The following is a 115,343-nucleotide window of genomic DNA, read 5'->3' on the forward strand; positions in this document are numbered from 1 at the left end:
TGTTCCTATTTTTGAGTGAGATGTTGATGGTCCACTTCTTACATTTAAAAATTCATAATTTACTACTTTTGTTTCTTTTATACTTTCACCTGGGTTACTTGGTACTTCTGGTGTTGTATTTTCTTTACTTAAATATGTACTTGATACGTATGCTACTTTTCCATTATATTTTATTTTACTCCATCCATTGCTTTCAGATATTACTCCTACTTTATCTCCCTTTTTTAATGTTCCTATTTTTGAGTGAGATGTTGATGGTCCACTTCTTACATTTAAAAATTCATAGTTTACTACTTTTGTTTCTTTTACACTTTCACCTGGGTTACTTGGTGCTTCTGGTGTTGTATTTTCTTTACTTAAATATGTACTTGATACGTATGCTATATTTCCATTATATTTTATTTTACTCCATCCATTGCTTTCAGATATTACTCCTACTTTATCTCCCTTTTTTAATGTTCCTATTTTTGAGTGAGATGTTGATGGTCCACTTCTTACATTTAAGAATTCATAGTTTACTACTTTTGTTTCTTTTACGCTTTCATTATTTGAGTCTGGCTTTTCAGGATTTGTATTTGATGGATTACTTAAATATCTACTAGATACATAAGAAACTTTTCCATTGTAATTTATTTTACTCCATCCATTACTTTCTGATATAACCCCTACCTTATCTCCTCTATTTAGTTTTCCAACTATAGAATGAGATGTTGATGGTCCACTTCTTACATTTAAGAAGTCATAATTTACTACCTTTGTAGTATTCGCTCTAGTATTTATATTAGAATCTGAAACTTTTTCTAAATAATCACTATATACATAGCCTATTCTTCCATCATATTTAACTTTAGACCATCCATTGTTTTCTGATATTAATTCTAATATTGTTCCATTTTTTAATTTAGTTATAGCTCTATAACTAGTACCTGCACCATTTCTCATGTTAAGTCCTTCTATTGTAACTCTTCTTTGGTTATCTGAAGAAGGATTATCATTTGATTCATTATTAGATAATGATATGTATGTAGATGACGCCCATCCAGTATTTCCTTTATTAGTTTTTATTTTGTACCATCCGTCTGTTTGTTCTTCAATTGATACTTTTTCATCCTTTTTAACACTAAATATTACTGCATGACTAGTTGAAGGTCCACTTCTTACATTTAAATAACTTGTTGTAACAATTCCTGTTAAATCAGAAGCATAAACACTACTTACGGTCATAGGCACTGCTGCTAGTGCTGCTAATGCTATCTTTTCTTTCATCTATATTCTCTCCTTGTGGATAAATTTGACATTATATACGATTAGTATAATTATACGACAGTATATTTTTTTAGTAAATCTTATCCGACAAATAAAACTAAAATTTTGTAGTTTTTTTGTAACTTTTTCTAGAAATATAGAGAAATTTATATTTTAAAACATTTTTATTTGAAATATTTTTTATTAAGTACCTCTGCACATTTTACACCATATGGAACTTTTTTAAGTCCAGTTTCTTTTTTAAATACTTCTACTAAATTTTTATTATTTTCAATATAGCTTTTATGATTTGGATAAATTATTGGATATTCTAAATAAGACATAAAGTACTCTAAATCCCTTCCACTACATCTTTTCCAATATCCATCCCAAAGTGTATTATTTATATAGTCCCATTGTTCTATTGCCTTTCCATTTTCTATAAAGTACTTTATAGGGTCTGGAATAGGACTTGTATTTTTTTTGAATTCAAAATCTAATTCACATAATTCTTTTATATATTCTGTTATTTCTTCATTTAAATTTTTCATATTCTTTTCTAATTTTTCTATTCTTACTAAATCTACCTTTAATGAACTTTTCTTATATGCCTTTGCATATATTTCTAGTAATTTATAATCTTTATCATTTATCATATATCTCTACCCCTAAAAATATATTTATTATAATATTTTGATAAACTCTATTGTTTACCTCTTTTTTAAACGATAAATTGTTTGTATTTCTATATTTTATAAATTCCTTCTATCATAATATATACTATGTTATAGTAAATTCATAATATGTAATTAATTTAGTGGTTTTGGAGGATATTTATGAAGATAGGAGTTGTAGGACCTTTAGATTCTAGTAAAAAAATAAAAGAATATTTAAATGAAATAGATAATAATTTAGAGATAAAATTATATATAAGAGAAAAGTTAGTAGATGCACCAGAAGTAATAATAGATTGTGAAAATGAATGTGATGGAATAATATTTACAGGTTGTGGAGTTTATGAATCCGTTAAGGCTAAGTATAAAATAAACTTGCCTAATGTTTTTGTATCAAGAGGTAACGCAAGTATTGTTAAAGCTCTTTGGCAAATAAAAAACAGTAATATAAATTTTAATAAGTTTAGTATAGATGTTGTTGATAACGAGATTTTAAGTGATGCTTTATATGAAATTGACTTTGATATTAATAATGTATATTCTATGCCTTATTCTAATGATATTTCTGAAATGGATTATGCTAAATGGCATATTGATTTATTTGAAAGCAAAAAAACAGATGTAATGCTAACTGGACTTGCAAATGTTTATAATTACTTAAAATCAAAAGGATATCCAGTATTTAGACTAGAAGCAACTAGACCTCTTATAAGAGTAAGTTATAATGAACTAAAAAGTAAATATGAATTAAATAAAGCTAAACACTCTCAGATAGGTGTTGAAATTCTTAGCTTAGTAGATTATAAAGAAAGTATGGACAAGTATTACTCTAACATGATTAAAAGATGTGACCTTGATAAAATTATAGTTGAATATGTTAGGGATATACAAGGTTCAGTTTTTAATTTTGGTAGAGATGAGTATATAATATTTGCTCATAAAGGTGCTATTGAAAACACTATAAACTACAATAAATTGTTTAGTTTAAAAAATAAAATAAAATCTATTGGATTTTCTCTTGCTGTAGGTATTGGTATTGGAAATACTTCATATCAAGCTGAAACAAATGGATATAAAGCATTAAAGCGTTCTTTAGATTCTTCTGATTTTGATATATATTTAATTGATGAAAATAAGTTTTTAAAAGGTCCTCTAGGGTTAGATAGTGAAATTAACTATTCACTTATAGCCTCTGATGAATATACAATAGATATTTCTAAAAAGTCAGGACTAAGCTGTGAATCAATATCAAAAATTATAGCAATAAGTAATACTAGACAAAGTAAAATATATGATACAAAAGAGTTAGCTACACACTTAAATATAAGTGATAGAAGTGCTCGAAGAATTTTAAATAAATTAGTTTCAAAAGAACTAGCAAGAGTGTGTGCAAAGGGAACTAGTGAGGGAGTCGGTAGACCTAAAAACCTTGTAGAACTTTTATTTTAGTACAAAAAAGGGCTTATTAAAAGCCCTTTTTTTATTAATTATATAGTTCTATCGTATTTTTCTAAGAAGCTTAGGTACTCTTCTTTAGTCATTACAGGAGTGAAGTTATTTAATATTTCATTAGCTTCTTTTGCACCATCAAATAATAAATCTACAACAGTCATAGCCATAGACTTTGCAGGTACTATATATGCTAATTCTTCATCTACTATTTCATACTCTCTAGTATGAAGTGCTCCTTTTACACCACCTATCATTGGGTGAAGTGTTGGCATTAGGTGAGATATATCACCAAAGTCAAATGAACCTGTAAAATCTCCACCATCAACTATTTTTTCTGATTCTATTCCTAAATCAACTAAGTTATCACTAAATAATTTATCCATATCTCTATAACGAAGTATTGGTAAATATCCTGGTATTTCAGTTAATACTACCTCTGCTCCAACTGCATTACCACCTGCTATTAGTGCTCTATTTATTCTCTCACTAGCATCTATCATACCATCTATAGTTCTAGCTCTTACATATGATTCCATTTGAACATCAGCAGGTACAACATTTACTATATCTCCAGCTTTAGTTAAAATTGGATGGAATCTAACTCTTTCAGATTCTTTAAATGTTTCTCTTAGTGCATTTACATTATTTATAGCAAGCATTGCTGCATTTAAAGCATTTATTCCTTCATGTGGTGCTGAACCTGCATGTGATTCTTTTCCTATAAATTGAACTTTCTTTCCTATAAATCCATTACTTTCTGGACCTACTAATGCCTTATTTTCTCCCATATCTAATGAATGGAACATCATAGACATATCTATATTATCAAAGTATCCTCTTTTAACAAGTTCTTGCTTTCCACCAAAGTAAGTTATTTCACCTTTATTTTTTAATGATTGTCTATATTCTAACTCTATAAATTCTTCTGCTGGAGTAGCCATAAAAGATACTTTTCCATCAAGATTATCTAATACACCACTTTTAACTAATCCAACTGCAGCACCTAACATACCAGCTATTTGTATATTATGTCCACAAGTATGAGATGCACCTATTTCATTAGAGTGTTTATGCTCTTTACAAGATATTCCGTCTAATTCCCCTAATATAGATATATGTGGTCCTTTTTTATCACTATTTGCAGTAGCCATACATCCTGTAACAGCTATATTTTTTTCTACTTCTAGTCCTAATTCTTCACTTAAAAAGTTTGCTACAGCTTCAGTAGTTTTATATTCTTTATATCCGTATTCTGGATTTTCATATATTCCACGACCTACTTCTATTATTTTATCTCTATTTTCATCTATTGTTTTTATAATTAATTCTTTTAATTTAGCTTTATTCATAATTAGTTCCTCCCAAAATATATAAATATTTGTATTATATTAAACTATATAACCCCTTGCATTTTTAGTACTATATGTCCTATAGATGCACAAGCAAAGAATATTGTTGTGAACACTACTAAAGATATAACTACTATTTTCCAAGACATTTTCTTTAATTCTTCTATTTTATTACCTACAGATATTCCGGCAAATGCTAGTAGCGGTGTAGTTATAGCCATAAAGTTTATATTTGCAACTTGTTCATTAAATACATCTGATACTGGGTTTCCTGGTATACTAAGTATTAACCCTATTATTGTTGCAAATCCAAATGCAGGAAATATTGATTTTGGAAATAAATCTTTTAATATCATTGCTGCCATAGCTGCTGCTATCATTATTAACATTCCAGGAAGAGCTGTAGTTATTGCTACTCCCTTACTTATATATTGCCCTATTAAAATCATAGCTCCAACCATTAGCATGACTATAAGTTGATTAAAACTTTTTTTAACATTTATATTAGCAAACATTTTTTATCCCTCTCTTTACTAAGCTACACTATTTTTTGATGTTTCTTTAGACTTTCTACCTATTTTAGGCTCTAAAACTTTATATAACTTATTTGTAAATGGTAAAGTTATAAATACTAAGAATATTAGTCCAGTTAAACTAGACATCATATTACTTGTAGCCCCATATGAAAGTATAGTATCAACCATAGCAGGATCAGCTGCTATTTCTGGTACTTTTGTAAGTGCTGCTGAAGCTGCAGTCATCATACTACCACTACCAACTCCTGTTGCCATACCAAGTGCATATGGATGAAGACCTGTATATATTGAAACAGAACCTAGTATAGAGAAGTATATAGTTCCTATTACTGTTCCCATTAAATATGTACCTAAAACACCACTACCTTCTGGTGAATTTATTCCGTATTTTTCAGATATAACTCCTAAAGAAGTTTCACGACTTATACTAGAACAAGCCCCCACAGCTTCTCTTTTAAAACCAAATAGTAACGCTAAAGGAAGTGCTACTATAGGTGCTAGTATATGTCCAAATTCTTGAGCTAAAAATGCTGGACCTGCTTGTATTATTTTTGCAAGGTTAGGACCAACTGTTGAACCATACTTTATACCAAGTAAAACAAGTGCGATACCAACAACATCTCCAGCTATATTTATTTCTTTTTCCCCAACTATTTCTTTTAATACTTTTATTTTCTTCCCTAATAAATCTGGTGTGATTATAATTCCTATAATTACTGCATATAACATTGGGAATAATACTAAGGCTACAGAACCTAGTTTAACTGTATACTCTCCAATAAATTCACACCCTACAACTATTAATAAAGTTGCAAGCATAACTTTCATAAGATTTTTGTTATTTTCCATATTTCCTCCCTAAAAATATAAGTATTTAATAAGGCAAAGTTCCCCTTTTTTAAGAATACGTTTGCCCACTTTCAAAAATAAAAGCTTTACATAAAATATTTAAAGCTTTATTTTTGACATGTCATTAAGTTGTCCGTAATTAAAGAATAAAATATTTGGAGATTTTTGTCAATATATTTTTCATCTTAAACATTTGTATTTAAAAAATATTCATTTCAAAATGTTATTGACAAAATTTGTATAAAGTGATAAATTTTAAAAGTCAACTTTAGTATAGATTAACTTAATGTTAACTAATATCAAGAAAAGGGGTAGGTAAATTGAAGAAAAAATTAGTTGGTATCTTAGTAGCATCTAGTATGATGTTAATGGTTGGCTGTAGTGCAAAAGAAAGCAATAAAACGGAAGCTGAGGAAATCAAAAAAGTATTTGTATATGGTAGTTTAAGAAGTGATATGTTTAACTACGATATATATTTAGACGGAAAAGTAACGAAAAATGATAAAGCTACTATAAAAGGTGATTTATCCCATATAGAAAATAAGGGGTACCCTGCTGTAACACCAGGAAATGGTGAAGTAATTGGGGAGTTAATGGAATTTAAAGATTTTGATTCTACTTTAAAAGAATTAGATGAATTAGAAGCTTATGAAGTAGGAAAAGAAAATGAAAATGAATATAATAGAGAAATAGTAGATGTTAAGTTAGAGGATGGAACTACAGAAAAAGCTTATTATTATGAGTATAATCCTCCAGCTGAATACAATAAAGATGATAAATTAGTTCCAGTTAAACATGGAGACTGGAAAGTATATATGGAAGAAAATAATAAAAAATAATAATTATATTAAAAAATAACACTCCATGTATATTATATGGAGTGTTATTTTTTAATTATTTAATAAACTAATTTAAATATTATTTTCTATTTTCTAAGAATTTAACTAAGTTATTAACTGTAGCCATATCACTTCTTTCTAAGTCTGTTGGCTGAAGTACTATTCCTAATCTAGATTCTATTTCAAGTAATACTTGTATTATAGCTAATGAGTCTAAAAGCTCTGCTTCAAATAAATCAAAATCTAAATCATCTCTTATTTCATCACTACCTAAAACATCTTCAAATATTTCTATAACTGTTTCTTGCATTTTATGTCCTCCTTAAATTAAGCAAAATATCCTGAGAATATTAGTAGTCCAAAACATGCTATATTAAATGTTACAAATATTTGCACATATTCAAACCATTTCTCTTTTTTATGCTTTTTGTAGAATTTGGATTTTTTCTGATATATATCTGTAAGAACTAATGCTAGACCTTGATATATACCATATACTATATAAAACCATGTTAAACCATGCCAAAATCCCATAACTAACATTGTTATCATTTGAGCAACACGACCTGCTGTGGCTCTATTTTTAAATCTTTTCTTTCTCATAGAAGATATTAAATATCTTGAGAATATATAATCTCCAAACCATCTAGAAAGACTTATATGCCATCTTGTCCAGAATTCTTTCATATCTTTACTTATAAATGGTTTGTTAAAGTTATCTGGTGCTTTTATACCAAATATATAACTTGTACCTACTGCAAATAAACTGTATCCTCCAAAGTCAAAGAATAAATATAAACTATAAGCATACATATAGCTTAGTGCATTTTTAAAAGTTATATCAGTAGGTATTTTTGACATCCAGTAAACATTTATTAAAAATGCTATTACAAACTTATATCCAATCCCCATAAATATTTTTTTAATACCTGGAGCTAAATATTCATTTACATATTCGCTTCTTGATATATTTTTTTCTAATTCTTTTTCAAATCTTCTTGATCTATCTATTGGTCCTGAACTTAATGTTGGGAAAAATAGTACAAAGTAAATCATATCTAATAATTTTACTTCTTTTATTGCCCCATCATAAATTTCTATAACCATTTGTATTGTTCTAAAGTTTAAATAAGATATTCCTATAAAACCAATAGTCCCCATTGATGTATATGGTGATAATTTATTAATTATTATTGGAGACATTGATGCTAATAAAAATAATCTATATACAAGCTTACTGTCCGTTTTCTTTCTTACATATTCATATCCTTTAACTACTATAACTTCAATTACCATAAAGGCTATTAAGAATTTTAGGTGTACATTTACTCCAACTATTAAAAGTATCATAAATGCAGTTGCTATCATTCCATAGTACTTTATCTTTTTTTCACAAAGTCCTAATATTATAGCTGGTATTGACGTTAATAATAATATATAAAGATAAAAATAATCTCCATATTGTGAAAAAGTCATTAAATTTCCTCCATAAGTTTCTTTCTATCTATTTTTCCGTTTATGTTTGTTGGGAATTCATCTATAACCTTTATATTTCTAGGAATCATATATGATGGTATATATTTTCCTAATTCTTTTTTGATTATCATCCCATTTTTAAGATTGCTTAGGGAGTTCTTTTCCTTTAATTGTACTATACCTGTTAAGTATGCTATTTTTTCATCCTTATAAACTGGTATAACTACTGCATTTTTTATATTTTCAACTTTTCTTAAGTTGTTTTCTATATCTTCTATTTCTATCCTAAATCCGTTTAATTTTATTTGGAAATCTTTTCTACCGTAGTAGTATATTCTTCCATCTAGAAGATATCCTATATCTCCTGTTTTATAAGCTCTATGTTTTACTCCATCTATTTCATCAAAGTAAAATACTTCATTAGTTTTTTCTTCATTGTTGAAGTATCCTTTTGAAACTGAAGGTCCTATTATTACTATTTCACCTTTTTCACCTTCACCTAGTTCATTTCCCTCTTCATCTATAATTTTTATCTTACAGTTTTCCATAGGGAATCCTACAGGTAAGCTTTTTTCATCTTCTACTAATTCCATAGTCATATCATTTACACTTACTCCAACAGTAGCTTCAGTTGGTCCGTATCCATTTATAACTCTAGTATTTTCAAATCTTTCTAAAAGTTCTTTTGTTAAACTCTTTGGAAGTGCTTCACCTATAAATATCATAGATTCAAGTTTTGGTAACATTTCACTATTAAAGCTCTTTTCTGTTACACAAACACCTGCAAATGATGGTGTTGAAACCCATACTGCCATATCAGATTCACCAAATTGTCTAAATAGTTCATTGTAGTCTGCTAATACTTTCTTTGTTAAAGAGAATAAAGTAGCACCATGAACTAATCCTGGATATATAGATGTAACTGATAAGTCAAATGAATATGCTGCTTGATTCATTATTACTTTTTCACTTCCATCTATGTTTAAATATGGACTAATCCAATCAACAAAGCTATCTAAGTTGTTTGAACTTATTTGAACTCCCTTTGGTTTTCCTGTACTTCCTGATGTAAATAAGATGTATGCATTTTCATCATCTTTTACCCAGTTAGATTTATCTATTTCTTTATTTTCATATTTATTTATAATTTCTTTTAATTCATTTTCATTAACTACATTTAAGCCTTCTAAGTTTACTTCACTAAAGTTAAATACAACTTTTGGCTTAATTTCACCAGTTACATCATATACTCTATCTAGTGGGAAACTTATATCAAGTGGTACATATGCTCTTCCTGATTTTAGGGCACCTATCATACATGCCATTATCATATTTTCCTTGTTTCCATATATAACTATTGGTGTGTTATCTTCATGTATATCTTTTAAATATAAAGCTATTGCTTCTGAGTACTTATCTAAATCTTTATAAGAAAGACTTTCATCATTACATTTTAATGCTATCCTGTCTGTATTTGCGTATTTTTTTATACCTTCAATGATTTTCATTAGTAATCCTCCTTATTAAAATTCATTATATATAAATGGTAATTCTTTAAATGATGTAAATGTCATCACTAATATAGCCGCTATTATAACTATTGTTAATGTAATACTTATCATTAAGTATTTATTGTTGATCAAATTTTTTAAATAATTTTTCACAAACATCTACCCATCCTTTCGTACCAAGGTGCATAACATCCCTTAAGTAATACTTTTCAGTTTCTTTGTCTCTTAAATCTATAACATCAAAACCTTTTTGTTTTGCCATTTTCTCTGCTTTATCATAAAAAGCATGTCTTTCTTCTCTTGATATTCCTGTTAAGTTATAGAACTTGTCCATAGCTGGAAGCATAACAACTACTGGCTTTATTCCTAAATCTTTACATACTGATAATGTTAACTCATAATCATCAAATTCTCTTGATTCTAATAGATTAACATAATCGTATCTACCTTTCATTTTATCTAGGTTTTTACCAAAGTTTTTCTCATAGTACATTTTGTCTATACATAAATCATTGTTTCCAACTCTTTTTTTAGCATCTTCAATTGCTTGTTTTGTTTCATTTTCCCAGTTAATAGGCTCTCCTTTTTTAACTTCTTTTTTCTCAGGAGCTCTTAATAACTTTCTAAATAACATTCCCTTGTCTTTTAACACTACTTCAAATTGTCTTGCTTTAAAGTAAGGGTGTAATATAGTCTTTTCTACTTTTGAAATGAATGAATCACTAATATATAACTTTGCATATACAGCTTCTGGCTTAAACTCTCCAGATCCAGCTAATAGCTCAATTGTTCTTTTTGCAAACTCCTCTTTATTTTCCTTTGATATTTCAGGATTTTGTAAAAAGGCATAGAATTGAACAGGTGAAAATCTACCTTGATAATGTTGAGGTGTAACACCTTCTTTATCCATAAACCACTGCATAGAAAGTAGTAATACAACTTTTTTATCTTTTATATTAGGGTCTGTACTCCCAATTATAGTTGCATCTTGTAAATTTTGAGTATATGCCTTCCCTATTGTAAAAACTCCATTTTTACTTCTATTTGTATTGAAATAGTAAGTAGGATGTTGCTTTGTAGCAAGTCCTAGTTCTGATGAACCTATCATCATAATATCATTTTGTTTTAAAAGATGATTATTTAATATAATTCCCTTATCCTTTTCCGAGCTTAGAGGATAATTCATTACAGGAATTAAGTCTCTTTTATTTAATAGGTCTTTTATCTCATGGTCTAGGAATTTGTCTAGTCCGAATAAGAATATTCCCCCTATTAATATCGGCACAATGAAATAAGTTATTTTTTTCATATTTCTCTCCTCTAATTTAATCGTAATACCTAACTATTTTATTACTTTATCGACATATATTCAATAACACTTTTGTAACTTTATGTTTTTTTAAGGTATTTTTAAGGTTTTTTTAAATTATTTTTAAAATCATTTTACACTTAAATATTTTATTTTTATCATATTTCAAATAAAAAATATAAGTTTTTTATAATTTTTCTTTTAGTTAGTAAAAATTTGCATATCAAAAAAGTATAGATATATATCTATACTTTTATCTTTTGTATTATTTTTTTAGTTTTTAATAGTTTTATATAAAAAAACCTTAATTATTTAAGTTTAGTTATTTTTCTAATATTTAAATACTATATTTATATAGTTAGTATTTTTGTTATCAATAAATATATAAATATATTTTTATTATAATGTATAATTTAATTTTTTAATAATTTTGTAACCTAATTTTTTTAAATTCTATCAATTTTGTCATTTATAATATTTCTAACTTGAACTTCACTTATGCCAAATTTTCTAGACAGTTCCTTATAATTACCATTAAAATCTTTTTTCATAATTTTATTCCTAACAGATTTAGTAATACTACTTTCATTAGGAATGTATACGCTACTTCCCCCAGCAAACTTAACAAGCTTTTTAAAGGAATCTATTCCAATAACATCAGCTAAATCCTTAATAGACTCTGGTAAATCATCTTTAGTCAAATAATCTAGCATAAAATAGCACCTCCACCTTTAACTTAAATTATACTTAACTTTCAATATTTTTAATATACTTCCTTCTATTTTTAATTATAAAATACAATACCCTACGTCGTGTTTTCATACATAGGTATTTAAATTTTTTTATAAAAAACTTTAATTTCTATTAAAACTCAAAATACCTATACTTATTATCAAGAACTACAAAAAAGGGGGAATGATTATGGCAGTAGTAGCAACTAAAAATCTATCAAGATTAAAGATAAGATTTGACTGTGGTATGGATGATGTAACTGGAAAGACAAAGGTAAAAAGTAAAACTTACTCTAATGTTGACCCAGAAGCAACAGATGATGATGTATATGCTGTTGGATCTGTTATAGCATCACTTCAAAATAATACGTTACTTGAAGTAGCTATAATAGGTAACACTACATTATCAGAATAGGTTATTAAATTATATGGAGGTGTATTATGGAAATTACAAAGAAATTATTAATGAGCTTTATGACAACATCAGGAAAAAAAGTTTCTATATCAGTAGATGACCCTAGAGAAAATTTAACTGAATCAGAGATAAAGACAGCTATGACTACTATACTTTCTAAAAATATATTTAAACCAGGTGGAGAAAACTTTGCTTCTTTAGTAGAAGCTAAGGTTGTTGAAACTGGAACTACTGAGTACGACTTTGTTTTATAGTTAATAAGGCTATGCTATTTTTAGCATAGCTTTTAATTTATTGAAAGGATGTGTTTTTATGAATTCTGAATTACAAACTCTTATAGCTTCTGTTGGCTTTCCTATAGCCCTTAGTATGTATTTGCTTGTAAGGATTGAAGGAAAGCTTCAGGTTCTATCTGATAGTATTAATGAGTTATCTAAAAATATAATAGGAATGAAATAAATGAGCCGTAAAATACGGCTCATTTGTTGTTTATATTAAGTTATCATAAAATCAACTTCTATTTACTCATAGCCTACTTTAAACACTTATCTACTATGTTTTCTACTATAATCATATACTTTTCAATTGACTCTATAAACTCTTTAATTGTGATATTTTCATCTATTGGTATATTAATAGATGCTATCGTGTTAGACCCGTTGTAAGGTTTTATATTACTATCTCCAAGCTCATGAATTTCATTATGTACTAAACCTTTTACATAATCTCTTTTAGTTATATATTTTTGATAATCTTCTTCATTTGTTTTTTCTATTAATCTTTTTCTAGGTATATATGGACTAGGTTCATAATGTAGAGGTAATGTCATCTTTTTATTAAAAATATCAAAAGATGCTTCTAGATGTATATCATAACAATCTTTTGTTATTTTATAAGTATTATTTATAAATCGTGCTTCCTCTTTTCCTATCCAACTATCTTTAGATATTTTTGCATAATAACTTAACCTACCATTTCCACCTGCCTTTCCAATTTCTCTAACACTTAGTCCACTTTTACCGTTTATATTTTTTACTATATTTTTAAACTTTATAAATGCCCTAGTTTTATCTTCTTCATTAAAACAACTATCTATAAGTTTATCATATTCATTAATATCTAAATCTTTATAGAAATCTTTTAATATTGATACAAAATCACAATATACTCTTTTTAATACTTCATCTTCAATATCTACGTCTACATTTTCAATTAAATCTTTATATGTTATGTTTTTAAATTTATCCCCAGTAGGTATTTGTTCAGGAATTAAAGTTAAAAATATAAACTCTGTTGTTAAATCTTTATTTTTTAATTCCAATAACTTATTATCTACTAAATCTTTTATACATTTTTCATCTGAATACCTTAAAGTTTGATTAAACCCTTCATCTGCCTTTAACTTATTTTCCACTATTAATAATCTTGAATCTTTTTCATTTTCTAATGTTACAATTATATCTGGAATACCAGCTGATGTTGCTATTCTTGTATAAGCTTTAACTTTAAAATCTGATGGATTTTCTATATTTAAAATATTTTTTATAAATGAGTTTTTAAATACTTTAGATTCATTTATTAATCCAACTATTAAGTTGCTTATTATATCTTCTTTGTACGTTATTCCTAATAAGTTTACTATATTCATTTTATCCCTCATGTTTTATAATTTATAAACAATATTTATTTTTCAACTGTAATATTATACCATATTTTATATTTACCTGAATCTCAAATGAAAACATTTACAACCATTCTAATGTATATCCATACTTTTTATGATTTATAATTAAGTCTAAATCATCTAATATATTTTATTCTAATTATTTATTTACAATTTTTTTGTATATTAATTCCATTTTAGGACATACTTTAAATATCCTACTAAAATAAATCCATTATTATTTTTTATTCTTTTTATTTAATATAATTTTCACTAATTAAAAAAGACAGGCATCGGAAACCTGTCTTTTTTATTGCTTAAATTGTTGATTTTTATTATTTATAATTAATTAAATTCTAATAACCCGCATCATCAATTTTCCAATTGCCTTTTTCATTATCTCTTATCAATACCCATTGATAGTCTGTGTATGTGGTATTTGGTTCTAAAACAGGATTATCACCAGAGCCATCAACATCAAAATCTGATAGTAAAACAATAACATTTTCTGCCTTAGCTCCATTTTCCAAACCATTTCCATATTCTAAATAAGCATCAACCCAATGATTAGATTTCTCTTCATCATACCATATCTTTGTTAAAGTAGATCCTTCAAAACTAAAATTATCTTTAACACATTTAATTGCATTATCTATTTCCTCTTTAGAAAATTTAGTAGATTCACTAACTTCAATTTTAATATCATTAGATACTTTTCCTTTATTACAGCCAACTAATGAAAATATTGATAATATAAAACAAAGACATATAATAAGTTTTTTCATATAACTCCCCTTTTATTTAATAATTTGTTATTACTATTATTTTACATAACTTTGTAATATATCTCAATTTTCATATTATATAAACTTAGTTTCTCTATCACCTAATCCTATAATTAAGCTTCTTTCCTCTAATCTCACAAATATAATCCCCACACATCTCAACAATCCTACTGCCAATAGCCTCATCAATATCTATAAGCTCACTAACTTTCTTTTCACAGCTTACAATAACAGGCAAATTATTAAAATACCTATGATTTACAATCTCAAAAATAATATTAACATCACTATGGCTTATCCTACCCTTAAACAAATCATCAATCAAAAGAACTCTAGCATTTTTATACCTATTCATAACATTGTTATAATAAACTTCATCCATAATATTTTGCTTAAGCCTAGTTATAACATCTCTATAACCCATATACACAACACCAACACCACTATCCATAAGCTCATTACAAATAGCAAGACTTAAGTGAGTTTTACCAGAGCCTACTTGTCCTAAAAACATAATAGAATTTCCTCTATCATTTTCAATTTCATTAAAAAACTTTACATAATCACTAGCCTTTTTATAAGCATCCATTAGAATCATATCTACTGAGTAGTCAAAGTTATCAAATCTTTTATTTCTAAACTTTTCACTTATTCCACTCTTTTTTAAAATATCTTCAGCTTCTCTAACTTTTCTACAACTACAAGGAACTGCTACACCATCATTTATAATAAAAGTCATATCTCTACACTTATAACATCTATATTCTTTTAAGTTCTTCTCTGAACTTTCTAAGTTGTTCTTCACTTGGCTTTTTATAAAGTACTCCATCCTCTTTTTCATATTTTGTGGTACATTTAAATTTTTTAGACTCATTTTTATACTTTCCATCACTACCACCCCTATTTATCTCAACATCTCTATATTTTTCTTTTTCTTTTTGTTTTTCTTTTTGTTTTTCTTTTTCCCCATACCCATACTCAAAGTTATTTTCTACTTTAGTTATGGGTATAGATACACTATCCATAGTGGTAATATTTTTATTTTTTATGTCTATAGCGTATCCATACCTATGACATTCTTTTAAAAATAAATTTATAAGGTCAATGCTTTTAATATCTAAAAGTTCTTTTTCTACGCATTTTTTAACCTTTGGACTTACCACCTTGTTGTGCTTAAGCCAATTCTTAATAAAAATCTCCTTACTTTCCTCACTATAAATAATTTTTCCATAGTCCTCAAATCTTTTAAGAAGCTTTTCTACTGTTTCTCTGTTGTATCCTGTTTCTGTTTCTATAATCCTTTTAGGTAATTCATATATTCCACATTGGCTAGTCTTGCTATTTGTCATAAGGTAAATATAAAAATATTTCTCCTCTGGTGTTAAATCAAGTACAAAACCATCTTGCCAATAATCTATGTGTATATGCCTATAAACTGCCATATTAATCCCCCTAATTTTAAGCTTTTAAATCCATAATTAATTTTTCCTTAAATTCTAAACACTCTTGATGTAGTAGTTTTCATGTACTTTTTAGCTAAATCAGGATGTTCTTTTTTTAATCTTTTAGAATCTAATATATTTTTACTTTGCTTTTTCCAACTAATTTTTCTATCCCCAATATAAGCTATTTCATACTCTTTCATTTGACTTTGTATATATTGTTCTATAGCCTTTTTCTCACTATCTAACTCTTTTATAAGACCTACTACATCATCATATCTATTTAAGTAATTTTCCTTTTCAAATAGTATTATCTCTTCTTCTTTGCTTTCTTTATAAAGATTTTTAAGTACCTTTGAATAATCATCACTTCCATCTGGTATTGGGATATTATCTCCTAGTACACACTTTTCCCAAAACATTTTCTCTAACTTCATAATATCTTCTATTATTTCTTCATCTCTATCAATCTTATGAATAACCAAATCTTCATTACCTATAAGTGCTGCTACATAACAATGAGTAGCTCCTGTAACTGCCATATAATGATAACATTGTACTTTATAATTAATTGGCACCCCATTTTTCCATTCTCCTTTAAAGTAGCTTCCACTTACCTTGCACTCTAAAAATGCTTTTTCTCCTACAATAGCTCTATCAATATTTGCTATTGCAAATGGATATTTATCATTTTTAAGTATCCCATTAATATTTCTGACTTTCTTATTAGTTTTTAAGGCAAATTCCTTAGCTACAAAATCCTTTAACTTATTACCTAGCTCTATTTTGTAATTTGTATAAATAGTATCTTCAATATGTTGTGTATTTTTATTTAACATACTATTTATAGTTTTATCATCTATATTGTTTATGTTATTTTTTATATAGTTAAGTTTTTCTAAATATACACTTACAGAGCTTTTGTATGGATTAAGCCCAACTACGCTAGATGCATCACTTCCACCTATACCTTTTCCCCTTTCCTTTAACCACTCATATTTACTCATTTTCTTTGTATTATGAGTTATATTAGCCTCTAAAAATTTTCTCATTAGTTTATCCCCCTTTATATTTATTTGTAAGTTTTTTCCTAGTAATATATAATACTTCTGAGGTGATTATTTGAAATTAACTGATAAACAGCAATTTATAATATTTTTATTACTTGCCATAGGTTTAAGTATATTTGATGCTATATTTTTACCTAATACCAACTTTAGTTCTTATAATTTTCTAATTAGCGTATTTGTTGTAATTATATTAATTAGAGTACTTTATAAATTTTTTAAAGATTTTAAATCATTTACAAAAATAGATATACTAGGATATATAGTTGTTTTTATTATTGGTTTATCTTTATTATTTACTGTTAATACTTAATATGGTTAATTTTAACCATTATTTTTTTATCTATTTGTAAGTTTTTTCTAAAAAATATTTTTGACCTTTTCCAGTTATAAGTGTTGTTGTGGATATTATTTCACCTTCACTTGTATTTAAAATGCTTTCAGATACTTTAAAAAGCCCTCTTTCTATATACACTTGCTTTGGCATGTTCTTTTCTTTACCACTTTTTATAAGATATCCATTATCTCTTAACATACTAAATAGTCTATTTCTTCCTATTTTTATGTTATTGTTGTTTAGTATTTTAGCAAACTGTCCTATTGTTATAGCATCTTCACTTGTAGCTATAGTTTTTGCAAAATTTACAAGTGGCTTATCTAGTTCTATAGTTTTTTCAAGCTTTCTAGCCTTTTTCTCTACTAACATTCTTTGATTTCTTTCTTCCTTTAACTTAGTTACCATTTGTATTATAAAGTCTGGATTTTCTAAAGCTTTTTCAATAACATCTTCATTCATATAAGCTCCATTTTTTCTAATAGAAGGTATTACTTCTTCCATTATCCACTTTTCAAATCTTTTTGCACTAGGTAGTTTTGACCTAATAATTAATCTATACACATTACTTTCATCTATAAATTTCTTTCTAACAAATTGTATTATTTCACTTTTATTATCTCTAAAACCAGTAACTACCCCCACGTCGGAAAAAATTACCCCCTCTTTTTTACAATGTCTTATTATTGCATCTCTAGGATTTACATATCCTAATATCTTAGCTATTCCTATAGCCTCTATATATTCCTTGTTATTTACTACTATTACATTTATTTCTCCAAATTCCTTATTAAAAAATACCTTTAAATCTCTCATATAAATCCCCTTTGTATATATTTATTATCATTTTTTTATAATTTAGCTATTTTTATTACCTTTTGGTAATATAATAAGTAAAAATTTTTGTATAACTAATTCTCAATATCTAAATTTAAAAATATCTCATTTACTTCTTTAATATTAAGATTTAATACCTTACTTATTTTTACTACTTCCTCTAATGAAAAATCTACCCTTCCATTTTCTTTAAGATTATAAGTTTTTGTATTCATCCCCATCATATTTGCTACTTTAACTTGTGTTAATCCAAATAATGCCCTTTTTGATTTAAGTATTCTAAGTCCCATTATTTTACTCCCCTATCTCTATTTTATTTTTTTATGATAAATATTTTTTTGCTCCTTTGTAACTAAATATTACATCCATATTTTGTAAGTGTCAATTAGTTTTTGGTAATTTTATTATACAAATTATCATTTTTTTTAGTAATTTGTATGTTTTGTATATTTTTATTACCGTATGTACATTTTTATTTCCTTTTTAATAACACTGTGATATTATTAAAATATAACTAAATAATGTTAATTTTAACCAAAGGAGCGTGAAGAATTTGGAGACTATTGCACAGAGAATTTCTAGAGCTAGACGTTATTTAAATTTAAATCAAAAAGAATTAGCAAAAAGAGCAAATATAACAGAGGCTAGTTTATCTAGATATGAAAATGGATTAAGAGAACCAAAATCTGCCGTACTTTCAAGACTTGCTGATGCACTTGAAGTGTCTACTGACTACTTACTAGGCCTTACTGATGAAAGAACTTATGATGAATGTGATATAACTAAAAGAAGTGAAAAAGATATTAAAAACATATTAGAAAATGCTGAAGAAATGTTAAAACAAGATGGATTAATGTTTTGTGGTAAGCCAGCTTCTAAAGAGGCCATAGATGGGGTTTTACAAGCTATTAAAATGGGGATGCTTTTAGCTATAGACAAAGAAAAGAATAAATAGTAATAACTTTTAATTTTTTGAGCGAAGCGATTTTTGAGCAACGGACGAAGTCGTTGGCGACATGAGCAAAGCGATTTTTATGAAGGGGAGATTAATTTTGAATTTAAAATATATAAAAGAAAAAGTGAGAATTCTAAAGAAGTATTATCCAGAATATAGTGCATTAGAATTACTTCATCAATTTAAAGTTGTTACTTCTTGTTTTGATGATATTTTTGGGACTGACTTACCTGAGGGGTGTTATTTTAAAATTGGTAATACAAAGTATGTACTTATAGACCCTAATCTTTCTGATGAAGATAAAAAAAGAGTTTATACTCATGAACTTGGACATGTACTACTTCATCCAGATATAAATACTTTAGAGGTTGAAAAATATGATCCGATTCTTTATGAAAAACTTGAAAAGGAAGCTGATACTTTTGTAGCTGAGTTTTTATTAGATGATGATGTTTTTATGAAATACTTTACTGGTTGTAATTATAAAATAGCAAATCATGAAAAAATACCTGTTAGGTATGTTAATATCAAAGTAAATAATTTAGATAAATCTGTTAAAAAACACTATGAACAACTTTTTGCTACAAATTCTCACTATGTTTCATATTAAATAATATTGGTAATACTTTTTACCAATTTATTTTTATGCCTAATTTTAAATATTTATAAAAATTTTTTAAATAAAAAAGAGCAATATTTCTAATGCTCTATTAGTTTTAGTATATTAAATTTGACCCTCTTCAATTAACTGAGAATGTGTATTATCTATCATAATTTTTATTTTACCTCTATACATAAGTTTAAATATGCCCCACGCTATAATCCCACCTAATGTATTTAATATTAAATCTTCAACATGAACAACTCTTGTATACGTAAGTCCAAATATATTCATAACTAACTGAGTTAACTCTATTGATAATGATATTAAAAAAGTTATCTTAGTAGCGGATTTTAAATCTCTTGATTTTTCACTTTTTGCACATATATACAGTATAAATGGCATTAATAAAATTAAATTTCCAACTATATTTCTTATTATACTTCCAAGGTAATTTGCACCTTTAAAATAATCTATAAATGGAACTATGTTTATATTACACCTTTCTATAAAGCTTAATTCCTGTAAATATGGAGACATTTCACCTATAGTTATAGGTAAAATAGTTATTCCTATAAGTAAAAATAAATATATAACAAATAGATTAGTTAAAATTTCATCCCCAATGTTAAATTTAATCCCCTTTTTCTTTCTGTTCATTAAGATTATTATTCTTGCAATTATCCATATTGGTAATCCAAAAATAAATAATCCACGTAGTTCAAATGAATACATATCTTACTCCCCTTCAACTATTTTCCAAAATTTACTATAATTAATATATCATGATTGTAAATTTATATCAATTAGGTTATAAGAATATTCACTTGCCTTTTATTGTTTCAAATAGTTATTTTATTTCTTTTTCAAAAATAATTTGATAACAATATGATGCTTGATATGGTGCTATACCAGTATTTTCATTTACTGGAACAATAACTTGCTTTAATCTCCATCCATTTTTTACTTCTTCTTGAATAGTATTTTTACATTCCTCAAAAGTATCACCAGTTTTAATATTCCATCCTTTTTTTAATGGCACTTTTATAAATTTATACTCATACATATAACTTCCCCCCCTTTATTTAATTATAGCAATTGTTACAGGTAATATATAACAATAAAATAGAAGCAAATGCTCCTATCTTATAAAATAATAGTATCTATTTAAATTTATATAATAAATAAAATATCATTTTGATAGTAATTTATTAAGTACCCTTTTTTTGTATTTTCCTATTTTAGATACATCATGAGTTTCTGAATATATCCCAATAAATATTAATGTAAAACCTAATCCAACACATATCCCTTTTATAAACTCTGGAAGTAAATTAGTGCAATTTCCTAACAAGAAAATAACATTAAATAACAACCCAAAATTTATATAATTATTTAGTCTCTTCATATATATCACCTCCACCCCTTTTATAATATATATTCTATACAGAAATTTAACTTTCGCAACTATATAATCCTTATAAAAAAGGCTAGGCAAAATGCCTAACCTATAACCTTCTTATCATATATTCCTTCCAAACTAGCCTTTCTAACCCTATCCCTTATAACATCCTTATCTATAGTATAAAATCCTAGCTCTTTCATCCTATTAAAATAAATACTTCCTGCAAATGTAAATCTTAACTTATCTCCACCTTCTTTGTGCATTTCATTATTAGAATAAGCTAAAAAATCACCTATTAATAAATTAGTTGGAAGTTGAAGTAAATACATTCCAACACAGCTTCTAGCTGCATTATGTCCTGCCAAGCTTCCTGTACATATTGCCTCTGTATGACCTACATAAAATCCTGATTTTTCTCCACCAACAAATAAGTTATTTATACCTTTAGCTCTCATATAGTTATCTCTTTTAGCTACAGATAAATATCTAATAGAATTACCCTTACCACCAGCATATGGGTCAACTATACAAGCATTCTCAAAGCCTTTAACTTTTCTTAGTTTTTCTATAGCAAAAAATGGACTCATAAGTTTTGCATGACCTGTATCTAGTAAAACTATATTATCAGAAAATGCAGGTAGAGCATATTGTTGACATACCTTTAAGTCTAACTTCTTTTCATTTTTAAGTTCATCAGGTAACGCTATTACTGCACATCCTTTTTCATTTAATTCCTTTTGTATATCTTCACTTAAAGATTCTTTTAATAATTTCATAGAACCACTAAATGCACCAAAGTCACCATTATTTCTTCTTCCCATCATATCTTCTAATCCACAAGTTTCACTTATACTCACTCTTCCTCCAAAAGATGGACATCTTAGTACACACATTGCACACCCATTACCATACTTTGTACAGTTACCCATAGGACCTGCTGAACCTGTTGTTTCAACAAATGCTTCACCATATACTTTTTCTCCATCTTCTAAAATTACAGCTTTTATATTACCGTTTTCAACCTCTGCATCTACAACTCTGCTAAATAATCTAACGTCTATTCCCATTTCTATTAATTTATTTCTTACTTGTCTTTCTACCTTTGTTACATTATACAATGTAGCATGATCATGTCCTGGGAAATTTATATCTTTATGAGTACAATATTTATCAGTGATTTCAAATAACTCTCTATCACCTAGTGCTATTGCTTCTTCTGCTGCTGTATATCTTCCGTTATTTCTCATTATTCCACCAACATTACCTAGACCTATTAATAAGTCTGTTTTTTCTAATACGGTAACATCAGCACCTGCTTTTTTAGCAGATATGGCAGCAGCACATCCTGACCATCCACCACCAATAACAACTACTTTAGGCATTACAACTCCCCCTATACATTGTTAGAATTTAAAAAATCTCTACTGTTTATTTGCATCTTACAAGATTTAACTTTTTCTCCATTTACATTGATTATGCAAGCACCACATATTCCTTCACCGCAACATATTAAGTTATTGTTTGATATAGCAAATTTTATATCTTTGCTGTATTCATCTACAATATCCATAATATATTTATTAAATCTATTGCCTCCAGCTGAATACACTAGGCTTATATCATTTCTTTTTATATAGTCTAATAAGAAGTCTTTATTTTCATTTATATCAGTTATATATACATTTATTCCTAATTTTTCTAACTTATCTACTACTTCATCTAATATATCTGCTTGGTTATTTATAAACACTTCTACCTTGTTATTATTCTCTATAAGTCTTTTGACTACATTTATAGAGTTTACTAAAGATAATCCATTGCCTATTACAACTACATTTTCTCCGGATGTAGATTTTATTTCTTTAATCCCAAATATTCCATTAAAATACGGTCCTTTTACTCTTATTTTTTTAAAGTTTATTATATTTTTAGTCTTTACTCCTACTGGCTTTATGATTATTTCTAGTATGTTTTCTTTATCATCCACATCCATAACAGATATAGGCGTGTTAAATATATCTCTATCCTTGTCTATCCCCTTAATAAGCATGTAAGCGCCTGGGCTTTTTAAATCTATTATGATATTTTTAGGAACTTGTATTTTTATAAGGTATACATTATCCTTAATTTCTTTTATATCTTTTATATCACAGATATATTCTTCTCTTTGTTTAATTTTTGAATTCTCGCTATGCTTAAGTTCATTATAAATACATACTCCTTGCCATGAACAACTTGAGCATTTTTCTCCTCTTATAAGAGGACATTTTATACAATCCCCTGAGTAAGCAAGATGACACGGGCAATACTTGCTCCCAGCATCTGCACATATTTTCCCACTACCCTTTTTCAATATATTCACATCCTTAAATTGTTTATTTTTTAATGTCTTGAATAGTATATTATCAATTTATTATTTTAATTTTTTTTTGTTACACTACCACAAATTAATACAAATTTTATTACTTCTATTTTTGTAGCCTCAAAATATACTTTAGTATATATAAAATTTTTGGATATGCCGTATACTTGATTTTATTAAATTTATCTTAGGAGAGTTATTTATGAATGGAGATTTCATTTTTTCTAAAGAACATCTAACTATACTTTTATTATTTTCAATATTTCTATATGTTTGTCCAAAGCTTACTAAAAATTTATTACCTTATAGTTATATTGTTGAGAAAGTAATATGTGCACTTATTATATTAGAAATAGTATCTGAACAAGTTTCATTAATATCTATGGGAGGCTATGATACATTAAATTCACTACCTATTGGACCAGGTCGATTTTGTTCTTATATTTGCATAGCAATTTTATATTTTAAAAGATATCAATTGTTTAATGTATTTTTTTCATGGAGTTTGGTTTGTTCTATAGGTGAGATAATATTTTTTAAAAGTATTCCTTATAGGTTTCCAAATATACTTTATTTCTTACTTATATTTTCTAAAATGATATTAGTATATGCTAATGTATATCTAATAGAAGTTAGAAAATTTAAGGTAAGCTCTAGTGCTATTAAAGATAATTTAATTACTTGTATAATATATTTTTCATTTTTATTTTTCTTAAATATTTTTACAAACTTTAATTTTAATCGTGATTTTTCCAATTTTAATATTTTAAATATCATTGTATTTATAATTTCAACTAATATAGTATATATACCAGTACTTTTATTTGATAAATTTAATTTTAATATTAAAAGGTAAATTTTTAAACCTATTAATATATATTATTTTCATGAGTTATCAATAGATTTATGCTTAAGATAATTTAATTGCATGTAAAAAAATGCTCGCTAATTTAGCGAGCAAATATACTTTTATTTCCTAATAATAAATGTAAGAAGAAAATAAAAATCTTAGGTTATTTTCATTATAACATAATTTGGTATGATTTTTTATTTTATTTTATAATAATTCCTTAAATATAACGCTTGATTCAACCATACAGTTGTATAACCTTTCTTTTTTATCTTCATCTAACTTTTCTATTCTATGACCTATTACATCTAGTAAATGGTCTACTTCAGCTTTGATTAAAACATGCCCTTTTTCAGTTATACAGTAGAAAGTATTTCTTCTATCCTTTGGATCTTCTTCTCTGTACACATATCCTTGTTCCACCAATTTGTTTAATAATATACATAAACTAGAAGTTGATACATATAAATCTTTACTTAAATTTTTAAGCTCGATTTTTTTATGCATATTTATTCTGCTTAATGTAACAAATTGCCTCTCTGTTAAAACACTATCATGTTGCACCCTCTCCGCACTTATAAGCTTTACTAAGTTAGCAAAGTCATTCATACTGTCCACCATTAATGTAGAAATTTCTCTGTTGTTCATAGCTCTTCACCTCGAAATTTTGCTCTATACACCCTATAATACCCTCTACATTAGTTAGTATTTTAACTATACACTTTATTATACTACACAATTTTAATATTTACCAATTAAATTATTTGCTTTCAAAGTATTTGCTAAAATAAAGCTATCTATAATTTATTTATTTTAAACTCTAGATAGCCCTAATTTACTTACTATTAGCATTGTTTTTTGTTTAAATCATCCTTCTTAGATAACTTTTGAATTTTTTCTATAACCTTTGGTGTAACTGCTAATATATTGTCTACCATATTTATATTGTTATCTAAGCTCATAAGTCTTGTTTCACCATCTTCAACTACTACAAATGCTACGGGTTGTATAGATATGGCTCCTGCACTTCCTCCTGCAAAGTTTGTTTCATTGTCCCATTCTACTTTTGAAATTCTATTTTCTTTATGTGGACCTCTAGAGTAATCTCCTCCACCTATACCAAATCCTATTGTTATTTTTGATATAGGTACAACAACTGTTGTATCTGTTTTTATAGGGTCTCCTATTACTGTATTTGCATCTATTGAGCCTTTAATAGTTTCAAATGTTGTCTCCATAAGACTTTTTATTGAGTTTGTCGATTTCAATATTACCACCATTCCTTTTACCTTTATTAATTTTAATGTAAATTTTATATATAGCAATCGATATTATTATTATATCTTTTATTGTCGGTTTTATTTCTATCTTTGAATCACAATTTATAAAGTTTTTAGTAAAATCTGGTTTTACATTTAAATATACCTTATTAGAGTTTATAATGTTTATTATGCTAGAATAAATAAAATTTATAAGTACATATATAAAACTTGTAAAAGGTATATTTTCACTGCCGAAATTTATATCTATATATATTTCTTCTATCTTAACTCTTTTTAGTAACCCAAATACTACTTTTATTTCTTTTAAATTTGAATTGTATATGCTTCTATTTCTTTTAATTTCTCCCTTCTTAGTTTTGGTACATTTTTTATTAGTTGGATAAAGTGGTATATTTATATTTATTATATTAAAGAAATACTTTATCCTTAAATCTACCCTTATATGTTCATTCTTTACTTTAGAAATGATTAATATATGTAACTTTGAGTTAAATAGTATTAGTAATAATACTATTACTATACAAATAATTAATAACACACTGTATCTCATAGTTTTATTATTTCTAAATATTGAATATATATACAAAAAAATACAGATATTAATTTAAATATAAAGTTATATAAGCAGTAATTTCATATACTTTTATATAGAATTTTAATATCTTGTATTATATTTTAAATTACGTATATCCTATTTTATAAATACAACAAATGAAAGGATGTATTCTATGAATAAACCAATTAACCAAAATGCAAAACAAGCTTTAAATATGCTTAAAATGGAAATTGCTAATGAACAAGGATTTAACTACAATGAAGTTAGTGATAAAATTGAAAGTAATGCCCCTCAAAACACACTAGAAGGGATATCTAAGAATGTTCTTGCTGGAGAGCTAGTTGGAGGAGCTATGACTAAATCATTAGTTACTAAAGGCGAAGAAATACTTTTAAAGATGTATAAAGAAAAGTAAGTTTTTTATTAAAATTAATATAATTAAAAAAATTCGCTTCGCTCATATCGCCAACGACTTTGTCCGTTGCTTAAAATATTATTTTTTACATTTTCAAAGCTATTGAAATATCTTACCTTTATGAGTTATCAATAGTTTTATACTTAATATAATTATCTTGAATGTAAAAAATCCAATAGGATAAACCTATTGGATTTCTTTTTCTTCATTTAATGGTGGTAAATCATCTAAGCTTTCTATGCTTAGTAATTTTAAAAACTCATCAGTAGTTTTATATATTATAGGTTTCCCTATTTTTTCTAACCTTCCAGCTTCTTTTATAAGTTCATTTTCAAGTAAAACAGATATTGCTCTATCACATTTTACTCCTCTTATATTTTCTACTTCAACCTTTGTTATAGGTTGTTTGTAGGCTATTATAGTTAGTGTTTCAAGAGTTGCCTGACTTAGTGTTTTCTTTTTTTTTGGTTCTAATAATTTTTTTATAAATCCTGCATACTCTTTGTTAGTAGTCATTTGGTATTTATTTTCTAATTTTATTATTTGTATACCTCTATTGTTTTCCTTATACTCTTCTATTAAAGAGTTTAACATTAACTCTATCTCTTTGCTTGATAGCTCTTCATTTATTATACTATTTAGCTCACCAATACTTATAGGTTCTGAGTAAGCAAACATTATAGCTTCTATAATATTTTTAATATCTTCACGTCTCATTTTATCACTCCGAGCTTTTCTTTATTATTATGTCATCAAAGAATAAGTCTTGTTCTACTATTACTTCTTTTCCTTTTATCATTTCTAATATAGATAAAAATGTTGCTATAACTTCATCTTTATCACAAGACTCTATTATCTTTGTAAATCTTACTTCTTTTTCTACTTCTATTATACTTCTTATAAAAGATATCTTTTCTTCAACAGGTATTATTCTACCTCTTACTATTTTGTCTAATCTTTTATCTTCTACTTTTTCATCTTCAACAGATTTTACTTTAAGTATTAAAGGAAGTATATTTTTTATAGCCTCTATAGATATATCTTCTAATTCTACTTTTTCATCTGTTATTATTTCTTCTTTTTTTCTAAAGAATAATTCATCTATATAAGTTATGTTATCTTTTATAGAATCTGTTGCTAGCTTGAACTTTTTATATTCTTCTAATTGTTCTACTAATTCAAGTCTAGGGTCAACACTTTCTTCATCTTCTTTTTGTTTATATAATAAATACTTAGATTTTATTTGAAGTAACTTAGATGCCATTGTTATAAATTCACTAGTTACCTCTAAGTCCATTTTCTCTAGCATTTTTATATAATTTATGTATTGTTTTGTTATTTCTATTATTGATATGTCCTTTATATCTATCTTTTGCTTAGATATCATATCATATAATAAATCTAGTGGTCCATCATAAACCTGTAAATGTATATTATACTTCATGGATTACCTCTTAAATTATGCAAATAAAAATACTATGTTAATTATTATATCTCTTATTGGTTCTACAAATATACCAACTAATCCTGTAAATATTAAAACTAAAAATATTATACTACTCATATTTTCATATCTATAAACATATTCATTGTATTTATATGGTATAAATGTTGATACTATTCCCCATCCATCAAGTGGAGGTAGAGGAAGTAAGTTAAATGCAGCAAAACCTACATTATATATCATAGTCATAGAAGCTATTAAATTAATAGCATACATATTTATATACTTATTTATAAGCACACATATTATAGCAGTTATAATGTTTGCTATAGCTCCTGAAAATGAAACTAACACATTTCCTATCTTGTAGTTTTTAAAATTATTTGGATTAACAGGAACAGGTTTTGCCCAACCTATTTTAAATATAATCATCATTAAAAGCCCAATAGGGTCTATATGCTTAGCTGGATTTATAGTCATTCTTCCATACATCTTAGCTGTATCATCCCCCAGTAAGTGTGCCGAATACGCATGACCAAACTCATGAACGCTTATAGCAACAGCAATTGCAACTACCGTTGACAATATATAATCTAAATTCATTTTTTCATCTCCTATATTTAGTTTTAATTTTATTATATCAAGTAATTAATTCATAATCAAAACTTTTGTATAATCAGATACTTATATGTTAACCACTAATCTATTACATTAAAAGGCAGCTACTAATTATTTATTAATAGCTGCCTTTTTAATTTATATATTATTTATAATGTGGTGTAAGTGGTGTTAATACTTCACAACCATCTTCTGTAACTAATATCATATCTTCTATATTAAATCCACCAAATCCAGATATATAACATGGTGTTTCTATACAAAGTATCATACCAACTTCTAGCTTTCTTTTTTCGCTTAATGATATAAATGGTGACTCTGCCGTTTGAGGTCCCATACTTATACTATGTCCTAGATGACCTCTTTCATAGAACTTATACTTTTCTTTTACATAATTAAATCCTATTGAGAATAATTCATCAAAACCAAGTCCTGGTTTAACTGAATCTATCATAAGCCTTTGAGCTTCAACTAATCTTTGCTTTAACTCACTAAGTACTGGGTGAGCATCTCCAACTATCCAACTTCTAGAAAAATCTGTTGTATAAAAGTTAGTGTCTCCATTTACCCCCCCGTCGAATTTTACTACATCTCCATTTTTTATTATCCTATCAGTAGATCGACAAAGTCTTCCTGAATTTTCACCTGCACAAAATGATGACCATCCACTTGGGAAGCATATTCCTGATTCCATTACCTTTTTACAGTATATATCAAACAGTTCTCTTTCACTTACTCCCTCTTTAACAAACTGACTTGTATGTAAAAGTGCCTCATCAGCTACTCTAGCTAACTTTCTAAAGTATTCTATTTCATCATCTTCTTTAACACTTCTAGCTTCTATAAATAAATTAGAAACATTTACAAAATCCACATTAGGAAGAGCTCTCTTTAAAGAATCAAAATATGTTGCTGATATAAAATCAAGTTCTATACCTACTTTTTTATCTTCAAGATTTAATTCTTTTATACTTTCAACTACTACATCTAATGAAGTTACAAAAGTTTTATTAGATACAACTTCTTTATTAGCTAAAACTTCTTCAAAAGTTTTTCCCCCAACCCATGTACTATATTTTTTAACTATACAGTCCATATAATCAGAAAATGCTTCACTTTCAAAATCCATTCCTATAGCTATAGCCCTACTTTCTTCTTTGTTATCTAATACACTTACAGCAAAATGTGCTTGTCTAGATACTGTATGTTGATGTGAAGAATAAGCTGTTATATAAGTAAAATTTTCCGGAGAGTTTACTATAACTCCATCAATATTATTTTCTCTTAATAATCTCTTTATTTTTTGAACTTTAGGTTTCATATTCACTATCTCCTAATTTATATTATGCTCCATAAAATAATGGTGATCCTGGTCCTATTGGTAAACCAAATGTATACCAAACTATAAATAATAACGTCCATCCTATTAAAAATGCTATTGAGTATGGTAACATTGTTGTTATTAATGTACCAACCCCAGCTTTTTTCTCATACTTTTGACAAAAGGCCACTATAAGTGCAAAGAATGGCATAAGTGGTGCTATAACATTAGTACATGAATCTCCTATTCTAAATACTAATTGAGTAAGCTCTGGTGATAATCCTATTTGCATAAACATAGGAACAAATATTGGAGCCATTAAAACCCATTTAGCAGAGTCAACAGCTATTATTATATTTAAAAGAGCTGTTAAAACTATAAAGCATATTATAAGTGGTAATCCTACAAAGCCTGTATTTTCTAAGAAATGTGCTCCATTAACTGACATTATAGTTCCAAGCTTTGAATAGTCAAAGAACTTTATAAATTGTCCTGCAAAGAATACTAAAACTAAAAATCCTGCTATACTAGTTACACCTTTTATCATTAACTCTATAACATCTTTATCATTTTTTATAACCTTAGCTCCTATTCCATAGAATATTCCAGGTACCAAAAATAAACATGCCATTATAGGTATAATACTACTCATAAATGGTGAAGTTAATATTGAACCAGTTTCTGGGTCTCTAAGTACTCCATTTTGAGGAAGTACTAATAATCCTATAAATGCTATATAAACTATTAATGATAATACTCCCCACTTCATACCTCTTTTTTCAAGGTCTGTTATATCTTCAACTACTGCGTCTTCATCTGATACATATTTTCCAAGTCTTGGCTCTACTATTTTTTCTGTTACAAATGTTCCTACTGCTACTATTAAGAAAGTTGATGCTATCATAAAGTACCAGTTAGCTGTTGGTTGAACAAAGTATTCTGGATTTATCATATTTGCAGCTTCTGTTGATATACCTGCAAACATTGGGTCATTTGTACCTATAAGTAAGTTTGCACTCCATCCTCCAGATACTCCTGCAAATGCTGCTGCCATACCTGCGATTGGATGTCTTTTAAAACTCATAAATATTATTGCTCCTAATGGAACTAATACAACATATCCAGTAGATGATGCTACATTTGACATTATTCCCAAGAATATTATCATAGCTGTAACCATCTTCTTTGGTGTAACTTTTGCTACTTTTCTTAAGGCTGCTGATAAAAATCCTGTTCCTTCTGCAACTCCAACACATAGTATTATTACAAATACTGGTCCTAGTGCAAAAAAGCTAGTAAAGTTTGATACTATAGAAGTAAACATATATCTAATACCATCTGGTGATAGTAAACTTTCTGCTACAACTTGAGTTTCAACTATAGCTCCAGTTGCTTGGTCATAAGCATCATAACTTACAGAAAGACCCATACTACTTGCAATAGCTGATCCTAATATTACAACTGCTGTTAATATTATAAATATTGTCGCTGGATGAGGTAGCGAATTACCTACTCTTTCAACTGTGTCTAAAGATCTTAAAAGAAAGCTCTTTTTTGACTTTGCCTGTGCTTTAATTTCCATAATAAACCCCCGTATTATAAAATTTTATTTAAAACAATGTATAAAACCCTTTTCCTTTTGAGCAAAATTATTATTAGTTATATAAATCATTAACTCTTAGATAAATTTATTTTCAAGAGATTATAACTAAACTAGCTATAATCCCTTATTTTAAAACCTATACTCCCCTATAAGTTTTTCTTATCTACTGCTTCTTTTAATTGATTCATAGCTTTTTCTAATAACTTTCTAGAACAAGCTACATTTAATCTCATATAGCCTTCTCCACCTATTCCAAAACTTCTTCCATCATTTAATCCAAGTCTAGCTTCATTTGTAAAGAAATCAACTAATTTATCTCCCTCTAGCCCTAAATCCTTACAATCTAGCCACATTAAATATGTACAGTCTGGAGTATTTGGCTTTATTTGTGGTATATGTTCTTTACAGAAGTTATTTATAAACTCAACATTACCTTCTAAGTAAGTTAATAATTGCTCTAACCATTCTTCACCATGAGCATAAGCTGCCATATTTGCCACTACACTAAATGCATTGTTTCTTTTAGAATCCAACTTTCCTTGTACATCTTCATATATCTTTTTCATTTCTAAGTTAGGAAATACTGTAGTTGATACTTGAAGACCTGCTAAATTAAAAGTCTTTGTAGCTGACATACAAGTTATAGTATTCTTTTTAAAGTTTTCATTTATAGATGCCATTGGTATATGCTTGTTATTAAATAATATTAAGTCTGAATGTATTTCATCAGATATAACCATAACATTGTTTTCTAAACATAAATTACCAAGTTTAGTTAGTTCTTCTCTACTCCAAACTCTCCCAACTGGGTTATGAGGATTACAAACTATTAAAAACTTAGCCCCATCTTTAAGCTTCTTTTCTAAGTCTTCAAAGTCCATTTGATAATCTCCATCTACTAGCTTTAAAGGATTGTATACTAATTCTCCTCCCCAATCTTTTACAGCTGTAAAGAATTCCGAATATACTGGTGGTTGAACTATAACCTTATCACCTTCATTTAAAAACTCTCTCATAAAATGACACATCATTGGCATTACTCCTGTAGCATGTGCCATATACTTTGTATCAACATCCCAATTATTTCTCTTTAATTGCCACTCTCTTACTAATTCAAAGTATCTTTCTGGTCTTGATACATATCCAAACATCCCTTGATTAGCTCTTCCTATTATTGCATCTATTATAGGCTGTGCTGTTTTTAAATCCATATCAGCAATCCAAAGAGGTATTATATCATCTCTCCCAAATTTATTTTTAGCCTCATCATACTTTGCTGAAAAATTGTTACTACGATCCATTATTTCATCGAAATTATATATCATATTACTCCTCCAAATTGTCCCCTAATTAAAATTATATTGTGTAACTATAGGCTTTCTATTTTTAGTCTTATCATTAAAATATTCATATAAGCATATACCTAAAAAGCTTCCAGCTATATTATATACATTTTCAAATCCTAACTGCTTAAGTGCTAATACTGCATTATAACTTCTTTGTGCACTTCTACAGTGTACATATAATGTTTTATCCTTTGGTATTTCATCTAATCTATCTCTTAATTGACTTAAAGGTATGTTTTTAGCCCCTACTACATGACCTAATTCAAATTCATTTTCTTCTCTAACATCTATTATATATTCCCCATTTTCTACTAGCTCTCTAACCTTTGTAACAGGTACTTGCTTAAATGTATTGTTAAGTAAATTAGATGCTACATATCCAGCATGGTTTACTACATCCTTTGCAGTTGAAAATGTTGGTGCATAACATAACTCTAAATCTTTTAAATCTTCTACAGTTGCACCAAATTTTATAAGAGTTGCTATAACATCTATTCTTTTGTCTACACTTCCTTTACCTATAGCTTGTGCTCCTAGTATTTTTCCTGTTGGTACTTCAAATATTAATTTAAAGTGCATTGGACTTGCTCCTGGCATTAATCCAACTTTATCTGAAGGTATAACCCTTGCAACTTCATAGTCTATATTAATGTCTAATTCCTTTATCATATTTTCATTAAGACCAGTAGATGCTCCATTTAAATCAAATACTTTTATAACTGAAGAACCTATAAATCCAGTATTTCTAACTTGAATATTGTTTATATGATCTGCAACAGCTCTTGCTTGTTTTTGAGCAGGCCCTGCAAGTGGCAATCTAGTCTTTCTATGAGTTAAAGCGTTATATACTTCTATTGCATCCCCTACTGCATATATGTCTTTATCATTTGTACAGTAATTATGGTCTACCTTTATAGATCCATTTTCACCTATATCTAACCCTGCTTGTTTAGCTAACTTATTATCAGGAGTAACTCCTATAGCCATAATAACTACGTCTGACTTTATTTTTCTTCCTGAATTTAAAACAGTATGTCCATCTTCAAATGCTACTACCTTATCTTCTAATATTAAGTTAACTCCTTTATCATCTAACTCTTTATGAAGTATTTGTACCATATCATAGTCAAATGGCTTCATTATTTGCTTAGATGCTTCTATTAATGTTACATCATATCCAGCTTCTCTAAGATTTTCAGTAACTTCAACTCCTATAAATCCTCCACCTATTACAGTTACTTTATTTTCATATGACTTATTAGCAAAATATTTTAATTTTGCTATATCAACAACATTTCTAACTGTAAATACATTTATATTTTCAATTCCAGGTATATTAGGTACTATTGGATTTGCACCAGGAGATAATATTAATTTATCGTAACTTTCTTCATATTCTTTATTATTTATTAAATCTTTAACTTTAATTTTTTTATTTGTTCTATCTATATCTATAACTTCATTATTTATTCTTGCATCTATTCTATATTGATTAAAGAACTTATCTGGTTGCATAAGAACTAAAGACTCTGCATCCTCTATAACTTCACTTAAGTGATATGGTAAACAGCAATTTGAGAAAGATACATGTGGCCCTTTTTCAAACATTATTATTTTATCATTTTCATTAAGTCTTCTAAGCCTAGCAGCAGCTGAAGCTCCACCTGCAACTCCACCTACTATTAAAATTTTCCTACTCAATTTCTTCACCTCTTTGAAATATTTTTTATAATATTAATTACTCGTTAATTTTATATCAAGTTCATATTTAAATATTAACATAGTTTTTATATCATTTTATATAAGTATTTGTTATATATGATAACGTTTTGTTATATAATGTATTTATTGTAAGAATTAATTATCATTTATTTGAAAAACTTTTAGGAGAGTGTTTATGAATCTTATACATTTACGTTCGTTTTACAATACTGTTAAATTTAAAAGTATATCTAAAGCTGCTAAGATGCTTCACTTAAGTCAGCCTGGTCTTAGTATGCAAATCCAAAGTCTTGAAAATACTCTTGGAGTATGTCTATTAAATAGAGGACGTCGAGGCGTTGAACTTACTGAAGAAGGTAAGATAGTTTATGATTATGCAGATGCTATATTAGCACTTGAAGATAATATACATCTTTCTTTAAAAAAACTTGAAGAAAGAAATACTGATTTAAATATAGGTTCATGTAGGAGTATGGGGGACTATGCCCTTCCTTGTACTTTATATACTTTTAAACAAATATACAGTGATATAAATATATCCATGCATATAGATAGTACTTTTTCAATTATAAAAAAAATACAAGATATGACCCTAAACTTAGGAATAATTCAAGAATCATCTGTTCCTAATGACTTAGAATGTGTATCTATACTTTCTGATGAACTTGTTTTAGTTGCAAGTCCAGATTCTACTTATAATAAAATATCTATAGATGATATTTATAATATACCAATAGTAATGAGAGAAGATTCATCTGCTACTAGGCTTAATTTAGAGAATATACTTAGAAAAAATGGTTTAGATGTTGATAAACTAAATATAATATTTTCATTTAATTCCCCTGAAGCAATAAAACAATCTGTAGTTTCTGGTAGAGGACTTTCTTTTGTTCCTAAAATTACAATTAGACAAGAACTTAGAAATCAAACTCTAAAAAAAGTTGATGTAAAAGAATTAGATACTAAATTTAATTATTATATATCTTATAGAAAAAATCATAAATTCAGTAAATCAGAAGAAATTTTTATGAAATTTATAACATCTAAATCTAGATGTTTTTGTTATTAGTAAAAATAGGTGCCTTATTCTAACTATAAAAGTTGTTTAAGGCACCTATTTTTTAAAACATGTTTTCTATAACCCTTTGTAGCATTTTCATATATCCAGCTTTATTTATATCTTTATTATTTACTAAGTCCACTTTCCCTATAGACTTTTTATTTTGATATATTTCCATCTGTCCAAGTACACTTCCCTTTTTGATAGGAAGTTTTAGGTTTTCATTTAACTTAACTTTTCTTTCAAAGTTTTTATTTCCACCCTTTTTGATTAAAAGGCTTAAATCATCTTTTGCAACTAATTCTATATTTTCATCTTCAGCTTTATCTATCTTTATGTTTGCTATTTTATCATCTTTTGTACAAAGATTAACACTTTCATAATTTGCAAATCCATAGTTTAGTAAGTTAGAAGAATCTTTAAATCTTTCTGGTGAAGTTTCTGCACATAATGTTACTGCTATTAAATGAGTATTTCCTCTTTTAGCTGATGCAGATAAACAATATTTTGCCTGTTGTGTAAATCCTGTTTTAACACCTGTTGTACCTTGATAGTGTTTTACCATCTTATTAGTATTAGCAAGTCCTACTTCTACCTTTTTCTTTCCTACTACAACCTTGTCCATCCAAGTTGTAAGGTACTTACTTATAGCTTCATGCTTTAATAGCTCTCTAGACATTAAAGCTATATCATAAGCAGTAGTGTAGTGATTATCAACTGGAAGACCATTAGTGTTTACAAAGTTAGTATCCTTCATACCTAATTCTTTAGCCTTTTTATTCATCATATCTACAAAGCCTTCTACACTTCCTCCAATATGTTCTCCCATAGCTACACAAGCGTCATTTGCTGATGCTACTGCTATACCTTTTATTAACGTATCTACATCTTGTACTTCTCCAGCTTCTAAAAATATCTGACTTCCACCCATACTAGATGCATTTTCACTTATTTGCACTTCATCTGTTAATTTTAGCTTACCACTTTCTAGTGCTTCCATACATAAAAGCATAGTCATTACTTTTGTTACACTAGCTGGTGGCAACTTTTCATGTGCTTGTTTTTCATATAAAACTTTTCCGCTACCTACATCCATAAGTACTGCGGATTTTGAGGATACATTTATGTTTCCCGTATCATTTGCAAAACTTGTATTAATAGGTATAATAGCCATTATAAATGCAACTAATATACTAGCTAGCTTTTTCATATTATACACCTCTTATGCTTAAGTTATATTAATTTTGATTATTTAATTTGTTAGAAAAATAAGTCTTATGTTCTTCTACTCTTTTTAAATGATTAGCTAAAACTTCATTTACATGTGCATTTTCTATTATTTCAAATGCATCATCATAAGTCATCCCGTAATCAGCTGCAACTTCCATTTTTAGTTGCTTTAGAGCTTTTTTTGCATTTTGCTTGCTCATATTTTTACCTCCTATTAGTAAATTTCTATATGTTTTTATCTTTTACTAATATAAGGTATTTATGATTGTTATTTTTTGTAATAAAAAAAGGACTTAACTTTAAGTCCTTTTTAGTAATTTATTATTTCTTCTTCTATTTCAAACATTAATGCATCAGTATTATCTTCTATAAAGTTTATTATTTTTTCTTTTATTTAATCACACATACTAAATTCTAAACTTATACTACATATTCCTATTGATATTATCTGATGAACATCTTGATTATCTACTTCTATAATAGATACATTAAAATTATTTTGTAGTTTTTTTATTATACTTTTTACTATCATTCTTTTTTCCTTAAGGGAATGAACCCAATTTGCTCTTAAACTTATTTTTAAGACTAGTATCTTCATATATTATTTTCTCCTTAGTGAGTCTATGAAATTTATTAATAGTATTTCTATTTATAATCCTTTTCAACACTTTTAGCAAGTATTTTATTTATATCATCCATCATAGATTTAAATTTTTGCTCACTATTTAAGTAGTTATATAATTTTTTATTATTAGATACCTTTTTTCCTACAGATTCTAATTTCATAATGACTTTTTTATCTACCTCTTGGTTTCTTAGTACATATCCTTGTGCTTTAATTTGAATATCTTGATATTCCTTTAAAAGTTTTTCACAAGATTTATCTTTTTTTACTTCATTCATATTTTTTCTAAAGTCTTTATATTCCTTACTATTTCTTATTTCATTTGCTAATTTCATAGCGCTATCTTTTACTGACATAGTTTCCCCCCATAAAAAAAGATTGAATATAATAAATTATATTCAATCTTTTCTAATTATACCTCCATTATTATAGGAAGTATCATAGGATTTCTCTTTGTTCTTTGGTATAAATATTCTTTTAAGTTTTCTTTTATACTATTTTTTAAATAAGCCCACTCTTTAATATTTTTATCTTCGCAGTCTCTTAATACATCTTTTATAACATTTTTAGCTCCATCCATTAAATCTTCAGACTCTCTTACATATACAAATCCTCTAGATATTATGTCTGGTCCTGCTAATACTCTTCCTTCTTCTTTAGATATAGTAACTACAACTATCATAAGTCCATCTTCTGATAAATGCTTTCTATCTCTTAAAACAATGTTTCCTACATCTCCCACACCTAATCCATCAACTAATACATTTCCTGTTTGTATAGTTCCTGTTACCTTAGCTGAATTTCTATCTATTTCTAAAACATCTCCTGTTTTATTTACAAATATATTTTGACTAGGCATACCTAATTCTTCTGCTAGTTCTGCATGTTTTTTAAGCATTCTATACTCACCATGTGCTGGCATGAAAAACTTAGGTCTAGCTAATCTATGGATTAACTTTAATTCTTCTTGCTTAGCATGTCCTGATACGTGTATGTCTACTTCGTCATACACAACTTCTGCACCTTTTTCAAATAAGCAGTTTATTACTTTAGATATTAATTTCTCATTTCCTGGTATTGGATGAGCTGATATTATTATAAAATCTCCATTTCTTATTTCCACTTTCTTATGATCAGAACTTGCCATTCTAGCAAGAGCTGACATTGGCTCTCCTTGAGAACCTGTAGTTATTATAACTACTTCACTATCTTCATATCTGTGAAGATCGTTTAGATCTATTAGCATATTTTCAGGTACGTCTAAATATCCTAATTCACTAGCAACGCCTACTACATTTACCATAGATCTTCCTGAAACTGCAACTTTTCTTCCAAATCTTTCTGCTGCATTTATTATTTGTTGCAATCTGTGTATATTAGATGCAAATGTTGCAACTATTATTCTATTATTTTCAGCTTTTCTAAATAAATCATATAATCCTAATCCTACTGTCTTTTCAGATAATGTAGATCCTGGTCTTTCAGCATTAGTACTATCAGCTAACATTAAAAGTATACCTTTTTTACTTAGCTCACATATTCTATGCATATCCATTACATCCCCATCAATAGGTGTTAAGTCTATTTTAAAGTCACCTGTATGATATATTATTCCTTGATCTGTATGAACAGCTATAGAACAAGCATCCGGTATACTGTGATTATTTCTTATGAATTCAACATCCATATGATCTAACTTTATTATTTGTCTTGGTGTAGTAACGTTTAACTTAACGTTATTTAACTTATGTTCCTTTAACTTAACTTGTATAAGACCTATGCTTAACTTAGAACCGTACACAGGTACATTAATTTTTTTAAGTATATAAGGAAGCGCTCCTATGTGGTCTTCATGTCCATGTGTGATGAATATACCCTTTATTTTATCTCTGTTTTTGATTAAATAAGTTATATCTGGTATAACTATATCTACCCCTAACATATCATCATCTGGAAAACTTAACCCCGCATCTATAACAATTATTTCATCTTTGTATTCGATAACTGTCATGTTTTTGCCGACTTCGTTAAGACCGCCTAGTGCCATTACTTTTATCTTATTGGCGCTTTTTTTGAACAACTGCATCATCTCCTCTATGTCTATTCAGTTTTTATTAAAATTTCAACACGTTCTAAAATTTTAAATAATATCGATTCACGCACTCTTTACCAGTTATTATCATTGTACCATAATTTCATCAATAAATTAAGTAGTATTTGAAATACATTTATTGTATTATTTTGACAAAGTCAAATTATTCTGATATTCTCAAACTATAAAATAAAAATTCGCTTTGCTCATTTCTCCAAGGATATATCCTTTGTTCAAATTAAGTAAAGTTGTAATTATATACTTAAATATGCATTTTATTTAGGTATTGATTAAATAAAATTTAGCGATAAATATGCATTATATTTATCTAAATTATAATGGGAGGTTTTATGAGGGGTAAAACTCATTGTACTATAGGTGTTTTAAGTGTTATTCAAGCCTCATTATTATTTAATATACCAATATCTATTTTTAATATCATATTATCTGCATTTTTCTCTATTCTACCAGATTTAGATGAATCAAATTCAATAGTATCTGAAATGTTTTTAAAAAAGAATACTTCTAAGTTTATTTTAAAAATCACAATATATTTGATAAATGTATTTATATTTTTTATATCACTTAAAATAAATGATAACTTTTTTTTAAGCTCATTAATAACATTTATATCTATTTTTATAATAGAGTCAAAGCTTAATCATACTTTCTTAAGAAAAGTATTTATATCATTAATATTTATACTTCTCGGATTTTGTCTTTATTTAGTTAATATTAAAATATACTTTTCTATATTTTGCTTTATGCTTGCCACATTTCCTTGGCTAAAACATAGAAGTTTTTCTCACAGTATATTTGCAATAATTATAGTATATTTTTTATTAAAACAAATCGAGCTAATAACTAATATATTAAATTTATCATTTTTTGGAACTATAAGTTATGCTAGTCATATATTTTTAGGAGATTTATTTACAAGATCAGGTATTCCTCTTTTATATCCTATTAGTGATAAAAAGTTTTCTCTAGGATTTTTTAAAGTAGGTGGTTTTTTAAATAATGCTATAGAGATAATATTTATTATGATTTTAACTACATTAGTAGTTTTCACTATAATAAATAAATTTAATTTATTAAATTTATCAATGTTATGGCCCTTTTAGTTATTTTAATAATTTAATAAAAAAATACTTAAAGTATTAAAACTTAGCTAAATAAAAAAGATATTAACACAAATTGTGTTAATATCTTTTTTATTTAAATCATATTTAAACTAATAATCTTATGTAAATTGTTAATTAGAGCATATACCTTACTTTTTATTATTCTCAACTTCATTAAATTTAGAATTTAATATTAATATATCTACTCTTCTATTTTTAGCCTTACCTTCTACTGTATTATTATCAGATTTTGGTCTATATTCTGAATAACCTATTGCTGATATTTTTTGAGGATTTATTCCACCATTATTTATTAAAATCTGCGCTACGTTACTAGCCCTCATTACTGATAAATCCCAGTTAGATTTAAATATTTCATTGTGCATAGGCACATTATCTGTATAACCTTCAACTCTTATATAACTATCCTTTACTAAGGATTTATTTATAATCTCACTTATTTTAACAAGTTTATTAACTTGATCTGGTTTTACGTCTGCTTTACCACTATTAAAGAATAATGAATCATTAAAGCTAACAACTAATCCTCTTTTTTCTATTGTTGTATTAACACTACCTGAAAGATTATTTTCTTTTAGATACTTATCTAACTTTTCTTTTACTTTCTCTAACTTTTCATTTTCACTTAGGCCATTTCCAGTTTCTCCACCCATATTGCTTCCAGTATCTGCTATAGCTGTTCCATCACCCATAGCCTCATTTAAAGCAGTTGTAAGTTTTTCATATTTCCCTTTATTTATACTACTCATTGCATACATTATAATGAAAAATATCATTAATAATGTTATAAAGTCTGCATAGGAAAGTAACCAACGTTCATGGTTTTCATGCTCTTCTTCTTCTTCAAATCTATTTCTTTTTTGCATGATTAACCCTCCAATTCAACGTGTTCTAAATATCTTGCTTCTAGCTTAGCTTGCTCCTTTTTATCTAAAAAACCTTTAAGCGTTTCTATAAATATTGTTGAGCTTACTTCTTGTTGAATTAATGTTATACCTTCCATTATAATTTCTTTTTCTAATTGTTCATTTTTTCCTAAATTTTTAAGTCTAGTTGCAATTGGAAGGAATATTAAGTTAGCACTTCCAAGTCCATAAAGAGTTGCTAAGAATGCAGCCGATATACTACTTCCTAAGGCATTCATATCTGCACTTGCTAGTCCTCCAAGAACGTGTATAAGACCTAAAACTGTACCAACGATACCCATAGTTGGTGCTGTTCCTCCAGCAGAGTCAAATATAGCTGCGCCCACCTTATGTCTTTTAAAACTCATTGACGCTTCAATTTCTAACATATTTCTAAGCTCTTCAGGGTGAACCCCATCAATAGCTGATAAAAGAGCCTTTTTCATAAAAGGATCCATTTTTTCTTCTTCGTCTACTTCAGATTCAATACTTAAAAAACCTTCTTTTTTTACTTTGTCTAATACATGATTAAGATATGCTATTACTTCTACTAAGTCTGCTGATTTTCTAGTAAAAGCAACTTTTAAAATTCTACCTATATTTTTTAATTGTTTAGGCGTAAATGATGTACCTAAGGAACCAATTGTTCCTCCAAATACTATTACAAGAGGAGTCCAAGAAATAAGAGCATTAGCATGCCCTCCTTCACCCATAAAACCTAGTAATAAAAATCCAAAACCTAAAAATAACGATATTAAACCAGTCATAATTCAATGTCCCTTCTATATTTTTTGTATCTTTAGAAAGCTCCACTATTCTAATATTTATAATTTATATTATCGGCTTTTATCATCATATATTAAGTATGTTTTTATATATTTAACATTTTTTATTTATGTGAATTTTATAGCTTTTATCCATTATTAAGTAGACACATTTAATAAATATCCATAATCAAAAAGGCATCTATCTTTTGATAGATGCCTTTTTATCTAGTAAAAAATATAATTTTATTTAGAACAATCTTCGCATAATCCGTAAAACTTTAAATCGTGATCTATTATTTCAAACTTATATGTTTCTTGTATCTGTTTTTCGATTGAGTCTAGTAAATCTTCTTTAACCTCTATTATCTTTGAACAATTTTTACATATTAAATGATGGTGATTATGGCTGTCTTCTTTGTCTAAGCATATTTCATATCTTATACATCCATCATCTAAGTTAAGCTTTGATATAACTCCAACATCATCTAATAACTGCATAGTTCTATAAACTGTTGCTAATCCAATTTCAGGACAATCTACTCTAACTAAATCATATATTTCTTCACTACTTAAATGTTTATCTGTATTTTTTATAAGTATTTCAACTATCGCTCTTCTTTGTGGTGTAATTTTAAATCCTGTTTCTTTTAATTTATCTTTTAATAACTCCATTGTATTCATATAATATCACCCTTGTTTTCAATTGATAATCTTTATTAATTATTTTATTTGATAATGGTCATTTTGTCAATGATTTCTAGACATTTTATTTGTTATATATAAAATCATTTAGAATTTTCAAATTTTCTTCTTTTTCCCACTTTATAACATACTTTTTACTTTCATCGCTTATACCTTCATCTCTATATTTTTCTACTGGAAACTCCAATTGCTTTATCTCATAATTAGCTAACTTTTGCGATATTAATGCTAATTTAAATATTTTATCAATAGATATATTTACATCTATATGTTTAACTACACTACTTATAACCTTTGGATAATCTTTTAAAGGTATATTAGTTAATTTGTTTGCTATATCAGTTAATATTTTTCTTTGTCTTTCATCTCGCTTATAAATGGTATCCATCTTCCTTATTCTTGCATAAGCAAGAGCTTGGTATCCATTTAATTTGTTATTTCCTACTTTGTCTATATACTTTATATTACCCTCATTTTGAGAATTTAAATCATAACAGACTTCTATAGTTTTATTAAGGTATTCTATTTCTTTTTGACTAACGTCTACTTCTACCCCTCCTATAGTATCTACTATTTCTATAAATGATTTAAAATCTACTACTGCATAATCCTTTATATCTAAATTAAAATTATTATTTATTGTTTCTAAAAGTAGTTTTTCCTTACCATAAGCATATGCATGATTTAATTTTTCATATCCTATATTAGGTATATTAACTAATGTATCTCTGGCTAGGGACGTAAGCCTTAGAGCTTTATTTTTAGTATCTATAGTTAGTATTATCATACAATCAGACCTTGATGGTTTATTAGTATTTGAACTATCTATCCCAATTAGAAGTATATTTTCAATATCATTTTTACTATTTTCTAAACTACTATTTTCTAATGAGTCAATCTTTTGTGTTATACAAATAAGTATTATAAAAAGACATAATATAAATTTTTTCATTATCATTACTCCTTATTCTTATTTGTAAATATTTTGCCTCACTATTATATTTTTACTCAAAAAATTTACTATGCTTAAGCGACGTATCGACGAAATATTTCATTTTACCAATTATATATCTTATCTAACTTATGTTTGCATCAATCTCTCAAACTAAGTATCAGTAAAATATTTTAAATTTTATATATTAAACTACTATAAATTATCCTAAAACTAAATAGTTTATAATACCTTAATATATAAAAAACTACCTATTGCTAGGTAGTTTTTTTATTATTCTTCGTCTTCGTCGAAGTTTAATCCTTCTTCTTCCATTAATGTGTTGTATACATCAACAACTATTTCATATTCTTTGTCATCTTCTAATGGAACTAATATTTCGCCTTCTTCATCTTGGTCAATTCTAAATACTAAAGCTTCTTCTGTTTCTTCTTCTAAAGGAACTAATATAGCATATTCTTTTCCTTCTGCTTCTAGTGTTAATATTATTTCAAAAGCACTTTCTTGGCCATTTTCATCGATTAAGTTTATTATATTTTCTTGCATGTTATCCACCTCTAATTCTATTTATTAACTATATTATATATCATAAACTAGTTAATTTATATATATTTTAAAAATTTCTTTGTCTATCTAAGTATCCTTGAAGTATTATTACAGCAGCTACCATATCTATAACACTTTTTCTATTTTCTCTTCTAACATTACCTTGTATAAGTGTTCTTTCTGCTGCTACTGTTGATAATCTTTCATCCCAGTATTCTATTGTTATTCCCGTTTCTTCTTGTAATAATTCACAAAACTTTATTACTTTTTCACCTTGTGGACCTAATGTTCCATTCATATTCTTAGGTAACCCTGAAACTATCTTAGTTACTTGTCTTTCTTTTATTATTTCTTTTAATGCTTCTATGTCTTTTTTCTTCCCTATTCTCTTTACTGTTTTAACTCCTTGTGCTGTAAGACCCATTAAGTCACTAACTGCAACTCCTATAGTCTTATCACCAACATCAAGTCCCATTATTCTTCCGTCTAGCATTTTTTTCTCCTTAAATTTTAAGATAGGTCAGGTTTTAACCTGACCTTTATGGTTTAATTTTTATTGTCTTCTTTGTTAAATATTATCATATTTATACTTATAATTATTATTGGTATAAGTATGTATATTGATGCAGTTGAAGCTGCTACTATTCCTGAGTCATTAACTAAAAGTGTAACTATACATCCTACCATAGATGCAATAAATCCTTTAAATAATATAGGATATTTCTTAGCTATGTCTCTAAAGTGTCTAGGTGGCTTAAATATAAACATAGCAATTATAAATATTCCTGCTAGTAATATATTAACCCATACACTAGTTTGAGCTAACTTCATATTCATTTGTATCTTTCTACCAAATGTTTGTAGTATAGCTCCTGGTCCATTTACTAGTATTTGATTTACAAATACAGATAAATGAGATTCACTTCCTGATACTACGTCTAATACTGCAAAGGCTACAACTACAGCTACTGCTGCTACTCCTAGTAATATAACCTTTTTAAAGTCTAATTTTACATCATATATAAGTAGTATAAATAATAAGTATGCTACTGATTCAGATATAGCACCACCAACGTTGGCTCCCATAGAAGGATATGCACTTGTTATTAGTATTACTATACTCATTAGGGCTACTAACCACTTAGGTATTTTTTTGTAATTTAGAAGCACTGCCATAGCAAATACAGCACTTGCTATTGTTACTCCTTCATATTCATTACCTATACCGTAGTATCTTGCACCTATTATAGCATCATAACTCATTATATTGTTTCTCATTAAATATGTTCCAAATACGGAGTCAATAACTATAACAATTATAGTTACTAAAGCAAAGAATCCCATTTGCTTTATATCATCTTTAAATAGCTTTCTACCTAATATATAAAGAATTAGTGTAGTAAGTACTATCCCAGCTGTTATAGTCATAGGTGTCTTAAAATTAAATACAGGTGCCAGAAGTAGTGCTAGTGGCATTATTATCCCTAATTTTATAAGCTCTTTTAATACATTAAATACTCGTTCTTTGTATGGTACATATTTTCTAAGTAATATAGCAATCATTCCTATTACCCAAGAAGCTGACACTATACCAACAAATGTATTTACTACATTTGCTCTTATGTCAGATACTGAAACCATTTTTACAAATTCATGTTGAATATAACCTATGTTATCATCCTTTTGAATTAATTCATAGCTTCTACCTACCATATTTTTATTTTTAAGTCCAAATTCATTTAAGATATCAACACCAACATCTATATTAGCAACTATTCCTTCTCTTCTAGTAGTTGCTGATGATAACAATCCTTTTTTATTTCCTTCAAACTTTATTATAGGAGATAATCTTCTTCTGTTTTTGTAGTCTAGATCATTTGGAAATGCACTACTTATATATACAACATCATTTTCTCCTACCATATTAAATACTTCTTTAAGGTATTTATTTATATTTTTAACTATATTTGCCTTCATACTTTTGTATGTATTATCATTTAAGAATAATCTATATTGATCTAATCTATATGTATCTCCTAAGTCAACAAATATAGCATCACTTTCATTGTAATATTTTTGAGTTTCTTTTATAAGTTTATTATAATCTGTTCTTATTCCATACGGCATAGATTCATCTTTTACATTAATATTATCAATGTTTCCACCATCTATTCTTCCGTACTCATCCATTGCAACTAAGCCTATATTTCTATTTTTTACAAGCTCTCCATTTTCAATCTTGTCACTATTTCCAAGAACTGCTGTTTTTAAATTATTTTCAGATAATGTTTGTCCAAGGGCACCTAGCATTGATCCATATTGGCCATATTCTATATTATCATTTATAGATTTATTTATATCTATATTGTTTATTGCCTTTGGTTCTTTACCTGTTACGGATTTAAAAACTTTTCCATTTTCTTTAGTTAACTCTTGAAAATCTATATACTCTTGTGCAGATACATTAACTCTTCCTCCTGCACCCATACTAGCATAAGATCTTCTATCATCAGTACCTCCATCACCTCTTATATTCATAAGGGCAACATATCCCCTATTTTTTAATTCTTTTTTAAGAGTTGGTACACTTAGCATAGTATTTAAATTAGTTCTATTCATATTAATAAATATAACTTTGCCGTGTTCATCGGCAAAGCTATATTTTGGAATAGAAACTAGGAGTATCATTAATGTTATCAACACTGATACAACCTTTTTTTTCATAAGATTGACCTACTTTCTATTTAGATAATGTGTTATTACTTCCTCTAGTATTTCATCCCTTTCAAATCTCTTTATAACAGCCCTTGCATTGTTATGACTAGTTATATAACTAGAATCACCTGATAAGATATATCCTATTAATTGGTTTATAGGATTGTACCCCTTTTCAACTAGTGATTGATATACAAATTTTATTGTATCACTAATACTCATATTTTCAGATTCAAATCCTTCAAATTTCACAGTGCTATCAAAATTATTATTCATGTTAAATCCCCCTTATTAAAATTATTTTATTTGAGATTTTACAACTTCACTAGCTCCATTTAATACTTCTTCTACTTTTTCTACATCTGGTGCACCAGCTTGAGCCATATTAGGTCTTCCTCCACCTTTTCCACCAGCTATAGCTGCTATAGATTTAACTATATTTCCAGAGTGTATTCCTTTATCTACTGCATCCTTAGTAGCAGTTACAACAAGATTTAACTTATCATCAGCTACATTTGCTAAAACAACAACTCCACTTTGTAATTTGTCTCTTAAGTTATCTGCTACTTCTTTTAAAGTATTCATATCCATTCCTTCGAATTTAGCAGTAACTAAGTTAACTCCATTTACATCAACCTTTGAATCAAGTACTGATTCTATTGATTGTAAACTCATCTTAGTTTTAACATCGTGTAATTCTTTAGCTAAGTTTTTGTTTTCTTCTAATAAAGCTACTACTCTTGTAGTTAAGCTATCTTCTTTAGTTTTTAAGCTTGAACAAACATTAGCTATTACATCTTCTTTTCCATTTAAGTAGTTGTAAACTGCCTTACCTGTTATAGCTTCTATTCTTCTAACTCCTGCAGCTACTCCACCTTCAGATAATATCTTAAACATTCCTATTTGAGAAGTGTTAGTTAAGTGAGTTCCTCCACAAAGTTCTATAGAATAATCTCCCATAGAAACAACTCTTACTTCATCACCATATTTTTCTCCAAATAAAGCCATAGCACCTTTATTTTTAGCATCTGTTATACTCATATTTTCACAAGTTATATCTAAAGCATCAAATATTATATCATTTACTTTTTCTTCTATAACTTTTATTTCCTCTTTAGTTATAGCTTCAAAATGAGTTACGTCAAATCTTAATCTATCTTCTGTAACTAAAGAACCTGCTTGATTAACATGTTCTCCTAATACTTCTTTTAATACTTTATGAAGTATGTGAGTAGCACTATGGTTTCTAGCACAAGCCATTCTTCTTTCTTTATCTACTTTAGCAAATAAAGTTTCTCCTACATTTATTTTACCACTTCTTACAACAACTATGTGTTTTATAGTATTGTTTGGACCTTTTTTAGTATCAACAACATCTATTACGATATCTTCATTTTTATTAACTAAAGTACCTTTATCTCCTGCTTGACCTCCACCTTCTGGATAGAAAGTAGTTTTATCAAGTACTATTATAGCTTCATCACCTGCTTCAACACTTTCAACTATTTCATTATCCTTAACTATTGCCTTAACAGTAGCTTCTTCATTTAAGTTGTTATATCCTTCAAATGATGTGCATATAGACTTATCTAATTGAGATACTGCATCTTTTTCCCAAGCTACAGAGTCCATATTTCCTCTAGCATCTCTTGCTGCTTGTCTTTGCTTTTCCATTTCAGCATGGAATCCTTCTTCATCTATAGTCATATGTTCTTCTTCTAATATTTCTCTAGTTAAGTCAACAGGGAATCCATAAGTATCGTATAGTTTGAATGCATTTTCTCCACTTAATACTGTCTTTTCTTCTTTTCTTAAATCTTCCATATAAGAAGCTAATATTTCTATACCTTTATCTATAGTTTCATTAAACTTTTCTTCTTCTATTCTTATAACTTTTTGTACATAGTCTCTCTTTTCAACTAGCTCTGGGTAAGCTTCTCCACTTACTTTTATAACTTCGTCAACTAATTTATATAAGAATGATTCCTTCATTCCAAGTAATTTTCCATTACGAGCAGCTCTTCTAAGTAATCTTCTAAGAACGTATCCTCTTCCTTCATTTGATGGAAGTACACCATCTGATACTAAGAAACTAACACTTCTTATATGGTCAGTTATTATTCTTATAGATTTATCATTCTTAGCATCTTTTCCATAAGTTGTATTAGTTATTTTTTCAACAGAGTTTAATATATGCTTTATAGTATCAACTTCAAATATAGTGTCAACACCTTGCATTATACAAGCCATTCTTTCAAGACCCATACCTGTATCTATGTTTTTATGCTCAAGTGGGTTGTAGTTTCCATCTTCATCTTTGTTAAATTGAGAGAATACGTGATTCCAGAATTCTAAGTATCTATCACAATCACATCCTGGCTTACAATCTGGATTGTCACATCCATATTCAGGACCTCTATCAAAATGTATTTCTGAACAAGGACCACAAGCACCAGTTCCTATTTCCCAGAAGTTATCTTCTTTACCAAGCCTAACTATTCTTTCTTTAGGTATACCTATTTCTTTTTCCCATATTTCGTAAGCTTCATCATCTTCTAAGTATACACTTACCCATATTTTATCTTGAGGTATGTTTAAATGTTCTGTAACAAATTCCCATCCCCACTTTAATGTTTCATGCTTAAAGTAATCTCCGAAAGAGAAGTTACCTAGCATTTCAAATAATGTAGCATGTCTAGCTGTAACACCTACATTTTCTATATCACCTGTTCTTATACATTTTTGACAAGTTGACATTCTCTTGCTTGGTGGTACTTCAGCACCTGTAAAGTAGTTTTTAAGCGGTGCCATACCTGCATTTATTAATAATAAACTTTTGTCATTTTGTGGAACTAGTGAATAACTTGGTTGCACTAAATGACCTTTAGATTCAAAGAAGTTTAAAAATTTACTTCTTATTTCATTTAATCCCATTGATTGCATTATTTTATCCTCCTTAATTATGTATTACAAATTTGCATATAAAAAAGCTCGCCACTATAACATAGTATAGGGGCGAGCTTATTCTCGCGGTACCACCCTACTTACTGAATATTCAGTATCTTCGGAAAACCTTAAGTTATAACGGAACTACCGTCGATTCATACTATTATTTCAAAATCGATACTCAAAGACTGCTTCAATTAATCTATCATAAGAACTCTCACCAATATTCTCTCTCTGTAAAGCTTCAATTAATTTACTATTTCTTTTCACTGCATTTAATATATTTGTTTTATTACATTATATTACTAAATTATGTTGAAATAATCAATAGTATTTTGCTACACATATAAATTTATATTCATATTGTTTCACAAATACTTGTAATTTTATCTTAGTTATTAATAAAATAGCTTTATAAAGCTAAGTCTATGATTCCTCCGCCAACTACAACATCACCGTTGTACATAACAACTGATTGACCTTTAGTTATAGCCCTTTGTGGCTCATCAAATACTATCTTTATAGCATCTTCTCCGTGCTTGTATACAGTAGCTGGTGATGGCTTAGCTGAATATCTAATTTTAGCTTCAACTCTTATAGGTTCGTCTTCTTTTACACCATCTATTGATATAAAGTTTACATCTTTAGCTATTAATACTTTATTAAATATATCTTCATTATCTCCAAGTACAACTGTATTTCTAACAGGGTCTATATCAACAACAAACATAGGCTTACCAAGCGCTATTCCTAGACCTTTTCTTTGACCTATAGTATAGTTTATTATACCTTTGTGTTTTCCTAATACATTTCCTTTAGTATCTACAAAGAATCCTTCTTCAATTCTTTTTTTAGAATGTTTTTTAACATATCCAGCATAATCATTGTCTTTAACAAAGCATATTTCTTGACTATCTGGCTTATTGTGAACATCCATGCCCATTTCTTTTGCTATTTCTCTAACTCTATCCTTTTCATAATCTCCTATAGGAAGTAAAGTATGTTCTAACTGTTCTTGAGTTAGGTTGTATAAAGCATAAGTTTGGTCTTTTTTATCCGTAACTGATTTTTTAAGTAAAAATCTTCCATTTTCTTCATCTTTTTCTATTTTCGCATAATGTCCTGTAGCTACATAATCACACCCTATTTGACGAGCTTTTCTAAAGAAGTCATCAAACTTTATGTGCTTATTACAAGCTATACAAGGATTAGGAGTTCTTCCATTTAAGTATTCATCTATAAATGGTTCTATAACTTTTTCCTTAAATACATCACTAAAGTTTAATACATAAAAAGGTATACCTATCTTGTCAGCAACTTTTCTAGCATCTTCAACAGCTGCTAATGAACAACATCCACCTTCATTTTCTATAAGTTCATCATCATCATCTTGCCATAGTTTCATAGTAACACCTATTACATCATATCCTTGCTTTTTTAAAAGATATGCTGCAACAGAGCTATCTACTCCACCACTCATACCGATCATAACTCTTTTTTTCATAACGTCACCTTCTTTTGTTAATTACATTTATCTCTTTATTATATATATTTTTATAACTTTTTAAAAGGATAATAGCATAATTTTTCAATATATAAAATATAATATCCCTTTTAAGTATTAACTTAAAAGGGATATTATATCATCTATTACTTAATAAATTACATTTCTTCCTCTTCTATATCATGGTGATGATCATGATCATCATCTATAACAACACCATCTAATTCTGGTATGTGTATATTGTGCTTTTTAGAATAATCTATTAAAGCTGATTTTATAGCTTGTTCAGCAAGTACTGAGCAGTGCATTTTAACTGGTGGTAAACCATCTAGCGCTTCAGCAACAGCTTTGTTTGTTACTGCTAATGCTTCATGTATAGTTTTTCCTTTTACCATTTCTGTAGCCATTGATGAACTAGCTATTGCAGATCCACATCCAAAAGTTTTAAATTTAACGTCTTTTATAACTTTTGTATCTTCATCTATATCAAGATATATTCTCATTATATCTCCACATTTAGCGTTTCCTACTTCACCTATTCCACTAGCATTTTCTATTTCTCCTATATTTCTTGGATTCATGAAATGATCCATAACTTTTTCACTATATTGCATGATGTTATCCTCCTTTAATTTTATATATTAAATCTTCCCGATATTATTTGTCTTTGTTTTCTTTTATAAATTTATCATATAGAGGTGACATACTTCTTAGTCTCTCTATAACTTTTGGTAATTGTTCTATTATATAATCTATATCTTCTTCAGTTGTAAAGTCTCCTATAGATAATCTTAAAGAACCATGAGCTATTTCATGAGGTAATCCTATAGCCATTAAAACATGTGATGGATCTAATGAACCTGATGTACATGCAGAACCACTTGATGCAGCTATACCTAACATGTCTAGCATTAATAGTATTCCTTCTCCTTCTATAAATTCAAATGAGAAGTTAACATTTCCTGGTAATCTATGTTCCATACTTCCGTTAACTCTTGTGTATGGTATATTTTCAAGTATTCCATCTATTAATCTTTTTCTTAATGCAGTAAGTCTTTCTATATGGTTATCCATATTTTCTTTAGCCATTTCTGCTGCTTTTCCATATCCAACTATTGCAGGTATATTTTCAGTACCAGCTCTTCTTCTTCTTTCTTGTGCTCCACCGTGTACAAATGAATGTAACTTTGTTCCAGTTTTGATGTATAAAGCACCTATTCCTTTAGGTCCATATATCTTGTGAGAAGACATACTCATTAAGTCTATATTTAATTCTTTAACATCTATATTAATATTTCCAGCTGCTTGAACTGCATCTGTGTGGAATATTATATTATGTTTTTTAGCTATTTCACCTATTTCTTTTATAGGTTGTATAGTTCCTATTTCGTTATTTGCAAACATTATAGTTATTAATATTGTAGTGTCTTTTATAGCTTTTTCTAATTCATCTAATTTAACTCTACCTTCAGCATCAACATCTAGGTAAGTTACTTCAAATCCATGATATTTTTCTAAGTATTCGCATACATGAAGTATACCATGGTGTTCTATTTTAGATGTTATTATGTGGTTTCCTTTATGTTTATTAGAGAAAGCAACGCCTTCTATTGCCCAGTTATCACTTTCTGTTCCACCAGCTGTAAAGTATATTTCATTTGGTTTTGCATTTATAAGGTTTGCTACTTGCCCTCTAGCTTTATCTAATGCAGCTTTTGCTTCTCTTCCGAATGTATGAAAACTAGATGCATTCCCAAAATAATCTGTTAAATAAGGCATCATTTCATCTAGTACTTCTTTTTTAACAGGTGTTGTAGCTGAATAATCCATATATAATCTTCTTTTTTCCATTTTGTATTCGCTCCAATCTACTTTAATAAATTTGTTATATCACAGTCTAATTTGTTTTTGTTGTAATCATCTATCATGTCTTGAAGGTTTATAGCATTTATTACATCCTCTATTCCCTTCTTTAATTTTTCCCAAACGACTTTTGTAACGCATATATTTGAATTTTCACAAATATCCTCATCTATAACACAATCTGAAATTGATATAGGTCCTTCTAGCACTACTAAAATATCCCCTACTTTTATTTCTTCAGGTTTTTTAGCTAGCAAATATCCACCTTGTGCACCTCTTACACTTTTAACAAGTCCAGATTTCTTAAGTGATGAAAATATCTGCTCTAAATATTGTTCTGATATATTTTGTTTTTTAGCTATATATTTTAATGGAACTGGTCCATTCTCTTCATTTAGAGATAATTCAAACATAGCTTTAAGCCCATATCTACCTTTAGTTGATAGTTTCATATATTATCACCCTTTACTCAATTACAATTCATAGTAATTTACTAGGTTTTATCTTCAATATTATTTTATTATATCCTAGTAATTTTGTCAACATTAAATTCATACTAATTTACTAGGTTTTATTTTTTCACATTCACTAATTAAAATGCTTTATTTATACTATATATATACCACCTTTTTTATAGCGTAAACATATTATTTTTTTAATTTTTCTAAATATTTTTTATAAGTAAAAAAGACCGTATTTAAACAGTCTCTTTATAATTACTTTTTTTGAATAGGAAATTAAAAAATCCTCTTATTCCATTAAACATAACTACTATTACAACCAGTATTATTATTCCAGTAATAGCTCCACTTGAATCTATAAATACATCCTTTATACTTCCAACTCTTCCAGCTACTGATAGTTGTCTCATTTCATCGTAATAAGCATATAAAGCACTTATTATAAATGCTAGTGTAGCTGATATAAATACTCTTTTAGTAAATACATAAAGCATTAAACATAAAGAGATGCCAATACATGCATATATACTGAAATGAGCTAATTTTCTAACTATATAACTTTTGCTTCCATATCTTTTCAAAACATTAAATACTTTATCTTTTATACTTATTAACTTACTATCTTTTAGAGTAACCTCTTGTCTTACTTCATCAACTATTTTAACAACTTTATCTGATTGTATTTTAGATACATTACCTTCTTGGCTTGAAAAATAATACATAGTTCCCATTGCTAAAATAACTAATACTAAGCAAATTATTTTTTTCATGGTAGTATCACCTCTTTTATATTTAATGATTATACATTATATAATTATACAAGTCCAATTTTTACAAAAAATATATCCTATAATACTCACTAAATAATAAAGTTTTTTCTTAAACTTTAGTCATGTCTATATTGTTTGAATATAAAATAGGGTATCTCCCAATAAGAGGACACCCTAAGCATAATAAATACTCCATTTTCCTATTTCTTTAAATCCTAATTTTCTATATATCTTTCCTGCTTCTTCATTATCATAAAATAAACACGGAATTTTTCCTTCTTCTAATAATTCTCTGCATAACTTGCTTATACATACAGTTGCATAACCTTTATTTCTGTAATTTGGATGAGTCCCTACACCAACTATAAGTCCATATTTTTGGCTTTCTAATGTACTCTTTGCCATAGCAACAACTTGTTTATCACATGGTATATAATAACCTCTTCCAGTTTTTAGAAGATTTTTTATATTTTCTACTGTAGTGTTTTCAAATTCTTCTATAACTTCATATAATTTTACCACTTTACCTATATTACCAAATCTAATCTTTTTTACATTTGCACTTTTCATTGTATTTTCTAAATTTTTGGTTGTAAGTAACTTACAAAAACTAACTATTCTTTTTCTATTGATATTTAAATTTTTTTCAAATTTCTCTAAACATGCTGTTTTACCACTTATTTCAGTATAATCTAATTTGTCTATAAAGTTAGAAAATCTCTTTACATTAAATTTAGAATGAGAATAAAATGTTAAAAAATCTAAATATTTAACTAATACTCCTTCTATATTGCCACTTCTATCTATATCTGCCCATACACTAAAAAAACTATTATCATATCCAAATCTTTCAATATCCCCAACTATAAATAAATTAAATTCAGGTTCCTTGCTTAAATAATCAACTACCTTCTTATGATATTTTTCATCTATTTTCAAAATCATATACTTCCCCCTGATATAAAAATCAATATATATATGAAAACTACCCTTATAATATTTTTATTATCAATAGTGGTTTTTATGATAATTTTATAATTGTTAATATATCTCCTTCTTATTAACCTTTATTTTTTAAATTTTCCCAATAAGCTTTAAAAGCCATCTCATTTTTATTTTTACCTGGATTGTAATATTTTTTATCTTTTATAAGTTCTGGCATGTATTGCTGACTTACATAATTATTTTCATAATTATGAGGGTATTTATAGTCTATACCTCTACCTAGATTTTTAGCACCACTATAGTGTGCATCTTTTAAGTGGACTGGTATATCTCCAACTTCTATATTATCTAAATCATATATAGCTGATTGTATAGCAGCGTATGTAGAATTAGACTTAGGACAATTTGCTAGATATATTGTAGCTTGTGCTAAAGGCAATTGTGCTTCTGGAAACCCTAGTTGATTTGCTGCGTTGACACAAGCCTCAACTATAGTTATAGCTTGGGGTACAGCTAGTCCTACATCTTCACATGCAATACACAAAAGCCTCCTAGTTATACTATTTAAGTCTCCTGCCTTTATAAGCCTTGCTAGATAATGTATAGATGCATCTATATCAGAACCTCTTATAGACTTATGAAATGCAGACAATATTGAGTAGCTATCATCTCCTTTATTGTCATAATTAAGTATCTTAACAGAAGAACATTCTATTGTATTATCTAGAGTTATGTTAATTTCATCAGAATTACTATCAATGCTAACATTAAATACAAGTTCTAATTTGTTTAAAGCACTTCTCATATCACCATTGCAAGTTTCTGCTATATATCTTATAGCCTTTTCTTCAACTTTTATTGTTTTGCTTTTATAGAGATTTCTTAATTTTTCTATTGAATTCATAAGGCCTATAAATATATCTTGTGAATTTATTTGTTTAAACTCAAATACTGAACATCTACTAAGTATTGCTTTATATATAGCAAAGTATGGGTTATCTGCTGTACTTGCTATTAAAGTTACTGATCCTTCCTCTATAACTTCTAGTAATGATTGTTGTTGTTTTTTATTTAGAGCTTGTATCTCATCTAACATTAAAATTATACCATTATAAGAAAATAGGTCTCTTTTAGTGGCCTCTATTACTTCTTTTATTTCTTTGACACCGCAGTTTACAGCATTTAGTTTTATATACTTTTTTCCTGTTGCGTTTGCTATTATGTTTGCTAAGGTAGTTTTACCTGTTCCTGGAGGGCCATATAAAATCATATTTGGTATAGTTTTATTTTGTATTAATTTATTTAATATTTTCCCTTTTCCTATTATGTGAGATTGCCCCACCATATCATCTATACTTTGAGGTCTAAATCTATCTGCTAACGGTTGCATATTACCTCCTAATATACTTGTATTAAATAAAGGTACCTATAAACATTTATAGATACCTTTTATTATTAGTAATTTGATTTTAATTTCTTTAATTCTTCTATAAGCTTGTCATTAAGTATTTTTATATGTGTCCCCTTCATACCTAACGATCTAGATTCTATTACTCCAGCACTTTCAAATTTTCTAAGTGCATTTACTATAACTGATCTTGTTATACCAACTCTATCAGCTATTTTACTAGCTACTAATAAACCTTCTTTGCCATCTAATTCTTCAAATATATGCTCTACAGCTTCAAGTTCTGAATAAGATAAAGTGCCTATAGCCATTTGTACTACCGCTTTCTTTCTCATTTCAACTTCTAATTCTTCACCTATAGCTCTTAATATTTCAAGACCTACAACTGTTGCACTATACTCTGCTATAACTAGATCATCATCATTAAACTCTTTATCATACCTCGATATAAGTAGTGTACCTAATCTTTGTCCACTTCCTAATATAGGAACTATTGTATTATATTTTTGTGCTCTTTCTGCTTCTAGCGGGAAGAACTCTAATAATTTTTCTCCTGTTAAATTTTCTAATGTATCAGATACTTTTAGCATATTTTTAGTATACTCTTCTGGGAATTTTTTTTGTCTTGTCCCCTCTTCTTCTACTACCGAACTATCTTTTTCATCATTTAGGAATAAGCCTAATACTTTACCTTTAGAGCTTAGTATGTATATATTTGCACTTAACACCTCACCTAATGCTCCAGCTAATAAGTCAAAAGAAACATTACTGCCACCACTTGTTTGTAACGTTTTATTTATCCTTCTAGTTTTTTGTAATACTTCACTCGCCATTATAATTCATCTCCTCATGAAAATCAGCCTTTTCAGCTTTTCCCTATTCATCTATCTAAATTTTTATTCTTAATACGCATTATGCAATAGAATATTATCACAAAATCAAACCTTTTTCAATATAATAGGCCTTATTTTTCTAATTTTCGCTATTTTCATTCACTGGTTTTATATTATCGTTTTCTTTATTATTTAAATTCTTACAATCTTTATTAGAACATACAACTTTAGTTTCACCCTTTGTGACCTTTTCTACCATATATGACCCACATTCTGAACATAATTCTCCTGTTGGTTTATTCCATGCTACAAAGTCACACTCTGGATACCTAGAACAACCATAAAATGCTTTCCCTCTTTTAGATTTTCTAAGAATGATATCTCCTTCCTGACACTTAGGACATTTTACGCCTATTTTATTAACTAGTGGTTTTGTCGTTTTACATTCCGGATAGTTTTTACATGCTATAAACTTTCCAAATCTACCGTATTTTATAAACATCTTTTCTCCACAGTTTTCACATACTTCATCTGTTTCCTCATCCATGTTTATTTTTTCTATACTTTCTTTAGCTATTTCTATAGCTTCTTTTAGTGGTTCATATGATTCTCTAACTACATCTTTCCACTTCATATGACCTTCTTCTATTTCATCTAGCTTACTCTCCATTTGAGCAGTAAAATCAGCATCTATAAACTTTTGGAAGTTTTTTTCTAGTATATCTGTGACTATTATCCCTAATTCTGTAGGATGTAAACTTGTACCTTGTTTTTCAACATATTCTCTATTTAGTATAGTTGCTATAGTAGGCGCATATGTACTTGGTCTACCTATACCTAACTCTTCTAGAGTCTTTACTAAACTTGCCTCTGTAAATCTAGCAGGTGGCTGAGTAAAGTGTTGAGTTGGTATTATATCTTCTATATCTAATATATCACCTTCATTTATAGTTGGTAATATTTTATCTTCTCTGTCAGTAAAATTATATATTTTTGTATATCCATCAAATTTTAATTTTGATCCTGTAGCTTTAAATATATAATCATCTATCTTACACTCTACATTTAATATATCAAATACAGAGTCTTCCATTTGACTTGCAACAAATCTTCTCCATATTAAGTTATATAACTTAAATTGATCTTTAGTAAGATATTCTTTTATACTATTTGGAGTCTTTTCTACATATGTAGGTCTTATAGCTTCATGTGCATCCTGAACTTTTTTACTTTCTTTTTTATCTTTCTTGTCTTCTACATTTTTATAGTAATTTTCTCCTATTTCACCTAGGATATAATCCTTAGCCTTTTCTTTAGCTTCTTCTGATATTCTCTTAGAATCTGTTCTTATATATGATATAAGACCGACAGTTTCTTTTTCTATATCTATACCTTCATACAACTCTTGTGCTATACTCATAGTTTTTTTAGTTGTAAAAGATAGTTTATTTGCAGCTTCTTGTTGAAGCATACTAGTAGTAAATGGCTTTGGCGCTGATTTTCTTCTACTCTTAGATTCTATTGATACTACATTTAATTTCTTACCTTTTATATCATCTAAGATGTTATTTATCATCTCTTCATTTTCAATTTCTATCTTCTCATTTTTCTTTGAATGAAATTTTAAATTAATATCTTCATTTTTTTCTGTTTTTGCATTTAGCTCTAATGTCCAATATTCTTTTGGTATAAATGCATTTATTTCTTTTTCTCTGTCGCATATTAATTTTGTCGTTACTGATTGAACTCTACCTGCACTAAGACCTTTTCTTATTTTTTGCCAAAGTATTGGGCTTATTTGATAACCCAAAAGCCTATCTAAAACCCTTCTAGCTTGTTGTGCATCTACTAGACTTAAGTCAATATTTCTAGGACTCTTTATAGCTTTTTTTATTGCATCTTTAGTTATCTCATTAAATTCTATTCTACACTGTTCATTTTCATCTAGATTTAATATATGAGCTAAATGCCAAGATATAGCTTCACCCTCTCTATCAGGGTCGGTTGCTAAATATACTTTCTTAGATTTTTTAGCTTCCTTTTTAAGTTCCTTTATTACGTCGCCTTTTCCTCTTATATTTATATATTGAGGATCAAAGTCATTTTCTATATCTACACCTAATTTACTTTTAGGTAAATCTCTTACATGACCGACCGAAGCTTTTACTGTATAATGGCTCTTCCCTAAAAATTTCTCTATCGTTTTAGCTTTAGCAGGCGACTCAACGATGACTAATGTTTTGGCCATAACCACACACCCCCACTTTTTATGTTATTTATGAATTTAAAATATATCTATTATTATTAATCTGTACTAAAATATCTCTTAATACTAATTCATTTAAAATTATGTTTACATATTTTATATCCATTTTAGTATTATCACAAATTTCATCTATATGCAAGGTTCCTTTATTTTTTATAGTATCTATTATAATACGAGATTTCTTATCTAAATTAATATTATCATACTTTTTTAAATTTTCTTGATTTTTATTATTAATAATTTTATATTCTTCTAAAATATCTTCTATACTGCATACTAACTTTGCACCTTCTTTAATTATTTTATGGCATCCTTCACTCATGGCAGAATGTATACTTCCTGGTATAGAAAATACTTCCCTTCCTTGTTCTAATGCAAAATCTGCAGTTATTAGTGCTCCACTTTTTATGGCAGCTTCAACCACTATAACTCCATCACTTATTCCACTTATAATTCTATTTCGCTGTACATAATTACTTGGATAGACTTTAGAATCTATACCATATTCAGATATTATAAGTCCATCATTTTCTAGTATTTCTTTACTCAAATATAAATTTTTTCTTGGTAAAATATTATCCACAGATGAACCTATTACAGCAACCGTTTTTCCACCACCTTTTATACAGCCCATATGCGAGTATGAGTCTATACCAGTAGCTAATCCGCTAACCACATTTATATTCATTTCTGATAATTTACTACTAATTGTTGTTGCACAGTGTTTACCATATGCAGTTGCTTTTCTTGATCCAACCATAGCAATTGATAATCCCTCATTTAATAGGTTTATATTTCCTTTATAGTATAATAATTTTGGTGCATTATATATATTTTTTAGCTTACTTGGGTAATGATTATCTTCTATACTTACATATTTTATGTTTCTCTCTCTTAATTTTTCTTTTATATCATCTAAATAAGCAAGACTTTTATATTTTACTATATTTTCCTTAATATTTAAATTTATATTTTCCATTTCATTTATTTCTTTATCACTTAAATGAATTATATCTTCTACTTTTAATCCATTTTTTAGTATTTTATCTATTATATTATTACTTATCTTATCTATTGATTTTAGCCATAAATAAGCATCTTTTTTATCCATATGAGTCTCCTATTTAAAATATGTGTAATAAGCTTTTCTAAATGAAAAAGCTTCCATTATATGACTTGAATTTATATTTTCACTTTCTTCTAAGTCTGCTATAGTTCTCGATACTTTTAATAGTTTAGTGTAACTTCTGTTACTTAATTTATATTTTCCTAATATTAGATTTAATGTACTTAAACCATCACTTTCTAGCTTACAATAATCTAGTAACTTTGATGATTTTATCTCATCATTAGTTTTAATTAAATCATTTTCAAATCTTTTATTTTGAATAATTCTTGCTTTCTCCACTCTATCTCTTATAACATCAGAATTTTGTGAATTATCACTCTTAATTAACTCGTCATATGGTATTGAGTTAACTTCCACAAATATATCAAATCTATCTAATAGTGGTCCTGACAATTTATTTATATATCTATCTATGTCAATTTTTTTACATCTACACTCCTTATCGGACATAAAATATCCACAAGGACAAGGGTTCATAGCACCTACTAAAAGCACATTACAAGGATAGGTTATATTTTGCTTTACTCTAGATATATTAATAACTTTATCTTCTATAGGTTGTCTTAATGTTTCAAGTATTTTTCTATCAAATTCAGCTATTTCATCTAGAAATAATACTCCTCTATGAGATAAAACAATTTCACCTGGAGTCGCTTTTTGACCCCCTCCTATTAATGCTTGCTTAGTTGAAGTGTGGTGTGGTGATCTAAAAGGTCTTTTTGTAATAATACCTTCATTATCAGAAGTCATTCCACATGCACTATAAATTTTAGTAACTTCTAACATTTCATCTTTTTGAATTTTCGGAAGAATTGTTCTTATTCTTTTTGCTATCATAGTTTTTCCCGAACCTGGAGGACCAATCATTAACATGTTATGATTTCCTGCTGCTGATATTTCTGCTGCTCTTTTTACAAAATAATTACCATAAACATCTTTAAAGTCTTCATCATAACCTATATTACCTTTTGTATCTTGTTTTTTAGTTTTTATAATTTCATCTTTATCTATATCTATATCACCATTTAAATAGTCTATACATTCTTTTAAGCTGCTAACAGGTATTATATCTATACCATCAATAAAAGAACTTTCTAATATATTATCTTTAGGTATAAATACCCTTTTTATTTTATTTTCTTTAGCCCCTATTACCATAGGAAGTATTCCTTTAACTTTTCTTATATTTCCATCTAAAGATAATTCACCTATAAACAAACTACTATTTAAATACTCGTCATCTTTTTTTATAAGATTTTTAAGTATACCAATGGCTATTGGCAAATCAAAATAAGCACCTTCTTTTTTCATATCTGCAGGAGATAAATTTATTACTATTCTAGAATTTAAAAACTTATATCCACTATTTATTATTGCTGATTTAACCCTATCTCTTGATTCTTTTATTTCTACTCCTGCAAGACCTACAATATTAAAACAGGGTATACCATTTTGTATATCAACTTCCACCTTAACAATAAAAGATTCTATTCCTATTAAATTACTTGAATTTATAATACTTAGCATTTTAACTCCTCTAAAAAGCATTTTCTATATGGTTAATCTTTTTATCCATAAAATATACTTCTATAACATCAAATCGAATTTTACTATCATAAATTTTTTTTGCAAATATATAATGTTTTGCTGTATTTGTTATCTTTTTTATTTTTTTATTATTTATTGCATCTCTTCCATATCCAAATCTTAAATCCATTCTTGATTTAACTTCTACAAACACTAATTCATCTTCAAATTTTGCTATTATATCTATTTCTCCACTTTTTATTCTATAATTAGTATCTAATACCTTAAATCCTTTTTGTATTAAAAATTCACAAGCTATTTTTTCTCCTAAATTACCTTTTTCTTTATTATTCATAGCTTCTCCTAATTCAAAAACTTTTTTGTAATTATATCCTCCTATATATTTATGTATACTACTTTTTACTTTTTTGATTGAATTTTTTATAAGTTGCTACTAATATTACTTGTAGAGGGGGGATTTTAATGTCTAGGTCTAAAAGACTTATTTATAAAAAGAAAAAGAAAAGATTATTAAAAAATAGAATTATCTTTTTATCTTCTTTCCTTTTTATACTAACTTTTTCATTTTTAATATTTACATATGGTAATAATCAAAAAAATAATAATACTACATCAAGTAATCCTAAAGTTGTACAAGCTCTATCTTCAGCTAAAGAAACTTCGACTCTCACCTTAAGCACTGCAGGAGATATTATGACCCATATGCCTCAACTTAAAGCTCAGTACGATAATTCATCTAATACATACAATTTTGACAATAACTTTCAGCATGTAAAACACATCTTAGAAAATGACGACTTATCAATAGCTAACCTAGAAACTACTTTAGCTGGTACCTCAGTACCTTATTCTTCTTATCCTACTTTTAATACGCCTGATAATATTATAGATAGTTTAAAATATGCAGGTATTGATATTTTATCTACCATTAATAATCACTCTTTTGACAAAGGTGATTTAGGTGTTAAAAGAACATTGGATATTTGTAAAGAAAAAGAAATAGAAACTATAGGCACCTCTAATAAAAATGAAAATAGGCACATTATAAAAGAAATAAATGATATATCTTTAGGTATAATTGCATTTAGCTATGGTGAAATAATAAATAATAACAAATATTTAAATGGAATAAAAATATCAGATGGATCTAAAGATAATATGAACATATTTGATATGCATGATGTTAACAAGGCTTTTAATACTATAAAAAAAGAACTAGATAAAATAAGAAATACAGATACACAAATAGCTGTTTTACATTGGGGTAATGAATATCAAAGGACTCCCAGTAAATTTCAAAAAGAGTTAGCTCAGAAGCTATGTGATTATGGAGTAGATATAATAGTAGGTTCTCATCCTCATGTTGTACAACCTGTAGAAATAATACGTTCTAAGGATAATTATACCAATACCTTAGTTATATATTCTTTAGGAAACTTCATATCAAATCAAAGACAAGAACTTTTAAACACACCTTACACAGAAGATGGCCTTATAGTATCTATCGAACTTACTAAAGATCATACAAAAAATCAAACCTTAATATCATCAGTAAATTGTATTCCAACTTGGGTTAATAAATATAAAGGCTTTAACAAGGATGTATATGAAATAATTCCAATATACTCTAAAGAACAACTACTTGAAATTAACAATTTACCTATGGAAAGACTAAAACTTTCTTATGAAAGTACATTATCTCAAATAAAAACTTCAGATATAATTAAATTTCCACAAAATGTTTTTGAGTAAAAGTAAAAGTCTCTCCTAATTATTAGGAAAGACTTTTATTTTTATATCTATTTATATATAACCTTTTCATCTATATCATCTATATTTTGACATCCTGTTAATATCATTGTTGAACTTAATTCATTTTTAAGTTTTTCTACATAAGATTTAACCCCTTCTGTCTGACCTCCAAAAGATGCTGTTACAAATGGTCTTCCGATAAGCACTGCATCAGCTCCTAGTCCTATCATCTTAAGAACATCTACACCACTTCTAATTCCACCATCTACAAGTATAGTTATCTTACCTTTTACTGCCTTAGATATATTAGGAAGCACATCTACCGCCCCAGGAGTGCAGTCTAAAACTCTACCACCATGATTAGATACAACTATTGCATCAACTCCAGCCTCTACTGCCATTAAAGCATCTTCAACTGTCATTATACCTTTTAGTATAAATGGTAAATTTGTAGACTTTTTAAGTTCTTTTATAGCATTTACATCTTTAGGTACAACCTTTTTACCATGCATTGAAAGTGTTACAAGGCCACATGCATCAACATCTACACCTACTGCTATTGCCCCTGCTTCTTCTGCAAGTTTTATTTTATTTATTATGTCATGATTTTCCCAAGGCTTTATAAACACTATACCTTTACCATTATTTTCTTTAAGTACTTTTAAGTTTTCTATTAAAAATTCATCTATAGCAGTATCTCCTACCATAGCATATACCCCTGAATCAATACATCCTTTAACTACAGGTTCTATATATTCTCTTTCTGATATTTGTCCACCCATATTTAAAGTTGTTCCTGTAATTGGTGCAGCAAATATTGGAGCATCCATTTTTTGACCAAATAACTCTATACTAGTATCAGGATTACATACATTATGTACTACCCTCATATTTATCTTAACTTTTTCTAAACTCTTATAGTTCTCAGTGAAAGCTGATCCACTTCCTTTACCTCCCATACCAGGCACTTCTCCTGCACAGGCTACACCATTACAAACTTTACAAACCCTACAGCTTCCATTAAACTTTTCTCTAGCATTTTTTTCTAGTTCTTTAAAATTCATCTTAACTTCCCCCATCTTAAATTGTATAGTTTTGCTTTATAATTTATGGTATTTTTATATTTGTATTAATTATAGCACATTTTTTAAGAAACTCTTTCTATGTATAGGAGTTATACCATGCTTTTCTATAGCTTCGTAATGTTCTTTAGTTCCATATCCCTTATGGCCTTTAAATCCATATTCAGGATACATCTCATCATACTGATACATTAAATTGTCCCTTGTAACCTTTGCTAATATACTTGCTGCAGCTATTGATATAGATTTTGAATCCCCTTTTATTATAGGATTTTGAACAATATCTACTCCTGGTATAGTAGCTGCATCTATTAATAGATAGTCTGGACTTTTCTTTAAGCAGTTTAAGGCTTTTTTCATAGCCATATAAGTTGCATTTAATATATTGAATTTATCTATTTCTTCATTATTTACTATTCCTATACCATAATCTAGGGCTTCTTCCTTTATTATATCAAATAGTTCTTCTCTTTTAGCTTCACTTAGCTTCTTAGAATCATTTATTCCTTCTATCTTAGTTCCTTGTTTAAATACTACAACACTAGCTACCACAGGCCCTGCTAATGGACCACGTCCTGCTTCATCTATACCACCTATATATATATATCCTTTTTCATAACCTTCATTTTCAAATTCGTTTATTTTTTCTAATCTCTCTTCTTCTCTTCTTATAGCATCTAATTTTTTAGCCATTTTTACAGCTAAACTTTGAACTGATTTTCTATCATCTATTTTCAAAATTTCTATATATTTCAAATATTCATCAGTACTTATATTTTCTATTATTTCTTTAATTTCTTTTACACTTTTATCTTTCATAAATTTCTCCTTGGATTACTTTATATTGTCTATTTATATATAAATATATATTTTTATTTCCTTCTATTAATATATTAACATATATTTGATAAACTATAATATAGTTCATTGTTTATATATTTATACCTTATAAATTTATAAAATAAAAAATCGTTGGTAATTAAACCAACGATTTTTTATTTTATCCAACTCTATTAATATCAGCACTTGATAAATCTTTAGATGGTGGTATAAAGTTACCTACTAATGCTCCTATTAATACTGGAACTATCCAGTTAAATCCTAGTGGTGCAAAAGGTAATTTTGTTACAAGTGGTATTGATATTCCCATTGAATTAGCAACAGTTAATACACTTATAAGTAATGCAGCATATGTGGCACCTTTGAATGCATTATCATTTTTAATTCTTTTACCGAATATTGTCATTATAACTAATACAACTGTCGCTGGGTATATCATATCTAATATTGGAGCTGAGAATTGTATTATTGTACTTACTCCAAAATTTGAAACTATTGCACTAAATATACAAACTACTGTAACTATAACTTCATACTTTAATCTTCCATTAGTTATTTTTTCAAAGTATTGAGCAGTAGCTGATGTAAGACCTATAGCTGTCGTTAAACATGCTAAACCTACTATAAGTGCTAGTATTATTTTTCCTGGTTGTCCAAGTAAAGATGCAGTCATCTCTACTATTAAAGATGTTTGAGATACATCTACTCCATATATTTTAGAAACTGTAGCTCCAAGATATGTTAGTCCTCCATATACTAAACATAGACCTAAAGCTGCAACCATTCCTGCTTTTAATGTTAACTTAACTTTTTGATTTTCTTCTGTATATCCTTTATTTACAAGAGATCTTATTACAACAGTTGAAAGTGCTACTGCACCTAACGCATCCATTGTTTGATATCCTTGCTTAACTCCTTCGGCAAATACTCCATCAATCATAGGACTTGGATTTATTTCGCCTAATGGAGATATTATCCCTTTAACTATTAAAACACCTAAAGCTACTAATAATGCTGGTGTTAAAAACTGGCCTATTATGTCTACAACTTTTGATGGCTTTATAGTTAGTACAAATGTAATAGCAAAGAATATTACTGAGAATAATACCGGATTAAATCCATTAAATAAAGGGTGAACTCCCATTTCGAAAGTTGTTGCTGCTGTTCTTGGTATTGCTAATAATGGTCCAAGACATATCATTATAGCTGAACCTAAAATTATTGCTAATGTTTTTCCTGATCTTCCCAGAATTTTACTTACTTCTCCATTACACTTTGCTGATGCTGTTACTGCAAGTAATGCAAGTCCTACATCGGCTAGTATAAATGCTACAAATCCTATTAGCCAACTAGATCCTGATATTACTCCTAAATATGGAGGGAATATTAGGTTCCCTGCTCCAAAGAACATGGCAAATAGTGCAAATCCTACAACTACTACATCTTTAGTTGTTTTGTTCATATTAACGCCCCCTTAAATTCCTTCGAATTTACATAGATAAGTTTAAATATTAAATTATTTTTATATTAATAAATTATTTAATATTTCGAATTAAGTATAACATCTTTATTTTCAAAACGTCAACAATATTAAAAATATACTAACTTTTTTAAATATTCTGTATATTTTCAGTTTTGATTTATATTGCATCATTTTTCTACAAATATCTTTCCCTATTTCATATTTTTTATTACCTTTTTCAATATTTTCAGTATATTTTTTAATCTTATTTAAATTTTACAATATATGGTTTAATACTGTCAATTCATTTTTGTTATTTTTCTAACTATTCTATTTTTTACAATTATATTTTAATAACGTTTTCTTACTATTTTCAATAGCTTGAGCGTTATTTTATATTTCTAAATTTTTTTATTATTTTGTATAAAAATATCTAAAAGAATGTAAAAAAAAGCATAGATAATTATCTATGCTTTTTCATTAAATTACAGCTTCTTGTTTGTGTACTTTTTCATCTTCTTTTTCTGCTTTTAATTCTCTATATAAAACAAATGCTGTTATTGCAGTTGCTAGAAAATCTGCTACTGGTTGAGCATACCAAACCCCATCTAATCCAAAGAATTTTGGAAGAATCATAATCATAGGCATAAGTAATATAAATTGTCTAAGTAAACTTAAGAACATTGCTATTTTAGCCTTACCTATAGATTGTATATAGTTTGATCCTGTTATAGATATTCCTATTATAGGTATCATTAATAGATATATTTTAGCTCCATTAATTGATACTTCCATAAGCTTAGGATCTTTATTAAACATTCCTACTATAACATCTGGTATAGTTTGTATTAATATCCATCCTGCAGTTAATATAACTATAGATATTAATGCAGATATCTTGAAAGCTTTATTTGCTCTTTTATATTTTCTTGCACCAAAATTAAATCCTATTATAGGTTGGGCACCTTGGTTAAGACCAAATATTGGCATTAAGAATATCATTGATATAGACGATATTGTAGCCATAGCGCCTATAGCTAAATCTCCTCCATAAATCTTTAAAGCATTATTTGATATAACTTGAACTAGACTTGTAGCAAGCTGCATAGCAAAAGGTGCTGACCCTATAGCAAATATTATTTCAACTAAATGTTTATCTAGCTTTAAACTAGACTTATGAAACTTTAGATTAGATTTACCTCTTGCATAATACATAAGACCCCATAAAGCAGTTACTATTTGAGATGTTACTGTCGCAATAGCTGCTCCTTGTATACCTAATTTAAATCCAAATATTAATACTGCGTCTAAAACTATATTTGTCATACATCCTACTATCATTATTAATGCTGCAAGTTTTGGATTTCCATCACCTCTGATGGTATTGTTTAATGTATACGCTAGTACATTAAATATAGTACCACCTAAAATTATATATATATATGATTTCGCATAACCAATTGTACTACTACTTGCACCAAATATTCTAAGTATTTGATCTCCAAATACTATACCAAATACACTTATTAATAACCCTATTATTATTGATAAAGTTATACTATTTCCTATAATTTTTTCTGCATCTTCTTTTTTTCCTTGACCTAATTTTATAGATATATTAGTAGTAGCTCCTATACCTACCAACATTGCAAAAGCTAACATTATAGTCATTATAGGAAGACATACCCCAACACCAGTTATAGCTAATGGTCCAACACCTGGTATATTACCTATAAATATTCTATCTACTACATTATAAAGTGCATTTACCATCATACCTATAATAGCTGGAACTGAATATTTTAGTAATAATTTACCAATGGACTCTGTTCCTAATATTTGTTCATTTTTCATAATTTTCCCTCCTTTATATTGCACTACATATTTTTTTTAATAATATAATCATATTTTCTGATTCTTCTTTGTCTAAATTAGACGTTATAATTTCTTCCCAACTAGACATTATTGTATAAATATCATGTTTTAAGTCTTTGCTTTTATCTGTTAAATATACCTTATATGCTCTTTTATCATCTATGTTCTTTTCTCTTATTAAAAATCCTTGTTCTTCTAGCTTCTTTATCGCTCTTGCAGTTGTTCCTTTATCTATATTTAACACATCTGATAGTTCTTCCTGATTTCTACCATCCTGTCTATAAAGTTCTAATAAAAACATAACTTGCCCAGAACCTATTCCTAATTCATTTAATCCCTTTGATATAAATGAATTACCTTTTCTATATATTTGAGATATATATCTACCTATATGTTCTCGTTTTTTACCCAAAAAATCACCACCTAAATATAACACATATTTTAGAGTAGTTGCATAGACAACTATATTAGTATATCTCATTTTAGTTGTTATTGCAACTATTTTATTATATAATTTTTTAACTTTAATTAAATCACTTAAGCTCAAAACATGTTGTAATACAAATACCAACTATATTTCATAGAAAGTAGTTTTTTTAAAGGATACAAATCCCGAAATGTCAATATATACATGTGAACAAAAACTGTAAAAATAAATATATAACCTTAATGGAATTTTTCATAAAAGAAATAGATGCTATCAAGAAAACGCAAAAAAATAAATAATAGTGATTGGTCTAAAAACAATTAGGTTCTTCATCAAATATCTTAGTTAATACATTAAGAATTTTAAATATATTACTAAGATAAACTATTAATTATAAATACTGCTATTTGTAGTTATTTTTATGCTAAATTATCACAAAATTCTTTAATATAGCCTAATTAAAATAAAAAGTTGCTCCTTTAAATTTAAGGGAGCAACTTTTTATATACGTAAATATTTTAAGCTTATATTTTATATTGTATAAAATATTAATATCCTATTATTGGTTGATTAAAATTGTTCATCACTAAATGATATTTTTCCGTCAAAGTACTTATTTTCTTCATCTTTTAAATTAAACTTACCTATAAGTTCCTTTAACATTTGAGCTTGTGCAGATAATTCCTCACTTGCAGCAGCACTTTCTTCAGCAGTTGCTGAGTTAGTTTGTACAACTACAGATATTTGTTCAACACCAACATTTACTTGACTTATATGATTAGCTTGTTCATTACTTACATCTGCTATATACTGTATAACATTTGCTGAATTTTTAGCGCCTTCAACTACTGCTTCAAGAGATTTAGCAGTATCTGAAACTATTATAGTCCCCTTTTCTATAGCTTTAAGTGATTTTTCAATTAATTCTGCTGTATCTTTTGCACTTTGTGCAGATTTAGCAGCAAGATTTCTAACTTCATCTGCAACTACAGCAAATCCTTTACCAGCTTCTCCAGCACGTGCTGCTTCTACGGCTGCATTAAGTGCTAATATATTTGTTTGGAATGCTATATCATCAATATTTTTAATTATATTTCCTATTTCATTTGATGTAGTATTTATATCATCCATTGCAGTAATCATTTCTTTCATTTGTTCTTTACTTTTATCTGTTGCCTTACTTGCTTCTAGAGATATATCCTTTGCTCTTAATGCATGTTCTGCTGTTTCTTTTATTTGTGATGAAACTTCATTTATAGTTGCTGAAAGTTCTTCAATTGAGCTTGCTTGTTCTGTAGTACCTTGAGAAAGTACTTGTGCTCCTTCTGATAATTGATAAGAACTAACTGCTACTTGTTCACCAGCTTCATTTATTTGTATTAAAGTGTTATTTAAATCATATACTATTTTATTTAAAGCTATTAATATAGGCTCAAAGTCTTTTACAAATAGATTTTTGTATTCTTCGCTATCTGCATGAATATCTAAATTGCCATCACTAACTTCTGTTAATATATATGTTAAAGCATTTATCATACTTCTAAAATCATTAACTATTTTATATGTAGCATCTGCTACTAGACCTATCTCATTTTCTTCATCTATAACTGGGACCTCTGAGTTTAGATCTCCTTGAGCTAACTTATTTAATCTTTCACTACATTCTTTTAGTGGATTTCCTATTTTTTTAGAGAATCTTATAGCCACAAATATAGCTAAAACTGTAACTACTACAGTCAATATTCCTGTATATATGATTGATTTATACATCTCACCAAGGAAATCACTTTTGTTTACCATTATACCCATACCCCATCCATTACTATTTTTTACTGGGGCATATCCTAAAATCCAATCTTCACCATTTAAATTTGCATCAGAAAATCCTGTTTCTCCTGAGATAAGCTTTTCATCTGCTTGTGCAAAAGGTTTTAGACTTTCATTACTTTCTGCTTCTTTTATAGTATTTTTTGCATTAACTAAACTTGCATCTCTATGAGCAATTGTAGTTCCTTGATTATCTACAAGATAAGCATAACTATTTTCACTTATATCTATGCCTCTAACTATATCATTTAAATAATCTTTATCTAAATCAAAAGTTACAACTCCCACAACTTTACTATTTTCTACTCCATTTTCCCAAATAGGTGCTGAAACTACTAGTATATTCTCTCCTGTTACCTTACTAAGAACTGGACTACCTAAATATGCCTTACCATTTATAGAAGCTTTAAAGTAATCTCTGTCAGAGTAATCGTTTCCACTAAAAATATCTTTTCCATTTGTATCTATTATTTGACCCACTTTCATTCCATATAATTTTTCTTGTCTATCTATAATACTTTCTTTTTCTTCCTTACTTACTTTTGGGTCTGAAATTTCCTTAATAATACCTGTTTGAATTGTTGCATTTTTTATATTTGTAATTTTTTGAGTTGCAGTTTGTGCTGCTTGCTTAGTAGTTTCTACTATGGTTTTTGATAATACACTGTTAGCACTCTTATAATTTAAGTAACTTGTAACAGTACCTAAAAGTAAACAACTTATAACTGAAAAACTTACTATTATCAAAGTTAGTTGATTTTTTATACTTTTGCTTTTGCTTTTACCTTTTATCCTATGCCATAACTTAGTTTCCATTAATTGCCTTCCTCCTCTTATCACACTTATTTTCATCCATTCTTTTCATTAGATAACCCTGCATTATAAATCATTAGATTTTAAATATACTCATTCCAAATAATTTATTCACCTCAAACCTTCCATATTAAAATTTGCTCTCATTAAATCATTTAAGATTTGTTGATTTTGTTTTGTGCTAAATATCATAATATAATTTCCATATTATGGTTAATAATACGGACATTTCTATAATTTATTTAGACTTATTAATAACTATTTCTACTACAAAAGTTTAAAATATACCTTATAATTACATGTACAGCGTCCCTAGTACTATATAAGTATAAGCAACAGCTACAAGTAAAACTTAAAATGAGAAACAAATATGGTAGTAACAGTAACTAAAAATTCATTAAGATTAAAACTAAGATTTGATTGTATAAAAATTAAGAAACATGTAAGATAATAGTAAAAAATAAGACTTATTCAAATATAAACCCATGTTCACTCAATGATGGTGTACATACAGTAGGAGTTATATTATCACTTAAAAACTTTACATTATTAGAAGTATTAAAATAGATAATTCAATATTATCCTAATAAAAATTCACTTCGCTCATTTTGTATAATTAAAATTTATAGAGAATAATTTTATAGAAATTAAAAAGAAATTATTAATGAGTTTTAAAATTACATCAGATAAAATGGATCAGTAGATGAGCCTAAAGTAGATTTGACAGAAGAAGAAATAAAAACAGCTATGTCTATTATACTTTCTAAAAATATATTAGGTAAAAAATAAAGGTAGAGCTTTTGCTCTACCTTGTTTTTAATTAAGTATACTAATTACAAAGTTTTCTAACAGAACCTTAATTTTTTATATCTTCTGGAACCTCTAAAGTTATTTTTCCTATTTTACCATCTCTAAACTCATTTAATACAGTAGTTGCTATACGAGTATAATCTAACTCTTTTCTTCCTGTTACAAATCCTCTTTTACGTCCTATCATATCCATAGTTTCTATATCACTATTACCTAGTTCCTCTAACTTATATCTAACTTTTAATTTTTCTGGCTCTATCTCCATAAGCTTTCCTATAAGTCTTAAAGCAAGTGTATCAATATCTAGTATTTCATCTTTTATTGCCCTACAAAACGCTAAATTAAGGGCTACATCTTGATCTTCAAATTTAGGCCAAAGTATACCTGGTGTATCTAATAATTCTAGGTTTCCTTTTAATCTTACCCATTGTTTACCTTTAGTAACACCTGGCTTATCTCCTGTTACTGTACTTTTTCTACCTGTTAATTTATTTATTATAGACGATTTACCTACGTTTGGTACTCCAACTATCATTATTCTTATAGGTCTTTCTTTTCTACCTTTTTCTTTTAATGCATCCATCTTATCTTTAGTTACATTTTTACACTCATCTATTAATTTATTAAGACCCATACCTTTAATAGTATCTATTGGTATAGCTTTTATACCTTTTTCTTTATAGTATTTTATCCATCTATCAAGCTTTGCTCTATCTGCTAAGTCACTTTTATTTAATATAACAACTCTTGGTTTATTTCCTGCAAGTTTGTCTATATCTGGATTTTTACTACTAAATGGTATTCTAGCATCTAAAAGTTCTACTACAACATCTACTAATTTTAAATTATCTCTAACTAAGTCCTTAGTCTTTTTCATGTGTCCTGGATACCAGTTTATATGTAAATTATCGTCTCTTAGATATTCATCATAATCGGTCCTCATTTTATCTCCTCTTGCCATGATTATCACTCCTTTTTATATTAATTCGCTCATTTTATTTCAACTTATCTATTATACCATAATATTTTTTTATTTGCTTGTTTAATATTTGATACTGCATTACTTCTATTATAACTATAACGTATATTTTTTAAACCTCTTTATATATAGAGAAAAAACTAGCATATTATACTTTTACATACTTCCTAATGTTTGATTAATAATAAGCATAAATTTCATGTGAAAAATCTATAGATATTTCTATAATTCCTTGTATAATAATATTTTATATATAAAAAAAGGACTGTAAATCAGTCCTTTTTATCTATAGTAAAGTTTAATTATCTAGCTTCTTTTATCTTAGCAGCTTTACCTACTCTACCTCTTAAGTAGTTTAACTTAGCTCTTCTTACTTTACCTTTTCTAGTTACTTCTATCTTTTCTATTCTTGGAGTGTGAACTGGGAAAGTTCTTTCTACACCAACGTTGAAAGATATTTTTCTAACAGTGAAAGTTTCTTTTATTCCTCCACCTTGTCTCTTTAATACTACACCTTCGAATACTTGTATTCTTTCTCTTTTACCTTCAACTATTCTAACGTGTACTCTTACTGTGTCCCCAGGTCCAAAGTTAGGAACTTCTTTCTTTAATTGCTCTTGCTCTAATGATCTTAATATTTCGTTCATTTTTTTCCTCCTGATATCATAGACATTCTTAATTACTGACCAACGTAACAGAGGAATGCCCGTTTTTTCAACATTTAAAATTATACTATACTTTAAACTTATTTACAAGCTTTTTTGTACAAGTCTGGTCTTCTTTCTTTAGTTATTTTTATAGACTGTTCATGTCTCCAATTATCAACATTTTTGTGATTTCCAGATAATAAAACATCCGGCACTTCTAACCCCATAAATTCTCTAGGTCTAGTATAATGAGGGTACTCTAATAAATTATCTTTGAAAGATTCTTCTTCAAAAGATTCATTTTGGCTTAGTACTCCTGGTATTAACCTTGATATAGAATCTATCAATATAAGAGCTGGTAACTCTCCTCCTGTTAATACATAATCTCCAATAGATATTTCATCTGTTACTATTAAATCTATAATTCTTTGATCTATGCCTTCATAATGTCCACAAAGTAATATTATATCTTCTTCTGTAGAAAATTCTTGTGCTATGGACTGGCTATGCACTTTACCTTTAGGTGTTAGATATATTACTCTAGGATTATTTATACCATGAGTATCAATAATATGTTTATACGTATCATATATAGGTTGAGGAGTCATAACCATACCTGCTCCCCCTCCAAATGGGTAATCATCTACTTTTTTGTGCTTACTATTTGAAAAATCTCTAATATTATATATAAATACTTCTATTTTTCCTTTTTCAATAGCCCTTTTCATTATACTTTCACTCATATAAGAGTTAAATATATCAGGAAATAATGTCATTATATGAAATCTCATTTTATCACCTAGTCTAACATACCTTTTATAGGATTTATTATCATTTTCTTCTCATTAATATCTATAGTAGGTACAAACTGCATAACAGCTGGGATTAAATATTCTTTGTTATTTTCATCTTTTACAACATATACATCATTAGCAGCATATTGTAAAACTTCTGCTAATTTCCCTACATATTGCCCATCGACAGTTTCTACATCCATTCCTATCATATCAGCCACAAAGAATTCATCTTCATCAAGTTCTCTAGAATTTTCTCTAGATACATATATAAATTTATCTCTTAATTTTTCTGCATCTTCTATTCTATCGATACCTTTTATTTTCATTATTACCATATTTCCTTTATATCTTACTCTTTCAACTTCTAAAGGATTTTCTCTGTCTTTTCCTATGTAAAATTCTTCTAAATCATCAAATCTATTTATATCATCAGTATAACTATAAACTCTAACTTCACCTTTTAACCCTTGTGTATTGACTATTTTTCCTATTTTAAAATGTGTTACTTGTGTCATTATCATTCTCCTTAAAGATAATATTTTATATGTTCTTTCTATAATTTTATTATATATTATGCACCATAAAACTATAGTCTATAAGTTCTTAATACATTAAAAGGATTAGGTATATACCTAATCCTTTTAAACTATATCAAGAGAAACTTTAACATTCTCTTTGTTAGCAACGGCTTTTACAACAGTCCTTATAGACTTAGCTATTCTACCTTGCTTTCCGATAACTTTTCCCATGTCATCCTGAGAAACTTTTAGTTTTAATGTTATTTCCTCATTGTGTCTGACTTCTTCAACTATTACAGCTTCAGGATTGTCAACTAGAGCTTTAGCTATCTCTAACACTAGCTCTTTCATATACTCATCTCCTAATAAAGCTTATTATTTTTTAGAAGCTTCGAACTTTTCCATAACACCATTGTTAACTAATAAAGTCTTTACAGTGTCAGTTGGTTGAGCACCATTTGATAACCACTTAACAGCTTTCTCATCGTTTATTTTAACTTGCTTTGGTTGAGAAACTGGGTTGTAGTATCCTATTTCTTCTATGAATTTTCCATCTCTTGGAGATCTAGAATCCGCTACTACTATTCTGTAGAAAGGTTTTTTGTTTGATCCCATTCTTTTTAATCTTATTTTAACTGCCATTACAGTCACCTCCGAAAATTTTTATTTTACTTATTTATCTAAAGAAAGGAAGTCCGGCAAAACCGCCCCTTTTCTTCATACTTTTTTGAGAGCCTGTAAACATCTTCATCATCTTCTTCATTTCATTGAATTGTTTTAAAAGTCTGTTTACATCTTGAACAGTAGTTCCACTACCTTTAGCTATTCTTCTTTTTCTAGAAGCATTTAGTATACTTGGGTCTTTTCTTTCTTCTTTTGTCATAGATTGAACAATGGCTTTAGTTCTTTTCATTTCTTTACCATTTAAATCTACATCTCCAAGTTGGTCTTTTATATTACCCATACCTGGAATCATGCCTAGTATCTTATCAAGAGGACCCATATTTTGAATTTGCTCCATTTGTTCTAAGAAATCTTCAAAATCAAGCTCTTGTTTTTTAATCTTTTCTTCTAATTCCTTAGCCTTGTCTAAATCAATATTTTCTTGTGCCTTTTCTATTAAGCTAAGTATATCACCCATACCTAATATTCTTGAGGCCATTCTATCTGGGTGGAAAGGTTCTAAATCATCTAATTTTTCACCCATACCTATGAATTTTATAGGTTTTTGCGTTACAGCTCTTATTGAAAGTGCCGCACCACCTCTAGTATCTCCATCTAGTTTTGTTAGTATTACTCCATCAACACCAAGAGTTTCATTGAAACTTTCTGCAACATTAACTGCATCTTGTCCTGTCATTGAATCTACTACTAACAGTATTTCATGAGGTTTAACTTCAGATTTTATAGATTTTAACTCATCCATTAATGCTTCATCTATATGAAGTCTACCTGCTGTATCTATTATAACTAAGTCATTGTTATTTTTTATTGCATGACTTAATCCTGCTTTTGCTATGTTTACTGGATTTTCCTTATCACCCATGTTGAATACTGGTATATCTAACTTTTCTCCAACAACTTGTAACTGCTTTATAGCCGCTGGTCTATAAACGTCACAGGCAACAAGTAAAGGTCTCTTACCTTGTTTTTTGAAATATCCTCCAAGCTTTCCAGATGTAGTTGTTTTACCTGCACCTTGAAGACCTACCATCATTATTATAGTCGGTGGTTTTGGAGATATTACTATTTTACTAGCTACATCACCCATTAGGCTTGTAAGCTCTTCATTTACTATTTTTATTACATGTTGTGCCGGAGTTAAACTCTGCATAACTTCTTGTCCAACACATCTTTCTTGCACTTTCTTTATAAAATCTTTTACAACCTTAAAGTTAACGTCAGCCTCTAAAAGAGCAAGTTTAACTTCTCTCATAGCATCTTTTACATCTTTTTCAGTTAATTTACCTTTAGATTTTAGTTTATCAAGTGCTCCTTGCAGTTTATCTGATAATCCTTCAAATATCATTTTAACATCTCCCTACATACATCTTCTATATTTTCTAGCTTAGGGATTAAATTAGCACAATCTCTATTTTGCAATAAATTTTGCTTAATGTCAACAATTTTATCTTGTATATTTTTTACAAAATTTTCTTGTTCTTTATGTTTATGAACTAAATTTAATTTACTCTCGTAGTCTTTTAATATTTTTTCTGAACGCTTAAGAGTATCATATACTCCTTGTCTTGATACATTCAGATTTTCACTAATTTCACCTAGAGAATAGTCTTCTTCGTAGTAAAGTGAAACTATTTCTCGCTGTTTATCAGTAAGTAGTTCTTTGTATTGTTCAAACAACAATCCAATCTCAACCATTTTTTCTATATTCATCTCTTTACACTTCCCAGTAAATTACTGTAAAGGTTAATTACTTTACACATTGTATTTTATATCATATATAAAGTATTGTCAATATAGAATTAGTTTATTTTTTGCTTTATTATTGACATTTTACTTTTGCTAATTTAGTTCCCAAATAATGCATCTGAAAATGCTTTTGCATCAAAATCTTGTAAGTCTTCTACCTTTTCTCCTACACCTATAAGTTTTACAGGTACATCTACTTCACTCTTAACTGCAAGTACAACGCCACCCTTAGCAGTACCGTCAAGCTTAGTTAATACTATTCCTGTTATATCAGCAACTTCTTTAAACGTCTTAGCTTGTGCTACTGCATTTTGACCTGTTGTTGCATCTACTACTAATAATACTTCTTTTTTAGCTTCTGGGAATTCTCTATCAACTATTTTAAATACTTTTCCTAACTCATTCATAAGGTTAGCTTTATTGTGAAGTCTTCCTGCTGTATCACATATTAATAAATCTACTTTTCTAGCTTTTGCAGCTTTAACTGCATCAAATATTACTGCACCTGGATCGGCTCCTTCTTGATGTTTTATTATATCTACATTACTTCTATTTGCCCATACTTCTAATTGTTCTATAGCTGCGGCTCTAAATGTGTCTCCTGCTGCAAGTAAAACTTTTTTACCTTCTGCTTTATATCTATTAGCTAATTTACCTATAGTAGTTGTTTTACCAACACCATTTACTCCAACCATAAGTATTATAGTAGGTGAATGACTAACATCTAGCTTTTGACTTTCTTCACCTAGTAATTCTTCTACTACTATTTTAAGTTCATTTCTTACATCCATAGGGTCAGTTATACCTTTAGACTTTATCTTATCTCTAAGGCTATCTATTATATTCATTGTAGTATTAACACCAACATCAGCTGTTATTAAAATTTCTTCTAATTCTTCTAATAACTCTTCATCTACTTTTGTATATGATTTTAATACATCATCTATTCTATCAGTTATACCTTTTTTAGCCTTAGTTAACCCTTCTTTTAATCTATCAAATAAATTAACTTTCTTTTCTTTTTGTTGTTTTTGTACTTCTTCTACTACCTCTATTTCTTCAATAGATTCTTCTTTAGTTTCTTTATTTTCATCTACTATTTCTATTTTTTCTTCAATAGATTCTTCTTCTAAATCTTTTATATCTTCTTTAATGTCTTTCTCTATATCTTCTTCATCTTCTTTTATAGTTTCTTCTATAACTTTAATTTCTTCTGTATTTGCCTTTTCATTTATTTCATTAGCTTCTTCTATAGGATCTGCTTCTTTTATATCTTCTTCAATTAAGTTTTCTTCACTTACTAACTCTTCAACTTCTTTATTTTCTTCTTTTTTCTTTCCAAAATTAAATAACTTCTTAAACACTTATCTTCCTCCTAAATATGATTTTAACTAATCCTTTTATATTATATCAGTCATTTTTTCTGCTTCATTTAGCTTTAAGCTAAGAACTTTAGATATTGCTTTTTCCTGCATAGTAACACCATATATGTAATCTGATGCCTCCATAGTCCCTCTTCTATGTGTAACTGATATAAATTGAGTGTCTTGAGATAGTTCTTTTAAAAATTCACCAAATCTAAATATATTAGCATCATCTAATGGGGCTTCTATCTCATCTAATATACAAAACGGCGTAGGTTTTGCAAGTAATATAGAAAATAATATACTTATAGCTGTAAGTGCCTTTTCTCCACCTGATAATAGATTTAGGTTTTTCATTTTCTTTCCTGGTGGTTGTGCTACTATTTCTATATCACTTTCTAATATGTCCTTTTCATCTAATATTATAAGTTCTCCTCGTCCTCCACCAAATAGTCTTTTGTAAACCATTTTAAAGTTATCATTTATTTCATTAAACTTGACTTTAAACTCAGTTTTCATATTACTCTCAAGTTCTTCTATAAGATTTTCTATAGCTTCTATTGATTGCTCTAGGTCTTGTTTTTGTTCACTATAGAAGTCATATCTTTCTTTAACTTCTTCATATTCTTTTATGGCATCTATATTAACATTACCTAAATTCCTTATTTCTCTTTTTAAAGATTCTAATTTCTTTTTATCAATTTCAATGCTAGTATCTTTTATATTCATAGCATCAGCTACAGTCAACTCGTACTTTTCAAATAAGTTGTTTATATAATCTTCTTTAGAAACTTTTATTCTATCTATTTTAGATTCTACTTTAAATAAACTTTCTTTTAAATCTATATACTGTCTATCTATGATTTTAAGATTTTTATTATGTTCTTCTAGTTTTTGCTTTAGATCTTCTTTTGCTAATTTTCTATTTTCTAGATTTCTACTGTTGTCGCTTAATTGTTTATTTAAGCTAACTTTTTCTGTTTCTTCTATTACTGTCTCTTCTCTAAGCTTAGATATTTCTATATTTTGATTTTCTATAGATTTTTCTATATTGCCTTTTTTAAGTCTTAGTTCTTCATTTTCATTCTTTATTCTTTTAATATCTGCATATATAGATTCTAAAACTTGCTTATCCTTAACTAATTTTAGATTTAGATTATCATGCTTTTCTCTATCTTTTTCATAGTAGTCATTTGATTTTTTTAATTCTAAGCTTAGTTTTTCTATGGTTTCTTTATTTTCTTCATGCTCTTTGTCCATTTTTTCTATTTCAATTTTAACTATATCTAATTTGTCTTTAGTATATTTTAAATTCGAAATAAGTCCATCTTTTTCATTTTGTAGTTTATTAATACTTATATTTTTATTTTTTATTTCTTCTTCTACTCTATTTAATTTAGAACTTTCTATTATAATATTTTTTTCTAACTCTTTTACTTCTTCTTCTATTTTTAAAATATCATTTTTCTTTGTTGATATATTATTATCTTTTTCTTGTTTCTGTTTAATAAATTCTTTTGTTTCTTTTTTAGCATCTTCAAGTTTTTGAGAATATTTATTTATAAGTCTTTTTCTAGATAATATACTTGTATTATTTTTGAAACTACCTCCAGTTAATGACCCTCCTGGATTTAATATTTCTCCATCTAAAGTAACAACTTTATATCTATGACCTGTTTCTCTTGCAAACTTTATACCTTCATCTATATTATCTATTATGATAGTCCTTCCCAGTATATTTTCTATTATATTTTTATACTTTTCATCATAAGATAATAAATCACTAGCTATGCCTATAAATTTAGTATTACTTTTTATAGTACTTGGGTTTATCTTATTTGCTTTTATTATATTTAGAGGTAAGAATGTTACTCTACCTAGATTATTTTTCTTTAAATAGTTTATAGCTATCTTGGCACTATTTTCATCACTAGTGATTATATTTTGTAAGTATGCACCAAGTGCAGATTCTATTGCTTTTTCGTATTTCTCACTAGTTGTGATAACTTGTCCTAAAGCTCCATGTATACCTTTTAAAGATTTATTTTTTAGTACTTCTTTTACACCTTTATTAAATCCTTCATTATGATTTTCCATGTCTATATAAATGTTAAGCTTAGAATTATAATTGTTTATACTATAGTTACCATCTTGAATTTGCTTTTCTAATTTTTTGCTATGATTTATAAGCTCTTCTAAAGTATTTTTATTTTCCAATTCCTTTAGCTTTAATTTTTCTAATTCAGCATTTTTTTGACTAACATTTAGTTTAATATCATTTAGTTCTGTGAATTTTTCATTTAAATCACTTTTTACTTCACTAATTTCTAAGTCTATAGATTTATCACGAGAATTTATATTCTCCATATTGGCACTAAGTGTTGACAATCTATTACTAGATTCTTGTTTTTTATTTAAAAGGTTTATTATCCCATCTTTTAAACCTTCTATTTCACTATTTACCTTTTCTATACTTTCTTTTTTACTTAAATTATTTTTATCCAATAAATCTATATCTTCAGTTAGATACTTTATTGTATTCTCTTTTTCTATCTTATTTGTCTCTAAATCCTTAATTAAATTTTCATTAGAAGATATTTTATTTCCTATTTCACTTAACTCATTTTCACTTTTTAATATACTTTCATTTAAATTTTTAATTTTTTCATTTATAAGATTTAATTGAGCATCTTTCTGAGATATAACACTTTTTATACTATTTATATAATCTATCGATTTATTTATATTCTCACTTATATCTTCAACTTCTTTAGATGTTTCATTTAAGTTATTTTCTAACTTTACCTTTTGGTTGTTAGTTTCTATAGCTTGTTCTTCTAATAGTTTACTGTGTTTTAGCGCTTCATTTAAATCTTTTTCTAGTAAATCTATTTCTTTTATATAGCTATTTACTTCTATAGTCTTTAATTTATCATTAAGTTCTATATACTTTTTAGCTTTTTCCTGTTGAGAAAATAGTGGTTTTAGCTGATTTTCTATTTCTATATAGATATCTTCTATTCTCTCTAAATTTTCCTTAGTATTTTTTAAATTTCTCTCAGCTTCTTGTTTTTTATATCTAAACTTTGATATTCCACAGGCTTCATCAAATACTTTTCTTCTATTTACAGGATTATTGCTAAGTATTTCATCTACTTTACCTTGTTCTATTATTGAGTATCCATCTTTTCCTATACCCGTGTCTAAAAGTAATTCTTTTATATCTTTAAGTCTGCAAGGTTTATTATTTAAAAAGAATTCACTTTCTCCACTTCTATAAGCTCTTCTTTTTATAGTTATTTCACTAAAATCTATATTTAATTTATTTTCAGAATTATCTATAGTTAACGAAACTTCACAGTAGTTCATTGCTTTTTTGGTATCAGTTCCTGCAAATATTACATCTTCTAATTTGTCTCCTCTTAGACTTTTTATACTCTGTTCTCCAAGTACCCATCTAACAGCATCAGATATATTACTTTTACCACTTCCATTTGGACCTACTATTGCAGTTATCCCTTGATTAAATAATATATCTGTTTTAGTTGGAAAGGATTTAAATCCCTTCAATTCTAACCTCTTTAAATACAACTTCGTCTCTCCCTTCAATAATAAAACTAAAGGTTATAAATATTACATAATTTTATATATATATCTTTAAAACTAGTTTTAATTACTTTTTCATCATCTATTACTATTTCTAAGCTATCTAAATCAATATTAGCTTCTTTTGTTTTTAATATTATGTTTAATTTTTCTTTTAAATAATTAGTATTTGTCTTTTTATTACCTATTATTTTTGATATGTTCTTTTTATTAGTATTTACTACTATTTTACTTGTAGCTTTATTTTCTATAACAATACTTTCTAAATAATCTTTTATCATAGCCCCTTCTACTAATTCTCTAAAGGCTGGATGATATGGACCATCAACTACAGCTTTTCCTATTTGTATATCATCAGTAGCTTGGAGTCCAACTCTTATTACATTTATATTATTAACATAAAATAAAGCTAAAAGCTTTTTAACAATATCAACACTTTCTTCTAAAGAAAATGAATTATATTGCTTTCTATTTAATAAATCTTCTAAACCTGTCTCTTTAACAACTAAAGTAGGATAAATTCTTACGCAGTATGGGTCAAGTTCTATAAACTTTTTAGCTGTATTTATACATTTTTCCTCTGTATCTGAAGGTAGACCTACCATCATCTGAAGTCCTAGGTTTATACCATTTTCTTTTATTAATTTAGAACTTTTAAATACCTGTTCTGCATTATGGCCCCTTATGCTATCTCTTAATACATCTTCATCTAAAGACTGTACTCCAAGTTCTATTATACTTACACTATACTCTTTTAACATATCTAATATTTCTTGACTTATGCAGTCTGGTCTTGTTGACATTCTTATATCCTGTACTAAACCTTTGTCTACATACTCTTTAGCTACAGATAATAAATTTCTTTGTATATCAACATCTATAGCAGTAAAACTTCCTCCAAAGAAAGCAATCTCCACAATTGCATCTTTATCAATTGTTTCTAGATATTCCTCTACGATATTTCTTACGTCAGAGCTAGTTATATCTGTACTAACACCTGTTATCTTTTTTTGATTGCAAAATATACAATCATGAGGACATCCTCTGTGAGGAACAAATATAGGTATTATTCTTCTTTTCATATTTCATCATCCTTTATATTGTTACTTGTAGAGCTTTTTTAGCTGCTATTTGCTCTGCTTCTTTTTTACTTTTTCCTTCTCCAACACCTAAGACTCTTTCATTTATTCCAACTTCCATTATAAATCTTTTATTATGATCTGGTCCTTTTTCATCTACTAATCTATACCATATATTACTTTCACCTTTTCCTTGTAAAACTTCTTGAAGGTGAGTCTTATAATCTCTAAATATTTTACCTTTTCTTGAATCACAGATTATTCCTTCCATGTATTTTAGTATAAATACTCTAGCTGGTTCTAATCCTCCATCTAAGTATATTGCAGCTATTACAGCCTCAAAAGCATCTGCTAATATAGACATTCTATATCTACCACCAGTAGCTTCTTCTCCTTTTCCTAGCAACATATATATTCCTAGATTTATCTCATTTGCTGCTTCACTTAAAGATTCTTCACAAACTATATTTGCTCTTAACTTTGTTAATTCTCCTTCTGGTAAATTTCTTTCTTTTTTAAATAAATATTCACTTACTACTATACTTAGGACAGAGTCTCCTAAAAACTCAAGTCTTTCATTAAAATCATACTCCTTATTTTCATTTGAGTACGAACTATGAGTTAAAGCTTCTAATATATACTCTTTATTTTTAAATTTATATTCTATTATATTTTCAAACTCATCTATATTCTTTAATATATCTTTTTTTAACTTCATTTTATTACCTCCGAGTTAATTATCTCTAGATTATAGTGTACTATTTTTCAACAAGTATTGCAAAATAAAAAATTTACTTGTCTACTTTAATATTCACACTTATTTTTAAATTTATAGTTTCCTTATAATATATTTTAAAAAGAAAAGCCTATGAGATATTCTAATAACTCATAGGCAATCTTATATTAATCTAACTAATTTTCATCTATATCATCGCAACAATTAATACACATACAATCTTCATCGTCTGCTGATAGTATTATTCCTTGACAGTTTGGACAAACGATATCAACCTCATCATCATATAGAAGTTCTTCATCTACTTCTACTAAGTCTTTACAATTTGGACATTCCATTTCTATAAAGCTAAGGTCCCCTTCTTCATCTTCGTCTATTTCTGAATCACTATATATATCATCTTCTATATCACATAAATCTTCATCTATAGATTCAACATACTCAGTTAAATCTGCTTGCTCTTCATCTAATTCAACTATTGCATCTGCAAAACTATCTAAAACGTCTATTATCTTATGTATTATTTTTCCTTCTTTACTTTCAGAGCTTATGTCCATCCCTTCAGCTAATCCTTTTAGGTATGCAACTTCTTCAAATAGGTATTTCATATGTAACCCTCTCCTTCTTTTGTAAGTATAAAATTAAAAGCCCGTATATCTTTATTATTAAGATATACAAGCTTTTTATACATAAATTATTAAACTCTTGATAAATATTCACCAGTTCTAGTATCTATCTTTATCTTGTCACCTTCATTTATAAATAATGGAACTTGAACAACAGCTCCAGTTTCAACTGTAGCTGACTTAGTTACGTTACTAGCTGTGTCTCCTTTTATTCCTGGTTCAGTTTCAGTTACTTCTAATTCTGCAAAGTTAGGAGCTTCAACTTGGAAAGCTTGTCCTTGGTAGAATCTTATTGTAGCAACCTCATTTTCTTTTAAGAATTTTATAGCTTCTTCAACTTGTACATAATCTAAAGGTATTTGATCAAATGTTTCTTGATCCATGAAGTAGTATAATTCTCCATCATTGTATAAGTATTGCATTGGTCTTGTTTCTATATGAGCTTTAGGGAATTTATCACTTGGGTTGAAAGCTTCTTCTCTTATAGCTCCTGTTTTTAAGTTTCTATATTTAGTTCTTACGAAAGCTGCACCTTTACCTGGTTTAACGTGTTGGAAGTCAACTATTAAACATGGTTGTCCGTCTTTTTCAAATGTTACACCTTTTCTAAAATCACTTGCTGATACCATTTTGGTCCCTCCATAAAAATAAATTTATTATTTTGTGGTGATACTTTTTATTATATATTATAATCAAAAGTTTATTTTTAATCTTAGGCAAATACTTCTATTGTATTTATCTATATATGTATATATTATCACCATACCTTTTTCAATTATATATACTCTTGCAATCTTGTCAAGTTATATTAAAAAAATTAAGTTTATAACTACTTTTAGCCCTTGTTTTTTATAAGTGCATTTATGCCTAATATATAACTATCAAATCCAAAACCTGATATTTGTCCTATACATGCTTTTGCTGTCACACTTTTTTGTCTAAACTCTTCTCTTTTATGAACATTAGATATATGAACTTCAACTACATCTAATTGTACAGACATTATCGCATCATAAATAGCATAGCTATAATGAGTAAAAGCGCCAGGATTTATAACGATTCCATCATACAAAGTGTTAGCTTCGTGTATTTTGTCAATTATATCTCCCTCATGATTACTCTGAAAGAAATCTACAACTATATTTTCATCTATAATCTTACATTCCTTTTTTATATAATCTTTTAAGTCATCTATTGTTCTTTCACCATAAATTCCTTTTTCTCTTTTACCTAACATATTCAAATTTGGACCATTAATTACTAAAAATTTCATAAATACCCCCGACTATACGATTACAAACTTTTCTACTATTAATAATATCACATATTATCTAATATAAACAAGTATTTCGCTTACCACTTCATCTATATTTTTACTATCTACATTTATTTTTATATTAGATGCCTTATTATACTTATCAATTCTTTCTGAAAGTAATGTTTTTATAGTTTCTTCTACATCTTTGCTTTCTTTTAATAAAGGTCTTTTGTTTATTTCATTTGATACATTTTTTTTAATCGTACTTACACTTGCATCTAATAAAATTACATTTTGTTCATTTTTTAATATATCTATATTTTCATTCTTACTTACTATACCTCCACCAGTTGAAATTATTATGTTATCCTCAGTCGTAAGATCTTTTAGTAGTTTCGTTTCTACATTTCTAAAATATACTTCTCCATCTTCTTTAAATATGTCAGTTATAGACCTTTTTTCTATTTCTTCTATTTTAGTATCCATGTCAACATATTCCATTTTTAACTCTTTAGCTAGTTTTCTTCCTACTACGCTTTTCCCACTACCCATAAAACCAATTATTACAACTCTCATTTATTATCTCCCTCAAAATTTATTATATTTACAGTAAATTCTTTTTCTAGGTTAGTATTATTTTTTGACAACTCTAGTTTTATATTAGCTATTTTACCATCATAGTCTGTTGATATATACATATTATCTATATAATCTCCAACTTCATAACCTCCACCTTCACTGTTTCCATATACATCTAATGTCCTTATAAAAATTTTATTTGAATTTTTATTTAGAAATATTTCTTTATCCTTTAATTTATTATCATTTTCTTTGTACTTACATTTTATTGATGTTACACTTTTCAGCTCATTGTTTTTATCGTAGTTAATAATATATTTAGAGTTTTGTATTGCTTCTTTTATATATTTAGATACTTCATTTCCTTGTTGTTGTAATTCAACACTATCTTCTATTTTCATTTTTATATTATTTGAAAATATAAGTATATAATAAAGTAAACTTATTATTATGACTATAGAAGTTATTGATATTACGCTTTCTAAAAGTAAATATCCTTTCTTACGTTTCATACTTACCTTCTTTCAATAAGACTCTTCCGCTAATTGGTACTATTGTTATCTCTTTTTTAATATTTCCTTTATAAACTCTTATAGTTTGACCTCTACGATCTGGAGAACCATCGGTTCTAAATATTATTTTACTTTCCCCATATTCTATCTTCGTTTCATTGGGTAGTGACACTTCTTTTTTTATTTCACCTTTAGATTTTAATATATAAGATTTGTTTTCGTTATTTAGATCATAGTATATGTATGTGCTTAGGTCTCCGAGCATATTTACTCTTCTTACATATCTAATATCTACTGCTAATTGTTTCGTAAGTGAGTTGATGTAATATTTATCTAGATTATCATAAAAAAAATATAATGTTGATACTAAAATCATTATACTTATGCATACAACAAGTTCTACCAAGGTCACATTCCTTCTCTTTTCATTTTTAAATCTCCTTGTAATTATATAATTTTACTATATCGGTTTTATCATCTATAGATAAATCCTCATTAAATGGATTTAATATTTTAACTTTTGATTTTAATTTTTTTATATAATTCCCATCCTTTATTGTTATGAGTATCTCAAAATCTACAGATTTTTCCTCTCTATTTATCGATATCCTTGATGGAATAGATACGATTACATTTTTTATCTTACATTTTGATATGTCTTTTATATTATTTATAAAACTTAATCCACTAAAAGAAGTGTAAAAATCATCTTCATCTATAGCATATTCTTTTATTAAATTAACTTCTCTTAGTATATTACTATGTACTACTTCCATAGCACCATAGCTATGTTGTTTTAATGTTTCATCTTTATAATCTAAGTTAAATATACTTAAATTATTATAGGATACTCCTATAGAAGTCATGGCTAATATTATTACAATAGAAAAGATTATTACAGTTGTTACTAGTATAGATCCTTTACTTTTTCGTAACATAAGACATAAGGTTTATACTATCATAATCACTTTGAACTATTACTTCTATTTTATAACAATTATAATAATCTTTTTCTTCTTCTATTGTTGTTTTTATCTTATATCCTTTTTCATTATTTTCATATGCTATTTCTTCATCATTTTCTATATGAAGTTTTGTATATTCTATATTCTTTCTAGCTATCTCAAGCATTTCAAATTTTTTATTGCTACAACTAACTAATCCATTACTATTTTGTAAGGTTGTAGCAATAATATACATACTTATACCTATTATAGATATACTAATTATACTTTCAACTAAAATAAATCCTTCTCTTTTTTTTATCAATAGTTACTCCTTTACATTAATCTACTTGATCATAGTAAAGTCCTTTTAGGTATAACTCATCCTCTTTACTTGGTTTTATGCCTGTCCATATGTAAAATGCCTCTAATCCTTGATTTATAAGCATATCAATTCCATATACTACATCTAAATTATTTGACTTTGCCCACTTTATAAAAGAAGTATTTTGTGGCTTATATACGATATCACATACTAATAAATCTCCTTTTACACGAATACTTTCATCAATAGGACATTCATTGCTTTCCATACCAACTGGAGTGGTATTTATTAATATATCAATATCTTCTATATCATTTTTATCTATAGTCTTGTTTGAATATGTAGAAGCAATTTTAAAATTATCTCTTATAATCTCACTGATATCCATAGCTTTTTGAATACTTCTATTTCTTATTTCTATAGATTTAACTTTATTAGATGCTAGCTGAACTGCTATGCTTCTACTTGACCCTCCAGCACCTATGATCATTATCTTTTTATTATTAAGGTCGTACCCTTTATCTAATATAGACTTTACAAATCCAAGCCCATCAGTATTATAACCTGTTAAAAAACCTTCATCATTTTTTATAGTATTTACAGCACCTATAAGTCTTGCATTTTTGTCTATATTTTCTAAAAATTTCATTACATTTACCTTATGAGGAATAGTTACATTACAACCTCTCATATTTAAGGTCTTAATACTTCTTACAGCTTCTTCTAAATCACTTTCTTTTACATCAAAACAACAATATATATTATTTTGATTATATTTTTTGAATAAATAATTGTGTATACTAGGCGAAAAACTTTGCTTAATTGGATGACCTAAAAGACCTACTAATTTTGTTGTTGAATTTATCATGATATTATCTCCTATCTAACTTTATTGTCATTTAACTATTAAACTATACATTTATATTTAAAAATTGCACATTCTTAAGTACTCTGTATATATAAAGTTTTCTGACTTTTTGCTTCCTCTTTCTTTATATTCACATATATCTAAATCGCTTTCTATGTTTAAATTGATTTCTATACCATTTCGATTATTTCTATTTACACTTATGTCACCATTATAAAGTTCTAAAATATTCTCTGTAACTTTAAACCCTATATCTATAGCTGATTTATATTTATCATTTATATATTTATAATGATTATATTTATCTTTATTTCTAATACTTATATTAGTTTTATTACCTTTCCTATCCAAATCAACGTAAATTGTACTATTTGAACAAGAATACCTTATAACTATAGATAATAAAGTTAATATAACTCTCTCTATATCGTCATCATCTACTCTTGATACAATCTCTTCCTCACTAGTATCAAATACTATGTTTATATCATTTTCTAATAAATATTTATTAAACTCCTCACAAGTTTCTTCTATTAACGTAACTATATTATAACAATTCACATTAGTTTCATGAAACTCAGATTCTAACTTAGCTAAATCTATTACATTGTTAATTAAGTTCATCAGCATATAAGAATTCTTTTTGATAATACTTATAGAATTATTTAACTCCTTACTTATTTCTTTTTCTATTTTATCTTTATATATATACTCTAATAGCTGAATCGATGATGATATTACATTTAGAGGTGTCTTTAACTCATGAGACATATTAACGAAAAACTCAGTTTTTATTTTATTAGCAATTTTTTTAGCTTCTATTTCTCTTTCAATATTTTCTATATTTACACTTTCTGTTATATCTCTTACTATTCCGATTTCTTTGATTTCATTATTAATTTCTATTAATTTTTTCCCAACCTCTAAGTTTAATTCTTCTCCCTTACAAGTTAAAACATCTTTTCTTTTAAAAACTACCTCCTCGTTGTTTTTATTTGATGCTATTAATATATCATTATTTAGTAGTATATCTTCTTCTAGACTTATATTTTCGGATATTTCTGTAAATGCTAAATTTTTATATATTATATTTTTCTGTCTATAGTCTGCTAAATATATACCTTCTGGTATTATATTAACAAATGTTTTATACTTTTCTTTGCTCAATTTTAATTTTTCAATAGATTCCTTATACTCTGTTATATCTTTTATAACAACTAAATTTTTATGTGTATCTCCATCTTTAAAACTTGTTCTATCTATATTCATATAAGAATTTTTTCCCATAGAAGAATAACATATTTCTCCTGTTATAGAATCCTCTAGAACTATCCTTTTTATTTCTTTTTCATTAAAATCTATACCATTATCTTTACTATTATATAAAATATTATTATTGTCTGTTATTAGTATATTATATGGTATAGTTTCTATTATTTTTTCGTACTTTATATTGTTTTCATCGGTCTTTATCTCATTTTTCTTATTGTAAGTTATATCTTTAAAGGAACATATGATACTTTCATTTTTATTAAATTTAATTGGTGTAAATGTAACTTTAAAAAATCTTCCATCCTTGCTCTTTATATCACTTTTAATTTCTGTACTATGTTTTTTTGTTTTTTCTATACTATTTATAAAATTCAATTTATCTTTTATATTATCTCTTAAAAATTCATCTATCGTTAATTTTTCTTTATGCACTTTATATTTATTCCAAATTCTAAGGAAATTATCATCTTTACTCAATATACATCCATTAGAATCTATTATAAATATACACCTATCTTCTTCTCCTACAATTTCTTTAATTAATTCTTTTTTATTCTCTAAATTCTTTTCTAACTTAGCTGTTATATATTTATTTTGTTCTAACTTTTTATTGTATAAACTAATATTTTTGTTACCTTTTTTAAACATTTTTTTCTTTTTCCATACTCTATTATGTTCAATTATTATATATGAATTTACTATATTTTTGAACATGTACAAGTATACAATTATATCTATAATACTCCTATATAGTAATACATTCTCTTTTTCAACCAATAGGCTTAACAAAATACTTGAGTATATAAAAGTAATAAATATAACAGTTATCTTACTAATACTTTTTCTTCTTGTTAATTTTATGATTTCATAAAAAATCATCGTACTTATAAAACCAGTTACCAAAATATTATATAAACCAATTTTATTGTCTATCAGTGTTGTAAGTAACAATATAAAACTAATAAATATTAAATTATTTATTTTTTTGTTGATATTATTTTCACATACGCTAATCAGGATTAATACTTGAGCAATCATATAAAAGTTGCTCAAGCTTCCCTGTGATATATCCTTTGCTTTTGATATAATAATAACAACTATCATACTTAAAACAATAATATCTTTCTTGCTTTTATGTAAAATATATTTAGAATATACTACATATAACATTGCAAGAAGTATTGAAACTGTAAGTATATTAATATATTTATGCATTCTCAATCCCCTTTAATATAATTAACTTAGCTACTACAATTAAAATATATATCTGAAAATTCTATATCGATTTTTTCGTTATCACTAACACTTACTCCCACATCTATATTTTCACTATTTTTTATATTATCTTTTAAAATAATGGTAAATTCACTCCCCACATTTACCTCGCTGTTTACCTTAATGTCTCCTCCATGTGCTTTTACTAATTTATTTACTAATGATAAACCTATACCAGTTCCCTCTGCACCTCTTGTAAGGGTTCTATCTACCTGTTCGAAGTTCTCAAATATAATACCTATTTTATCTTTTGGTATTCCTATTCCAGTATCCTTGACTGATATATATACTAAATCTCCATCTTGCCTAAACTTGACTACTATTTCTCCGCCTTTTGCAGTATATTTTATAGAATTTGATATAAGATTTAATACAGCTTTCTCTATTTTTTTCTTATCTAGTATCATATATTTACTATCTATATTAGATTTAAATTCTATATTTACTCCATTTTCACTTGTATATAGCTTAGATTTATTAACTATATCCTTAAGCAAGTTTACTATATCATACTTCTTATATTCCATTTTATAGGTTCCATTTTCAAAATGTCCTATTTCTAAAATATTATCTAATAATCGCATTAGCCTATAACAATTTTGTTTTATAAGTTTTGTACATCCATTATCTCCCTTATTATTTTCTTTTTCATAATTGTATATAAGTTTATTAGTTTCAAATATAGTTGTTACAGGTTTTTTTATGTCTTTAGATACATTAGCTAAGAACTCAACGTTAAATCTATACTTATTATTTATTTCACTTAATATTTCTTCCATTTTCTTTATTTTATATTCATTGTCTAAAGTTCTCAATATTATCAAATAACTATTGCCAATATCAATTATAGCAATTTCTATCTCTTTAATTTTATTTGAAGGAACTTGAAATCTTTTAAATTTACCATATTCTAATTGATTTAAGTAGCTTTTAACTATCTTATTTAGGTTTTCAGTTCCTATTTCTTTTAATATTTCTATTAATACCTTATTTCTATATATATGATTATGTCCATTTTTTTCTATTATTGCTATACCTTGTGGAAGTGTTTGCAACAATACCTTATAAGTTTTTTCTCTTTGCTCAATTTCCGAGATAGTATTTTCTATGTTAGTTATATCTATGGCTATAGTTAACAAATTCTTATTTCCTCTTAATATAATACTTGTTGTTATTACTTCTATAACTTTATTATTTTTTGTCTTTATCTTCATACTTACCTTGTCTTTTTTTCCAGACTGAACCATGTTTACTTGTTCTATAAATTTATTTACACTTTTACTTAATACCTTTTCTTGTATATTTTGTAAAACTCCCATAGATTCATCATAATCCTTTATATCAAACAATTCTATAGCTTTATTATTTATATATTTTATACTGCTAGAATTATGTATTATTATTCCGTCATTTAATATGTCTATTAATTTTTTAAATCTTTGTTCACTCTCTTCTAATTTATTTCTTATTAGGACGCTTTCTGTTATATCAGTTAGAATACATATATTTCTATATTTATTTTTTAATATTTCTCTCTTAGATGCAAGTCTATATATCTTTTCATCATATCCATTTATTATGGTATCCAAATTTTCAATTTCATTTAAATCTTCTGGAAAATCTATAAACTTTGATTTTATTTCTTCTAATATATCTAAATCACTTAAATTACTTTTATCTTTACATATAAATTTCTCAAATTCTTCATTTCCATAGAGATATTCTCCATCTCTATTTAATAAAAAAACTATATTTTGAGATTCTTCAATTGATTTATTTAATTCTGTATTTACTTCAGCCATACTATCTTTAATTTTTTTTTGGGTCTCAAATTCTAGATTTATTTTATCTATTAGCGATTGTGTCATACTTTGATTATATTTAACCTTCAATTTATAATCTTTAAGCATTTTCATTATATTTTCCATATTACTAATAAGTAGTGCTTGTACAATTGATAAGTTTAGCAAAGTGTATGTTAACATATAAAATTTATTCTTTATACATAGACTTATTACAATAAATAGATATATCCCTATCATAGTTAATATATATCTATTTTTGATTCTTAGATTAGTCTTTTTGTTGATTATGATACTTATTTTTCCTAAGTTTAACATAGTAACTCCAAAGTAATAATTTCCAGTTACTAACATCAAAATTTCTAATAAATATATACATAATATATACATTAAAGATTTACAATTTGATATTTTGTAAAGTACTAATAATATAAAAGGAATAGAAATAGCTATAGATAAACTAACAATTTCAAAAACTTCTTTATAAATATATAAAGATTTCATATTTTCACCATCCCCCTTTTTTTGATTCCCCTTACTATAATTTTATCTATTATGCATTTATATTTTTGTTTTCAACTTGTACATTCATAATCCTTCTTCTATCTTCTATATAAGTAATATTAACATATTATAAATAGTTTTTTTGTCAGTTTTTGAACAATTTCACTATAAATTATTTGTTATAAATTACAGTTTTATGTAATAAATACTCTAAGTATTATATATATTCTTAAAACAAAAAAAGCCTATATAAGGCTTTTTTCTGATTTTAATTCTTTTCTAAGTTTTTTTAGTGCTCTTTTTTCTATTCTTGATACATAAGATCTAGATATATCAAGTTTTTGAGCAATTTCTCGTTGTGTTTTATATCCACAAGTGGTTAACCCATACCTTAAAAGAACAATTTCTTTTTCTCTTTTAGTCAATATCTTATCTAGTTGTTCATATAACTTACCTATTTGAACCTTAAGTTCTACTTGGTCTAATATATAATCTATATCAGTTCCCAAAACATCTATAAGACTAATCTCATTGCCTTCTTTGTCCGTGCCTATAGGATCTTGAAGAGATACTTGAACCTTATTTTTCTTATTTGTTCTTATACTCATAAGTATTTCATTTTCTATACATTTAGATGCATAAGTTGCTAGCCTAGTTCCTTTGTCAACATTATAGGTTTCTATAGCCTTTATAAGTCCTATAGTACCTATAGAAATAAGGTCATCTTGCTCTTCATTGGCATTATTGTACTTTTTTGCTATATGGGCTACTAATCTCATGTTTCTCTCTATTAAAACTTCCTTTGCATGTTCATCTTTGTCTTTTTTAAATTTAGTTAAATAAGTAACTTCTTCTTCAGGGGTTAATGGTTTTTCAAATGATTTAAAAGTTGTCAACAGGCCACCCCCTCTTTGAGATGCTTCATTTTAAATTATATGAATCTGGCCTGTCTAAATTGCTTGTTTTATATAATATTTTATTTTATTTATATTTTAAATTTGTGCATATTTCCTTGAAGATTGGTAATGCTGATTTGCTTTCTTCTTTAGTTCCTTCTACTATTACTGTTATAGTATATTTTGGTGTGTCACTTGGATAAAATCCAGTTATCCATCCATTATTTACTGAAATACCATCTATATTGGTTTGGGCTGTACCTGTTTTAACACCACACCCGCCTTCTAAGTCTTTAAGTGCTTCTCCCGTGCCTGATAAAGATACTTTTTTCATCATGTCTTTTACTATAGTCAATGTATATGGTGATATTATTTCATCTTCTTTAGATTGATTAAAATTTTTTAAGATACTCTTATTATTATCTACAATGCTATCATATATATATAATGGCTTATATGTTCCATTATTAGCAATTATTTGTGTCATTTGATTTATTTGTATCGGTGTAAATTCCATACTTCCTTGACCTATAGCTAAATTTCTTATAGATATGTCTTTTGGTATTTCTCTATTTACTTCCTCTTTTAACCCTATATCTACCTTTTTATCTAAATGGAGTTTTTTAGCATACTCTATTATTTTGCTTTTTCCTACTTTATTTGCAATATCAAAAAATGCAGTATTACATGAATTAGCAAAAGCTTCGGTTAAACTTTGTATACCATGTCCCTCTTTATTATGGCAATTTAATATTTCTTTATTTTTTCCTATTTTTGTATTTCCTGTGCAATTATATGTATAGTTCTCATCTATAATTTTAGTATCAAGAGCTGCATATAAAGTTACTATTTTAAATACAGAACCTGGTGCATAAGTATTTTGTATTACCCTATTTCTAAGTTCACCCTTAGATTTTTCTGTATCACTTATATACTTACCTATATCATTTTGGTCAAAGTTTGGCCTAGAACTCATAGATAGTATTTCACCACTTTCTACATCTGATATTATAACAGCTGTAGGGTTAGCTTCTTTATCTACTACTTTTTCAACTTTTTTTTGAATATTTTTATCTATTGTTAATTTTATATGCTTATCTTTATCATCTTTTGTTACTGTTTTTATACTTCCTTTTAGTACATCTAAACCTTCTTTTCTACCTGCTTCACCTACTTTAAATACAGATATATATTCTTCATTTGATGCATTAAGCACTTCATCCATACTTCTCTCTATTCCATATTGTCCTATCTTATCTTTTTTATTTATATATCCTATAGTGTGGGATAAAAGGCTATCTTCGTCATATCTTATACTTCTTTTAGATACTATTATATTTTTTTCTAGTAACTTTTCTTCCATTTTTTTACTTATATTATTTACTTGTATTTCAAATATTGATGACTCTGTTTGCTCTTCTATTTCTTTATATATCTCTTTATCACTTAAATTACTTACTTCTTTTACTAAGTTTCTTATGCTAGAATCATTTATAAATTTTTCTTTTTGTACTATTAATACAGTTTCTTTCTTCTTATCCGTTAAAGGTTGATTATTTCTATCATAGATTACACCTCTACCAGTATTTAAATCTATTTTTTCAGTACTTTGATTTTCTTGTCTTTGTTTATATTCATCAGATTTTAATATTTGTATATCTGCTAGTCTATATATTAAAAATAAATATACTAATACAAATATTAAAACTGTTGTTTTTCCTCTACCAACCATAGTTTTTGGTAAATTATATTTTTTCCTTGACATAAAATCACCCCTTAGATACTTGTCATTTTTGACAATTTCTAAGGGGTTAATACTCTTTATTCTAATTAATCTAATTGTGTTCTTATTTTACTTATAACTATATCTATAGCTACTTCGTTTTGTCCACCTTCTGGCATTATTATATCAGCATACTTTTTGTATGGTTCTATAAATTGATCATGAGCTGGCTTTACTGTAGTCAGATACTGATCTATAACAGAATCTACAGTTCTACCTCTTTCTTTTATATCTCTTTGTATTCTTCTAAGTATTCTTATATCATCTTCAGTATCAACATATATTTTTATATCTAATTTATTTCTTAACTCTTCATCTTCAAGTATCATTATACCTTCTACTATTATTATATCCTTTGGAGTTATTGTAACAGTTTCGTCATGTTTTCTAGTATGAAGTTCATAGTCATATATAGGCTTTTCTATGCTTTTTCCATTACATAATTCTTCTATATGTTGTATTAAAAGCTTATTATCAAAAGCAAGTGGATGGTCATAATTAGTTTTTAATCTATCTTCAAAACTTAAATGTGTTTGGTCTTTGTAGTAAGCATCTTGCTCTAATGTAGCTATATTCTCATCTGGTATATTATCCATTATAGCTTTACAAACTGTACTCTTACCAGAACCAGTTCCTCCTGTTATTCCTATTATTAAAGGTCTCTTAGTTTTTTTCATGATTTAGTACTCTCCTTACAAAAAAGATTAGCGTTTATTCTTGATCATTTGGATTCTCTAAATAGAATCCAGATGTAAACTCTCTATTATTTAACTTTATTTCTTCGATCCAACTTGGATTAAACTCCCAATTATTTGGGTCTTCATAAAACTTATCTAAAGCAAATCTATAAGCTTTAACAACTTTAGATATATAATTAGCGTCTTTCATCTTACCTTCTATTTTAAGACTATTTATTCCTGACTTTATCATAGCCGGCAAATCTTTTATCATACATAAATCTTTAGAATTAAATATGAATGTTCCTCTCTCATCTTCATAAACCGGGAAATATTCTCCTGGTCTTTTCTCTTCAACTAGACTGTATGTTTTTTTATTTACTTCACTATCTGAATCTTTTCCTTTTATATAATTGCTTATAAGAGGCCTTCCTGAATAAGATATAGCCATTACTCCATGTACATATGCTTCTAAATCTAATTCTATAGGTGTATTTAGCCTTATTTGACCTAGCTCATCACAAGATAATTCTCTTGATAATGTTATTCTTTTTATACCTTGCTCATGCCAAAATTTAGCTGTTACGTAATTTGTAACATTAGCTTGTTCTGCTAAATGTATATCCATATTTGGTACAGCCTTTTTAGCTACTACAAGCATACCAGGCTCTGCTATTATGATAGCATCTATTCCTACAAATTCAAGCTCTTTTAGGTATGTTTCTATATCTGAAAAGTCCTTACTATGAGGAACTATATTAACAGATGCATAAACCTTTTTATTATGTTTATGTGCAAAGTTTATACCTTCTATTAATTCATCCTTTGAAAACTCCTTATCTATAGAGTTAAGACCAAACGCTTCACTTCCTATATATATGGCATCTGCACCATTTGTTATATTTAACTTTAATTCTTCTAAGCTTCTAGCTGGCGCCAATAATTCTACATTATGCATTTAAATCACCCCTCTCGCTTTGTTTGTAGCTAAGTGCTACTCCATCTGCTATAGGTATTAAAGATGTAGTTAAATAGTCACAGTTTGATATATAATCTAAGTAACTTCTCATTCTTTTTACTATAGTCTTTTTACGTCTTATAACGAAACTATCATGTGCAACCATTCCTTGATATAATATATTATCTGATATTAAAAGTCCATCTACTTTTAATTTATCTATAACCATATCATAAAATAATTGATATTGTCCTTTAGCTGCATCTAAAAATATTATGTCAAACTCTCCTTGAACTTCTTTTAATTTTTCTTCTGCATCTCCTTCTAATATCGTTATATTATTTTCAAATCCAGCTAATTTTATATTTTCTTTAGCCTTTTCTATCATTTTTTCATTTCTCTCTACTGTTATTATCTCCACATCTTCACCTAAAATAGATGCAAATAGTATAGATGAGTATCCTATAGCACAACCAACTTCTAGTATTCTCTTTGGTTTTTTCATTTTTAGTAAAACTTTTAAAAGTTCTGATACTTCTTTGTGTATTATAGGTACATTATTTTCATGTGCATAATCTTCTAGTTCTTTTAAAAGTCCTTCTTTATCTTTTAATGTATTTCTTATGTAATCTTGTACTAATTCATTTACTATATTGCTCATTAAATTCACTCCTTAAATAGCAGAAACATTAATATAGGATTACACTTTGAATATCTCAAAGCATAATCCCCATATTTTAAATTTTATTTATTCTCTGCACTTGCTTTTTCTTTGCTTAATTTATCCCTTTGTTCTTTATATTCCTTCTCAAACTTAAGATGTTCTTCGTAAGTTTTGCTATAGTTATTTCCTCCATCCATAGTAGCTACAAAGTATAAATAATCTGTATCTTTTGGATATAATACTGCTTCTATAGATTTTATACTAGGATTAGCTATTGGTGTCGGAGGTAGTCCCACATTTTTATAACTATTATATGGAGAATCTATCTTTAAATCATTATATGTTACTATTTTTTTTCTTTCTGGGAATATATACTGTATAGTTGCATCAGACTGAAGTCTCATACCTATATCTAATCTATTGTAAAATACACTTGCTATCATAGGTCTATCTTCATCTCTAACAGCTTCTTTTTCAACAATAGAGCTCAGATTTACGACCTCTTGAAGAGTCATTTTTAACTCTTTTTGTCTTTTTTGTAACTTCTCAGTATACATTTTACCAAATTCAGCTAACATTTTATCCAGAACCTCTTTTTCACTTGTACCTTCTTCAAAGTAATAAGTCTGAGGATATAAGAAACCTTCTAGTGTAGTTATATCTTTTTCTTTTAAATATGGAAAATCACTATAAAATTCCTTTGGATTTTTGATTAGTTTTTCATACGTTTCTTTATTGCCCAGTTTTTTAGATACTAATATATCAATTACTTCATTAGAAGTTGATCCTTCTGGTATAGTTACTTTTATACCATCTTGATATGTTTTTCCAGATGATAATATGTCAATTATATCATTATTAGAATAGGTTTGATTAAGCAAATATTTTCCAGACTTTATGTTTGGAATTTCATTACTTACTTTTGCTACAACTTTGAATAATGTCTTATTCTTTATTAATTTTTTTTCGTATAATATATCTGTCATTGTATTTATAGTAGCACCTTTAGGTATTTCTACTACTATATCTTTTTTATTTTTTTTATTGTATGGTCCTATTTGTATGAACACAAAACTCCCTATTAATCCCAATAATACTACCAAGGAAATTAATGCTATCTTAAGTTTATTATTTCTCAAGTACATAGTATTTTCTACTCCTTATATATATTTATATCTTTTATATTATAAATCTAAGAATAAAAATTTTCAATAAAATTGTCGAATAAATTTCTTTTCTAAATTCATCGCTTTTTTATATTTGACTTATCTAACGTTCATTTATTAGTAATTTACCAAATTAATTATAAAAATTAATAGCTTAAAAATTTTATTATAATTATAAAAAGCTTAACGTTATTTTTTACACGTTAAGCTTTTTATAATCATAATATTAAAATTTTTTTATTTCATCTTTAGTTACAACACCATATATTAACTTTTTAGGTTGTGTTTTATCATCTACTATTTCATAAGCATTTATAAATCTTTCTTTTGCTTGTTCAAATTTTTCTTCTTTATTATAATGCATGTAAGCTAATACATCGCCTTTATTTACATAGTCTCCTACTTTCTTTTGAAGTACTATACCTGCTGATAAATCAAGTTCATCTTCTTTAGTTTCTCTACCAGCACCTAAAATCATAGCAGATACCCCTATTTCTTCTGCTTCTATCTTACTTATATAACCACTTTTTGGTGATTTTATAGGTACTATATTTTTAGATTTAGGAAGTAAATCATAATCGTCAACTACCCTCTTATCTCCGCCTTGATTTTCTATAAACTCTTTTAGTTTTTCTAGTGCACGTCCTGAAGATATAGCGTCTTGTATCATTTTCTTACCTTCTTCGAAATTTTCACAAACTTTTGCTAATACTAACATATATGCCCCTAATGTTTCACATAGCATTACAAAATCCTTAGGTCCATTTCCTTTTAAAGTTTCTATAGCTTCTATTACCTCTAATGAGTTACCTACAGCAAATCCTAAAGGCTCATCCATATTAGTTATCATACCTATTGTTTCTCTACCCATTCCACAACCAATATCAACCATAGCTTTTGCTAGTTCAAATGAATCATCTAGTGTTTTCATAAATGCGCCATCACCAGTTTTAACATCAAGTAATATAGCATTTGAACCTGATGCTAATTTTTTACACATTATACTAGCAGCTATTAAGGATATATTATCAACTGTAGCAGTTACATCTCTTAGAGCATACATTTTTTTATCAGCAACTGCTATTGTAGCTGTTTGACCACAAACTGCTATATTTTTTTCATTTACAGAATTTATAAATTTCTCTGCATCCATTTCTATTGAAAATCCTGGTATAGCTTCTAACTTATCTAAAGTCCCTCCAGTGTGTCCTAATCCTCTTCCTGACATTTTAGCTACAGGAGCACCACATGATGCCACTAATGGAGCTAAAGCTATTGTAGTTTTATCTCCTACTCCTCCTGTACTATGCTTATCAACTTTTATTCCTTTTATAGCTGATAGGTCTATAACATCTCCTGAATTCATCATAGCTTCTGTAAGATATACTGTTTCTTGTTTGTTCATTTTGTTTATATATATTGCCATTAAAAGAGCTGATGCTTGGTAATCAGGTATTTCATTTTTTGAATATTTTTCTACGAAAAAGTTTATTTCTTCTTTAGATAATTCATGCCCATCTCTTTTTTTTCTGATTATATCATATATTCTCATTTTATCTCTCCTTAACAAACTTTATATATAATCTATTATTTAAATTCAATAAGCTTAATACTAAATTTAGTATTAAGCTTATATATTTATTATATACTTTTAACTACTAATTTAACTAAACTTAAGAATTCAGCTTTTACTTTTTGAGTAGTTTCTATTACTTCTTCATGGTTAAGAGGTTGATCAAGTATCCCTGCTGCCATGTTAGTTATACAAGATATTCCTATAACATCCATAGATGAATGGCTAGCAACTATTACTTCTGGTGCAGTAGACATACCAACAGCATCAGCTCCTAGTATTCTTGCCATTTTAACTTCTGCAGGTGTCTCATATGTTGGTCCACTAAAGAATGCATATACACCTTCTTGTACCTTTATATCTAGCTTCTTAGCACACTCTCTAACTAATTCTATATATTTTGGTGAATAAGCTGTAGACATATCTGGGAATCTTGGTCCAAATCTTTCATCATTTTTACCCATTAAAGGTGTACTTCCACTTAAGTTTATATGATCTTTTATTATCATTAAATCACCTGGTTTAAAGTCTACATTTGCTCCTCCAGCTGCATTTGTAACTACTATAGTTTCAACTCCTAAAGCTTTCATAACTCTAACTGGGAATGTTATTTCTTGTTGAGTATATCCTTCATAGTAATGGAATCTTCCTTGCATAGCCACTACATCTTTGCCTTCTAATTTACCTATTACAAGGCATCCTGCATGTCCTTCAACAGTAGATACAGGGAAATTAGGTATTTCATTATATTTTATCTTTACTGGATTTTCTATTTCATCAGCTAATACTCCTAATCCAGAACCTAATATAAGTCCTATCTTAGGTGTTATATTTATTTTTTCATTTATAAATTTTGCACTTTCTTGTACTTTGTTAAACATATGTCTCCTCCTTGACTATTTAAGTATTTGTGATTTAAAACTAGTTCCATTTTTAGTCATTTTTGTATCTAATATATCTGCTACTGTAGCACCTATATCTGCAAAACTTTTTCTTATACCTAAGTTTACACCACTCTTGATATTTTTTCCATAAATTAATACAGGTATATACTCTCTAGTATGATCCGTACCTTTGTAAGTTGGATCATTACCATGATCAGCATTTATTATAAGTATATCATCTTCCTTTAAAGCATCTATTATTTCTGGAATTCTAGCATCGAATTCCTCTATAGCTTCTTTATATCCTTTTACATTTCTTCTATGTCCATATTTTGAATCAAAATCAACTAAATTAGTAAATATTAATCCTTTATTTTCTTTATTAATGTAATTTATAGTTTGGTCTACTCCATCCATATTATCTTTAGTGTGTATAGCTTCCGTTATACCTTGTCCATTAAATATGTCTTCTATTTTACCAACGCCAATTACATCTAGTCCAGCTTCTTTTATATTATCTAATACCGTTTTTTCAAAAGGATTTAATGAGTAGTCTCTTCTGTTAGAAGTTCTTACGAACTCACCTTTTCCTTTTCCTATATATGGTCTAGCTATAATTCTAGCTACTGCATTGTCTCCCATCATTATTTCCCTAGCTATTTCACACATTTTGTATAATTCATCAAGTGGTATTATTTCTTCATGCGCTGCTATTTGGAATACACTATCTGCTGATGTATATACTATTACATCTCCTGTTTTCATTTGATGTTCTCCATATTCATCTAATATAGCAGTTCCTGATGCTGGCTTATTTCCTACAACTTTTCTTCCTGTTCTTTTTTCAAATTCATCTATTATTTCTTTTGGGAACCCATTTTCAAATGTTTTAAATGGAGTTTCAACTAAAACACCTGTCATCTCCCAATGTCCTGTTGTAGTATCTTTTCCTTGAGAAATTTCTTCACATTTTCCAAAACAACCTATAGGAGAATCTACTCCTTCTACAAAATCTACTTCGTCTATATTTCCTATCCCTAATTTTAATAAGTTAGGTATCTTTATATCCTTATGTGTTTTTATTATATTTCCTAAAGTATTAACACCTTCATCTCCAAATTTTTTTGAGTCTGGAAGTGCTCCTATTCCTACACTATCAATTACAATCCATACAACCCTATTCATATTATGTCCTCCTTTTTTTGTAGTTTATTTCCTAGGATGTTTTTCTTTTATTTCTCTTCTCATATTCTTATTTATGTGATTTAAATATGATTGCAAACTAGATAAATTGCTATTTCCTAATATTTTGCTTACTACAGCAACATTAGCACCTTCATTTAAAAGATGAATAGCAAAAGAATGCCTAAGCATACTTGGATTTATGTTTTTATCTATATTAGCTAAATTAGCATATTTTTTAATAAGTTTCCATAAGCCTTGTCTTGTAAACCTTTGTCCTAAGGAACTTACAAATAAAGCTTTTTCATCTTCATTTGCCAATTCAGTTCTTGATTCATTTATATATTTTTCTAAATACTCCTTAGATGTATTGGATAAAGGTATTATTCTTGGATTTTTTCCTTTATCACAGCATATATAGTCTAAATCTAATTCTACAGAATCTATATCCATATCTATAAGCTCTGATACTTTTATACCTGTACCATACAATATTTCAAATATTGCCTTATCTCTTATTTCTTTAGGTGTATTTAAATTTTTAAAATCTAAAAGCCTTTTTATTTCTTCCTCTGTTAAAATATCTAAACTATTTTTCTCTATTTTAGGCTTTTTTATATTTCTTGCAGGATTATTTTTACTTATACCATAAAAAAATAAATAATCATGAAAAGATTTTATTGATGATATCATTCTAGATACTGTTGCTACAGATATATTTTCCTGTTCTAATCTTATTATATATCCTATAATATCATTTTCTACAACATTATCTAAACTTATCATCTTTTCTTTTAAATAATCAACATATCTTTTTATATCTATATAGTAAGATGATATAGTATTTTTAGATAGATTCTTACTATTTAGATATTTTATGTATTCCTCTACAACCTCCATAGCAAACTCCTTATCTGACTAGGAACTTAATCATACCTATACTTATAGTATTTAGTACAACTTGTAATATAACTGTAATACTTATTATAATTATAACATTTAATATAAATCTTTTTACTAAAAATATCATATTTTCTTTTCTTTTGTGCTTAATTTCTAATAATATTTTTTTTTCATAATCAAATGCCACTAACGTTAATATAACTGTACCAGGTATAATAGCTAAATTTTTCATAAATAAAACAAATATCATTTTTATTGATTCAAAATTTAGTGCTAATATCATACTATTTATAGTATAGCCTATTGATAAACCTTTTAGCATAAATATTATAAGCACTACTGGAAAAGTTATTACTAAGACTGAAAAAAAAGCGACACAAGCCATAAAGCTTAAATCTATTTTTAAATTTGATAATATAGCTTCTTTTATTCCTTCTCTTGAATTATAGTACTCACTTATAAAACTAATATCTTTTATTATTTCATCTTGATAACTTGGCCATATTTTATTTAGATAAGATCCAAGTGCTACAAATACAATAAATATTAACCCAATAAGTACTATTTGTCTGTTAAGTTCTTTAAAATTATTTTTTCTATATGTTCTTCTCAAATTTATAACCTCCCCTTTTACCTTACAAAATAGTATGTATAAAAAGAGGAGGTTATGACATTTTATATTAATTCTCTAGCTATTAAAATTCCAATTGCTGTTTTTGCATCTTCTATTTCATTTTGAATAACCATGTTATAAGCTTCTTCTAAACTTATAGTATGTACTTCTATATCTTCATCATCATTTAAATTTCTTTCACCTACAGTAATATCAGTAGCTAGATATATGTATATTTTTTGATTAGAAAAACCTGCTGATGTATAAAACTTATGTATTAGTTTTAAATTTGAAGCATCGTATCCCGTTTCTTCTTTTAGTTCTCTTTGTGCACATTCTTTTGGTGTTTCACCAGGTTCTAACTTTCCTGCTGGTATTTCCCATATAACTTTTTCTATTGGTTTTCTAAATTGTTTAATTAATACTATTTCATTATTTTCATTTAATGCTAATATACCAACTGCACCAGGATGTTCTACTATTTCTCTTTTTTGATATCCTTGGTTTATAGTCTCTACAGTATCTACTTTTAGGCTGATTGTTTTTCCAGTGTATATTTTATCACTACTAATAGTCTTTTCTTCTATCACCATCACAAACCTCCATTAAATAATATGCAGCACTACTTGCAGCCTCGAAAAACTCTTTATCTTGTTCATAATTTCTTCCCATAGTTCTTACCTTCAGGCCAAAATAATCTAAGTCTTCTTTAGTATTTTTATTATCTATATATACTATATTATGTCTATTTAAATCATTTTCTTCTATTTGTGCTCTTATTTTATTTAATTTATCACTTTCATAATTTGATATTGGTATTGTTATATCAACATTTACAATTTCTTTAAAAATAGTAATACTATGGTGAGATATTCCATTATGTCTTTCTCTTTTATCTGCAAAACTAATTCTAGGTATAGCTATAGGATTTCCACCAAGTTTTTTTACTGCATCTAATATAGGTCCTTGTTCTATTCCTGTAAATCCATATTTAGTTCCAGTACCTGCAATTCCAGGTCCCATACTAACAAATACACAGTCTGCATTTAATACTTCTTTAGCAGTTATTAAAGCTGTATATATATTTATACATTCATAATCCCCTCCGAATGCATTCCCTATAGTTATAGTATAGTCTATTAATCCTTTACTTTTTAAAGTTTCTACATTTTTACTTAGGTATATCGGTAATGCAGCTCCATCTGTCATTATATATACTATTTTTTTATCTTTATTATTTCTTTTATATGATGCTACAAAAGGTGTAAGCATACTATGAAGTGTCCCAACAACAACTGGCATATCATTTAAACTTTTAAAGCTTGATATTTTATCATGATAAGTACTTTCTTGTTCTTCAACTGAATCTACCTTAACTTGTAGTGGCGTATATCTTAATTTCATAATATGACCGCCTTCTGTAAAGCTTGATTCTATATTATTTAGATTAGTTATTACAAAATGATATCCTCCAGTACCTAAACTTAACTCAACAGCTGTTGTATTTAATACAACCTCATCACCTACATTTACACTCCCTGTCATCTTAGGGTAGTTGTATGCTTTTTGTATTTCTCCATTTATATTAACTCTTATATCTTCTAATTTTTCACTCTTATCTTTTATAGAATCTACAATTCCTATTCTTTTACTTATCATAAGTTTACCTTCCTAATTTATCTATGAAATTTAAGAACTTATTTTTCTCTATTATCTTAGTTAAAGAATACTTCTCTGTAAGTATATGTATAAATATTAAAAATACTAACCAAGCTAATCTAATATTAAATGAATACCCCATACATATAAGTATTCCTATAGATATACCTAAAACATTTGATCCTGTGTCTCCCATCATAGCTTTAGCTTTTAAGTCGTAATTAAAATATGCTAATACATTTGGAAGCAGTAAAAGAAGTAGACTTTTTTCAAATCCTGCTAATGTTAAAAGTAAAACTAACCCTATTATTAAATATACCTTTATAGCTCTTCCAGGCCTTAAATCTAATAAGTTCATAAGATTTGTAGAAAGTGCTATTATAAGAGTATTTACAATTATATCTAATATATCTTTAGATATTGCTATAGATATTAATATACCTATAAATCCTCCAAATAATGCCTTAAATCCACCTGTTGTAAGCTTTCCTTTAAACAAACTCTTAAAATGTCCTTTAAGCCCACTAACATCTCTATTTCCTATTATATCGTCTAATATTCCTGCAAAGAACATTGCTATTATTCCAAATATGAACATAAATAAATATAGTAGCTTATTAACATCATTAGTTACAAATCCTATAATAATACCATTTATTATTATCATAGGTAAAAATACTATACCCATACTAACTGGTATCATATCTTTTTTATAATTTGGTCTTAATACATTACTATCTATTAATAAATTTTTAAATAAAGGGATAACAACATAGGTTCCAAGCAATCCTGTTATAAATAAAACAGTATAAAGTATATAATATTTCACCTATATACTACCTCCATTCTTTATTTTTTGCTTTTAAAACTTTCTTTATATGGTAGTATTGTTTTCCCCTATGAATAAAACCTTTTAAATCTCTTCCTGTTTCACTATGAGTCATATTTACTAATACTTCTTTGATTGTGTAACCGTATTTTAATATGTCTATAGTCATACCTACTTCTACACCATAACCATATGGAATCTCTTCAAATTTTTCTAATACTTCTTTTTTAAATATCCTTTGTCCTGATAAAGTAGAGTCTAGTTCTACACCTGTCATCTCAAATACAGATTCTTTAGCTAATCTTTTTACAAATCCTAGCCCTCCCTTTTTCTTTGCAGGAGGGAATTTTGCTATAATAACATCGGCTTCGTTGTTTAATATAGGCATGATAAGTTTTTTAACTTCACTAGCTGAACTTCCTAAATCTCCATCTAAAAATCCTATTATATCTGCATTTTCCATAGCTATTTTTAACCCATAGTTTAATGCGTATCCTTTACCTCTATTTTTATCTAATTTAAACACTTTTATTTTGTCATTTTTAACACTAGATGCTATTTCTGTAGTATTATCGCTAGAACCATCATCTACAACTACAATTTCATCTATTTCATTTATATCAGTAATGCTTTCTAATGTGTCCTTGATCTTATCTGCTTCATTGTAAGCTGGTATTATTATACTTATGTAAGAACTCATATTTTTTCTCCTTTTCTTATTTCTTATAAGGGAATAATTGTTTTGCACTTTCTAATCTACCAAAATCCCCTGTAGCTCCTTTTTCATTTAATAATATAGTTAAAGAAACTTTACCTATTCCTTCTTCAATATTATCTATAGTTGCTATTTTGTTTTTAGAATATAAGTCTATATAAGAATTTTTAGTATTACTTTTTTGAACTCCTACTATATATTTATTTTGTTCTTTTAATTTAGTTATTAAAGCTTCATCTATCTTATCAAAGTTTTCTTTTTGAGCTTTATCTTCACTTCCACCTGTTAAAACTACAGAATCATAATCTATATAATTTTCTGCTATAGATTCTACTTTAATTAACTCTAAACGTTGAAGATTTTCTAACTTAGATATACTACCTTCTTCTTTTAAAGATTCTGCTATATAATTTATAACATCTTTTGCATTGTTTAGTTCAATTGAAAGTTCTTCTGATGCTTTCTTTAAAGCATCTTTATTTTCTATATTGCTAGTAAGTACTATATCAAATGCTACATTTCCTCCAGCATTTTGTATTATACTTGCAGTTTCTTTACTATAATCATTTTTTTCATTTGTAGATATTATTCCTATATTTTTATTTACAAGACTATCTTTTATTATCTTATCTGAATTTTGATTTATTATGGCTATTGCTTCATCATAATCTTTATTTAAATTAGTTAAATTTTCTTCTAAGTTATCATTTGTTGTTTTTAGTACTTCAAACTTACTATCTAAATCTTTGATCATACTTGCTTGTTGTTTACTAAGTTCTTGATCATAATTTAGATTAAATCCTACTAACATACCAATTCCTAAAGCTATAAAAATAGCTCCTATGGTAACTATATAATATTTCATGTTTATATGCATTTTTTTCCTCCTAAATCTACATTTGTAGTAATAGCTTTAATTTTAGCTGCATTAGATGTATAAACTGCTGAACACTTGGAGAGAAAGAGGCTAGTATAAGTATTGGGAATAAGGCAGTAGCTATTAATGCCCATATATACTTCATCTTTAACTTACTTCTATATAGTAGGTTAACTCCTTTCGCATCTATAAGCTTTGATCCTATTTTTAATCTTACTAAGAAAGTACTTGCCATACCCTTTCTTCCTTTTTCTAGAAAATCTATCATATTAGAATGAGTTCCAAGAGCCACTATAAGCTCTGCTTTGTACTCGTAAGCTATTAACATAGCTATATCCTCACTAGTTCCAGGTGCTGGAAATACTATAGCATCTAGCCCTAAATCTTGAACTCTTTTAAGACCTGGTGCCCTTCCATCTGTATAAGCATGTACGATTATCTCACCTGCTTTTTTAAGAGCTTCATCACTAACACTATCCATATCTCCAACTATAACATCTGGAGTATAACCAAACTCTAGTAACGCATCCGCTCCTCCATCAACACCAACTAATATTGGCTTCACTTCTTCTATGTATGATAATATTGTGCTTAAATCTTGCTTATAATCTTGTCCTCTTACAACTATTAGTACATGCCTATTAGCGTAATTAGTTTTAACTTTAGGTATTTCGACTTCTCCTAATATGAATCCTTTTTCTTTCTTTGCATAATCAATAGTATTATCTATGAACCTATCTAGTTCAACTGCTAAGTTTTCGTATGCTTTTTTTAATTTGACTGCTACTTCTTCTTTGCCTAATACTTCACCTTGTCCTAAAAATTTATTGTCTCTATAAATTTTACCATCTATAATTTCAATATTTTGACCTTCAGACAACTCATTAAATAATTCTTCACCTATATTATCAACTATAAGAATATTTTTTTCAGTTAGTATTCCAGGTCCTTTATTAGGATATCTTCCACTTATAGAAGGTGATGCATTAATAACTAGCTTTACTTTACCTTCTACTAAAGAATTCGCTGCAACTTCATCTATATCTATATGATTTATAACAGCTATTTCTCCACCCGTAAGTCTCTTTGCAAGCCTCTTTGTTTTTCTATCTACTTTAATAGGGCCTTCGACTCTCATAAATTAAACCTCCGATATCATTTTTAAAATCACATTACATTATAGCATTATTTAACGACAAAATAAATGTTTAAAGTCAGTTTATAATTTTATATAAGGATTTTTTAAATATATTTGTATATTTTAATCAATCTTATTTAACCTTGATAAATTCATCAACTCACTTTTGCTGTTTTTTTCAGGGTTACATATTACTATTTCTAAAAGGAGATTTAACTGTTCTCCTATTGATTTTCCACTATACCCCATCAACCTTAAATCGTTCCCGTTTATATCTAAATCATTTATTTTATAGCATTCATTATTTTTAGCTATTTCTTCTATAAATTCTGTATATTTATCTATTGAATGTTTTCTTATACTTAATTCTTCAATCTCTTCACAATCACCTACTTTTTTGTAATATATTTCCTTCAATTTTAAAATATCTTTTAAATTATCAATTCCTATTTTATTTAGAATTTTTTTAATATCAATTTTATCTAAATCTATATTATCTATTAGCATATAGTCAATCATATTATTTATGTATTTTGTTACATTATTTGGATATTTCAGTTTGCTTACAATATTATTTTTTCTTATATTTTTATTGTAAAACTCTATTTTTTCCTTTGTCTTATTTAGTCTTTTTGTGTTATTTTCTAAAATTAAAAATTCTATCATCAATAGTCTTTGCTCTAAACTAATATTACACTCTTTTAATATTGTTAACTTTGTACAAAAATCTTCATAATTCTCTACATGAGAGTATATCTCTAACTCCTTAAATATATTCAAACTATATAATAATCCTAGTTTTTGAGGGTTTTCACTAAGTATGATTTTTTTTATTTCATCACTTACTCTTTCTCTGCTAATATTTTTTAATATACTAGAATTTCTTTTTATACTTTCAAATGTTTCTTTTTCTATATCAAATCCTAGTTTACTGCTAAATCTTATAGCTCTTATTATCCTAAGTCCATCTTCAATAAATCTTTCATCAGGATTACCTACTGTTCTTATTTTTTTATCATGTAAATCTTTAACTCCATCAAAATAATCGATTAGTTTATCTTCTTCATTATAAGCCATAGCATTTATTGTAAAATCTCTTCTCTTTAAATCATCTACTAACTTTGATGTAAATTCTACATTTTTAGGCCTTCTATTATCTTCATACTCACCTTCAACTCTATATGTTGTTATCTCATAAACCTCATCTTCTATTAAAATACCTACTGTTCCATGCTTTATTCCATTTTCTATTATTTTATAGCCTTTAAATATATCTATTATTTTATTAGGTTTTGCACTAGTTGTTATATCATAGTCATTTGGTAAAATACCTAATATACTATCTCTGACACATCCTCCTACTATATAAGCTTCTTCACCATGTTCTTTTATTTTTTCTATTATAAATTTTACTGATTTCGGTAAATTTATATACATCACATATCTCCTTAATTTATATATATTTATAAGATAACCAAATTTTAAAATATATAATACTTTATACTCACTTGTTTACACTTTGAATATAGCATTATAAAAGCCTTCTTAATATTAAGAAGGCTTTTATAATGCTATATTTATTTAACCATACTATGCTCTAATCTTAATTTATCTGCTATCATAGCTATAAATTCAGAATTTGTTGGTTTTCCTTTTGTATTATGCACTGTATAACCAAATAGTTGATTTATTGTATCAACTTTACCTCTACTCCATGCTACCTCTATAGCATGTCTTATAGCTCTTTCAACTCTACTTGGAGTAGTATTAAATTTCTTAGCTATACTTGGGTATAATTCCTTAGTTACAGCTCCTAGTAATTCTACGTTATCTATTACCATCTTTATAGCTTCTCTTAAATAAAGATATCCCTTTATATGAGCTGGAACACCAATTTCATGTATTATATTAGTTATTTCTGTTTCTATATTACCTACATTTTTGACAAAGTCACTTCTTGTCATTTGTATATCAGCATGAGCCCTAGGCTTTATGTCTGCATGTGCAGGTCTGTTTGAAACTAATTCTCTTATTCTATTTATAAATATTACAAAATCAAAAGGTTTAACTATATAATAGTCTGCTCCTAAATTTATTGCACTTTGTGTTATTTTGTCTTGTCCTACAGCTGATAGAACTATTATTTTTGGCATTTTAGGTATATCCATAGAATTTAACTTCTCTATAACACCTAATCCATCTAAATGTGGCATTATAACATCTAGCACTAATAAATCTGGTTGTAACCTTTTTACTAAATCTAGTGCTTCTATACCATCTTTTGCGATTCCTAATATTTCTATATCACTTTCATTAGATAAGTACTCCTTAAGTACCTGACAAAAATCCTTGTTATCATCTGCTAAAACTATTTTTATTTTATCGCTCACTTAAACTTCCCCCCATTAAT

General features: G+C 27.3%; 119 protein-coding genes, 1 pseudogene and 1 other annotated feature. Of the genes and pseudogenes, 14 read left to right on the forward strand and 106 right to left on the reverse strand.

The window, feature by feature from the left end:
• A partial coding sequence (locus I2H23_RS15465) for an SH3 domain-containing protein (protein WP_271932958.1) occupies positions 1 to 1,266 on the reverse strand: 1,266 nt, incomplete at its 3' end.
• A 164-nt stretch (positions 1,267 to 1,430) separates the two neighbouring features.
• Positions 1,431 to 1,901: a hypothetical protein gene (locus tag I2H23_RS06050; protein WP_092924715.1), complete on the reverse strand. Its 471-nt coding sequence runs from the start codon at positions 1,899 to 1,901 to the stop codon at positions 1,431 to 1,433.
• 180 nt (positions 1,902 to 2,081) lie between these two features.
• Between I2H23_RS06050 and I2H23_RS06055 the strand changes: the two genes are divergently transcribed.
• Positions 2,082 to 3,368, forward strand: a complete 1,287-nt coding sequence (locus I2H23_RS06055) for a transcriptional regulator (RefSeq protein WP_195581310.1) — start codon at positions 2,082 to 2,084, stop codon at positions 3,366 to 3,368.
• A 38-nt stretch (positions 3,369 to 3,406) separates the two neighbouring features.
• Here I2H23_RS06055 and I2H23_RS06060 read toward each other — a convergent pair whose 3' ends face one another.
• The 3 genes from I2H23_RS06060 to I2H23_RS06070 are packed head-to-tail and all read right to left on the reverse strand — an operon-like array spanning position 3,407 to position 6,105.
• A complete protein-coding gene (locus I2H23_RS06060; RefSeq protein ID WP_195581311.1) occupies positions 3,407 to 4,720 on the reverse strand; it encodes a M20 family metallopeptidase in 1,314 nt (437 codons plus the stop codon).
• Between the two features lie 44 nt (positions 4,721 to 4,764).
• Positions 4,765 to 5,235, reverse strand: a complete 471-nt coding sequence (locus I2H23_RS06065; protein WP_092924709.1) for a hypothetical protein — start codon at positions 5,233 to 5,235, stop codon at positions 4,765 to 4,767.
• 18 nt (positions 5,236 to 5,253) lie between these two features.
• Positions 5,254 to 6,105 (reverse strand): DUF3100 domain-containing protein, encoded by an 852-nt coding sequence (locus I2H23_RS06070; protein ID WP_195581312.1) that lies wholly within the window; start codon positions 6,103 to 6,105, stop codon positions 5,254 to 5,256.
• 320 nt (positions 6,106 to 6,425) lie between these two features.
• Between I2H23_RS06070 and I2H23_RS06075 the strand changes: the two genes are divergently transcribed.
• On the forward strand, positions 6,426 to 6,944 hold the full coding sequence (locus tag I2H23_RS06075; RefSeq protein ID WP_195237324.1) for a gamma-glutamylcyclotransferase family protein: 519 nt from the start codon (positions 6,426 to 6,428) through the stop codon (positions 6,942 to 6,944).
• Between the two features lie 79 nt (positions 6,945 to 7,023).
• Here I2H23_RS06075 and dltC read toward each other — a convergent pair whose 3' ends face one another.
• The 5 genes from dltC to I2H23_RS06100 all read right to left on the reverse strand — a co-directional run bounded on the left by dltC (position 7,024) and on the right by I2H23_RS06100 (position 11,953).
• The gene (gene dltC / locus I2H23_RS06080) at positions 7,024 to 7,254 is read right to left on the reverse strand and encodes a D-alanine--poly(phosphoribitol) ligase subunit DltC (protein ID WP_092924705.1); all 231 of its coding nucleotides are present in this window, start codon (positions 7,252 to 7,254) and stop codon (positions 7,024 to 7,026) included.
• Between the two features lie 17 nt (positions 7,255 to 7,271).
• Positions 7,272 to 8,420 (reverse strand): D-alanyl-lipoteichoic acid biosynthesis protein DltB, encoded by a 1,149-nt coding sequence (dltB, locus tag I2H23_RS06085; RefSeq protein WP_195581314.1) that lies wholly within the window; start codon positions 8,418 to 8,420, stop codon positions 7,272 to 7,274.
• Positions 8,420 to 9,928: a D-alanine--poly(phosphoribitol) ligase subunit DltA gene (gene dltA / locus I2H23_RS06090; RefSeq protein ID WP_195581316.1), complete on the reverse strand. Its 1,509-nt coding sequence runs from the start codon at positions 9,926 to 9,928 to the stop codon at positions 8,420 to 8,422. The genes dltB and dltA overlap by 1 nt, the downstream gene beginning before the upstream one ends.
• A 121-nt stretch (positions 9,929 to 10,049) precedes the next feature.
• On the reverse strand, positions 10,050 to 11,240 hold the full coding sequence (gene dltD, locus I2H23_RS06095; RefSeq protein ID WP_195581317.1) for a D-alanyl-lipoteichoic acid biosynthesis protein DltD: 1,191 nt from the start codon (positions 11,238 to 11,240) through the stop codon (positions 10,050 to 10,052).
• Positions 11,241 to 11,686: 446 nt separating this feature from the next.
• The gene (locus I2H23_RS06100; RefSeq protein ID WP_092924697.1) at positions 11,687 to 11,953 is read right to left on the reverse strand and encodes a Mor transcription activator family protein; all 267 of its coding nucleotides are present in this window, start codon (positions 11,951 to 11,953) and stop codon (positions 11,687 to 11,689) included.
• Between the two features lie 208 nt (positions 11,954 to 12,161).
• Here I2H23_RS06100 and I2H23_RS06105 point away from each other — a divergent pair, with 208 nt between their 5' ends.
• Genes I2H23_RS06105 through I2H23_RS06115 form a run of 3 tightly spaced genes read left to right on the forward strand, consistent with a single transcriptional unit; the run spans position 12,162 to position 12,845 of the window.
• Positions 12,162 to 12,386 carry a DUF1659 domain-containing protein gene (locus I2H23_RS06105; protein WP_195581319.1) on the forward strand — a complete coding sequence of 75 codons (225 nt, stop codon included), beginning with the start codon at positions 12,162 to 12,164 and terminating at the stop codon, positions 12,384 to 12,386.
• Between the two features lie 26 nt (positions 12,387 to 12,412).
• On the forward strand, positions 12,413 to 12,640 hold the full coding sequence (locus I2H23_RS06110) for a DUF2922 domain-containing protein (protein ID WP_195581321.1): 228 nt from the start codon (positions 12,413 to 12,415) through the stop codon (positions 12,638 to 12,640).
• A gap of 58 nt (positions 12,641 to 12,698) precedes the next feature.
• Positions 12,699 to 12,845 (forward strand): YvrJ family protein, encoded by a 147-nt coding sequence (locus I2H23_RS06115; protein ID WP_195581322.1) that lies wholly within the window; start codon positions 12,699 to 12,701, stop codon positions 12,843 to 12,845.
• Positions 12,846 to 12,918: 73 nt separating this feature from the next.
• On the opposite strand, the gene I2H23_RS06120 is transcribed toward I2H23_RS06115, so the two are convergent.
• From I2H23_RS06120 to I2H23_RS06140, 5 genes are all read right to left on the reverse strand, one after another.
• Entirely contained in the window at positions 12,919 to 14,034 is a 1,116-nt protein-coding gene (locus tag I2H23_RS06120; protein WP_195581323.1) for a hypothetical protein, read from the reverse strand.
• A gap of 371 nt (positions 14,035 to 14,405) precedes the next feature.
• Positions 14,406 to 14,834, reverse strand: a complete 429-nt coding sequence (locus I2H23_RS06125) for a DUF4829 domain-containing protein (protein WP_195581324.1) — start codon at positions 14,832 to 14,834, stop codon at positions 14,406 to 14,408.
• Positions 14,835 to 14,931: 97 nt separating this feature from the next.
• The gene (locus tag I2H23_RS06130; protein WP_243248237.1) at positions 14,932 to 15,708 is read right to left on the reverse strand and encodes an ATP-binding protein; all 777 of its coding nucleotides are present in this window, start codon (positions 15,706 to 15,708) and stop codon (positions 14,932 to 14,934) included.
• Positions 15,593 to 16,276 (reverse strand): replication protein, encoded by a 684-nt coding sequence (locus tag I2H23_RS06135; RefSeq protein WP_195581326.1) that lies wholly within the window; start codon positions 16,274 to 16,276, stop codon positions 15,593 to 15,595. Before I2H23_RS06135 ends, I2H23_RS06130 begins: the two co-directional genes overlap by 116 nt.
• Before the next feature lie 47 nt (positions 16,277 to 16,323).
• Positions 16,324 to 17,328, reverse strand: a complete 1,005-nt coding sequence (locus I2H23_RS06140) for a YqaJ viral recombinase family nuclease (protein WP_166505796.1) — start codon at positions 17,326 to 17,328, stop codon at positions 16,324 to 16,326.
• 70 nt (positions 17,329 to 17,398) lie between these two features.
• Here I2H23_RS06140 and I2H23_RS06145 point away from each other — a divergent pair, with 70 nt between their 5' ends.
• Positions 17,399 to 17,656 (forward strand): hypothetical protein, encoded by a 258-nt coding sequence (locus I2H23_RS06145; RefSeq protein ID WP_195581327.1) that lies wholly within the window; start codon positions 17,399 to 17,401, stop codon positions 17,654 to 17,656.
• Positions 17,657 to 17,686: 30 nt separating this feature from the next.
• Here I2H23_RS06145 and I2H23_RS06150 read toward each other — a convergent pair whose 3' ends face one another.
• The gene (locus I2H23_RS06150) at positions 17,687 to 18,493 is read right to left on the reverse strand and encodes a phage antirepressor KilAC domain-containing protein (RefSeq protein WP_092924679.1); all 807 of its coding nucleotides are present in this window, start codon (positions 18,491 to 18,493) and stop codon (positions 17,687 to 17,689) included.
• 95 nt (positions 18,494 to 18,588) lie between these two features.
• Positions 18,589 to 18,804 carry a helix-turn-helix transcriptional regulator gene (locus I2H23_RS06155; protein ID WP_092924677.1) on the reverse strand — a complete coding sequence of 72 codons (216 nt, stop codon included), beginning with the start codon at positions 18,802 to 18,804 and terminating at the stop codon, positions 18,589 to 18,591.
• 263 nt (positions 18,805 to 19,067) lie between these two features.
• Between I2H23_RS06155 and I2H23_RS06160 the strand changes: the two genes are divergently transcribed.
• Positions 19,068 to 19,469: a helix-turn-helix domain-containing protein gene (locus tag I2H23_RS06160; protein ID WP_195581328.1), complete on the forward strand. Its 402-nt coding sequence runs from the start codon at positions 19,068 to 19,070 to the stop codon at positions 19,467 to 19,469.
• A 97-nt stretch (positions 19,470 to 19,566) separates the two neighbouring features.
• A complete protein-coding gene (locus I2H23_RS06165; protein WP_195581330.1) occupies positions 19,567 to 20,079 on the forward strand; it encodes an ImmA/IrrE family metallo-endopeptidase in 513 nt (170 codons plus the stop codon).
• Positions 20,080 to 20,193: 114 nt separating this feature from the next.
• Here I2H23_RS06165 and I2H23_RS06170 read toward each other — a convergent pair whose 3' ends face one another.
• The 5 genes from I2H23_RS06170 to I2H23_RS06190 form a co-directional block, all read right to left on the reverse strand.
• Positions 20,194 to 20,805 carry a VanZ family protein gene (locus tag I2H23_RS06170; protein WP_166505800.1) on the reverse strand — a complete coding sequence of 204 codons (612 nt, stop codon included), beginning with the start codon at positions 20,803 to 20,805 and terminating at the stop codon, positions 20,194 to 20,196.
• Between the two features lie 115 nt (positions 20,806 to 20,920).
• Entirely contained in the window at positions 20,921 to 21,136 is a 216-nt protein-coding gene (locus tag I2H23_RS06175) for a DUF4177 domain-containing protein (RefSeq protein WP_166505801.1), read from the reverse strand.
• Positions 21,137 to 21,262: 126 nt separating this feature from the next.
• Positions 21,263 to 21,478 carry a hypothetical protein gene (locus I2H23_RS06180; RefSeq protein WP_195581332.1) on the reverse strand — a complete coding sequence of 72 codons (216 nt, stop codon included), beginning with the start codon at positions 21,476 to 21,478 and terminating at the stop codon, positions 21,263 to 21,265.
• Positions 21,479 to 21,573: 95 nt separating this feature from the next.
• Positions 21,574 to 22,857, reverse strand: a complete 1,284-nt coding sequence (locus tag I2H23_RS06185) for an FAD-dependent oxidoreductase (RefSeq protein ID WP_195581333.1) — start codon at positions 22,855 to 22,857, stop codon at positions 21,574 to 21,576.
• A gap of 11 nt (positions 22,858 to 22,868) precedes the next feature.
• The gene (locus I2H23_RS06190; RefSeq protein ID WP_207741702.1) at positions 22,869 to 23,828 is read right to left on the reverse strand and encodes a hypothetical protein; all 960 of its coding nucleotides are present in this window, start codon (positions 23,826 to 23,828) and stop codon (positions 22,869 to 22,871) included.
• A gap of 211 nt (positions 23,829 to 24,039) precedes the next feature.
• Here I2H23_RS06190 and I2H23_RS06195 point away from each other — a divergent pair, with 211 nt between their 5' ends.
• A complete protein-coding gene (locus I2H23_RS06195; RefSeq protein WP_092924661.1) occupies positions 24,040 to 24,693 on the forward strand; it encodes a TMEM164 family acyltransferase in 654 nt (217 codons plus the stop codon).
• Between the two features lie 201 nt (positions 24,694 to 24,894).
• Here the strand turns inward: I2H23_RS06195 and I2H23_RS06200 are convergent, their stop codons facing one another.
• The 3 genes from I2H23_RS06200 to I2H23_RS06210 form a co-directional block, all read right to left on the reverse strand.
• Positions 24,895 to 25,335 (reverse strand): MarR family winged helix-turn-helix transcriptional regulator, encoded by a 441-nt coding sequence (locus I2H23_RS06200; RefSeq protein WP_092924659.1) that lies wholly within the window; start codon positions 25,333 to 25,335, stop codon positions 24,895 to 24,897.
• Positions 25,336 to 25,532: 197 nt separating this feature from the next.
• The gene (locus I2H23_RS06205; protein ID WP_242977251.1) at positions 25,533 to 25,925 is read right to left on the reverse strand and encodes a spore germination protein GerW family protein; all 393 of its coding nucleotides are present in this window, start codon (positions 25,923 to 25,925) and stop codon (positions 25,533 to 25,535) included.
• The gene (locus I2H23_RS06210) at positions 25,909 to 26,508 is read right to left on the reverse strand and encodes a DUF2953 domain-containing protein (RefSeq protein ID WP_195237298.1); all 600 of its coding nucleotides are present in this window, start codon (positions 26,506 to 26,508) and stop codon (positions 25,909 to 25,911) included. Before I2H23_RS06210 ends, I2H23_RS06205 begins: the two co-directional genes overlap by 17 nt.
• 190 nt (positions 26,509 to 26,698) lie before the next feature.
• Here I2H23_RS06210 and I2H23_RS06215 point away from each other — a divergent pair, with 190 nt between their 5' ends.
• Complete coding sequence (locus tag I2H23_RS06215; protein WP_240275646.1) at positions 26,699 to 26,941, forward strand: small, acid-soluble spore protein, alpha/beta type; 243 nt, start codon at positions 26,699 to 26,701, stop codon at positions 26,939 to 26,941.
• 186 nt (positions 26,942 to 27,127) lie between these two features.
• Here the strand turns inward: I2H23_RS06215 and scpB are convergent, their stop codons facing one another.
• From scpB to I2H23_RS06250, 7 genes are all read right to left on the reverse strand, one after another.
• Positions 27,128 to 27,658, reverse strand: a complete 531-nt coding sequence (gene scpB / locus I2H23_RS06220) for an SMC-Scp complex subunit ScpB (RefSeq protein ID WP_092924653.1) — start codon at positions 27,656 to 27,658, stop codon at positions 27,128 to 27,130.
• A 4-nt stretch (positions 27,659 to 27,662) separates the two neighbouring features.
• On the reverse strand, positions 27,663 to 28,385 hold the full coding sequence (locus I2H23_RS06225) for a segregation and condensation protein A (protein ID WP_092924651.1): 723 nt from the start codon (positions 28,383 to 28,385) through the stop codon (positions 27,663 to 27,665).
• A gap of 15 nt (positions 28,386 to 28,400) precedes the next feature.
• Complete coding sequence (locus I2H23_RS06230; RefSeq protein WP_092924649.1) at positions 28,401 to 28,988, reverse strand: site-2 protease family protein; 588 nt, start codon at positions 28,986 to 28,988, stop codon at positions 28,401 to 28,403.
• Positions 28,989 to 29,148: 160 nt separating this feature from the next.
• Positions 29,149 to 30,324 (reverse strand): M24 family metallopeptidase, encoded by a 1,176-nt coding sequence (locus I2H23_RS06235; RefSeq protein ID WP_195237294.1) that lies wholly within the window; start codon positions 30,322 to 30,324, stop codon positions 29,149 to 29,151.
• 22 nt (positions 30,325 to 30,346) lie between these two features.
• Positions 30,347 to 31,906: an AbgT family transporter gene (locus tag I2H23_RS06240; protein ID WP_092924639.1), complete on the reverse strand. Its 1,560-nt coding sequence runs from the start codon at positions 31,904 to 31,906 to the stop codon at positions 30,347 to 30,349.
• A gap of 167 nt (positions 31,907 to 32,073) precedes the next feature.
• Positions 32,074 to 33,252 (reverse strand): MalY/PatB family protein, encoded by a 1,179-nt coding sequence (locus I2H23_RS06245; protein ID WP_166505810.1) that lies wholly within the window; start codon positions 33,250 to 33,252, stop codon positions 32,074 to 32,076.
• A gap of 21 nt (positions 33,253 to 33,273) precedes the next feature.
• Positions 33,274 to 34,974: an FAD-dependent oxidoreductase gene (locus I2H23_RS06250; protein WP_195581335.1), complete on the reverse strand. Its 1,701-nt coding sequence runs from the start codon at positions 34,972 to 34,974 to the stop codon at positions 33,274 to 33,276.
• A 196-nt stretch (positions 34,975 to 35,170) separates the two neighbouring features.
• Between I2H23_RS06250 and I2H23_RS06255 the strand changes: the two genes are divergently transcribed.
• On the forward strand, positions 35,171 to 36,064 hold the full coding sequence (locus tag I2H23_RS06255; RefSeq protein ID WP_166505812.1) for a LysR family transcriptional regulator: 894 nt from the start codon (positions 35,171 to 35,173) through the stop codon (positions 36,062 to 36,064).
• 52 nt (positions 36,065 to 36,116) lie between these two features.
• Here the strand turns inward: I2H23_RS06255 and I2H23_RS06260 are convergent, their stop codons facing one another.
• From I2H23_RS06260 to I2H23_RS06280, 5 genes are all read right to left on the reverse strand, one after another.
• Positions 36,117 to 37,265, reverse strand: a complete 1,149-nt coding sequence (locus tag I2H23_RS06260) for a D-alanyl-D-alanine carboxypeptidase family protein (protein WP_195581336.1) — start codon at positions 37,263 to 37,265, stop codon at positions 36,117 to 36,119.
• 28 nt (positions 37,266 to 37,293) lie between these two features.
• Positions 37,294 to 37,485, reverse strand: coding sequence for a CD1290 family small acid-soluble spore protein (locus I2H23_RS06265; protein ID WP_092924629.1), 192 nt, complete (start codon positions 37,483 to 37,485; stop codon positions 37,294 to 37,296).
• A gap of 194 nt (positions 37,486 to 37,679) precedes the next feature.
• Positions 37,680 to 37,883: a DUF503 domain-containing protein gene (locus tag I2H23_RS06270; RefSeq protein WP_330615395.1), complete on the reverse strand. Its 204-nt coding sequence runs from the start codon at positions 37,881 to 37,883 to the stop codon at positions 37,680 to 37,682.
• A 47-nt stretch (positions 37,884 to 37,930) separates the two neighbouring features.
• Positions 37,931 to 38,266: a YlbF family regulator gene (locus I2H23_RS06275; protein WP_092924625.1), complete on the reverse strand. Its 336-nt coding sequence runs from the start codon at positions 38,264 to 38,266 to the stop codon at positions 37,931 to 37,933.
• 56 nt (positions 38,267 to 38,322) lie between these two features.
• A complete protein-coding gene (locus tag I2H23_RS06280; RefSeq protein ID WP_092924623.1) occupies positions 38,323 to 39,996 on the reverse strand; it encodes a ribonuclease J in 1,674 nt (557 codons plus the stop codon).
• A 356-nt stretch (positions 39,997 to 40,352) separates the two neighbouring features.
• Between I2H23_RS06280 and I2H23_RS06285 the strand changes: the two genes are divergently transcribed.
• Entirely contained in the window at positions 40,353 to 41,126 is a 774-nt protein-coding gene (locus I2H23_RS06285) for a metal-dependent hydrolase (protein ID WP_092924621.1), read from the forward strand.
• 149 nt (positions 41,127 to 41,275) lie between these two features.
• Here the strand turns inward: I2H23_RS06285 and I2H23_RS06290 are convergent, their stop codons facing one another.
• The 21 genes from I2H23_RS06290 to I2H23_RS06390 all read right to left on the reverse strand — a co-directional run bounded on the left by I2H23_RS06290 (position 41,276) and on the right by I2H23_RS06390 (position 63,741).
• Positions 41,276 to 42,013: a flagellar motor protein MotB gene (locus tag I2H23_RS06290; protein WP_092924619.1), complete on the reverse strand. Its 738-nt coding sequence runs from the start codon at positions 42,011 to 42,013 to the stop codon at positions 41,276 to 41,278.
• A gap of 2 nt (positions 42,014 to 42,015) precedes the next feature.
• The gene (locus I2H23_RS06295; protein WP_195581337.1) at positions 42,016 to 42,819 is read right to left on the reverse strand and encodes a motility protein A; all 804 of its coding nucleotides are present in this window, start codon (positions 42,817 to 42,819) and stop codon (positions 42,016 to 42,018) included.
• 243 nt (positions 42,820 to 43,062) lie between these two features.
• A complete protein-coding gene (locus tag I2H23_RS06300) occupies positions 43,063 to 43,500 on the reverse strand; it encodes a Fur family transcriptional regulator (RefSeq protein WP_195581339.1) in 438 nt (145 codons plus the stop codon).
• A gap of 85 nt (positions 43,501 to 43,585) precedes the next feature.
• Positions 43,586 to 44,473 carry an LCP family protein gene (locus I2H23_RS06305; protein WP_195581340.1) on the reverse strand — a complete coding sequence of 296 codons (888 nt, stop codon included), beginning with the start codon at positions 44,471 to 44,473 and terminating at the stop codon, positions 43,586 to 43,588.
• 273 nt (positions 44,474 to 44,746) lie between these two features.
• A complete protein-coding gene (locus tag I2H23_RS06310; protein ID WP_092924610.1) occupies positions 44,747 to 45,019 on the reverse strand; it encodes a DUF1292 domain-containing protein in 273 nt (90 codons plus the stop codon).
• Between the two features lie 67 nt (positions 45,020 to 45,086).
• Positions 45,087 to 45,512, reverse strand: a complete 426-nt coding sequence (gene ruvX / locus I2H23_RS06315; protein ID WP_092924608.1) for a Holliday junction resolvase RuvX — start codon at positions 45,510 to 45,512, stop codon at positions 45,087 to 45,089.
• A gap of 53 nt (positions 45,513 to 45,565) precedes the next feature.
• The gene (locus tag I2H23_RS06320; RefSeq protein ID WP_092924606.1) at positions 45,566 to 47,743 is read right to left on the reverse strand and encodes a hypothetical protein; all 2,178 of its coding nucleotides are present in this window, start codon (positions 47,741 to 47,743) and stop codon (positions 45,566 to 45,568) included.
• Positions 47,744 to 47,752: 9 nt separating this feature from the next.
• Positions 47,753 to 48,010: an IreB family regulatory phosphoprotein gene (locus I2H23_RS06325; protein WP_092924604.1), complete on the reverse strand. Its 258-nt coding sequence runs from the start codon at positions 48,008 to 48,010 to the stop codon at positions 47,753 to 47,755.
• 21 nt (positions 48,011 to 48,031) lie between these two features.
• Positions 48,032 to 50,677 carry an alanine--tRNA ligase gene (gene alaS, locus I2H23_RS06330; RefSeq protein WP_092924602.1) on the reverse strand — a complete coding sequence of 882 codons (2,646 nt, stop codon included), beginning with the start codon at positions 50,675 to 50,677 and terminating at the stop codon, positions 48,032 to 48,034.
• A gap of 65 nt (positions 50,678 to 50,742) precedes the next feature.
• Positions 50,743 to 50,959 (reverse strand) — a binding site (T-box leader).
• Positions 50,960 to 51,092: 133 nt separating this feature from the next.
• A complete protein-coding gene (gene mnmA / locus I2H23_RS06335; protein ID WP_092924600.1) occupies positions 51,093 to 52,184 on the reverse strand; it encodes a tRNA 2-thiouridine(34) synthase MnmA in 1,092 nt (363 codons plus the stop codon).
• A 158-nt stretch (positions 52,185 to 52,342) separates the two neighbouring features.
• Positions 52,343 to 52,798 carry a Fe-S cluster assembly scaffold protein NifU gene (nifU, locus tag I2H23_RS06340; protein ID WP_092924598.1) on the reverse strand — a complete coding sequence of 152 codons (456 nt, stop codon included), beginning with the start codon at positions 52,796 to 52,798 and terminating at the stop codon, positions 52,343 to 52,345.
• A gap of 43 nt (positions 52,799 to 52,841) precedes the next feature.
• Positions 52,842 to 54,035, reverse strand: coding sequence for a cysteine desulfurase NifS (gene nifS / locus I2H23_RS06345; RefSeq protein ID WP_092924596.1), 1,194 nt, complete (start codon positions 54,033 to 54,035; stop codon positions 52,842 to 52,844).
• A gap of 17 nt (positions 54,036 to 54,052) precedes the next feature.
• Positions 54,053 to 54,499: an RrF2 family transcriptional regulator gene (locus tag I2H23_RS06350; RefSeq protein WP_092924594.1), complete on the reverse strand. Its 447-nt coding sequence runs from the start codon at positions 54,497 to 54,499 to the stop codon at positions 54,053 to 54,055.
• A gap of 245 nt (positions 54,500 to 54,744) precedes the next feature.
• Entirely contained in the window at positions 54,745 to 55,278 is a 534-nt protein-coding gene (locus I2H23_RS06355; RefSeq protein ID WP_092924592.1) for a VanZ family protein, read from the reverse strand.
• Positions 55,279 to 55,452: 174 nt separating this feature from the next.
• Positions 55,453 to 56,223 (reverse strand): GNAT family N-acetyltransferase, encoded by a 771-nt coding sequence (locus I2H23_RS06360; protein WP_092924590.1) that lies wholly within the window; start codon positions 56,221 to 56,223, stop codon positions 55,453 to 55,455.
• A 115-nt stretch (positions 56,224 to 56,338) separates the two neighbouring features.
• A complete protein-coding gene (locus I2H23_RS06365) occupies positions 56,339 to 57,613 on the reverse strand; it encodes a replication-associated recombination protein A (RefSeq protein ID WP_092924588.1) in 1,275 nt (424 codons plus the stop codon).
• 65 nt (positions 57,614 to 57,678) lie between these two features.
• Positions 57,679 to 58,464 (reverse strand): GTP-sensing pleiotropic transcriptional regulator CodY, encoded by a 786-nt coding sequence (codY, locus tag I2H23_RS06370; RefSeq protein ID WP_092924586.1) that lies wholly within the window; start codon positions 58,462 to 58,464, stop codon positions 57,679 to 57,681.
• A 139-nt stretch (positions 58,465 to 58,603) separates the two neighbouring features.
• Positions 58,604 to 60,712: a type I DNA topoisomerase gene (gene topA, locus I2H23_RS06375; RefSeq protein WP_195581341.1), complete on the reverse strand. Its 2,109-nt coding sequence runs from the start codon at positions 60,710 to 60,712 to the stop codon at positions 58,604 to 58,606.
• Positions 60,713 to 60,740: 28 nt separating this feature from the next.
• Positions 60,741 to 61,841 (reverse strand): DNA-processing protein DprA, encoded by a 1,101-nt coding sequence (gene dprA, locus I2H23_RS06380; RefSeq protein ID WP_092924551.1) that lies wholly within the window; start codon positions 61,839 to 61,841, stop codon positions 60,741 to 60,743.
• 9 nt (positions 61,842 to 61,850) lie between these two features.
• Complete coding sequence (locus I2H23_RS06385) at positions 61,851 to 63,386, reverse strand: YifB family Mg chelatase-like AAA ATPase (protein WP_195581342.1); 1,536 nt, start codon at positions 63,384 to 63,386, stop codon at positions 61,851 to 61,853.
• Positions 63,387 to 63,396: 10 nt separating this feature from the next.
• On the reverse strand, positions 63,397 to 63,741 hold the full coding sequence (locus I2H23_RS06390) for a YraN family protein (RefSeq protein WP_166505823.1): 345 nt from the start codon (positions 63,739 to 63,741) through the stop codon (positions 63,397 to 63,399).
• Positions 63,742 to 63,869: 128 nt separating this feature from the next.
• On the opposite strand from I2H23_RS06390, the gene I2H23_RS06395 reads away from it, so the two are divergent.
• Positions 63,870 to 65,159, forward strand: a complete 1,290-nt coding sequence (locus tag I2H23_RS06395) for a CapA family protein (protein ID WP_195581343.1) — start codon at positions 63,870 to 63,872, stop codon at positions 65,157 to 65,159.
• A gap of 47 nt (positions 65,160 to 65,206) precedes the next feature.
• Here I2H23_RS06395 and I2H23_RS06400 read toward each other — a convergent pair whose 3' ends face one another.
• The 6 genes from I2H23_RS06400 to I2H23_RS06425 form a co-directional block, all read right to left on the reverse strand.
• Positions 65,207 to 66,223 (reverse strand): alpha-hydroxy-acid oxidizing protein, encoded by a 1,017-nt coding sequence (locus tag I2H23_RS06400; RefSeq protein WP_092924543.1) that lies wholly within the window; start codon positions 66,221 to 66,223, stop codon positions 65,207 to 65,209.
• Positions 66,224 to 66,292: 69 nt separating this feature from the next.
• Positions 66,293 to 67,060, reverse strand: coding sequence for a ribonuclease HII (locus I2H23_RS06405; RefSeq protein ID WP_195581344.1), 768 nt, complete (start codon positions 67,058 to 67,060; stop codon positions 66,293 to 66,295).
• Between the two features lie 181 nt (positions 67,061 to 67,241).
• Positions 67,242 to 68,543: a branched-chain amino acid transport system II carrier protein gene (brnQ, locus tag I2H23_RS06410; RefSeq protein WP_092924539.1), complete on the reverse strand. Its 1,302-nt coding sequence runs from the start codon at positions 68,541 to 68,543 to the stop codon at positions 67,242 to 67,244.
• A gap of 480 nt (positions 68,544 to 69,023) precedes the next feature.
• Positions 69,024 to 70,397, reverse strand: a complete 1,374-nt coding sequence (locus tag I2H23_RS06415) for an MATE family efflux transporter (RefSeq protein WP_092924537.1) — start codon at positions 70,395 to 70,397, stop codon at positions 69,024 to 69,026.
• Positions 70,398 to 70,410: 13 nt separating this feature from the next.
• On the reverse strand, positions 70,411 to 70,830 hold the full coding sequence (locus tag I2H23_RS06420; RefSeq protein WP_242871302.1) for a MarR family winged helix-turn-helix transcriptional regulator: 420 nt from the start codon (positions 70,828 to 70,830) through the stop codon (positions 70,411 to 70,413).
• 585 nt (positions 70,831 to 71,415) lie between these two features.
• A complete protein-coding gene (locus tag I2H23_RS06425; protein ID WP_176698650.1) occupies positions 71,416 to 73,488 on the reverse strand; it encodes a methyl-accepting chemotaxis protein in 2,073 nt (690 codons plus the stop codon).
• 705 nt (positions 73,489 to 74,193) lie between these two features.
• Between I2H23_RS06425 and I2H23_RS15660 the strand changes: the two are divergent.
• Positions 74,194 to 74,274, forward strand: a pseudogene (locus tag I2H23_RS15660) (DUF2922 family protein); the annotation flags it as partial.
• Positions 74,275 to 74,341: 67 nt separating this feature from the next.
• On the opposite strand, the gene ylqF reads toward I2H23_RS15660, so the two are convergent.
• The 42 genes from ylqF to spo0A all read right to left on the reverse strand — a co-directional run bounded on the left by ylqF (position 74,342) and on the right by spo0A (position 115,323).
• Positions 74,342 to 75,238, reverse strand: a complete 897-nt coding sequence (gene ylqF / locus I2H23_RS06435) for a ribosome biogenesis GTPase YlqF (RefSeq protein ID WP_092927408.1) — start codon at positions 75,236 to 75,238, stop codon at positions 74,342 to 74,344.
• A 338-nt stretch (positions 75,239 to 75,576) separates the two neighbouring features.
• Positions 75,577 to 75,921 carry a 50S ribosomal protein L19 gene (gene rplS, locus I2H23_RS06440; protein ID WP_092924533.1) on the reverse strand — a complete coding sequence of 115 codons (345 nt, stop codon included), beginning with the start codon at positions 75,919 to 75,921 and terminating at the stop codon, positions 75,577 to 75,579.
• 98 nt (positions 75,922 to 76,019) lie between these two features.
• Positions 76,020 to 76,712 (reverse strand): tRNA (guanosine(37)-N1)-methyltransferase TrmD, encoded by a 693-nt coding sequence (gene trmD / locus I2H23_RS06445; protein ID WP_092924531.1) that lies wholly within the window; start codon positions 76,710 to 76,712, stop codon positions 76,020 to 76,022.
• A gap of 8 nt (positions 76,713 to 76,720) precedes the next feature.
• Positions 76,721 to 77,233 (reverse strand): ribosome maturation factor RimM, encoded by a 513-nt coding sequence (gene rimM, locus I2H23_RS06450; protein ID WP_330383710.1) that lies wholly within the window; start codon positions 77,231 to 77,233, stop codon positions 76,721 to 76,723.
• 126 nt (positions 77,234 to 77,359) lie between these two features.
• On the reverse strand, positions 77,360 to 77,587 hold the full coding sequence (locus I2H23_RS06455) for a KH domain-containing protein (protein ID WP_092924529.1): 228 nt from the start codon (positions 77,585 to 77,587) through the stop codon (positions 77,360 to 77,362).
• 24 nt (positions 77,588 to 77,611) lie between these two features.
• Positions 77,612 to 77,878 (reverse strand): 30S ribosomal protein S16, encoded by a 267-nt coding sequence (gene rpsP / locus I2H23_RS06460; protein WP_071119726.1) that lies wholly within the window; start codon positions 77,876 to 77,878, stop codon positions 77,612 to 77,614.
• A 34-nt stretch (positions 77,879 to 77,912) separates the two neighbouring features.
• Positions 77,913 to 79,265 carry a signal recognition particle protein gene (gene ffh, locus I2H23_RS06465; protein WP_092924527.1) on the reverse strand — a complete coding sequence of 451 codons (1,353 nt, stop codon included), beginning with the start codon at positions 79,263 to 79,265 and terminating at the stop codon, positions 77,913 to 77,915.
• On the reverse strand, positions 79,262 to 79,630 hold the full coding sequence (ylxM, locus tag I2H23_RS06470) for a YlxM family DNA-binding protein (protein ID WP_092924525.1): 369 nt from the start codon (positions 79,628 to 79,630) through the stop codon (positions 79,262 to 79,264). Before ylxM ends, ffh begins: the two co-directional genes overlap by 4 nt.
• Positions 79,631 to 79,764: 134 nt before the next feature.
• Entirely contained in the window at positions 79,765 to 81,030 is a 1,266-nt protein-coding gene (ftsY, locus tag I2H23_RS06475; RefSeq protein WP_092924523.1) for a signal recognition particle-docking protein FtsY, read from the reverse strand.
• A 36-nt stretch (positions 81,031 to 81,066) separates the two neighbouring features.
• Positions 81,067 to 84,621 (reverse strand): chromosome segregation protein SMC, encoded by a 3,555-nt coding sequence (gene smc, locus I2H23_RS06480; protein ID WP_195581345.1) that lies wholly within the window; start codon positions 84,619 to 84,621, stop codon positions 81,067 to 81,069.
• A 26-nt stretch (positions 84,622 to 84,647) separates the two neighbouring features.
• Positions 84,648 to 85,718, reverse strand: a complete 1,071-nt coding sequence (locus I2H23_RS06485) for an elongator complex protein 3 (RefSeq protein WP_092924520.1) — start codon at positions 85,716 to 85,718, stop codon at positions 84,648 to 84,650.
• A 13-nt stretch (positions 85,719 to 85,731) separates the two neighbouring features.
• Complete coding sequence (gene rnc / locus I2H23_RS06490; RefSeq protein ID WP_092924518.1) at positions 85,732 to 86,433, reverse strand: ribonuclease III; 702 nt, start codon at positions 86,431 to 86,433, stop codon at positions 85,732 to 85,734.
• 194 nt (positions 86,434 to 86,627) lie between these two features.
• Positions 86,628 to 87,059 carry a CD1247 N-terminal domain-containing protein gene (locus I2H23_RS06495; RefSeq protein ID WP_092924516.1) on the reverse strand — a complete coding sequence of 144 codons (432 nt, stop codon included), beginning with the start codon at positions 87,057 to 87,059 and terminating at the stop codon, positions 86,628 to 86,630.
• Between the two features lie 89 nt (positions 87,060 to 87,148).
• The gene (gene efp, locus I2H23_RS06500; RefSeq protein ID WP_092924514.1) at positions 87,149 to 87,706 is read right to left on the reverse strand and encodes an elongation factor P; all 558 of its coding nucleotides are present in this window, start codon (positions 87,704 to 87,706) and stop codon (positions 87,149 to 87,151) included.
• A gap of 206 nt (positions 87,707 to 87,912) precedes the next feature.
• Complete coding sequence (aroQ, locus tag I2H23_RS06505; RefSeq protein ID WP_092924512.1) at positions 87,913 to 88,350, reverse strand: type II 3-dehydroquinate dehydratase; 438 nt, start codon at positions 88,348 to 88,350, stop codon at positions 87,913 to 87,915.
• A gap of 54 nt (positions 88,351 to 88,404) precedes the next feature.
• Positions 88,405 to 88,911 carry a shikimate kinase gene (locus tag I2H23_RS06510; protein WP_092924510.1) on the reverse strand — a complete coding sequence of 169 codons (507 nt, stop codon included), beginning with the start codon at positions 88,909 to 88,911 and terminating at the stop codon, positions 88,405 to 88,407.
• Entirely contained in the window at positions 88,908 to 89,426 is a 519-nt protein-coding gene (locus I2H23_RS06515) for a hypothetical protein (protein ID WP_166505831.1), read from the reverse strand. Before I2H23_RS06515 ends, I2H23_RS06510 begins: the two co-directional genes overlap by 4 nt.
• Positions 89,416 to 89,802 (reverse strand): hypothetical protein, encoded by a 387-nt coding sequence (locus tag I2H23_RS06520; RefSeq protein ID WP_243248241.1) that lies wholly within the window; start codon positions 89,800 to 89,802, stop codon positions 89,416 to 89,418. The genes I2H23_RS06515 and I2H23_RS06520 overlap by 11 nt, the downstream gene beginning before the upstream one ends.
• 55 nt (positions 89,803 to 89,857) lie before the next feature.
• Positions 89,858 to 90,364: a hypothetical protein gene (locus I2H23_RS06525; RefSeq protein ID WP_166505833.1), complete on the reverse strand. Its 507-nt coding sequence runs from the start codon at positions 90,362 to 90,364 to the stop codon at positions 89,858 to 89,860.
• Entirely contained in the window at positions 90,348 to 90,695 is a 348-nt protein-coding gene (locus tag I2H23_RS06530; protein WP_166505834.1) for a hypothetical protein, read from the reverse strand. Before I2H23_RS06530 ends, I2H23_RS06525 begins: the two co-directional genes overlap by 17 nt.
• 16 nt (positions 90,696 to 90,711) lie before the next feature.
• Positions 90,712 to 91,563 carry a shikimate dehydrogenase gene (gene aroE / locus I2H23_RS06535; protein ID WP_207733531.1) on the reverse strand — a complete coding sequence of 284 codons (852 nt, stop codon included), beginning with the start codon at positions 91,561 to 91,563 and terminating at the stop codon, positions 90,712 to 90,714.
• Between the two features lie 57 nt (positions 91,564 to 91,620).
• Positions 91,621 to 94,050, reverse strand: coding sequence for a sensor histidine kinase (locus I2H23_RS06540; RefSeq protein WP_092924498.1), 2,430 nt, complete (start codon positions 94,048 to 94,050; stop codon positions 91,621 to 91,623).
• Between the two features lie 26 nt (positions 94,051 to 94,076).
• Complete coding sequence (locus I2H23_RS06545; RefSeq protein ID WP_195581346.1) at positions 94,077 to 96,416, reverse strand: PAS domain-containing sensor histidine kinase; 2,340 nt, start codon at positions 96,414 to 96,416, stop codon at positions 94,077 to 94,079.
• A gap of 245 nt (positions 96,417 to 96,661) precedes the next feature.
• The gene (sigK, locus tag I2H23_RS06550) at positions 96,662 to 97,312 is read right to left on the reverse strand and encodes an RNA polymerase sporulation sigma factor SigK (RefSeq protein ID WP_092924494.1); all 651 of its coding nucleotides are present in this window, start codon (positions 97,310 to 97,312) and stop codon (positions 96,662 to 96,664) included.
• Positions 97,313 to 97,397: 85 nt separating this feature from the next.
• The gene (locus I2H23_RS06555; RefSeq protein WP_195581347.1) at positions 97,398 to 99,077 is read right to left on the reverse strand and encodes a peptidoglycan D,D-transpeptidase FtsI family protein; all 1,680 of its coding nucleotides are present in this window, start codon (positions 99,075 to 99,077) and stop codon (positions 97,398 to 97,400) included.
• A 65-nt stretch (positions 99,078 to 99,142) separates the two neighbouring features.
• Positions 99,143 to 99,772, reverse strand: a complete 630-nt coding sequence (udk, locus tag I2H23_RS06560; RefSeq protein ID WP_092924490.1) for a uridine kinase — start codon at positions 99,770 to 99,772, stop codon at positions 99,143 to 99,145.
• Between the two features lie 34 nt (positions 99,773 to 99,806).
• The gene (locus I2H23_RS06565) at positions 99,807 to 100,730 is read right to left on the reverse strand and encodes a peptidase U32 family protein (protein ID WP_195581348.1); all 924 of its coding nucleotides are present in this window, start codon (positions 100,728 to 100,730) and stop codon (positions 99,807 to 99,809) included.
• Positions 100,723 to 101,391: an O-methyltransferase gene (locus I2H23_RS06570; protein WP_195581349.1), complete on the reverse strand. Its 669-nt coding sequence runs from the start codon at positions 101,389 to 101,391 to the stop codon at positions 100,723 to 100,725. Before I2H23_RS06570 ends, I2H23_RS06565 begins: the two co-directional genes overlap by 8 nt.
• A gap of 83 nt (positions 101,392 to 101,474) precedes the next feature.
• Positions 101,475 to 102,539 carry an endolytic transglycosylase MltG gene (gene mltG, locus I2H23_RS06575; protein WP_195581350.1) on the reverse strand — a complete coding sequence of 355 codons (1,065 nt, stop codon included), beginning with the start codon at positions 102,537 to 102,539 and terminating at the stop codon, positions 101,475 to 101,477.
• Between the two features lie 247 nt (positions 102,540 to 102,786).
• Positions 102,787 to 104,112 (reverse strand): pyrimidine-nucleoside phosphorylase, encoded by a 1,326-nt coding sequence (locus I2H23_RS06580; RefSeq protein WP_195581351.1) that lies wholly within the window; start codon positions 104,110 to 104,112, stop codon positions 102,787 to 102,789.
• Between the two features lie 89 nt (positions 104,113 to 104,201).
• Entirely contained in the window at positions 104,202 to 105,014 is an 813-nt protein-coding gene (locus I2H23_RS06585; RefSeq protein ID WP_092924480.1) for a purine-nucleoside phosphorylase, read from the reverse strand.
• 15 nt (positions 105,015 to 105,029) lie between these two features.
• The gene (locus I2H23_RS06590; RefSeq protein ID WP_092924478.1) at positions 105,030 to 106,202 is read right to left on the reverse strand and encodes a phosphopentomutase; all 1,173 of its coding nucleotides are present in this window, start codon (positions 106,200 to 106,202) and stop codon (positions 105,030 to 105,032) included.
• A 24-nt stretch (positions 106,203 to 106,226) separates the two neighbouring features.
• Entirely contained in the window at positions 106,227 to 107,099 is an 873-nt protein-coding gene (locus I2H23_RS06595; RefSeq protein ID WP_092924476.1) for a tyrosine-type recombinase/integrase, read from the reverse strand.
• Positions 107,100 to 107,109: 10 nt separating this feature from the next.
• Positions 107,110 to 107,715 carry a hypothetical protein gene (locus I2H23_RS06600; protein WP_195581352.1) on the reverse strand — a complete coding sequence of 202 codons (606 nt, stop codon included), beginning with the start codon at positions 107,713 to 107,715 and terminating at the stop codon, positions 107,110 to 107,112.
• Positions 107,716 to 107,777: 62 nt separating this feature from the next.
• Entirely contained in the window at positions 107,778 to 108,308 is a 531-nt protein-coding gene (locus I2H23_RS06605; protein WP_092924473.1) for an NUDIX hydrolase, read from the reverse strand.
• Entirely contained in the window at positions 108,283 to 109,374 is a 1,092-nt protein-coding gene (locus I2H23_RS06610; protein WP_166505840.1) for a DUF3866 family protein, read from the reverse strand. The genes I2H23_RS06605 and I2H23_RS06610 overlap by 26 nt, the downstream gene beginning before the upstream one ends.
• A 4-nt stretch (positions 109,375 to 109,378) precedes the next feature.
• Positions 109,379 to 110,203, reverse strand: coding sequence for a glycosyl transferase (locus I2H23_RS06615; protein WP_195581353.1), 825 nt, complete (start codon positions 110,201 to 110,203; stop codon positions 109,379 to 109,381).
• Between the two features lie 7 nt (positions 110,204 to 110,210).
• Positions 110,211 to 110,903 (reverse strand): glycosyltransferase family 2 protein, encoded by a 693-nt coding sequence (locus I2H23_RS06620; RefSeq protein WP_166505841.1) that lies wholly within the window; start codon positions 110,901 to 110,903, stop codon positions 110,211 to 110,213.
• Positions 110,904 to 110,919: 16 nt separating this feature from the next.
• Entirely contained in the window at positions 110,920 to 111,795 is an 876-nt protein-coding gene (locus I2H23_RS06625) for a copper transporter (protein ID WP_195581354.1), read from the reverse strand.
• A gap of 16 nt (positions 111,796 to 111,811) precedes the next feature.
• A complete protein-coding gene (steA, locus tag I2H23_RS06630) occupies positions 111,812 to 112,933 on the reverse strand; it encodes a putative cytokinetic ring protein SteA (RefSeq protein WP_092924464.1) in 1,122 nt (373 codons plus the stop codon).
• A 123-nt stretch (positions 112,934 to 113,056) separates the two neighbouring features.
• Positions 113,057 to 114,370 (reverse strand): CCA tRNA nucleotidyltransferase, encoded by a 1,314-nt coding sequence (locus tag I2H23_RS06635; RefSeq protein WP_195581355.1) that lies wholly within the window; start codon positions 114,368 to 114,370, stop codon positions 113,057 to 113,059.
• A gap of 140 nt (positions 114,371 to 114,510) precedes the next feature.
• A complete protein-coding gene (spo0A, locus tag I2H23_RS06640; RefSeq protein ID WP_092924460.1) occupies positions 114,511 to 115,323 on the reverse strand; it encodes a sporulation transcription factor Spo0A in 813 nt (270 codons plus the stop codon).
• Positions 115,324 to 115,343: the final 20 nt, after the last annotated feature.

Source organism: Romboutsia sp. BSD2780061687b_171204_C1 (assembly GCF_015560225.1).
GTDB classification, from domain to species: domain Bacteria; phylum Bacillota; class Clostridia; order Peptostreptococcales; family Peptostreptococcaceae; genus Romboutsia_C; species Romboutsia_C hominis.

Bases quoted from the DNA above. Each gene is read 5' to 3' on its own strand.
- I2H23_RS06225 (WP_092924651.1), bottom strand. From the start codon at position 28,385: ATGAAGTATAATATACATTTACAGGTTTATGATGGACCACTAGATTTA.
- I2H23_RS06590 (WP_092924478.1), bottom strand. From the start codon at position 106,202: ATGAATAGGGTTGTATGGATTGTAATTGATAGTGTAGGAATAGGAGCA.
- I2H23_RS06565 (WP_195581348.1), bottom strand. From the start codon at position 100,730: ATGCATAATGTAGAATTATTGGCGCCAGCTAGAAGCTTAGAAGAATTA.
- I2H23_RS06265 (WP_092924629.1), bottom strand. From the start codon at position 37,485: ATGAGCAAGCAAAATGCAAAAAAAGCTCTAAAGCAACTAAAAATGGAA.
- I2H23_RS06285 (WP_092924621.1), top strand. From the start codon at position 40,353: ATGAGGGGTAAAACTCATTGTACTATAGGTGTTTTAAGTGTTATTCAA.
- I2H23_RS06325 (WP_092924604.1), bottom strand. From the start codon at position 48,010: ATGAATAATAATTTTGATAGCACTGTGAAATTTGAAGGATTTGAATCT.
- I2H23_RS06580 (WP_195581351.1), bottom strand. From the start codon at position 104,112: ATGAGAATATATGATATAATCAGAAAAAAAAGAGATGGGCATGAATTA.
- I2H23_RS06425 (WP_176698650.1), bottom strand. From the start codon at position 73,488: ATGGAAACTAAGTTATGGCATAGGATAAAAGGTAAAAGCAAAAGCAAA.
- nifS (WP_092924596.1), bottom strand. From the start codon at position 54,035: ATGGAAAAAAGAAGATTATATATGGATTATTCAGCTACAACACCTGTT.
- scpB (WP_092924653.1), bottom strand. From the start codon at position 27,658: ATGAGACGTGAAGATATTAAAAATATTATAGAAGCTATAATGTTTGCT.
- I2H23_RS06050 (WP_092924715.1), bottom strand. From the start codon at position 1,901: ATGATAAATGATAAAGATTATAAATTACTAGAAATATATGCAAAGGCA.
- dltC (WP_092924705.1), bottom strand. From the start codon at position 7,254: ATGCAAGAAACAGTTATAGAAATATTTGAAGATGTTTTAGGTAGTGAT.
- aroE (WP_207733531.1), bottom strand. From the start codon at position 91,563: ATGATAAATTCAACAACAAAATTAGTAGGTCTTTTAGGTCATCCAATT.
- I2H23_RS06595 (WP_092924476.1), bottom strand. From the start codon at position 107,099: ATGGAGGTTGTAGAGGAATACATAAAATATCTAAATAGTAAGAATCTA.
- I2H23_RS06390 (WP_166505823.1), bottom strand. From the start codon at position 63,741: ATGAATAATAAAGAAAAAGGTAATTTAGGAGAAAAAATAGCTTGTGAA.
- I2H23_RS06570 (WP_195581349.1), bottom strand. From the start codon at position 101,391: ATGAGCAATATAGTAAATGAATTAGTACAAGATTACATAAGAAATACA.
- I2H23_RS06520 (WP_243248241.1), bottom strand. From the start codon at position 89,802: ATGATTTTAGTATCAACATTATATTTTTTTTATGATAATCTAGATAAA.
- I2H23_RS06610 (WP_166505840.1), bottom strand. From the start codon at position 109,374: ATGATAAGTAAAAGAATAGGAATTGTAGATTCTATAAAAGATAAGAGT.
- ffh (WP_092924527.1), bottom strand. From the start codon at position 79,265: ATGATATTTGAAGGATTATCAGATAAACTGCAAGGAGCACTTGATAAA.
- I2H23_RS06070 (WP_195581312.1), bottom strand. From the start codon at position 6,105: ATGGAAAATAACAAAAATCTTATGAAAGTTATGCTTGCAACTTTATTA.
- I2H23_RS06055 (WP_195581310.1), top strand. From the start codon at position 2,082: ATGAAGATAGGAGTTGTAGGACCTTTAGATTCTAGTAAAAAAATAAAA.
- efp (WP_092924514.1), bottom strand. From the start codon at position 87,706: ATGGTATCAGCAAGTGATTTTAGAAAAGGTGTAACATTTGAAAAAGAC.
- I2H23_RS06635 (WP_195581355.1), bottom strand. From the start codon at position 114,370: ATGTATATAAATTTACCGAAATCAGTAAAATTTATAATAGAAAAAATA.
- dprA (WP_092924551.1), bottom strand. From the start codon at position 61,841: ATGGATAAAAAAGATGCTTATTTATGGCTAAAATCAATAGATAAGATA.
- I2H23_RS06620 (WP_166505841.1), bottom strand. From the start codon at position 110,903: ATGAGTTCTTACATAAGTATAATAATACCAGCTTACAATGAAGCAGAT.
- brnQ (WP_092924539.1), bottom strand. From the start codon at position 68,543: ATGAACAAAACAACTAAAGATGTAGTAGTTGTAGGATTTGCACTATTT.
- topA (WP_195581341.1), bottom strand. From the start codon at position 60,712: ATGGCCAAAACATTAGTCATCGTTGAGTCGCCTGCTAAAGCTAAAACG.
- I2H23_RS06125 (WP_195581324.1), bottom strand. From the start codon at position 14,834: ATGAAAAAACTTATTATATGTCTTTGTTTTATATTATCAATATTTTCA.
- I2H23_RS06140 (WP_166505796.1), bottom strand. From the start codon at position 17,328: ATGAGAAAATTTTTAGAGGCTAATATAACTCATAATACAAAGAAAATG.
- I2H23_RS06280 (WP_092924623.1), bottom strand. From the start codon at position 39,996: ATGCAGTTGTTCAAAAAAAGCGCCAATAAGATAAAAGTAATGGCACTA.
- I2H23_RS06230 (WP_092924649.1), bottom strand. From the start codon at position 28,988: ATGAATTTAGATTATATATTGTCAACGGTAGTTGCAATTGCTGTTGCT.
- rpsP (WP_071119726.1), bottom strand. From the start codon at position 77,878: ATGGCAGTTAAAATAAGATTAAAAAGAATGGGATCAAACAAAAAACCT.
- I2H23_RS06135 (WP_195581326.1), bottom strand. From the start codon at position 16,276: ATGGCAGTTTATAGGCATATACACATAGATTATTGGCAAGATGGTTTT.
- I2H23_RS06310 (WP_092924610.1), bottom strand. From the start codon at position 45,019: ATGCAAGAAAATATAATAAACTTAATCGATGAAAATGGCCAAGAAAGT.
- I2H23_RS06320 (WP_092924606.1), bottom strand. From the start codon at position 47,743: ATGAAAAAAAAGGTTGTATCAGTGTTGATAACATTAATGATACTCCTA.
- I2H23_RS06300 (WP_195581339.1), bottom strand. From the start codon at position 43,500: ATGAATACAATGGAGTTATTAAAAGATAAATTAAAAGAAACAGGATTT.
- I2H23_RS06525 (WP_166505833.1), bottom strand. From the start codon at position 90,364: ATGTTACGAAAAAGTAAAGGATCTATACTAGTAACAACTGTAATAATC.
- I2H23_RS06150 (WP_092924679.1), bottom strand. From the start codon at position 18,493: ATGAGAGATTTAAAGGTATTTTTTAATAAGGAATTTGGAGAAATAAAT.
- steA (WP_092924464.1), bottom strand. From the start codon at position 112,933: ATGAGAGTCGAAGGCCCTATTAAAGTAGATAGAAAAACAAAGAGGCTT.
- mltG (WP_195581350.1), bottom strand. From the start codon at position 102,539: ATGTACTTGAGAAATAATAAACTTAAGATAGCATTAATTTCCTTGGTA.
- rimM (WP_330383710.1), bottom strand. From the start codon at position 77,233: ATGACACAAGTAACACATTTTAAAATAGGAAAAATAGTCAATACACAA.
- I2H23_RS06275 (WP_092924625.1), bottom strand. From the start codon at position 38,266: ATGTCAGTAAAAGATAGCGCTATGAAATTAGCAAATGAAATAAGAAAT.
- I2H23_RS06365 (WP_092924588.1), bottom strand. From the start codon at position 57,613: ATGCAACCGTTAGCAGATAGATTTAGACCTCAAAGTATAGATGATATG.
- I2H23_RS06360 (WP_092924590.1), bottom strand. From the start codon at position 56,223: ATGATTTTGAAAATAGATGAAAAATATCATAAGAAGGTAGTTGATTAT.
- ylxM (WP_092924525.1), bottom strand. From the start codon at position 79,630: ATGAATATAGAAAAAATGGTTGAGATTGGATTGTTGTTTGAACAATAC.
- I2H23_RS06130 (WP_243248237.1), bottom strand. From the start codon at position 15,708: ATGAGTCTAAAAAATTTAAATGTACCACAAAATATGAAAAAGAGGATG.
- aroQ (WP_092924512.1), bottom strand. From the start codon at position 88,350: ATGAAATTTTTAGTAATTAATGGTCCAAATTTGAATATGTTAGGTAAA.
- rplS (WP_092924533.1), bottom strand. From the start codon at position 75,921: ATGAACGAAATATTAAGATCATTAGAGCAAGAGCAATTAAAGAAAGAA.
- I2H23_RS06170 (WP_166505800.1), bottom strand. From the start codon at position 20,805: ATGTATTCATTTGAACTACGTGGATTATTTATTTTTGGATTACCAATA.
- I2H23_RS06415 (WP_092924537.1), bottom strand. From the start codon at position 70,397: ATGAAAAATGAACAAATATTAGGAACAGAGTCCATTGGTAAATTATTA.
- I2H23_RS06400 (WP_092924543.1), bottom strand. From the start codon at position 66,223: ATGAATTTTAAAGAACTAGAAAAAAATGCTAGAGAAAAGTTTAATGGA.
- I2H23_RS06355 (WP_092924592.1), bottom strand. From the start codon at position 55,278: ATGAAAAAAATAATTTGCTTAGTATTAGTTATTTTAGCAATGGGAACT.
- I2H23_RS06555 (WP_195581347.1), bottom strand. From the start codon at position 99,077: ATGTCAAGGAAAAAATATAATTTACCAAAAACTATGGTTGGTAGAGGA.
- I2H23_RS06260 (WP_195581336.1), bottom strand. From the start codon at position 37,265: ATGAAAAAGCTAGCTAGTATATTAGTTGCATTTATAATGGCTATTATA.
- I2H23_RS06305 (WP_195581340.1), bottom strand. From the start codon at position 44,473: ATGAAAAAATTTATATTATGTCTTTTTATAATACTTATTTGTATAACA.
- I2H23_RS06625 (WP_195581354.1), bottom strand. From the start codon at position 111,795: ATGCATATAAACATGAAATATTATATAGTTACCATAGGAGCTATTTTT.
- I2H23_RS06100 (WP_092924697.1), bottom strand. From the start codon at position 11,953: ATGCTAGATTATTTGACTAAAGATGATTTACCAGAGTCTATTAAGGAT.
- trmD (WP_092924531.1), bottom strand. From the start codon at position 76,712: ATGAGATTTCATATAATGACATTATTTCCTGATATATTTAACTCTTAT.
- I2H23_RS06510 (WP_092924510.1), bottom strand. From the start codon at position 88,911: ATGAGAGTTGTAATAATTGGTTTTATGGGTAGTGGGAAAAGCGTAGTA.
- I2H23_RS06120 (WP_195581323.1), bottom strand. From the start codon at position 14,034: ATGAATATAGTAAACTTATTAGGAATAACGTACAAAGAAGATATAATA.
- I2H23_RS06175 (WP_166505801.1), bottom strand. From the start codon at position 21,136: ATGTATGAGTATAAATTTATAAAAGTGCCATTAAAAAAAGGATGGAAT.
- I2H23_RS06395 (WP_195581343.1), top strand. From the start codon at position 63,870: ATGTCTAGGTCTAAAAGACTTATTTATAAAAAGAAAAAGAAAAGATTA.
- dltA (WP_195581316.1), bottom strand. From the start codon at position 9,928: ATGAAAATCATTGAAGGTATAAAAAAATACGCAAATACAGACAGGATA.
- I2H23_RS06255 (WP_166505812.1), top strand. From the start codon at position 35,171: ATGAATCTTATACATTTACGTTCGTTTTACAATACTGTTAAATTTAAA.
- I2H23_RS06350 (WP_092924594.1), bottom strand. From the start codon at position 54,499: ATGAAACTATCAACTAAAGGTAGATATGGGCTTAAAGCTATGTTTGAA.
- I2H23_RS06205 (WP_242977251.1), bottom strand. From the start codon at position 25,925: ATGGAGACAACATTTGAAACTATTAAAGGCTCAATAGATGCAAATACA.
- udk (WP_092924490.1), bottom strand. From the start codon at position 99,772: ATGAAAAAAACTAAGAGACCTTTAATAATAGGAATAACAGGAGGAACT.
- I2H23_RS06515 (WP_166505831.1), bottom strand. From the start codon at position 89,426: ATGAAACGTAAGAAAGGATATTTACTTTTAGAAAGCGTAATATCAATA.
- dltB (WP_195581314.1), bottom strand. From the start codon at position 8,420: ATGACTTTTTCACAATATGGAGATTATTTTTATCTTTATATATTATTA.
- I2H23_RS06385 (WP_195581342.1), bottom strand. From the start codon at position 63,386: ATGCTAAGTATTATAAATTCAAGTAATTTAATAGGAATAGAATCTTTT.
- I2H23_RS06065 (WP_092924709.1), bottom strand. From the start codon at position 5,235: ATGTTTGCTAATATAAATGTTAAAAAAAGTTTTAATCAACTTATAGTC.
- I2H23_RS06540 (WP_092924498.1), bottom strand. From the start codon at position 94,050: ATGCATAAATATATTAATATACTTACAGTTTCAATACTTCTTGCAATG.
- I2H23_RS06200 (WP_092924659.1), bottom strand. From the start codon at position 25,335: ATGAACAACAGAGAAATTTCTACATTAATGGTGGACAGTATGAATGAC.
- I2H23_RS06240 (WP_092924639.1), bottom strand. From the start codon at position 31,906: ATGGAAATTAAAGCACAGGCAAAGTCAAAAAAGAGCTTTCTTTTAAGA.
- I2H23_RS06485 (WP_092924520.1), bottom strand. From the start codon at position 85,718: ATGAAAAGAAGAATAATACCTATATTTGTTCCTCACAGAGGATGTCCT.
- ylqF (WP_092927408.1), bottom strand. From the start codon at position 75,238: ATGAGGACCGATTATGATGAATATCTAAGAGACGATAATTTACATATA.
- mnmA (WP_092924600.1), bottom strand. From the start codon at position 52,184: ATGAAAAAAAGAGTTATGATCGGTATGAGTGGTGGAGTAGATAGCTCT.
- I2H23_RS06545 (WP_195581346.1), bottom strand. From the start codon at position 96,416: ATGAAATCTTTATATATTTATAAAGAAGTTTTTGAAATTGTTAGTTTA.
- codY (WP_092924586.1), bottom strand. From the start codon at position 58,464: ATGGCGAGTGAAGTATTACAAAAAACTAGAAGGATAAATAAAACGTTA.
- I2H23_RS06180 (WP_195581332.1), bottom strand. From the start codon at position 21,478: ATGAAGAGACTAAATAATTATATAAATTTTGGGTTGTTATTTAATGTT.
- I2H23_RS06245 (WP_166505810.1), bottom strand. From the start codon at position 33,252: ATGATATATAATTTCGATGAAATAATGGATCGTAGTAACAATTTTTCA.
- I2H23_RS06235 (WP_195237294.1), bottom strand. From the start codon at position 30,324: ATGAAACCTAAAGTTCAAAAAATAAAGAGATTATTAAGAGAAAATAAT.
- nifU (WP_092924598.1), bottom strand. From the start codon at position 52,798: ATGCAATATAGTGAAAAAGTTATGGATCATTTCATGAATCCAAGAAAT.
- I2H23_RS06290 (WP_092924619.1), bottom strand. From the start codon at position 42,013: ATGCAAAAAAGAAATAGATTTGAAGAAGAAGAAGAGCATGAAAACCAT.
- I2H23_RS06115 (WP_195581322.1), top strand. From the start codon at position 12,699: ATGAATTCTGAATTACAAACTCTTATAGCTTCTGTTGGCTTTCCTATA.
- I2H23_RS06405 (WP_195581344.1), bottom strand. From the start codon at position 67,060: ATGAAAGATAAAAGTGTAAAAGAAATTAAAGAAATAATAGAAAATATA.
- I2H23_RS06060 (WP_195581311.1), bottom strand. From the start codon at position 4,720: ATGAATAAAGCTAAATTAAAAGAATTAATTATAAAAACAATAGATGAA.
- I2H23_RS06185 (WP_195581333.1), bottom strand. From the start codon at position 22,857: ATGCCTAAAGTAGTTGTTATTGGTGGTGGATGGTCAGGATGTGCTGCT.
- I2H23_RS06270 (WP_330615395.1), bottom strand. From the start codon at position 37,883: ATGAAGATACTAGTCTTAAAAATAAGTTTAAGAGCAAATTGGGTTCAT.
- alaS (WP_092924602.1), bottom strand. From the start codon at position 50,677: ATGCAATCAATGGGATTAAATGAAATAAGAAGTAAATTTTTAAACTTC.
- I2H23_RS06585 (WP_092924480.1), bottom strand. From the start codon at position 105,014: ATGTTTAACAAAGTACAAGAAAGTGCAAAATTTATAAATGAAAAAATA.
- rnc (WP_092924518.1), bottom strand. From the start codon at position 86,433: ATGAAGTTAAAAAAAGATATATTAAAGAATATAGATGAGTTTGAAAAT.
- I2H23_RS06295 (WP_195581337.1), bottom strand. From the start codon at position 42,819: ATGACTGGTTTAATATCGTTATTTTTAGGTTTTGGATTTTTATTACTA.
- I2H23_RS06215 (WP_240275646.1), top strand. From the start codon at position 26,699: ATGAATAAACCAATTAACCAAAATGCAAAACAAGCTTTAAATATGCTT.
- I2H23_RS06195 (WP_092924661.1), top strand. From the start codon at position 24,040: ATGAATGGAGATTTCATTTTTTCTAAAGAACATCTAACTATACTTTTA.
- I2H23_RS06110 (WP_195581321.1), top strand. From the start codon at position 12,413: ATGGAAATTACAAAGAAATTATTAATGAGCTTTATGACAACATCAGGA.
- I2H23_RS06495 (WP_092924516.1), bottom strand. From the start codon at position 87,059: ATGAAATACCTATTTGAAGAAGTTGCATACCTAAAAGGATTAGCTGAA.
- I2H23_RS06105 (WP_195581319.1), top strand. From the start codon at position 12,162: ATGGCAGTAGTAGCAACTAAAAATCTATCAAGATTAAAGATAAGATTT.
- I2H23_RS06605 (WP_092924473.1), bottom strand. From the start codon at position 108,308: ATGGTGATAGAAGAAAAGACTATTAGTAGTGATAAAATATACACTGGA.
- I2H23_RS06155 (WP_092924677.1), bottom strand. From the start codon at position 18,804: ATGGGACTTAGAATACTTAAATCAAAAAGGGCATTATTTGGATTAACA.
- I2H23_RS06455 (WP_092924529.1), bottom strand. From the start codon at position 77,587: ATGAAAGAGCTAGTGTTAGAGATAGCTAAAGCTCTAGTTGACAATCCT.
- dltD (WP_195581317.1), bottom strand. From the start codon at position 11,240: ATGAAAAAAATAACTTATTTCATTGTGCCGATATTAATAGGGGGAATA.
- ruvX (WP_092924608.1), bottom strand. From the start codon at position 45,512: ATGCTAGACGGAAGAATAATGGGACTTGATGTTGGTGATAAGACTATA.